Below are 115,343 nucleotides of genomic sequence, written 5' to 3' on the forward strand. Positions count from 1 at the left end.
GGGCAAGTACGTCGAACTGCGCGCCCACATGGATGTGTGGATGCTGGTCTCGAACTGCCCGCAGCTCAACAACCCGTGCAACGGCTACGACCCGACGCCGGTCGAGTTCATCGTCTGGGACGCCACCGGCGCCTGACACCTTCCTCTCGCGCCAACTCCGCTCCATTGGCGCCGCCGCGGGACGACCCGTGGCCGATACGCAACCGGCAGGACGACCTGCCTGACATCGAGAGGGAACATCCCCATGTCCGCGAATTCCGCTCCTGCATCCGGCGCCGGCACGCCCGCGCCACGCTTTGATACCGTCCTGATCGCCAACCGCGGCGCCATTGCCTGCCGCATCATCCGCACGCTGCGCGAACTGGGCCTGCGCTCCGTCGCCGTGTATTCCGAAGCCGATGCCGAGTCCGCGCATGTCGCCATGGCGGACGAGGCGGTCTGCATCGGTCCGGCGCCGGCCGCGCAGAGCTATCTCGATGCGGAAAGATTGCTTGAGGCCGCGCGCGCTACCGGCGCAGGCGCCATCCATCCGGGCTACGGCTTCCTGTCCGAGAACCCCGGCTTCGCGCAGGACTGCGAAGCGGCCGGCATCGCGTTCATCGGCCCGACGCCAGACCAGATGCGCGCGTTCGGCCTGAAGCACACGGCCCGCGCGCTCGCGGAGCAGCATGACGTACCGCTGCTACCAGGCAGCGGTTTGCTCGATGGCCTGGACCACGCGCGTACGGAGGCCGCGCGCATCGGCTACCCGGTCATGCTCAAGAGCAGCGCGGGCGGCGGCGGCATCGGCATGCGGCTGGTACGCAGCGAAGCGGAACTGGTGCCTGCGTTCGAAGCCGTGGAACGGCTCGCGCGCGCCAACTTCAAGGATGCTGGACTGTTCCTGGAAAAATTCGTCGAGCGCGCACGCCATATCGAAGTGCAGCTGTTTGGCGATGGCCATGGCAATGTGGTCGCGCTCGGCGAACGCGACTGTTCCGCGCAGCGCCGCAACCAGAAGGTGATCGAGGAAACGCCGGCACCGGGGCTGGACACCACTACGCGCGATGCGCTGATGGCGGCGGCCGTGCGGCTTGGCCGCGCCGTCAGCTACCGCTCGGCTGGCACGGTGGAATTCGTGCTCGATGCGGACACGGGCGCGTTCTATTTCCTTGAGGTCAACACCCGGCTGCAGGTCGAGCATGGCGTGACCGAGCAGGTCACCGGCGTCGACCTCGTCGCATGGATGGTGCGGCTCGCGCGCGGGGATGCGTTTGCGCTGGAGGCCGCCACGCCGCGCGGCGCATCGATCCAGGTCCGGCTCTATGCCGAAGACCCTGCGCGCAATTTCCAGCCGAGTGCCGGCTTGCTCACCGAAGTGGTGTTTCCCGACGATATCCGCGTCGAAAGCTGGGTGACCGCGGGGACCGAAGTGCCGGCCCACTACGACCCGATGCTCGCTAAGCTGATCGTGACCGGTGTCGACCGCGCGGATGCCGTGCAGCGGCTCCAGCGCGCGTTGGCCGCCTGTCGCGTCGGCGGCATCGAAACCAACCTGCGCTACCTGCGCGACGTCGCCGCGAGCGAGGATTTCGTCAACGGCCGAATCGTCACGCGCTCGCTGGGCGAGCTGCATTTCGTGCCGGATGCGATGGAAGTACTCGACGCCGGCGTGCAGACCACTGTGCAGGACTGGCCCGGCCGCCTCGGCTACTGGGACGTGGGCGTGCCGCCTTCCGGTCCGATGGACGACCAGTCGCTGCGGCTGGCCAATCGCCTCGTTGGCAATGCCGCGCATGCTGCGGGCCTCGAATGCACGCTGGGCGGCCCGACGCTTCGCTTCTGGCGCGAGGCCGTGATCGCGGTGTGCGGCGCGCCGTTGCCGCTGATGCTCGACGGCAAGCCGATCGCGCCGTGGATGGCGCATCGCGTGCCGGCCGGCAGCACGCTGGCGATCGGCGCGGCGCCCGCGCATGGCAGCCGCGCGTACCTGGCCGTGCGTGGCGGCTTCGACGTGCCGCATTACCTCGGCAGCCGCTCCACGTTCACGCTGGGCCAGTTCGGCGGCCACGGCGGACGCACGCTGCGCGTGGGCGACGTGCTCCATATCGGCGCGGAAGTGGAAGATGAACCGTCGGCGCTGGCGGCCGAAGCGGTTCCCGCCTTCCCGCAGGCAGGGCAGCCATGGGACATCGGCGTGCTGTACGGCCCGCATGGCGCACCGGATTTCTTCACGGACGCCGATATCGATGCGTTCTTTGCCGCCGAGTGGGAGGTCCACTACAACTCGAGCCGCACGGGCGTCCGGCTGATCGGCCCCAAGCCACAATGGGCGCGGCCCGATGGCGGCGAAGCCGGCCTGCATCCGTCCAATATCCACGACAACGCGTATGCCATCGGTGCGATCGATTTCACCGGCGACATGCCGGTGATCCTCGGTCCCGACGGCCCCAGCCTCGGCGGTTTCGTGTGCCCGGCCGTGGTGGCCGCGGCCGAGCGATGGAAGCTCGGCCAGCTGCGCCCGGGCACCAAAGTGCGATTCCGGCGCATCGCGCAGTCGGAAGCCGCTGCCCTGCACGCAACGCAGGACGCGCTGGTGCGCACGCTTGCACCACAGTCCATGCCCGGGCTTGCACCGGCATCGCCAGAATCACCCGTGGTGCTGTCCCGGCCGGCAGTGTCGGGCCGTCCGGCGCTGGTCGTGCGGCAGGCGGGTGACCGCTACCTGCTTGTCGAGCTTGGCGAAGCGCAACTCGACATCGGCCTGCGCATGCGTATTCATGCATTGCATGCTGCCGTGCAGGCCCTTGACTTGCCGGGCATCATCGACCTGACGCCCGGCATCCGCTCGCTGCAGATTCATTTCGACCCCGCGCGGATCGAACGCGGCGCGCTGGTCGATGCCATCGTGCGAGTAGACGAAGCACTCGGCGACACGGACGATCTCTCGGTGCCGTCGCGCACGGTCTGGCTGCCGCTGTCGTGGGATGACAGCGCGACGCGGCTGGCCATCGACAAGTACATGCAGTCGGTGCGTCCCGATGCGCCGTGGTGCCCGAGCAATATTGAGTTCATCCGTCGCATCAACGGACTCGACAGCATCGAGGCCGTGAAGGACATCGTGTTCTCCGCGAGCTACCTCGTGCTCGGTCTCGGCGATGTCTATCTGGGCGCGCCGGTGGCGACGCCGCTCGATCCGCGCCATCGGCTCGTGACGACCAAGTACAACCCGGCGCGCACCTGGACGCCGGAAAATGCCGTGGGCATCGGTGGCGCGTACATGTGCGTGTATGGCATGGAAGGGCCCGGCGGCTACCAGTTCGTGGGCCGCACGCTGCAGATGTGGAACCGCTGGCGCGATGCCGATAGCGGCGCGCCGGCCTTCGAAGCGGGCAAGCCGTGGCTGCTGCGCTGCTTCGACACGATCCGCTTCTACCCCGTCGGCGAGGACGAGCTGCTGCAGATCCGCAAGGATTTCCCGGCGGGTCGCTATCCGGTGCGCATCGAGACGGGCCGCTTTTCCATGCGTGACCATCAGCGACTGCTGGACGAGAACGCCGCCGATATCGCCGCGTTCCGCTTGCGCCAACAGTCGGCCTTTGCGGCTGAGCGCGAGCGGTGGCGCGTGGCAGGGCAGGCCGAGCATGTGGACGAGCCGGTCGCGGCTGCGTCCGCGACGGATGATGCGGGCGAGCGTCCCGAGGGGGCGCGCGTAGTCTGCAGCGCCGTGCCCGGCAGTGTCTGGAAAGTGTTGGTGCAGCCCGGCAGCAGCGTCGAAGCGGGCGACACGCTCGTCGTGGTCGAGTCGATGAAGATGGAGTTCGCCGTGGTGGCGCCTTGTGCGGGGACCGTGTGGCATCTCGGCTGCGCCGAAGGGGCGCCGGTCGGCGCGGGACAGGAGATGGCTGTGGTCGTACCGGACGTCGTGCAGGTTTGCGCCGATATGGCAAGCGAGGTGGCAGCATGAACACGCCCGCCCGCGCCGTGCCGTTTTCACTGGATATTGCCTCGCTGAAGGATGACTACCGCAGCGGCAGGCGTACGCCGCTCGATGTTGTGGCAGCGGTGATTGCCGCCACGGCCGACGATCCGCACCATGCCTGGATCCATCGGGTCGATGCAGGCCGATTGCGCGAACGCGCCCGCGCACTGATGGCGCACGATCCTGCCACGCTGCCGCTCTATGGCATTCCGTTCGCGATCAAGGACAACATCGACCTGGCCGGCTGCCCGACCACTGCGGCGTGCCCCGAGTACGCCTATGTCCCGCAACAGAGTGCCTTCGTCGTGCAGCGGCTTATCGATGCCGGCGCGATTGCCATCGGCAAGACGAACCTCGACCAGTTCGCGACGGGGCTGAACGGCACGCGCTCGCCTTATGGTGCGTGCCGCAATGCGTTCGATCCGGACTACGTATCGGGAGGCTCCAGTTCGGGGTCGGCGGTGGCAGTGGCGCTGGGCCACGTGAGCTTCGCGCTCGGCACGGACACCGCGGGCTCGGGCCGCGTGCCGGCCGCGTTCAATAACCTCGTGGGACTCAAGCCCACCTGCGGGCTGCTGTCCGCGACGGGTATCGTGCCGGCGTGCCGCTCGCTCGATACCGCGTCAATCTTTGCCTTAACCGCGGACGATGCGCACCGCGTCTTTGCCGTGGCACACGGGTTCGACGAAGCCGACGCGTTCTCGCGAAAGGCCTCGCCACATGGCTTCGATTTCGGCAGTGCGCCGTCCTTCCGCGTGGGCGTGCCGGCGCTTCATGCGTTGGGCAACCTGGCGCCTGATTATGCCGAGGCCTGGGGGCGGGCGCTTGATCATGCACGCAGCCTTGGCGCGGAGCTGGTGGAGATCGACATCGCGCCGTTCCTGGAGACCGCACGCCTGCTCTACGAAGGGCCATGGGTGGCCGAGCGTTACCAGGCCATCCGCGCATTCATTGACGCGAACCCGAAGGCCGTGTTCCCGGTCACGCGGCAGATCACGCTCGGCGGCGCCGCACCGTTGGCCGCCGATGCCTTTGCCGCGACATATCGACTGCGCGACCTGCGGCGCCGGTGCGATGCGGTATGGGTGCAGGTGGATGCCATGCTGTTGCCGACGGTGCCGCAGCATCCCACCATCGCGGCCATGCTGGCGGACCCGATCGGGCTGAACAGTGAACTTGGCCGCTTTACCAATTTCATGAACCTGCTCGACTACGGCGGCATTGCGGTGCCTGCAGGCTTGACCGCGCTCGGCCTGCCGTTTGGCGTGACCGTAGTGGCGCCTGCGCAGCAGGATGTACCGCTGCTGCGGCTGGCACGCCGCTGGCAGCAGGCGCTGCAGGGGCGAGCTGCGACGATGGGGGCGACGGGCAGGCCATTGCCGCAAGGTGGCGCAGTTCCCCGTGCCGTGCCGTCTGGCCAGATCCGCGTGGCCGTGTGCGGCGCGCACCTGCAAGGCCAGCCTTTGCACCACCAACTCGCCGACCGCGGCGCCCGACTTGTCGCGCGCACGCGCACCGCGCCGTGCTACCGGTTCTATGCGTTGAGCGGCGAAGGCCCGCGCCGGCCGGGGCTGGTCCGCGTGGCCGAGGGCGGCGCGGCGATCGAGGTGGAAGTCTGGGAGTTGCCGCAGACGCAGTTCGGCAGCTTCGTCGCGGGCATTCCCGCGCCGCTGGGCATTGGCCGCACACTGCTGGCAGATGGTACCGAGGTGCCAGGCTTTATCTGCGAGCCGGCAGGTGTGTCGGGCGCGACCGACATCACCCGCTGGGGCGGATGGCGCGCGTGGCTGGCGCGGGCCGAGGCGGCCTGAGCTGCCTTCAGGTGCGCACCGATGCGCGCCACGCGCCGGGCGGTTGGCCGAACCGGCGTGTGAAACTGCGCGTGAAGGTGGTCTGGTCGGGATAGCCGGAGGCCAGTGCCACCTCCACCAGCGGGAGGCCGCTGTTCGCCAGCAACTGCACGGCGCGGTCCAGCCGCAGCCGGGTCTGGTAGCGGTGAGGCGTGTCGCCGAAGGCCTCGGCGAACAGCGTGTGGAAGCGCCGCACGCTCCAGCCGAAGTGCCCGGCCAGATGGCCTGCATGCACGGCCGAAGAGAGGTTCGCGCGCAGGTAGGCGTCGATGGCCATGACAGGGAAAACGCTCGCGGCCTCGTGCCCGTCCGGCGTACCGAGGCGTTCGGCAAGGTCGCCGGCGAGCGTCGCCGCCACGCTCCAGTTCAGAGACGTGGCTCGCGGGTTTGCGGGGCGCAGCGCGGCCAGTGCCTGCACGCGCGTGCCGAGCGCGCCGTCCAGCACGAAGCCGCGCGGCCGCTCCATCAACCGTGCGGGCAGCGCGACCGACGCGCCGGGAAAATCCGCCACGACCTGCAGGTTGCCTTCCAGCCCGAGAAACTCGTGGTGGCTGCCGGCCGGCACGATCAGCCCGTGATCGCGGTCGACCCGGTACAGGTGGCCGTCGATCTCGAGTTCGGTCGCACCGTCGAGCCCGAACAGCAACTGGTGATGGTCATGCGCATGCCCCGCGGGCCATGGGTGGTAGCGGCGGGGTTCCACCAGCGGGTTTGCGGCGCTGGCGCTTTCCATGCGCATTGGCTCAGTGGGCAGTGGCATGCCTCTGCTTTGGTTGCGGCTGCCGCGTCTGGCACAGCCAGACTCCGGCACCGGCGACGGCCATGCCGAGCCACTGCAGCGGCCCGAGGCGGTCGCCGAACAGGAGCCACGCCTGCACCGCGGCCAGCGGCGGGGCCAGGAACATGAGCGCCGAAGCTCCGGCAGCCTGCCCGCGTCGGACGATGCCGAGCAGCAGCCAGGTGCCGGCGCCGGATATGACGAAAGCGGCCCAGCCGAGCGCTGCCCACAGCACCGGCACGGGCTGCCAGTGCGGTGCCGGCGACAGCCACGCCGCGACGCCGGCCACCAGCATGGCGCCGACGTTCTGCCAGGCCGAGCTGGTGCGCAGGTCCGAAGCGGCGATCGACATTTTCTGCAGCAGGGTTCCCATGGTGATCGAAACAATGGCAAGCAGCCCGGTCAGCACGACCCAGGGCGACACGCCCGGGCCGATGCCGGCCTGCATGGCCGGCACCACCACCAGCGCCACGCCCGCGGCGCCGACGGCCAGTCCTTGCCAGGTGCGTCTGGAAGGTAGCTCCTTCAGCAGGGGAATGGCAAGCAGTGCGGTCAGCAGCGGCTGCAACGCGCCTAGCAGCGCCATCACGGCGGGCGGCAGGCCATGCGCGACGGCGCCGAATGCGGCGCACAGGTAAAGGCCCTGCATCAGTGCGCCGGCCAGCATGTGGCGAGGCACCTCGCGCCACGCCGGCCACGCGGCGCGTGCAGACGTTGCTGCAATGCAGAACATAAGCGCCGCCAACGCAAAGCGCGCGAGCAGGAACAGGCTGGTGTCGGCCAGCGGTACGATGGCCTTGCCGACGATGAAGCCGGTGGACCAGATCAGGACGAAGATGAGGCCGGGGAGCCAGCCGGCTGAAGGGTGAGGGTGAGACATAAGGGCGTGGCGTGGTTTCAACGGAATTCGGCGGCGGTGGGAGTCACGGGTGCCAGCATGCCTTGGAAACTAATGCCGCACGGCGAGGATGTCTTGGCGATTTCGGCAATTGGCGGGCTCATGGTGGCCGGTTGGCGCTTCTGGCTCGGGCCAGCACAACGACAAAAGAAGACCAAAATTTTGTGTTACACACACCCAAACCCAGCCCTGTCAACCGCCACCCCGCCGGACACGTAAGATGACCATGTCCCCGCATCCCCGAGCGAAGGAGCCTGGCATGTCCCCTTGGCGGCAGATCCTCCAAGCAGGCGTCGGCACCCGCGCCCTGCGGCGCGTGCTCGCCACGCTGTTGGCCGCTGCATCGATCGTGTCACTGGCGTCATGTGCGCTGCAGCCGCCAGCGGCTGCAGGCCCGCTCAGCGCCGCGGACTTGCATTGGCTCAATACCGTCAGCTTCGGCGCCGACCAGGCCAGCATCGCCCGGCTGCGCGAGCAGGGCCGCAAGCGCTTCCTGGAAGAGCAACTGCGCATGCCGGCCACCGATCCTCCCCATGTGGCCGCCGCCATTGCGGCATTGCCGAACCTGCAGGGCACAGCCGTCGATCGCGTCCGCGCGGCGCGCGGCGAACGCCAGCGCATCGCCAGCCTGCCGGACGAGATGGCCAAACAGCAGGCCCGCCAGGCACTGAACCAGCAAGGGCGGCAGACGATCGCCGATACCAGCCGCCGGCATTTGCTGCGCGCGCTGTACTCACCGGCCCAGCTGCGCGAGCAGATGACGTGGTTCTGGATGAACCACTTCAGCGTCTACGGGTACAAGGGACAGGTGCGCTGGTCCTTGCCGGACTATGAGGAGAACACGATCCGCCCGCGCGCGCTCGGCAAGTTCGGCGATCTGGTGCTTGCGACGGTGACCGCGCCGGCCATGCTCGAGTACCTGGACAACGCGCAGAGCAGCGCCAACCGCGTCAACGAGAACTACGCGCGCGAGCTGATGGAGCTGCATACGCTCGGCGTATCGGGTGGCCCCAGCGGATCGCGCTATACCCAGCAGGACGTGCAGGAACTGGCGCGCGTGCTGACAGGCTTCGGCGTCAACCTGCGCGGCGAGCCGCCGGGGCTGGGCCCGGTGCGCGCGGCGGCGTACCGCAGCGAGGGCCTGTTCGAGTTCAACCCGAGCCGCCACGATTTCGGCGCGAAGACGCTGCTTGGCCAGCGCATCGAGCCGACCGGGTTTGACGAAGCGGCGCGTGCGGTCGCGATCTTGACGCGCGAGCCGGCCACGGCTCGATTTATCAGCGCAAAGCTCGCCGCGTACTTCGTCGCGGACAATCCGCCGGCTGCGCTGGTCGACCGCATGGCCGCGACGTTCACGCGCACCGATGGCGATATTTCCGCCGTGCTGACCACGATGTTCCTGTCGCCGGAACTCGATCGCATGCTCGATGCATCGGGCCGCAAGTTCCGCGACCCGATGGCGTTCGTCATGGCGTCGATGCGCCTCGCCTACGATGGCCGCACCGTCAGCAATCTGCGCCCGGTCATGAACTGGCTGAACCAGCTTGGCGAGCCGCTCTACGGGCATGTCACGCCCGACGGTTATCCGGCCGCCGAAGGGGCGTGGGCCAGTTCGGGGCAGATGGTCAAGCGCTTCGAGATTGCGCGCGCGATGGGTTCCGGCCCGGCAGGACTGTTTGCCGGCGATGCCAATGTGCCGCCGGGACCCGCGCGTTTCCCGATGGTGGCAGGCAAGGCCTACTACGACACCATCGAACGAACGCTTGGCGCGCAAACGCGTGCGTCGCTCGCGCAGGCCGAAACGCAGGCCGAATGGAACACGCTGCTGCTCAGTTCGCCGGAGTGGATGCAGCGTTGAAAACCCCAATACGCAAGGATCCGGAATGAAACGTCGGGAATGGCTCAGGACGATAGGCACTGCCGGCCTCGCGCTCGCATTGCCCTCGGTCGTCTCTCGCGTCTATGCGTTGCCCGCTCAGGCGGACGCGCGTTTCCTGCTGGTGTTCCTGCGCGGCGCCTATGACGCCACCAGCGTGCTGGTGCCCGCGGGCAGCGATTTCTACTACGCCTCGCGGCCCAATATCGCGATCCGCCGTCCGGTACCTGCGGGCGCCGAGCCCGATCCCGCGGCAGCCGTTGCGCTGGCGCCTGCATTTGCGTCCGACAGCAGCCGGCGCGGCATCGGCGACTGGGCGTTGCACCCGGCCCTGGCCGATACCATGCTGCCGCTGTGGAACCGCCAGCAGCTCGCGTTCGTGCCGTTTGCCGGCACCCATGACATGTCGCGCAGCCACTTCGAGACGCAGGACACTATCGAAGCCGGCATGTCGGGCACCGGCGACGCTCGCCATGACGCGGCTTCTCTGCGCGGCAGCGGCTTCCTGAACCGGCTGGCGCAGTCGATGGGTGGGCGCGCGGCGCCGGTGGCGTTCACCGACGGATTGCCGATGGTGCTGTCGGGCAGCCAGGATGTCCCCAATGTCTCGCTCAAGGGCACGGGGCGCACGCCGTTCGATGCGCGCCAGACGCGCGCACTCGCGCAGATGTACCGCGGCACGCGCTTCGAATCGCTGATCGATGAAGGCTTCGAACTGCGCCAGACCGTTGCCGAACAGGCGCAGGCGATGCAGGCCCGGACAACGATGGGTGGCGCGGCGGGCGCGATGGACAGCGCGGCCGCGCGCATGCAGGACATGCAGGCAGCCAACCGCCGTTCGCTGAGCGCGCGCGGCTTTGAGGTCGAGGCGCGCCGCATGGCGGGGCTGATGCGCGACAAATTCAACCTTGGCTTCGTCGACGTCGGCGGCTGGGATACGCACGTCAACCAGGGCGCTGCACAAGGGCAACTCGCGAACCTGCTCGACAACCTCGGCCGCGGACTGGCTGGCTTTGCGCAGGAGATGGGCCCAGCATGGAACAAGACCGCCGTGGTGGTGGTCTCCGAATTCGGCCGCACGCTCCGCGAGAATGGCTCGCGCGGCACGGACCATGGCCATGGCACGGTCTACTGGGTGGCCGGCGGCGCCGTGCGCGGCGGCCGTATCGCCGGAGAGCAGGTAGCCGTGGAGGCGGCTACGCTGAACCAGAACCGCGACTATCCGGTGCGCAACGAATACCGTGCCATGCTCGGCGGGATGTTCCGGCAGCTGTACGGTCTTGACGATGCGCGGGTGGCGCAGGTGTTTCCCGGGGCGAAGGCACAAGACCTGGGGCTGGTCTGATTACCGACATCAGAAGCGGTGCCGCAGCCCGATTACCGCGCCGAACTGGTTGTCGCGGGCCCCGATCTGCTCGGTCGGACCCGACAGCGCCGTCGCATACGGATTCAGTGACGGGCCGAAGCCCGTCAGGCCCATGGCGGGGCTGTTGCGGCTGCGGGCAAATCCGAGCGTGGTAAAGACGTCGGTGCGTTTCGAGTACGCATAGGACCCCGTCAGCATGAAGCTGTACGGATCGCCGGCACCGCTCTGGGCATCGTTGTAGTACGCCGCCCCCCCGACCTGGATGGCGGACGTGACCTGGTACTGCACGCCAAGCCAGTACAGGTTGGTGCGCAGCCCCACGGTGTTGAAGCTGTCGTAGGACCAGCGGTACCCGGCGATCGCCCTTGCCGGTCCGAGCGAGTACGCGGCGCCGATGCTCGCCCGGTTAGCCAGGTTAGTGCTGCCGACATCCGGGTAGCTGCCGTTTTCGACCGCCATGAATGCCTTCAGGCCGATGCCCGGTTCACTGCCATGGTGCAGCCCCCAGGGAGAATCCGACAATGCCGCGGCGTATTCGCGCATGACATAGCGGCTGCCGGTTCCGGTGGCGGCCGCGCCGGCGGTGTATTCGACCCCGGCATCGGCAATGCCGTAGCGCACGACACTGGTTTGCGCATGGGCGGCGACGGCCAGCATCGACAGTGCGGCCAGGCAGGCTAGACGGATCTTCATGTTCGGGCCCTCGTCATGTGGGACAGCAAACCGGTCAATGCTGCTATGACGCAGAAGATCGTCTGCGCTGACCGTCTGTTTTCGCACATGGAGATCGCACATCGGCACGCGCATGCCGGATGCGGCATGTCGGGCCAGTCCATGTGTCAGGCAATGCGGTGCAGCAGGCGCCCGCCCGGTCAGGCCCCGGGCGGGATTTCACTGTTGAAGCAGGTATGTCGCATCAATCGGCCGCGCGCATTCACGAGGGCGCGGTGCGTACGCTTCAGCCCAGGCAACCCATGCCGTACTGCAGCACACGCAACTCGTCGGCGTGTTCGCGATAGCGGTCGGCACGGCTCCAGTACTCGGTGGTTTGCATCGCGCGCTCCGTCGCGCGTATCCGGTAGTCGATGATCAGGCACTGGTTCCAGAATGCGTTCTGCCGGCGCATGTCGGCTTCGTAGTCGGCATCGCGCAGTGCTGCCGGCTGCAAGCCAAGAGGCGTCGTGGCCCGGGCGGATTTCTGGTTCTTTGCGAGTCCCGGAACCGTCTGTACATGCGAGCGCATCGTGCTCGTGACGTTGCGGTAGCCCGCGGGGCACGAGGCCGATGTGTAGAGCGTTTCGTTGACGCCCTGGCACTTGGTGACTGCCTGCGCCAGGCCGCTGCCGGCCAGCAGCAACGTCATCACGGCGAGTTGTCTGACCATGGCCGTGCCCTCCCGCGAACATCGATGGAATCAATGTAGGCAGGGATCGACGCTCTTGCCAGGAGTAGTTTCCGGCCTTTGTGACGCGCGGCAGTGTGCGGAGCCGCCTCTGCGTCACACTGGAAGCGCGGGGGGGGCGGTCAGCCCGGCGTGCCGGAAGTGGCCGGCACTGTCGCCGGGGCGGAGGAGGGCTGAGCCGGCAAGGCGGCCGGCGATACCGGACCCGTGGTGGCGGCCGTGTCTGACGATGACGACGCTGGTGACGATGGCGCAGGAGTTGGAACGGGAGTGGGCGCCGGTTCCGGCCCCGCGACCACGACTTCGCCGCGATCGAGCGCCATGCCCGAAGCGTCGGACGCTTCCGCGGCATTGGCCAACGGTGCCGGTGGTTGCGGCGTGACGTCGGCTTCCGGGGACGGCAATGCCGGGCGGCGCGGCGCGGGTCGCGTGGCCGGCGCGTCTGGCGTGGCCGTCCCGCCGAAGAGGCGCTTGAACCACCCGCGCACCTGGGTGGCCAGCGCGCTGAAGACGCCCGATTCCTCTTGCTCGGCAAAGCGCGCCCGGCCATCGATGATGCGGCCGCGCAACGAACGCTGGTAGAAATCGCCGACGACCGGCAGCGCGCTGTGGGCGCCTTGCCCCCAGTAGTCGCTGCGCAGCGTGACCCGGCTGTCGTTGAAGCCGACCCATGCGCCGGCCACCAGCTCGGGTTGCATCAGGATGAACCAGCCATCGGCATTGTCCTGCGTGGTGCCGGTCTTGCCTGCCACATCGGCGCGGATGCCGAAGCGCGAGCGGATGGCCGCGCCGGTGCCGCGGTCGATCACGTCGCGCATCACGTCGAGCAGCGTCTGCGTGGTGGCGGCGGGCAGGGCGCGCTCGGCGCGCGCCGGCTGGAATTCCTGCAAGACCTTGCCGTCGCGGTCTTCGATGCGCGTCACCATGGTCGGCGCGATGTATTCGCCAGCGTTGGCGATGGTGGCATAGGACGCCACCATTTCCTTGAGCGTCACCGGGCTTGTGCCCAGTGCCAGCGAAGGGACCGTGTCCAGCTTGCTGTCGCGCACGCCCATGGCGCGCGCGAGCTTGGCCACGCGCGCGGGACCGACTTCCTGCATCAACTGCGCAGTGATGGTGTTGCGCGAATAAACCAGGCCGTCGCGCAGCGACATGGCGCGGCCGCTCGGGCGGCCTTCGTCGGTCGGTCGCCACACTTCACCGCCGGCGAGCTGGATCTCGACGGGCTGGTCCACCAGCGTATCGTCAGGCGTCTTGCCTTGCTCAAATGCGGCGCCGTAGACAAAGGGCTTGAACGTGGAGCCCGGCTGGCGGCGCGCGCTCTGCACGTGGTCGAAGGCGTCCTGGGTGTAGTCGCGGCTGCCGACCCACGCGCGGATCTGGCCCGTGCGCGGATCGATGGCGATAAAGCCGGCCTGGATGCGCGTCTTCTGCTGGCGCAGCGCCTGCATGAACGCCGTATCGGCCAGCAGGTGCTTAAGGGCCTCCTCGGCCGGCGTGCCGGCGGCCACGGCGTTGCGGTACTCGGGCGTTTCGCGCACGAAGGCCTGGACCAGGTCCTTGCTCGCGGCCCAGCCCGCGCGCGGCGCCCATGCGGCATTGGCGATTGACTGCAACCGGTTGCCCTGCGCCGTGACGGCCTGGGTGGCGAACGCCTGCAGGCGCGAATCGATGGTGGTGTGCACGACCAGCCCATCGGCGTAGATGTCATAGCCGTTGCGGTCGGCCCAGCCGATCAGCCACTTGCGCAGTTGCTGGGCAAAGTGCGGCGCCGGGCCGGGCGGCTCGGTCTGGCGTTCGAAATCGATGCGCAGCGGCCGCTTGCTGAGCTGGTCGAGGCGGCCCGCGTCGAGCTTGCCGCGCTTGACCATCTGCGCCAGCACGGTATTGCGGCGGTCCAGCGCGCGCTCGGGGTTCAGCACCGGGTTGTAGTAGCTGTTGCCCTTGAGCATGCCGATCAGCGTGGCGCTCTGCAGTACGTCGAGCGAGCGGGCCGACTTGTCGAAGTACGTACGCGCGGCCATCTCGATGCCGTAGGCGTTGTACAGGAATGGCACCGTGTTCAAGTAGGTCTCGAGGATCTGCTCCTTGGTGTAGAGCGCCTCGATCTTGAACGCGGTGATCGCTTCCTTGAGCTTGCGCGTCATGGTCGGCGCGCGGCCGATCTCATCGGGATACAGATTGCGCGCAAGCTGCTGCGTGATGGTCGAGCCGCCCTGGCGGTCGCCGGAGAACGTGTGCAGCGCCGCCGAGGCGGTGCGCCGCCAGTCCAGCCCATGGTGCTGGTAGAAGCGGTGGTCTTCGGTAGCGATCAGCGCATCGACCACACTGGGCGAGATCTCCGACAGCTTGACCCAATCGCGGTTGGCCCACTTGAAGACCGCCAGTTCCTTCCCGTCGGACGACAGCACCTGCGCGGGGCGTTCGAACCGGGCCTTGCGGATATCGCTGATGCCGGGCGTGAACGGGATCAGCACCAGCACATAGAGCAGGAATGCGGCGGGAACGGCAGCCACGGCCAGCCAGACCTGCCGGCGCGTCGGGCGCCGCAGGGACGACAGCGACTGGAGCGATGCCTGGGACCGGAGGGACGTGAGGCGCTGCACCGGTTGCAGATGTCCCCAGGCCCGGGCAAGCGGAGGGACGAGCAGGGACTTGATCTTGTCCAGCCTCATGACGCAACCACGATCATCACAAGGCGGGGGCAAAGGACTGCGCGGGGCACTGGGAATACCGGTCTTCGAAAAGACTGAATCCTACCAAAATGAACCCGTTCGCATCGAGAAGACTGCTGCCTTGGTGCCTAATCATTCACTTTGAGTTCCGAATGTGATCGCAATGAGCGTGTCTCGCACAAGGCCCGGTCCCGACCGATGACACGGCAACAACATCTCGTGATCCTCAGCGCAGATTGCGCGCACATTGCGTCAGCCATTGACGAAGCAAATCCACGTGCTGCGGATCGATGCCCTCCAGCATTTCCGCTTCCAGCTTCTTCACGGTCTCGTCGCAACGCGCCAGCAGCGCCCGTGCATTCTCCGTCAGGCTCAGTTTGACGACGCGTCCGTGCGTCGGATCTGCCTCACGCACGATCCAGCCCTTGGTTTCCATCATCTTCACAATCTCGTTGGCCGATTGCGGTGACATGAACGATCGTTCGGCCAGTTGCGCATTGGACAGGCTACCTCTCGCCTGCAAAACGGACATGGCCGTGAAGAATGGCAGCGTAATGCCATGCGGCGCGAGCGCCTCGGTCAGCCGCCGCTTGACGATGCGATCGGTGCGGCCAATGAGATAGGGGATGCGGATCGGCATGGGATTCGCCGCTTCATGCCCGGCGGCTTGATCGACGTCCTTCGTTGCCCTTTTCGTTCCTGACGTTGCCATGGTGGTATGCGGTGCTTCCTGTGTCGCGTCTTGAGAGTCGTTAGGGGTTTACTCGCAACGATGATAATCTACTTGATATGTCAGGAAGCCTGATACTATATTGATACCGCGTTGGCATGCCGACGAAGCGCCTGCGCAACCACGCGAAGCGGCACTTGACCTCCGCAGCAGCCGGGGGCGGCAGTGATTCCTGCCGCCACACCGGCCACGATCTGACAATAAGGGAGACATCCATGCAGCAAATCCTTGCCGGCGGCGCCTTGGCGGCCGCCGCGATGGCGCTCGTCTCGTTGACGGGATGCGGTAGTGGGGACGAATCCGGCGACACCACAGCCCGGGCGTCCTCACCGGCTTCCTCCACCGGGTTGCCTTCACTCTCGCCAGCGACCGGCACTACGATGAGCGCCGCGTGCGAAAGCCTTGCAGGCCGCCTGGCGTTTCAGAACACATCGGTGACGGCGGTCAGTACGGTAGCGGCCGGCGCGGTCAAGATCGGCGGCAGGGACGTCGCCGAGCATTGCCTGATCACAGGCAAAATGAATTCGCGCGTGAGTCCGGTGGACGGCAACACCTATGCCATCGGCTTCGAGATGCGCATCCCGAAATCCTGGAACGGCCGGCTGTTCTACCAGGCCAACGGCGGACTGGACGGAAGCGTTGCCACTGCGCTCGGCACTTTCGGTGGCGGCCCGGTGACCGGGGCGCTTGCCATGGGCTTTGCTGTCATCAGCTCGGACGCCGGTCACAGCGGCAGCCAGAATCCGCTGTTCGGCCTGGATCCGCAGGCGCGCATCGACTATGGCTACAACGCGGCGGCGACGCTGACGCCGATGGCCAAGGCGCTGATCGGGCAGGCCTACGGCAAGGGTCCCGATCGCAGCTACTTCGGCGGCTGCTCCAACGGCGGACGCCACGCGATGGTGGCGGCTGCGCGGCTGGCGGCCCAGTACGACGGCATCCTCGCTGGCGACCCCGGTTTCCACTTGCCAAAGGCGGCCGTGGCACAAGTGTATGGCGCGCAGCAGCTCGCCACGGTTTCCAGCCTGGGCACCGATGGCCTGCCGGATATTTCGACGGCGCTGACGCTGGCGGAGGCATCGTTGATCGCAACTCGCGTGCTCGCAAAGTGCGACGCGCTGGATGGCGCCACGGATGGCATGGTCCACGACCTGAAGGCGTGCCAGGCGCAGTTCAGCCTCGCCAACGATGTGCGCAGCTGCTCCGGCGCGCGCGATGGCACTTGCCTCACGGACGCGCAGAAGACAGCCCTTGGCAATATTTTCGCGGGGGCACGCAACGGTGCCGGGCAATCGCTCTATGCCAGCTTCCCGTTCGACGCGGGAATCAGCGGGACCAACTGGGCGCAATGGAAGCAGACGATGTCGGTCACGCGCGATCCGGGGGCGCTGGCCTTCGTCTTCACGGTGCCCCCCGCACCGGCATCCACCAATAGTGCCTTGAAGGCCTATGCGTTCAACTTCAGCATGGACGTCGATGCGCCGAAGATCTTTGCGACCAACGGCGTCTATGCGGAATCGCCCTGGTCGTTCATGACGCCACCCGACGAGACCAATTTGTCGGTGCTGAAGAACCGTGGCGCCAAGCTGATTGTGTATCACGGCACCAGCGATCCGGTGTTCTCCTCCAACGACACCACTGACTGGTACGAGCGCCTCGCGGCAGCGAACGGAGGCGATGCCAGCAACTTCGCGCGGTTCTTCCCGGTCGCGGGAATGAACCACTGCTCGGGCGGCCCGACCGCGGACCAGTTCGACATGATCACCCCGCTCGTGGCATGGGTTGAGCAGGGCAAGGCGCCCGACAGTGTCGTGGCCACGGCGCGCGGCGCGGTCAACGCGGTGCCGAATGCCGAAGTACCGGCCGCCTGGAACACTGGAAGCGCTGACCGTACGCGGCCGCTGTGCGCGTATCCGAAGACGGCGCGCTACGCCGGCTCCGGCGACATCAACGATGCGGCCAACTTCCGCTGCCTCTGACTTCCGCACCAAGCAAGGAACCACCATGCAAACTTCAACCGTAGTACGCGCCGAGGCAACCTCGGGCGCGGCGCTGACGCTCGGTCTCTGCTTTGTCGTCGCGCTGCTGGAAGGGCTCGATTTGCAGTCGATCGGTGTCGCCGCGCCCCGCATGGCGCGGGAGTTCGGCCTGTCGGTCAGCGAGATGGGACTGGCGTTCAGCGCCGGGACGTTCGGCCTGCTGCCCGGCGCCATGCTGGGCGGACGGCTGGCCGACCGCATCGGACGCAAGCGTGTGCTGATCGTAGCCACCGCGCTGTTCGGCATCTTTTCCATCGCGACGGCGCACACCGTCGACTTCTGGAGCCTGCTGGCCATCCGTGTCGCCACCGGCATGGGTCTGGGCGGCGCCATGCCGAACCTGATTGCGATCTGCTCGGAATCGGTGCCGGCCAGGCTGCGCAATACCGCCGTCAGCATCATGTACTGCGGCATCCCGTTCGGCGGCGCCGTGGCGGCGGTGATTGGCATTCTCTCTGCCGGAGACACCGGATGGCGCCACATTTTCTATGTCGGCGGCTTTGGGCCGCTGCTCGTCGTGCCGCTGCTGCTGATGCTGCAGGACTCGCGTCGTTTCGATCCGTCGCACGGTGAGTCGGTGAAGCCGCCGCCGGTGGCGTGGGCGCTCTTCGGGGAGCGCCGCGCGATGGCCACCGCATGCATCTGGATCAGCTACTTCTTCACCCTGATCGTGCTGTATTTCCTGCTGAACTGGCTGCCGTCGCTGATGGTGGCGAACGGCCTGAGCCGGCCACAGGCGGGTGTAGTGCAGATCGTGTTCAACATCGGCGGTGGCGTCGGTGCGCTAGGCATCGGGATGCTGATGGATAAGGGTCGCCCGCGTGCGGTGGTGTCGGGCATGTATGCGGGGATTATCGTCGCGCTCGCCACGCTGGCGGCCGCTTCGGGCATGACCTGGATGGCACTCGGCGCCTTCCTGGCAGGCCTGTTCGTCATTGGTGCGCAGTCGGTGCTCTATGCGCTGGCAGCCGCGTATTACCCGATGGCGGTGCGCGGCACCGGCGTGGGCACCGCAGTCGCGGTGGGGCGGCTCGGGTCCATCGCGGGACCCATGCTGGCGGGGCAACTGCTGGCCATGGGCAAGAACGCGAGCACGATCATCGGCGCAAGTATTCCGATCACCATCATCTCGGCCGTTGCCGCATTGCTGCTGTTGCAGCGGCCCGCGGCTAAAGACTGACCAGGGCAACAAGAGATCACAAGAGAAGGAAGGAGAAAGCGAGACAATGAAACGCAAGAGCATTCACCGTGCCGGCCAGGGGTTCCTGGCGCTGGCGGCGTTGCCTGCGGTCGCCACCGCGCAATCCGTGACGCTTTATGGCGTCGTGGACACCGGCGTCGAGTACGTGGGTTCGATCGGCGCCAAGAAGGACAGCGTGGTACGCGTACCGAACGTCACGGGTACCGTGCCGTCGCGCTGGGGCCTGCGTGGCACGGAGGACCTCGGTGGCGGCCTGAAGAGCGTGTTCGTGCTGGAATCGGGGTTTGCTCCGGACTCCGGCACGTCGGGCCAGGGTGGCCGGCTGTTCGGCCGCCAGGCACTCGTTGGCTTGTCCGGCAACTGGGGACAGGTCGCGCTGGGACGCCAGTACACGATGCTGTTCTGGGCGATGCTGGACGCGGATATCCTCGGGCCGCAGGTCTACGGCACCGGTTCGCTGGACAGCTACATTCCCAACGCGCGGGCCGACAACGCAGTTTCGTACAAGGGCACCTTCGGCGGCCTGACTCTGGGCGCGACCTACAGCTTCGGACGCGACACCGTCAACGCGGGCCCCAGCCCGGTCGGTACGAACTGCGCGGGCGAGAATCCGGCTGACAAGTCCGCTTGCCGCGAATGGTCCGCGCTGATCCAGTATGCGACCGCAAACTGGGGCGTGTCGGCGGCATACGACTCGTTGCGCGGCGGGCCGGGCGCGTTTGCCGGCCTGACCAGCAGCGGACTGAAGGATGACCGGCTCTCCGTCAGCGGCTACGCCTTGTTTGATCGCACGAAGATCGGTGTCGGGGTGCTCAGTCGCAACAATGAAGGAAGTCCGACCGCGCGCAGCGAACTGTATTACGCCGGCGCAGCGTATGACGTGACGCCTGCCTTCACGATCGCGGGCCAGGTCAACTACCTGAGGTATCGCCACAGCGACAACAAGGCGCTGCTCTACGCGCTGCGCGGGACGTACGCGCTGTCGAAACGGACGTCGGTCTACGGCACGGCCGGCTACATCAACAACGACGGTCAGCTCGCGCTGTCCGTGAGCAGCGGTGCCGCGGGCGGCAATCCCACGCCGGGCGGCTCCCAATTCGGCTTCATGGCGGGTGTGAAGCACGTCTTCTAGACGCGCCGTCACGTCATGGCATATCCCAGGTAAGGGTTTTCACGAGGTCGGTCGGATTTCGCTTGCAATATCAGGTAACCTGATATTAAATTGATTCCACGACGAACCGCCGACCCGTCATCAAGGAGACGAACATGGCCAATTACGAAGGACGCTGGAAGACCGTAAAGGTCAGCGTGGAAGAGGGCATTGCATGGGTAATGTTTAACCGCCCCGAAAAGCGCAACGCGATGAGCCCGACCCTGAACAGCGAGATGATCCAGGTACTCGAAGCGCTCGAACTCGACGCCGATGCCAGGGTGGTGGTGCTGACGGGCGCCGGCGACGCATGGACCGCCGGCATGGATCTCAAGGAGTATTTCCGCGAAGTCGACGCCGGCCCCGAGATCCTGCAGGAGAAGATCCGCCGCGACGCCTGCCAGTGGCAATGGAAGCTGTTGCGCATGTATGCGAAGCCGACCATCGCGATGGTCAACGGTTGGTGCTTCGGCGGCGGCTTTTCGCCTCTGGTCGCATGCGACCTCGCGATTGCCGCCGATGAGGCCGTGTTCGGCCTGTCGGAAATCAACTGGGGCATCCCGCCGGGCAACCTGGTCAGCAAGGCGATGGCCGATACGGTCGGACATCGCCAGGCGCTGCACTACATCATGACCGGCGACACCTTCACGGGCCAGCAGGCGGCCGCGATGGGCCTGGTCAACAAGAGCGTGCCGCGCTCGCAATTGCGTGAGCACGTGCTGGAACTGGCCGGCAAGCTGCTGGAGAAGAACCCCGTCGTGCTGCGCGCCGCCAAGCACGGCTTCAAGCGCAGCCGCGAACTGACCTGGGAGCAGAACGAGGACTACCTGTACGCCAAGCTCGACCAGGCGCAACTGCGCGACCCCGAGCACGGACGCGAACAGGGCCTCAAGCAGTTCCTCGACGACAAGTCGATCAAGCCGGGCCTGCAAGCCTACAAGCGCGCCTGAGGCCGCGGGGCGCCGTAGAGCGCCCCTTGACAAGCCCCCCCGACAGGAAGCGGGCTTCGCAGCGTGCGGGGCCCGCCTGGAGACATGACTTCATGAACGCGTTGACCATGCTGATCGGCGGCCAGGACCGGCCCGCCGCCAATGGTGCTACTTTCGAACGCCGCAACCCCGTCACTGACGTGGTGGCGTCCCGCGCGCCCGCCGCGACACCGGAGGACGCCATCGCCGCGGTCGAAGCGGCGGCAGCCGCCTTTCCCGCATGGGCGGCGCTCGGACCGGGTGAGCGCCGCAAGCGCCTGCTCAGGGCGGCCGACATGATGGACAGTCGCACCGACGAATTCATTGCCGCCGGAGCAGCGGAAACCGGTGCGATGCCCAACTGGATTGGCTTCAACGTGATGCTGGCGGCCAATATGCTGCGCGAGGCCGCCGCCATGACCACGCAGATCGACGGCAGTGTCATTCCGTCGGACGTACCGGGCAGCCTGGCGCTCGCGGTGCGCCAGCCGTGCGGCGTGGTGCTCGGCATCGCCCCGTGGAACGCGCCGGTGATTCTCGCCACACGTGCCCTTGCCATGCCGCTAGCCTGCGGCAATACGGTCGTGCTCAAGGCATCGGAGGCCTGCCCGGCCCTGCACCGGATGATCGGTACCGTGCTGGAGGAAGCCGGGCTCGGCAGCGGCGTGGTGAACGTGGTGACCCATGCGCCGGAGGACGCGGCCACCATTGTCGAGACGCTGATTGCACACCCGGCCGTACGGCGGGTGAATTTCACCGGCTCAACCCATGTCGGACGCATCATCGCGCAGCATGCGGCAAAGCACCTCAAGCCGGCATTGCTGGAACTCGGCGGCAAGGCACCCGTTATCGTGCTGGACGATGCCGACCTCGACGCCGCGGTCGAGGCCGTGGCATTCGGTGCGTTCTTCAACCAGGGGCAGATCTGCATGTCCACCGAGCGCGTGATCGCCCAGCGCGCCGTAGCCGACCTCTTTGTCGAGAAACTCGCGGCCAAGGCGCGCACTCTCCGGGCCGGCGATCCGTCCGATCCGTCTTCGGTGCTGGGCGCACTGGTCAGCACGCAAGCCGCGCAGCGCATCCGCGCGCTCGTGGAAGATGCGCGATCAAAGGGCGCCCGGCTGCCGGTGGGCCTGCATGGCGACGGCGCCATCCTGCAGCCGGCGATTGTCGACGGCGTCACGCCGGAGATGGCGCTCTACCGCGAGGAGTCGTTCGGGCCGGTCGTGACCGTGGCGCGCGTCGACAGCGATGAGGCGGCGATCCAGATGGCCAACGACAGTGAGTTCGGCTTGTCGGCCGCCGTATTCAGCCGCGATGTGCCGCGCGCCCTGGCCGTGGCAAAGCGGATCGAATCCGGCATCTGCCACATCAATGGGCCAACGGTTCACGACGAAGCGCAGATGCCTTTCGGCGGGGTGAAAGGCAGCGGCTATGGCCGCTTCGGCAGCAAGGCGTCGGTCGATGCCTTCACGGAGTTGCGATGGATTACGATCCAAAGTGGGCCGCGGCATTATCCGATCTGAATAGCCGGCAGCGCGACCGGCGGTTACACCCGGCCGCGCACGGCCGGGAGCACAAGCAGGCAGGAGACAGGACGTGAGCGACGTCGAGACAAAAGCAGCCCCTTCCCCCGGCATCCCGATCGATGCTGGCGCCTCGCCCGTTCCGCGATATCGGGCGGTCCATGTGGCCGACTCCGCTGCGCTGGTCAGCCGGGATGGCGATATCTGGCACATCCGGTCCAGCGAGGCACTGCAGCCATATCCGCAGCGCATGACGGATTGTCTCGTGCGTGGCGCGGAGCATCACCCCGACCGCGTACTGGTGGCCGAGCGGGGGGCGGACGGTGGCTGGATGACGATCACCTATGCGCAGATGCTTGAGCGCGCACGCGCGATTGGGCAGGCGCTGCTGGACCGCGGGCTTTCCGCTGAGCGGCCATTGGCCATTCTTTCGGACAATGACCTCGAGCATCTGCAGCTCTCGCTCGGCGCCATGTGGGCGGGCGTTCCCTTTTCGTCGGTGTCCGCGCCTTACTCGCTGGTTTCAACGGATTTCGGCAAGCTGCGCCATGTGTTTTCGGTGCTGACGCCTGGGCTCGTCTATGCCGCGGACGGGAACGCATTTGCGCGCGCCATTGCGGCGGTTGTGCCGGCAGATGTCGAGGTCGTCACCCGCGATGGCCGGCTTCCGGGTCGCTCGGCCACCGCGTTCGATGCATTGTTGCGGACGACGCCGGTCAGCGTTGATGTCGCCCACGCCGCGACAGGGCCGGACACGATCGCGAAATTCATGTTCACGTCCGGTTCCACCCGCCAGCCGAAGGCGGTGCCGACGACGCAGCGAATGCTGTGCAGCAACCAGCAGATGCTGCGCCAGACCATTCCGGAATTCGCCAGCACCCCGCCGGTATTGGTTGATTGGCTGCCCTGGAACCATACGTTCGGCAGCAGCCACAATTTCGGCATCGTGCTGTACAACGGCGGCACGATGTACATCGACCACGGCAAGCCCGTCGCCGGGCGGTTCGAGGAAACGCTGCGCAACCTGAGGGAGATCGCGCCGACCGCTTACCTGACCGTGCCCAAGGGCTGGGAGGAACTGGGTCTCGCGCTGGAGCGCGATGCGGCCTTGCGCGATAAGTTTTTTTCGCGCGTCAATATCTACTTCTTCGGCGGCGCAGGCTTGTCGCAGGAGGCCTGGGACCGGCTCGAGCGCGTCACCGAAACACATTGCGGCGAGCGCATCCGCATCATGGCCGGATTGGGCATGACCGAAACATCGCCATGCTGCCTGTTCACCACGGCACCCATCACGCGGGCCGGCTACGTGGGCACGCCGGCGCCAGGCTGCGAACTCAAGCTGGTGCCCGTCGACGGCAAGCTGGAGGCGCGCTTTCGCGGGCCGCACGTCATGGCGGGCTACTGGCGTCGTCGGGACGCCGGCGTGCAGGCCGCGTTCGACGAGGAAGGCTACTACTGCAGCGGCGACGCGCTGCGTTTCTACGATGCCGAGCGGCCGGAACTCGGGCTTATGTTTGACGGGCGGATCGCGGAGGACTTCAAACTCAGCTCGGGCACCTTCGTCAGTGTCGGGCCATTGCGGGCGCGAGTGATCGCTGCTGGGGCGCCGTACGTGCAGGACGTGGTGGTGGCCGGATCGAATCGCGACGCCATTGGCCTGCTGGTTTTTCCGCGCATGGAGGACTGCCGTAGGCTGGCAGGCTTGCCAACGGGTGCGACGCCACACGAGGTCCTGGGCTCGCCGCCAGTGCGTGCCGCATTTGCGGCGCTTCTGCACACGCTGAACCAGTCGGCCACGGGCAGCGCGACCCGGGTGGCAGGCCTGTTGCCCGTGGACGAGCCGCCCTCGATCGATCGTGGCGAGATCACCGACAAGGGCACGCTGAACCAGCGGGCCGTGCTTTCCAACCGGGAAGCGCTCGTCGAGGCCCTGTACCAGCGCGAAGCGCCCGCCGGCGTCATCCGGCCCTAGCCGGGTTGCCGTCGCGTGCGGCGAAGCCCGCCGCGAGGCGTAGCAACTCTGGGGCTTTGCGAACAGAAGCCGCGGCTGCCGCGGCCCTCATTGCGGAAGGTCAGCCCGATCCAGTATTTCCACCTGCCTTTCGGCAGGCAGCGCTGCTCGCGTCAGGCCGCCTGCTTGAGCGTGGCAAGCGCCCGGCGGCCCGCGGCGAGTTGTTGCGCCACTTCGGCGACGCGTGCGCCCAGATGCTCGGCGGTGCGCAGGTCAGCCAGCGGCGGCACCACATCGGCGCTTTCATCGGCATTGGACTGCGCGGCGGCGCCCAGGAAGAAGCCGTGGCGGTTCAGCGAATCCTCGGTCGACTTTGAATTGTTGTGGCCCGGAGGGAGGCCAAGGTTCACCCAGTGCATGCCATGCTGGGCCGCAAAGATGGAGATCTGCTGCAGCGTGGCTAGCTTGTCGCCCGAACGCGAGGCCGAATTGGTAAAGCCCGCTGCCACCTTGTTCGCCCACTTGCCACCCTTGGCGAAGACATTGCGCGAGGTCGCATCCATGAACCCCTTGAACTGTGCCGAGGCACTGCCCATGTAGGTCGGCGATCCGAAGATGATGCCGTCGACCTCTTCGAGCGTGTCCCAGTGTTGGTCGATATCGTCGACGCTGATCAGCAGGCTTTCCACGCCTTCGACGCTGCCGGCGCCACGTGCAACGGCCTGCGCCTGCTTCGCGGTGTGGCCGTAGCCGCTGTGATAAACGATGGCGACGCGGGTTTGGTGGGTGTTCATGGTGTGTTGCCTCACTCGATAAACAAAACAGTTGAATCTTGGTTTTTGCCGGCTATGCGTTGCAGTTGCTGCCGTTGAAAGAAGTCTAGGCGGATGCGGAAGGGCGGCGGTGGCTTGTCTCGAAATGAGTCATTGAAATTTTTTGATATATCGCTGCCGCCGCGAAAAGGGGTTTTCCCGCAACCCGTCGCATGGCAAATCCCGCGCAGACCATATAAAGTTATCCCGCATCCACCCAACCCGGCGCCGGATGGATTCCACGACCGCGCCAGCTTCCAACCGCTCCACACCGATGACGACAGGCGGCAGGCAGGTACTGGCAATCCGGCGTATCGTTACCCGCCATTCGGCGGCATCAGTGTTCAGCCTGCTGGCCAGCCTGGCCGCAGCGGGCCAGTCAGCGGCCGCCGAGCCGGATGTGGCGCTGCCCGATGTCGTCGTCAGCGCGTCGCGCAGCGAACAACGGCGTTTCGATGCTCCTGCAGCCGTGGACAGTGTTCCTGTCGATGCGCTGCGCGCCACATCGCCGCTCGTGAACCTTTCCGAGGTGCTGACCGGTGTGCCCGGTGTGGCCGTGCGCGACCGTCAGAACTATTCGCAAGACCTGCAGCTTTCCGTGCGCGGCTTCGGCACGCGCTCGACGTTCGGCGTGCGCGGCGTGCGCCTGTATGTGGATGGAATTCCCGCCACCATGCCTGACGGGCAGGGACAGACCTCGACCGCCGATCTGGCCAATGCGAGCCGCGTAGAGGTCCTGCGTGGCCCATTCGCGCAGATGTACGGCAATGCGTCGGGCGGCGTAGTTCAGGTGTTCACGCCGGACCCGCCCAAGGATGGCTTCACCGGCCGTGCCTCGACCGGGGTTGGTTCCGATGGCCAGTGGCAGGCGGGCGTGTCGCTCGGCGGCGGCAACGACAAGCTCGGCGGCACGCTGGATGCGTGGACGTACCAGACCGACGGCTACCGCGATCACAGCGCCGCGCGCCGCTACCAGCTCAATGCCAAGGTCGTGGCCCAGCCCACCGATGCCACGCGCGTGACGGGCCAGTTCAATTACTTCAACCAGCCGCTCGCGCAGGACCCGCTGGGGCTCACGCGCGCGCAGGCTGATGCCAACCCGCGCCAGGCCGTGCCCGCCGCAACCCAGTTTGATACTGGCAAGACCGTCGAACAGACCCAGGCCGGCGTGGTGGTGGACCACAAGCTGAGCCAGGCCGACAGCCTGCAGGGACGGCTCTATGTGGGCACGCGCCAGCTTTACCAGCGGCTCGGCATGAGCGGCATCGCCGCGACGTCTTCCGGCGGTATTGTCGATCTGGACCGAAGCTACGGCGGCGCCGCGCTGTCGTGGACGCGGCGAACCACCGCCGGTGGCCTGCCGCTGCAATGGACCGCCGGCGTGGAGGCCAATGGCATGCGCGACGGCCGCACGGGGTTCGTCAACAACAACGGCACCCAGGGCGCGCTGCGCCGCGACGAAACCGACAAGGCCAGCGACTACGGCGCGTTTGCGCAGTTCGACTGGACCCTCCATCCGTCCTGGGAACTCGTGGGCGGCGTGCGGGCCAGCCGCGTGAAACTCAGCATCGACGACCATTTCGTCACCGCCGCCAGCCCGGACGACAGCGGGTCCACCACGTACAACAATGTCAGCCCGGTGCTGGGGCTGGTCTGGCATGCACTGGATACGTTGAACGTCTACGCCAACCTCGGCCGAGGCTTTGAATCGCCCACGCTGACCGAAGTGGCCTACGGACCGGGCGGCGTTGGCAGCAACCTCGGGCTGCAGGCTTCCACCAGCCGCCAAGGCGAAATCGGCGTCAAGTGGCAGCAGCAGCGCCAGCGGCTGGAGGCGGCGCTGTTCGACGCCGACAGCCATGACGAAATCGTGCCCCTGTCGAACAATGCCGGCCGCACGGTCTACCAGAACGTCGATGGGGTGCGCCGGCGCGGCATGGAACTGGCCTGGCGCGGCGGCTTCGGCGAGCAGGTCGGCGCAGCGGCGAATGGCGTAGCCGGTAGCCGGTACGAGGCCGGGCTGGCCTATACCTACCTGTCCGCCTATTTCGGTGAGTCGTTCCTCAACGCGCAGGGCCAGACCGTAAATGCCGGGAACCGGTTGCCCGGCACGGCACGCCACAGCCTGAACTTCGACATCGCGTGGCGGCCGCTGCCGCCGCTCGTGCTTGGCGCCGAGATGCATGTAGACAGCCGCATCTATGCCGACGACCTCAACACGCAGGCCGCGCCAGGCTATGCCACGTTCAATCTGCGCGCCGGCTACGAATTCCGCCTCGGCAAGACGCGCCTGTTCGCGTTCGGCCGCATCGACAACATAACGGACCGCAAGTACATCGGCTCGGTCATCGTCAACGAGGCCAACGGCCGGTATTTCGAGCCCGCGCCCGGCCGCCGCTTCTTCGTTGGCTTGCGCGCCGCGATGTAAGACACACGCGGACTTGCCACGCCACCCTCCGCCGAACTAAGGTTGCGGCTTTGGCCGGTAGTCCGGCCAGCCTCGGAACACCTCGGAGTACGCAGCCATGACCACGCCCATGCCTGACGACCGCACCCGCCGCATCATGCTGTGGGTGGTGGCGGTCGGCTTCTTCATGCAGACGCTGGATTCCACCATCGTCAACACTGCGCTGCCGTCCATGGCGCGCAGCCTTGGCGAAAGCCCGCTGCGCATGCAGTCGGTCGTGATCGCCTACTCGCTGACCATGGCCGTGATCATCCCGGCCTCCGGCTGGCTGGCAGACCGCTTTGGCACGCGCACCATCTTCCAGACCGCCATCGCGCTCTTCGTGCTCGGCTCGTTGCTGTGTGCGTACGCGGGCACGCTGCCGTTCCTGGTCGCCGCGCGCGTGGTGCAGGGCGTGGGCGGCGCCATGCTGCTGCCGGTGGGCCGGTTGTCCGTGCTGCGCACGTTCCCGCGCGACCAATACCTGCAGGCGCTCAGTTTCGTCGCCATCCCGGGCATGATCGGTCCGCTGATCGGCCCGACGCTGGGCGGCTGGCTCACGCAGGCGCTGTCGTGGCACTGGATCTTCCTGATCAACGTGCCCGTCGGTATCCTCGGCGCGCTCGCGACGGTGCGGTACATGCCGAACGCGCGCCAGTCCGGCATCGGCCACTTCGACGTGGCCGGCTATGTGCTGCTCGCTGTCGCCATGCTGGCGCTGTCGTTCTCGCTTGACGGGCTCGCCGAAATGGGCTTCCAGCACGCCACCGTGCTGATGCTGCTGATCGCCAGCATGGCCGCGCTGACCGCCTACGTGCTGCACGCGGGCAAGCGGCGCCAGCCGCTGTTTCCGCTGCGGCTCTTTCGCATCCACAGCTTCAGCGTGGGCTTGCTCGGCAACCTGTTCGCGCGGATCGGCAATGGCTCCATGCCGTTCCTGATTCCACTCACGCTGCAGGTGAGCCTTGGTTATTCGCCGTTCGATGCAGGCCTGATGATGCTGCCCGTCACCGCTGCCGGCATGGCGTCCAAGCGCCTCGCCACGCGCCTGATCGAGCAGCACGGCTACCGCCGCGTGCTGGTCACCAACACGTTCGCCGTAGGCGTCGTGATGGCGGCGTTCGCGCTGATCACGCCGCAGCGGCCACTGTGGACGGTGATTCCGCTGCTCGCGCTGTTCGGCATGGTCAACTCCATCCAGTTCACGGCGATGAACACCGTCACGCTCAAGGACCTGAGCGGCACCGGCGCCAGCAGCGGCAACAGCATGCTTTCGATGGTGCAGATGCTGTCGATGAGTCTCGCGGTGACGTCGGCGGGCGCGCTGCTGACCACCTTCGAGCATGGCTTCGGCAACGGGCCATCGGGGGTGCTGCCGGCGTTTCACGCGACATTCATCTGCATGGGGCTGATCACATGTGCTTCGGCCTGGATCTTCATGCAACTCTCGCCGCAGGAGTCGCGGGCGGTGGTGCATCGGACCGAGAGGGCGGAAGGGTAAGCTATGTCCGAATACGCCTTTCCCGGTGAACCCGGATCGCCTCCGATATCCATACCACGATGCACATCGTGTTCGCGAAATAGAATCCGGCCCTGATGCCATCGTATCCCCTGGTCCTCTGCCTGACCATCGCCGTCGTATGCAGTATCGGCATGGCCGTCATGGCCTGGCCGCGGCGCGATGACCCGACCATCCAGGCGTTCCTGGTGCTGGCCGGCGGCGTGGTGATCTGGAGCGGCGGGCGGCTGCTCGAGATCAGTTCCGCCGACCTGCCCGGGCGGATACTGTGGGCCAAGATCCAGTATTTCGGGATCGTGGCCGTGCCGATCGGCTGGCTGGTGGCGATGATCCACCTGAGCCGGCCGCGTTACGTGGTGCCATGGTCGTTGTTGTCGATCCCGATCCTGATGGCCGTGCTGACCGTGGTGCTGGTGCTGACCAATACCCACCATCACCTGGTATGGACGCGGATTACGCTGATGCCGCCGGGTGTGGCGCCTGGTGCCGTTTTCGAGCATGGCCCCGGCTATGGCGTCATGGCGGCCTGGACCTATCTGCTGCTCGCGCTGGGCTTCTACTTCCTCGTCACGGCGGAGGTGCCCAACGACGCCTTGTCGCGGCGCGGGCGGGCGGTGCTGGCGGGCAGCGTGGCCTTTCCGCTGCTCACGCATATCGCCTATCTGCTGCGCTGGACCGGGCCGCTGGGCGGCGACCTGACGCCGGCCACGTTCTCGCTGATGGCGGTGCTGGTCTGGTTCTGCGGATTGCGCACGCATCTCGACGACATTGGCCACTACGCGCGACTGCGCGTATTCGATGCGCTGAGGGAGGGATGCGTGGTCCTCGGTGCTGACGACAAGATCGTCGAATACAACCCCGCGGCGGCGAGGCTGGTGCCAGCGTTGCGCCGTGGGCAGCCGGTGCCGGCCGGCTGGGAGGAGGTGTTCCTGCGCCCGCAGAGCGCCGACAGTCAGACCGTACGCCCGTTCATTCCACCGGGCGCGCACTTCGAACTGACAGCAGAAGCCGTAACGCGCATGGATGGCAAGCGCATCGGCACGCTGGTGTTCCTGCTCGACATCAGCCGCTACCAGTCGCGCGAACTGGCGCTGACGGCCCGGCTCGGGCAGACCGAAGAGCAGTTGTCGCGCGTGCAGGCGGATCTCGACATCGACGCGCTGACCGGTATCCCGAACCGCCGCTACTTCCAGCGCGAGGCAATGCTCGCGGTGAGCCGGGCGTTCGAGCGGCGTGAAGAGATGGGACTGCTGATCCTCGATGTGGATCTGTTCAAGCAGTACAACGATCTGTATGGCCACCCGCGCGGCGACGAATGCCTGCGCCAGGTCGCTGCCGCGCTGACGCGGATGCTGGCAGGCACGCAGTTCTGCGCGCGCCTGGGAGGGGAGGAATTTGCAGTCGTGCTGCCCGCTTCCACACAGGAAGAGACTCGCACCGTGGCGCGGGCTATGGTCGAGGCAGTGCGCGAACTCGGCATCCCGCACCATGGAACGCCGGTGCAGCCGATCGTGACGATCAGCGTCGGCGCGGTTTGCGCGGCGCCCGATGCGCCGCGGCTGGAGCCGCTCCTGCACCGGGCCGACAGCGCGATGTACCAGGCCAAGCGGGCAGGGCGGAACCGCTTTGTGTTCGACGGGCAGGCACACGCGGATGCCTGGCATGGCCAAGACTGAGCAGAGCTGCGCTAAGCCACTTCCGCGACCCGAACCTCCACCAGCAGCTTCTTCAGTTCCGGCACGCAGGATCCGCAATTGCCACCTGCCTTTACGCAGGCGGTGATCTCGGCCGGCGTCGTCAGGCCATGCTTGCGCACGGCATCGCAGATGGTGTTGCGGCCTACGCCGAAGCACGAGCAAACCGTTGGCCCGGCGTCGGCGCCTTTCTCGATGGGCTGGCCCATGAGCAGGCCGATGCGGTCAGCGTCTTCCAGTCGATCGCGCCCGAACAGCTCGGCCAGCCAGGACCGGGACGGCAGTTCGGGACGGGTGGCCACGTACACACACGCATCCAGCCTGTCGTTGACGACATAGCCCGCATGATAGGTGCCGGCGCTGCGATCCTCATACTCGAGCCAGTCTGCCTCCGGATCGGTCACGCCGAGCAGGCTGCGGGCCCAGGCGGCACGGTCGACAATGGCTTCACGTCCCGCAAATTCATAGCGCTGGAAGCGCTTGCCCTGCACGCGCGTCCAGTAGGTGAGCGTGTCGGCCGGTAGTTCCCGGCGGCTCAGCACGAAGCCGTGCCAGTTGACGCCGAACGGTTCGACACTGACCGGCGTGTGCTTGAATTCCGGCTCGCCCGACACAGGGTCGACCACCGGGTTGACGAGCGCGCCGACGCGCGCGTCGGAGCTGAACTGCCCATTCCAGTGGATCGGCACGAACACGCTGCCGCGCGGAATGCCGCCGCCGTGCCGCACGCGGGCCACCATGGCGCCCCAGCGCGTGGCCACGCGCGCGAGCTTGCCTTCGCCCACGCCGCACAAGAGCGCATCTTGTGGATGCATGTCGACAAACGGCTCGGGCAGGTGGTCGGCGAGCTTGGCCGACTTGCCGGTGCGCGTCATGGTGTGCCACTGGTCGCGCACGCGGCCAGTGTTGAGGATCAGCGGGTAGTCGTCATCCGGCGCATGTGCCGGCGCGCGCGTCCGCGTCGCGACAAAGCGCGCGAGTCCATCAGGATGGGCGTAGCGGCCGTTTTCGAACAGCCGTCGCGTTCCGGCCGCCGAACCGGCCACCACGGGCCATTGCAAGGGTTCGAAGGTGTCATAGCTGTCCTTGTCCATGCCGGCCATGCCGCCGATGTCGAATGCGCGCGGTGCCTCGTCATTGCGCCACGCGCTCAGCCGTGCATGTTCGTCGAAGATCTCGTGCGGGCCGGCGTAGTCGAAGCCGGCAAAGCCCATGCGCTGGGCCACGTCGCACAGGACCCGCCAGTCGGCGCGCGCCTCGCCCGGCGCCGGCAGGAAAGCGCGCTGGCGCGAGATACGACGCTCCGAGTTGGTGACCGTGCCGTCCTTCTCGCCCCAGCCCAGCGCGGGAAGCAGCACGTGGGCGGCGTCATTGGTGTCGGTGCGTTCAATGATGTCGGAACTGACCACCAGTTCGCACTTCGCGAGCGCGCGGCGCACCTGGTCGGCATCGGGCAGGCTGACCACAGGGTTGGTAGCGATCACCCATACCGCCTTGACCCGCCCTTGCTCGATCGCGTTGAACAGGTCCACCGCCTTGAGGCCCGCTTGATCCGCCATGACTGGCGATTGCCACAGGTCCTGCACGATCTCGCGATGCAGCGGATTGGCCAGTTCCATATGCGCGGCCAGCATATTCGCCAGGCCGCCGACTTCGCGGCCGCCCATGGCATTCGGTTGCCCCGTCAGCGAGAACGGGCCCATGCCCGCGCGGCCGATCCGGCCGGTCAGCAGGTGGCAGTTGATGATGCTGTTGACCTTGTCGGTGCCGGCCGATGACTGATTGACGCCCTGCGAGAAGGCGGTCACGACCTTTTCCGTATCGGCGAACAGGCGATAGAAAGCCAGCACGTCCTCGACATCGAGCTTGCATGCGCGCGCCACGGCCTTCGGGTCGCTGCAGTCCACGGTCGCTTGCAGCGCATCGTCGAGCCCCGCCGTGCTGGCCGCCACGAACGCCGTGTCGGCCTTGCCTTCACGCGCCAGATAGCTGAGCAGTCCGTTGAACAGCCAGACATCGGTGCCCGCACGCACGGGCAGGTGCAGGTCGGCCAGCTCGCATGTGGCGGTGCGGCGCGGGTCGATGGCGACGATCTTCATCTCCGGCCGCGCTTCCTTGGCCTTCGACAGGCGCTGGAAGAGGATCGGATGGCACCACGCGGTATTGGAGCCCACCAGTACGACAAGGTCGGCCAGCTCCAGGTCTTCGTAGTTGCCCGGCACCAGGTCTTCGCCGAACGCGCGCTTGTGCCCGGCCACGGCCGACGACATGCACAGGCGCGAGTTGGTGTCGATATTGGCCGTGCCGATGAAGCCCTTCATCAGCTTGTTGGCGACGTAGTAGTCCTCGGTCAGCAACTGGCCGGAGACATACAGCGCGACCGCATCGGGGCCGTGTTCACGGACGATGCGCGAGAAACCCTGCGCCACGGTGTCGAGCGCGTGGTCCCACGACACCTGTTCCAGCGTGCCGTCCTCGTGGCGCACCTTGGGATGCAGCAAGCGGCCTTGCAGGTCCACCGTCTCGCCGAGTGCCGAGCCTTTCACGCACAGGCGGCCGTGATTGGACGGATGCTCCGCGTCGCCGGCAATCTCGACCTGCCCGTCGGCGCGCACCGTGGCGCGCACGCCGCAGCCGACGCCGCAGTACGGGCAGGTGGTGGCGGTGGTGGTGGTCGGGGTGGCGGATACCACCGGGATGTCGGACAGATTCACGCGTTCTCCGTGGGGCGATGTCGTTGTCGTCGGATGATGGCGTTCAGGCAGCGAGCGCCTCGCATTGGGCCTTGCCGAACAGCAGGCGCTGGCGCAGCGCCGCGACCGGTGCGCATTGCTGGATCAGGTCGAAGTACCACGGCCCGTCCTGCACGTCGCCATAGAGCACGGCACCGATCAGGCGCCCGTCCTGCAGTACCAGCCGCTTGTAGACGCCGCGCCGTGCGTCGCGCAGCACGAGGTCCTCGCTGCCTTCGCCGCCGATGAAATCGCCGGCGGAATAGAGATCCACGCCGGTGACCTTGAGCTTCGTGGCGGTGGCCTGCTGGATATAGCGGCGATGGCCCGCACCGGCCAGGTGCGCGGCGCACACGCGCGCCTGGTCCCAGATCGGCGCCACCAGTCCGAACGTGGCCTGGCGGTGCTGAACGCATTCACCGACGGCATAGATGCGCGGATCGTAGGTCTGCAGCGTGTCGTCGACCACGATGGCGCGTTCGCAGCGCAGGCCTGCACCGGCCGCCAGCTCGATGTTCGGGCGCACGCCGGCGGTCATCACCACCAGGTCGGCCGGGATCTCGTTGCCGTCCTTGAAACGCACGCCGGTCACGCGCGTATCGCCTAGAATCTCCGCGGTCTGCGCGCCCAGCATGAAGCGCAGGCCCTTGCGTTCGAGCGCGCCCTTGAGCAGCGTGGCGGCGGGCTTGTCGAGCTGGCGTTCCATCAGGCTGTCGCACAGATGCACGACGGTGACATCCATGCCCTGGCGCAGCAGGCCGTTGGCGGCCTCCAGCCCGAGCAGGCCGCCGCCGATCACCACCGCGTGGCGGTGGTTACGCGCGGCGTCGAGCATGATTTCCACGTCCTGGATATCGCGAAACGCGATCACGCCGTCGAGCTGGTGGCCGGGTACCGGCAGGATGAAAGGCTTCGAGCCGGTGGCGAGCAGCAGGCGGTCATAGCGCACCTCGCGCCCGGACTGCGCACGCACCGTGCGGCGCGGGCGATCGATCGCCACCACGGGGTCGCCCGCCAGCAGTTCGATGCCGTTCTGCGCATACCACTCTCGCGTATTGAGCATGATGTCGTCGACGGTCTTCTCGCCGGCCAGCACCGGCGACAGCAGGATGCGGTTGTAGTTGCCGTGCGGCTCCGCGCCGAACACGGTGATGTCGTACAGGTCCGGGGCCAGCTTGAGCAGTTCCTCGACCGTGCGCATGCCGGCCATGCCGTTGCCGACGACGACCAGCCGGGGGCGGGACTGCGAGGGGGCGGATGGCGTCATGCGCGCGGTCTCCATCGGGAACATGGTTGCAGTGTCAGGCGGCGAGTTCTTCTTCGGCTTCGCGCAGCGTTACATTGGCGGCGATCCATACCTTGCCGTCGTAGACGCGCGCCGGGTAGGCGTTGACCGAGTGTTCCGGTGCCTCCAGGCATTCGCCGGTGCTCAGGTCGAAGTGCTGCTTGTAGATAGGCGATGCCACCACCAGGCGTTCGCCGATGTTGCCCACCAGGCCGCGCGACAGCACCGCTGCCTGCGAGTTCGGATCGAAATTGTCGATCGCGTACACGTCTTCGCCGCGGCCGATGCGGAACACGGCTACCTGCTGGTCGTCGACCAGCGCGCAGACACCAGTATTGGGCACGATCTCGCGCAAGGTGCAGATCGCAGTCCAGGTTTCGGGATGGTGGGTATGGCTCATCACGTTCTCCTTCGCTTTCGTTGCGTTTACCTGAATTCAGGCTGCTTTTGCGGGCACGGCCACTACGGGAATGTGGCTCAGGCGGGAACGTTGCAAGTTCCGTTCCTCCGGCGTGGCCGGCCGAATCTGTCCGCGCTCTTCGATGAAGACAAGGTTGTCGTCGCGGCGTTCGCTGTTGACGAAGTGGCGGAAGCGCTTGCGCGTCTCGGGATCGGTGACTGCCTTCTTCCACTCGTCTTCGTAGGTATCGACCACGTGCTGCATTTCGGCTTCCAGATCGGCGGCAATGCCGAGCTTGTCGTCGAGCACGACGTCCTTCAGATAGTCGAGGCCGCCTTCCAGGTTGTCGCGCCACACGCTGGTGCGTTGCAGGCGGTCGGCGGTGCGCACGTAGAACATCAGGAAGCGGTCGATGTAGCGGATCAGCGTGTCGCGGTCCAGGTCGCCGGCCAGCAGTTCGGCGTGGCGGGGCTTCATGCCGCCGTTGCCGCACACATAGAGGTTCCAGCCCTTCTCGGTGGCGATCACACCGACGTCCTTGCCCTGCGCCTCGGCGCATTCGCGCGTGCAGCCCGATACGCCGAACTTGATCTTGTGCGGCGCGCGCAGGCCCTTGTAGCGGTTCTCGAGTTCGATGGCGAGGCCGACCGAGTCATCCACGCCATAGCGGCACCACGTGGAGCCGACGCACGACTTCACCGTGCGCAGCGCCTTGCCATAGGCATGACCTGATTCGAAGCCCGCGGCAATCAGTTCTTCCCAGATATAGGGCAACTCCTCAGCGCGTGCACCAAACAGGTCCACACGCTGGCCACCGGTGATCTTCGTGTACAGGCCATACTTCTTCGCCACCTGTCCCACGGCGATCAGCCCTTCCGGCGTGACTTCACCGCCCGGCATGCGAGGCACCACGGAGTAGGTGCCGTCCTTCTGGATGTTGGCGAGGTAGTAGTCGTTGGAGTCCTGCAGCGCGGCGTGCTCTTCCTTCAGCACGAACTCATTCCAGCACGAGGCCAGGATGCTGCCGACGGTCGGCTTGCAGATGTCGCAGCCCAGGCCCTTGCCGTGCGCTTCCAGCAGCGCATCGAAGGTCTTGAACTTGCCCACGCGCACGAGGTGATAGAGTTCCTGGCGCGAGTACGGGAAGTGTTCGCAGAGATGGTTGTTGACGGCCATGCCCTGCTTCTTCATCTCGGCCTTCATGATCTGCGTGACCAGCGGCACGCAACCGCCGCAGGCAGTTCCGGCCTTGGTGCAGCTCTTCATCGCGCCGATGCTGGTGGCGCCGTCGCACACCGCGGCGCAGATCTCGCCCTTCGACACGTTGTTGCACGAGCAGATCTGCGCGGTGTCGGGCAGCGCGTCGGCGCCGAGCGCTGGCTTGGCCTTGCCGCTGCTGTCGGGCAGGATCAGGAATTCCGGCGACTCGGGCAGCTCGATCTTGTTCAGCATCATCTGCAGCAGCGTGCCGTACTCGCTGGCGTCGCCGATCAGCACGCCCCCGAGCAGGTACTTGCCGCAGTCGGACACCACCAGCTTCTTGTAGACCTGCTTGCTGTCGTCGCTGAACTGGTAGAGCCGGGCGCCCGGTACTGTGCCGTGCGGATCGCCGATGCTGGCGACATCCACGCCCATCAGCTTGAGCTTGGTGCTCATGTCGGCGCCGGCGAATTCGGCGGCTTCACCGCGCAGGTGACGCGCGGCGACACGGGCCATGTCGTAGCCCGGGGCCACCAGGCCGTAGATTTTGCCTTGCCACAGCGCGCACTCGCCTATCGCGTAGACATCGGGGTCCGAGGTGCGGCAGTTGTTGTCCACCGTGATGCCGCCGCGTTCGCCAACGGCAAGGCCGGCGGCACGCGCCAGTTCATCGCGCGGACGGATGCCAGCCGAAAACACGATCATGTCGGTGTCGAGGTGCGTGCCATCGGCAAACACCATGCGATGGGTGCCGTCCGCGCCGTCGATGATTTCAACGGTGTTCTTGCCGGTATGGGCGGTCACGCCCAGGCCTTCGATCTTCTGGCGCAGCATGCGGCCGCCGCCTTCATCCACCTGCACGGCCATTAGCCGCGGCGCGAATTCGACCACATGCGTTTCCAGGTCCATGTCGCGCAGCGCCTTGGCGCACTCCAGGCCCAGCAGCCCGCCGCCGATGACCACGCCGCGCTTCGAGCGCGCGCCGCACTCCCGCATCGCTTCCAGGTCTTCGATGGTGCGGTAGACGAAGCAGTCCTTGCGCTCCTTGCCCGGCACCGGCGGCACGAAGGGGTAGGAGCCGGTGGCGAGGATCAGCTTGTCATAGGCCAGCGTCTCGCCGGTCGATACGGTGACCGTGCGCGCGGCGCGGTCGATCGACACTGCACGGGCGTTCAGGCGCAGCAGGATGTTGTTGTGCTGCTCGAAGAAGCCCGCCGGTACCAGCGAAAGGTCTTCGGCCGACTTGCCGGCGAAGAACTCGGACAGGTGCACGCGATCGTAGGCGGGGCGCGGTTCTTCGCACAGCACGGTCACATCCAGGTTCTGCGCGCCGGCTTCCGCCAGGCATTCGAGGAATTTGTGACCCACCATGCCGTGGCCGACGATGATCAGTTTCATGATGCGTTCCTTGTCCGATAGTCAGTCTGTGCTGCTCGGGATGCTGTTGTGGTGGAGATGCGGGCTATTCAGTTGGCCAGCGCGCTGTCGTACAGCGCCTGTTCCTGCGCCTTGTGCTCGGCGCTGAAGCGGATGGCGATCGCGCACAACGCGGCCAGGGACGCGAGCACTCCAAGCACGGTGAGCGTTTGCTGCAGGTCGCCCAGGCCCTTGAGCAGGAAGCCGGCGGCCACCGCACCCACGTTGCCGCCGGCGCCGATGATGCCGGCCACGCCGCCGAGCGCCTTGCGGTCGATAAAAGGAACCAGCGCATACGTAGCGCCGCAGGCCATGTGCGTGAACAGGCCGAACAGCAGCATGGCAGTCACGGCCATCACGACGTTGCCGGCCTGCGCGAACCAGAGCAGGCCCAGGCCTTCGCCGAGGATCAGCACGAACAGCAGCGTCGAGCGTGCATCGAGGCCGCGGCGGCGCGCCGCCTTGTCTGACAGCCAGCCGCCGAGGGCACGGGCGAACAGCGCCAGCAGGCCGAAGCTGCCAGCGGCCAGGCCCGCGGCCTTCAGGCTCAGGCCGAAGTGGTCCACGTAGAACGTGGCGGCGATGTTGTGGATGAAGATCTCCACGCCGAAGCACGCACCGTAGGTGACGAACAGCAGCCACACGCGATAGTTGGCGCTGGCGGCGCGGAAGCTGGCCCAGCCGCCGCCCTTGCCGCCATCCTTGCCAGTGATGGCCTGGCCGCGGGCGCGCATGTCGGAGTAATTGCCTTCGGGGCAGTCCTGCGTGAAGCACCAGTAGACGACGGCCATGACCAGCATCAGCACGCCCGGCACCAGCAGCGCCACGCGCCAGCCCATTGCATGGTCCACGCCAAGCATCAGCACCGCGCCCAGCAGCAGCGGCATCAGCGCCTGCGCGGCGCCGCCGCCGGCATTGCCCCAGCCTGCCGCTGCCGCGTTGGCGGTGCCAACGACGTTGGGCGCGAACATGACCGAGGTGTGGTACTGCGTGATGACGAAGCTCGCACCGACGGCGCCAATCAGCAGGCGAAACGCGAGGAACGTTTCGTAGCTCTGCGCGAACGCCACGCCGATCACGGGCAGCGCGCCCAGCACCAGCAAGCCGGTGTAGGTCTTGCGCGGGCCGAAGCGGTCGCACATCGGGCCGATCACCAGCCGCACGAGAATGGTCACTGCCACCGCGGCGATATTGATATTGGCGATCTGCGCCGGCGTGAGGCCGAATTCGCCCTTGATCACCGGCATCAGCGGCGCGCACGCGAACCATGCAAAGAAACACACGAAGAACGCCATCCACGTCAGGTGGAAGGCACGCATCTGCGGGCTTCGCAGACTCAACAACTGGATGCGGGTGGCTTTGCCGTTCATCGTCGCTTGCTCCGAGAAAACAAAAGGCGTCCCGCAATCCGGTCATTGACCAGATCAGGGGACGCCGTTGTCCTGACAGCGGCTACATGGCATAGCCGCCGCATTGATGGGTGGTTGGATCGCCGTTGATCCGCCCACGTCATTTACGCAAGTGCTGTGCCAGGGGTGATGTGACGGTGAGAGCGATATTTCGCGGCAAAAGGGACCGATATGGTTCTGGCCCGTGCGCGTTGATGGGGCGCGTCGGCCGGCGCGGCACAGTCATGGTGCGATGCAATGTATCGCCGCGGTGCCAGCCAGGGAATCAGTCTTGTGGCGCGCCTGGCGTCGCCAGCGGTATGACGGCCATGTCGGAGGGCGACACGGCCTGGCCATCTTCATCGACCAGCGCCACGCTGACCCGCTGGCCATTCTGGCGCGAGCGGATCTCCACCGGGCCGGTGCCACCGGCGGCAAGGTGGCGGTCACCCCATTGCATCAGCCCGACCAGCACGGGCAGTAGTTCGACGGCCGCGCGCGTCGGACGGTACTCGAAGCGCTCGCGCTCGCCAGGTTCCTTGTAGCCGACGCGGCGCAGCAAGCCGGCCTCGGTCAGCGTCTTCAGCCGGGCTGACAGCACGGCCGGCGAACATTCAAGCCGGCGCAGGAAGTCATCAAACCGGGTCACGCCGTGGAAGATGTCGCGCAGGATCAGGATCGTCCACTTCTCGCCGATCAGCGAGAGGGTGGCGGCGATCGAGCAGTCACTAAGGACGGTGGACGTGGCTTTCATGATGCACTGAGCATAGCATGCTGACTTCATTTGCAAAAGTCAGGGGTTCGCCTATACTCTGGCTACAAATATTGAAGTCAGGTGGCGGTCATGGTTGAGATAAGGCAAGGCCTGCAAGCACGTACGTCGGTACAAGGGGGCAACGAGCAATGGGCGCTCCGGCGCGGCGCACAGGCAACGTTGCGGCAGGCGGGCGCAGACGATGAAGCCGCGGTACGTGAACTGGTGGAAGGCTTGTCGCGCGACAGCCGCTATTTCCGCTTCCTGACAGGCGGCCGGGTCGCGGACTCCATCATCGAAGGGTTGGTCAGGCCAGGCGCCGAAGGGGCTGCGCTGGTCGTGACCGTGCCGACCGTGGATGGCGGCGCGGAAGTGGTGGCCAACGGCCAGTTCGTCGTGACGGACCGGGATACCGCCGAATTTGCCGTGGTGGTGGCCGATGACTGGCAAGGCCAGGGTCTTGGCCGCCGGCTCATCACCAAATTGCAGCAACTTGCGCAAGCGGCCGGTGTGCGCCGCCTGCGCGGTGATGTGCTCAGCGAGAACCGCCGCATGCTTGCCATCCTTCGCGGACTGGGCTTCAGCTGCCGCCGCAATCCCGAAGACAGCTTCCTGCACGAGGCCACGCTTGCGTTCGGGGCAGCCGATGCGGACGCCACCGCAAGCCTGCCCGCCGGCTGGTTCGCTGCCCGCTAAGCGGGGCGCGCAAGACTATTCGACGCGCGCGCCCGACGCCTTCACCACGCGTTCCAGCACCGGCATGGCCGACTGGTAATCCTCGCGGAAGCGGGCCGACGTGGTGCCCATGGCTTCCAGCCCGGCCACCTGCAAACGCGCCTTGACGGCCGTGGTATTCGCTGCGGCGATGGCCTCCTTCTCCAGCCGGGCGAGCACCGGTGCCGGCGTGGCTGCCGGCGCCACCAGCACCAGCCAGCCGACCGGCCGGAACTCCGGTTCGCTGAGCCCGGCCTGCTCGAACGTCGGGACGTCCGCGATGGTGCCGATCCGCTTGTCGCCGGTCACCGCCAGCGCGCGCAGCTTGCCGGACTCCAGATACGGCTTGATCGACATATACGAGCCGATTGCCATCTGCACCTGTCCGCCGATCAGGTCCTGCAGCATGGGCGCCTCGCCCTTGTAGGCGATATGGCTCATGTCCATGCCGCGGCTGTTGCTCAGGAAGGCGCCCATCAGGTGCGCGGCCGAGCCGACGCCCCATGAGCCGTAGTTGACCTTGCCCTTGTTCTGCTGGGCCCACGCGACGAATTCCTTCACGCTTTTCGCCTGCACCGACGGGTGGACCGCCAACACGAGCTGGCCGGTCGCGACCTGGGAGATCAGCGCGAAGTCCTTGCGCGGATCGTAGGGGAGCTTCGCGTACACGAACTGGTTGGTCATGATGGGCAGCGTGGTGGTGAACATCATGGTGTAGCCATCGGCAGGCGCCTTGGCGACATAGCTCGCGCCCACGATGCCGCTGGCGCCGGCACGGTTCTCCACGACCACGGGCTGGCCCAGGCGTTTGCCCATTTCGTCGGCCATCGCCCGGCCGACGACATCGGCGGAGCCGCCGGCGGGGAACGGCAAGACCATGGTGATCGGCTTGCCGGGCCACGTCTGGGCCGCGGCAATCGAACAGAGGCCGGCCATGAGGCTGAATGCTGCCAGTGCCACCTTGATGGTTCGCATGCTTCCTGTCTCCTGTGTTGGACGCCAGAGTTGTACTGCGCGGTCCAATCTGAAGCCCGGCCCAGGTTCAGTCAAGCGCGGCAGGCAAAGGGAAAACCATGAACTGGCCGCCATCGCGGCGGGTTTGCTGCGCCGCATTCACGGCGAGAATTCAGGCCGCCGCCTTGCCCCGCGCGGTAGCCGTGCAACCGATCGAGGCCACGATGATGCTGGCAATTGCTAGCCACTGGATCATGCTGAGTTGCTCATGCAGGAACGCCAGCCCGGCCAGCGCGCCCATGGCGGGCTCCATGCTGAGCAGGATGCCGAACGTCCGTCGCGGCAGGCGCTTGAGCGCGACCATTTCAAGTGAATAGGGAATCGCGCTGGACAACACGCCCACGGCCAGCCCCGCGAGCAGCAGCGGCGGGCTGAACATGGCCGTGCCGGCGTGGGCCAGGCCGAACGGCAGCACGACCAGCGCCGCCATGGTCAGACCGAGCGATGTGGCCTGGCCGCCGTGGGCATTGCCCGCGCGCTGGCCGAAGATGATGTAGAGCGCCCAGCCAACCCCCGCCGCGAGCGCGAAGCCCATGCCGACCGGATCCAGATGCGTGGACGCTTCGCCCAGCGGCAGCAGCAACAGCAGCCCGGTGACCGCGAACGCGATCCACAGGAAATCGATGGCACGCCGCGACGACAGCACCGCCACGGTGAGCGGTCCGGTGAATTCGATCGCAATCGCCAGCCCCAGCGGAATGGTGCGCAGCGACATATAGAACAGCAGGTTGGTGGCGCCGAGCGCGGCACCATAGAGCGCAATGGCCCTGGCATTGGCGCCGGACAGCGGCATCCGCCACGGTCGCCACACCGCGAGCAGGATCAATGCCGAAAAGCTCACGCGCAATGCGGTCGTGCCCTGCGCACCCAGCGCCGCAAACAGCGACTTGGCGAACGAGGTGCCGATGCACAGGGAGGCCATCGAGCCGGTCAGCGCCACGACGGCGAGAAGGGTGGCGCTTTGCCGCAAGCGGGTAAGAGGCAATTGGGGATCCTGAATGGGTGAGGCAGCAGCGGGTGATGCAGCCGCATCTTGGCGCATGTACGGGCCGTGCGCCATAGACGGGCGCAAGGATTCCGCTCTGTACAGTTCAGCCGACATCCGCATTTCCCTTTGCGTGCCGCCCGACTATGGTGAAGGCAGTCCTTCGCTACGGGAGCCCGAAGATGGAAGCCGCCATTCGTCATGTCGTGATCACCGGCGCCGCCGGCGCCTTGGGCCGCGCAGTAGCCAGCCGCTTTGCCGGGGAGGGCTGCCGGCTGGCCCTGATCGACCGTGACCTCCAGCACCTGCAAAGCGTCTTCGCCCATCCCGATGCGGACGGCGGCATGTTGCTGCGCGAGGCCGATGTCACCTCGGATACCGGCATGTCCCGCGTCGGTGCGGAGATACTGGATACCTTCGGTGCCGTGGACGTCGTGGTCCATGTGGCCGGCGGCTTCGAGATGGGCGAGGCCACGCACGCCATCAGCCGCGAGTCATGGATGCACATGATGGACCTGAACGCGTGGTCATTCATCGCCGTAACGCGCCCGTTCATTCCCGCCATGCTCGCGCGGGGCAGCGGCAAGGTCGTGGCCGTCACGGCACGCAGTGCGGCGGCGGGCGTGGCTTCGATGGGCGCGTACTGCGCGTCGAAGAGCGCGCTGCAGCGGCTCGTTGAAAGCCTGTCGCGCGAGGTACGCGCCGGCGGCGTGAACGTCAACAGCATTGCGCCAGGAGTGCTCGATACGCCGGCCAACCGGCGGGACATGCCGGGGACGGATCCTTCAGTGTGGGTGTCGACGGGAGCGGCTGCACGGATGGTATCCATGCTGGCATCCGATGCGGCGGCCATGGTGCATGGGCAGCACTGGGTGCTGGATGGATTGAGCTAGGGGCCGGAGACCGCCACCGTGTTTGCCCCCGCTCCCATCGTTTGCCATTCGGGTTGAGGATCGCCGGTCGCGGTGCCAGAATTCCAGCATTGCGCGATCGCGTGACTGCAATGAGGACGTGGCCCGTCGGAACCGAGGCGGGCCGGCGTGCATATGGACCGAGAACCGCTTAACGAGGCGTCGCAAGGGTCGGTAATGTTCGCCGACCTCAGCGGTAGCACGCGGCTGTACGAAGTGGCCGGCAACGCAGCGGCGATGGCCGCGGTCGCGCGATGCCTCGGCGTCATGCGGTCCTGCTCGCAGGATTGCGGCGGGCGCATCGTCAAGACCATCGGCGACGAGATCATGGTGGTGTTCCCGGCGGCGGAACGCGCACTGCAGGCCGCGCTCGATATGCAGCACGCGGTGGCCGAACTGCCGCCGGTGGCCGGTGTGCCGATGTCGATCCATATCGGCTTTCATCACGGGCCGGTACTATCTGATATCTCAGGCGATGTGTTCGGCGATACCGTGAATCTCGCGGCGCGGCTGTCCAAGCTGGCATCGCGCGGCCAGATCATCACCAGCGCGGAGTCCGTCGGCGGCCTGCCTGACTGGCTGCGCCGGACGACGCGCTACCTGTACCCGATCCAGGTACGCGGCAGGGAGCAGGCGGTCGAACTGTTCGAGGCGATCTGGCAACAGGCGACCGACCTGACGCTGATCGACACCGAAAGCCCGCGTACCGCGTGTTCGGTGTTTCTCACGTTGCGCTACCGCTCGGCGCTCGTGGAAATGAATCTCGCCTCCGCGCCTGTCACCATTGGCCGTGACAGCACCATGACGATCGTGGTGGCGGACCGGCGCGCCTCGCGGTTCCAGGCCACCGTGGAGTCGCGCGCCGGGCGCTACGTGCTGGTCGACCGGAGTTCGAACGGCACGCACGTCACCATCGACGGCGAAGAGAGCTTCATCCTGCGCCGCGACGACGTAATGCTGCGCAGCCACGGCTGGATCACGTTCGGCCAGTCGATGGAAGGCGTCGACGAAGGCGTGGAGTTCTTCGTGCGCGTCGAGCGTGTCTGACGCTAGGCGCTTCCCACGAACGCCTCGACCAGTTCCCGCGCGAAAGCGTCGCGCTCTGTCTGGCTAGTGCTCATGGCCTCGGCCATGCCCAACGCAAGGGCCGACGGCGGCACTGCCGCAGGCGCGCCGGCCGATCCCCACGTCCCGGCAAACGCGGCTTGCTTGCTGGACCCGAGCGATTGCCCGGGACGCAGCAGGCCCACGCGCGGCAGCGCAAACGCGCTCGCGACGATGCTGCCGTGCAGGCTGCTGCCCGCGTAGCCGCGGCTATGGGCGACCAGCGCGCAGATATCCCACAGGTTGAGCGAGCCAAACACGCGCACCGGCACGCTACCCATGAGCGCCGCCAGGCGCCGGTAGACGTCCAGGTCGTCATGCCATGGCGCGGCGCCCGCGCGGAACAGCACGATGCCCAGATCCCAGTTCGTGGCCATCTGTTCGAGCTGCCGTGCGAGTGCGGCCAGCGTCTCGTCATCGCCGAAATCAGCGCTGCACTGCACGGCCAGGTATCCGCGCGGGAATGTGGACATCACGCGGGCCAGCTCGCCTTGCCGGGCGTGCTCCCGGATGCGCGGTGCAAACATATCGGCGACCATCACCGCCGGATCGGGCGCGAGATGGCAACTGACGCCCGCGGCTTCCAGCATGGTGCGGGTCTGCAGGTCGCGTACGCTGATGGAAGTGGCGGCCTTCAGCTTGGCTACCACTTCGGCACGCATGGCTGGCTCGAGCCGGTCAAGGTCGAGGCCGCCCACGGCGTGGTAGCGCACGCTGGCGACGTTGGCAAACAGGCCATCGGGCAACAAGTACGGGGCGAAGTCGCGCAGCCCGAGCTGTGCGCTCGCCCAGGCGGCGCGTTGTGCCGGCTGCGCATCGAGCCGCGCGACCACCGCCTGCGCCTCGTTCGGGGGCAGCAGCATCACCGCGGCTTCCCACGCGCTGCACGTCAGGATCTCTCCACCCACATGAAAGATGTCAACGGGCGTGTCGCCCAGGCTTTCGGCCACCCGCGCCAGCGCCCGTACCTTGTGGCCGCCGTACGCCGACAGGTCGCGATCCGCCAGGCCGCCATAGTGCAGCGCACGGCCTTTCATTACGTGTGCGGCGATGTGTGCGAGCAGCAGATCGCCGAAGTTATGGCGGTCGAATGCGCCGAAGAGGATGGCGGGGCGATGTTCCTGCGCCTTCACGGCATTCAGCTTGCCGCTGACGGCTGGCCGTGGCGCCAGGCCGGAATGCCGATGGCGACGAGCAGCACGGCCGGCAGCAGCACGCACCACACGGACAATGTGGCATAGCCGACTGCCCCGAGGATCGCGCCCAACGCGAACGCGGCCAGGGCCGGGCCCATCTTGCGCAGCCGCCGCCGGATCGCTTCGCGTTGCGCGCCCGATGCGGATGGAAGATCAACAAGGTCGATCACGATCTGCGTCGTGTTGCCGGTCATGATCGTCGTCGGTCCCAGCTCGAGCAGCGATGTCCGTGACAGCGCGTTCTGGATACCCATGGCCATGACGGCAAGCATGCCGGCCACGAGCGCGGCCGGCGCCGACGGATCGGTGACGGGCGCGGCATGCAGGCTCGCGGCCATGAACAACAGGAGCAGCACGGCTTCGGTCAGCAGCAGCGGGGCGACCGGCGAGCGGCCGGACTTGCCGAGCCGCACTTCGGCGACCCGGGTCGCCGCGACGGCCAGCACAAAGGCGGGCAGCGCGAGCAGCTTGGCGAGCAGGCCTGCCTCGTTGCCCGTGACATCGACGCCGATCATGATGAAGTTGCCTGTCACATGCGCTGTGAACAGCCCGAACAGCGAGACGAACCCGACGACATCGACATAGCCGGCGATAAACGCGAGGATGCAACCCGTGGCGGGGCCCGGTGCCGACGCGGCAAGATCGGGGCGCGGTGCGGTGCTCACTGCGGTCCCGGCGGCAGCACAAGCCGCGCGGTACACGTGCTGGCACATGCCGACCGGGATTGACCGCTCTTGTATCCCCGGATCATTGCCCGCTTTCCTTGCCGCGCGCAGCCAGCGTGACCGGTGGCTCGGTCGTGCCATCCGCCTTCGGTGGCGCGCCGGTAATCTTGGGCACGCACTCGCTGCGGAACCAGGCCGCGGTCACAGGTTCGCCCGCGACGACCCGCTTCACCGTGGGCACGACCTGTTCGCCGATCAGCATGCCGAGCAGCCCGATCAGCGCGATGGCCGGTGGTGCGGGCGACCGTACCTGCAGCAGCGCATAAATGATGCCGACGAGAATCCCGGCGGCGAGCGAGACGATATAGACCTTCATGGTCGGACTCCGGTTGGTTGGTGGCGCGCCATCATGGCGCTCCGGTGCGGCGCGACATCAGAACGCCCAGCACGAGCAGCCCATTGCGCCCCAGAACGAGCGCTCATCGGAAACGGGCAGGCTTGCCGCCCACGCGTCCGCGTGCGCGTGGCCGTGCACGCCGCAGGCGCTGGCGCAACCGCAAGCGGTGTTCGCCATCGCGCGGGCCTGTGCCTGTGGCCGCGGCTGGTAGCGGCTGCCGTGACGGGCCGGCGACCAGTCCGGCATCGGCGGCGGCAGCTCGGGCGCATGCTTGCCGAATTCACCGTCGCCGTAGACCACCTTGCCACCGAGCACGGTCATGACCGAGGTGATGTCCTGAATCTCGTCGCCGGGGACCGCGAAGTAATCGTTTGACAGCACCGCCAGGTCTGCAAGCTGTCCGACCGCCATCATGCCCTTCTTGCCTTCCTCGTTCGAAAACCACGTATTCGCTTCGGTCCACAGCCGCAGCGCGGTCTCGCGGTCGAGCAGGTTGGCCTGCGGATACATCGACATGCCGCCCACCGTCTTGCCGGTAGTGAGCCAGTACAGCGACACCCACGGGTTGTAGGACGCGACGCGCGTGGCGTCGGTGCCCGCACCGACCTTGACGCCGCGCTCGAGCATCTTCCGGATCGGCGGGGTGCGTTCGGCCGATCTTGCGCCATAGCGTTCGACGAAATACTCGCCCTGGTAGGCCATGCGGTGTTGCACCGCGATGCCACCGCCAAGCGCCGCGATGCGGTCGATATTGCGGTCGCTGATGGTCTCGGCGTGGTCGAAGAACCAGTGCAGGCCGTCGAATGGCATGTCTCGCGCGACCTTTTCATACACATCGAGCGCGCGCGAAATCGTCTCGTCGTAGGTCGCATGCAGGCGCCACGGCCAGCGGTTCTCGACCAGCAGCCGGATCACAGGCTCCAGGTCGCCTTCCATCGACGGCGGCATCTCGGGCCGTTCGACGCGGAAGTCCTCGAAGTCGGCGGCCGTATAGACCAGCATCTCGCCGGCGCCGTTATGCCGGTACAGATCGTCGCCCTGGCCGGGCTTGACCTTCCCGGCCCAATTGCGGAAGTCGCTCAGTTCTTCCTTCGGCTTCTGCGTGAACAGGTTGTACGCGAGCCGCACCGTGAGCTGGCCTTCCCTGTGCAGTTCTTCGATGATGCTGTAGTCCTCGGGGTAGTTCTGGTAGCCGCCACCCGCATCGATCACGCCCGTCACGCCCAGCCGGTTCACCTCGCGCATGAAGTGCCGTGTCGAATTCTTCTGGTACTCGGGCGGCAGTTTCGGCCCCTTGGCCAGCGTGGCGTAGAGGATGGTGGCATTGGGCTTGGCCAGCAGCAGGCCAGTGGGGTTGCCGCTTGCGTCACGAATGATTTCACCCCCGGGCGGGTTTGGCGTGTCTTTCGTGTAGCCGACCGCGCGCAATGCAGCGCCGTTCAGGATTGCGCGGTCATACAGATGCAGGATGAACACGGGCGTGTCGGGCGCCGCCGCATTGAGTTCCTCGATGGTTGGCAGGCGTTTCTCCACGAACTGGTGTTCGGTGAAGCCGCCGACCACGCGCACCCACTGCGGGGCGGGCGTGCGCGCAACCTGGTCGCGCAGCATGCGCATGGCATCGGCCAGCGAGCGCACGCCGTCCCAGCGCAGTTCCATGTTGTAGTTCAGGCCGCCACGGATGATGTGCATGTGGCTGTCGATGAGTCCCGGAATAGCACGGCGGCCACCAAGATCGATCACGCGCGTGCTGCTGGCGGCGGTCTGCATGATGTCCTGCTTCGTGCCGACGGCGGCAAACCGGCCATCGCGAATGGCGACTGCTTCGGCTTGCGGATTGGCCCGGTCCAGCGTGGTGAACTTGCCGTTGACGAGAATCAGGTCCGGGGCGGTCGAAGCATTCATGGCGAAACTCCTGTAGGCGTTGGCATGGCAAGGTGACGGCTTATGGCGGGCGCGGCGGCGGTTGCCGCTGCGCCCGCGATCCACTCACGTCAATGTGTCAGTGAGCTCAGCGTGCCGGGACTGCCGGAATGGCCTCGTGCTGCGTTGACGTACGCTGCTTCGCCTTGTGCACCATCGTGTACGCGTAGTCGACGCCCATGCCATAGGCGCCCGAATGCTCCTTGACAAGCGCCATGACCGCATCATAGGTATCGCGGTGGGCCCAGTCGCGCTGCCATTCAAGCAGCACCTGCTGCCAGGTCACGGGCACCACGCCGGCCTGGATCATGCGGTGCATGGCATAGTCATGCGCCTCTTTGGACGTGCCGCCGGACGCATCGGCCACCATGTAGATCTCGTAGTCGGCGTCGTGCATCGCGCTGAGCGCGAACGTGTTGTTGCAGACTTCCGTCCACAGCCCCGACACCACGACCTTCTTGCGGCCCGCAGCAGCCAGCGCGTCGCGCACCTTCTGGTCGTCCCAGGAATTCATCGACGTGCGTTCCAGCAGCTTGTGGCTCGGAAACACGTCGAGCAATTCGGGATACGTAAAGCCCGAGAAGCTTTCGGTTTCCACGGTGGTGATCGTGGTCGGGATATTGAAGATCTTCGCGGCCTTGGCGAGCCCGATCACATTGTTCTTCAGGACTTGGCGGTCGATAGACTGGACACCGAATGCCATCTGCGGCTGATGGTCGATGAAGATCAGTTGGCAATTCTGCGGAGTCAGGACTTCTAGCTTCGGATTGCTCACGGTTTTCTCCTTGGGGCGGGAAAGACGCCACACCTTCGCTGTCGCATGGGGCGCGACGGCATGGCGGCGGGGGACAAATTATCATGCGGCGATGGCCGCAGCGCCAACTGCGTGGGAAAGCATGTCATTGGGCACTTGCCGGCAATGCCGGGAGCGCTGCGAAAGTATAACGAGGCGATTCTGACCGGCATAACGGATTATTTCGAACAGACTATTCGAATAAGTGGATGAGTCTGGGGAGGAATCCGTTATTCAGGCCCATAGCATTCTTGGATACCCTAAAGCGACAGCGGTAGGACGATGTCGATGAAAAAAATAAAAACGTGAGTTAACTTCTTTATTCGAACGATCATGCACTAACATGACTTCGCTTCGCCGGCCTTGCAGCAGCGTTGCGGCGCGGCACATCACTATCTTCGAGAGAGCAAGCAATGATCGAGCATGGCAGTCTGACTCCGCCGGCGGCGGAAACCCGCGTGGCCCGCTTCGCGACACCGGTGGTGCGCTGGGTGGCACTGCTGGGCCTGTGCGCGGCCTACCTGCAGGGCGGGCTGAACAAGGCGCTGGACTTCCCCGCGGCCATGGCCGAGATGCACCATTTCGGTCTTGCGCCGGCCGGGCCGCTCGCGGCGGCGACCATTGCGCTCGAACTCGGCGCCTCGGCGATGATCCTGGCCGGCTTCTACCGCTGGCTCGGTGCGCTTGGCCTGGCGGCTTTCACGCTGATGGCGACGTTCCTGGCGAACCGCTTCTGGGAAGTCTCCGGCGATGCCCGTTTCATGATGGAGAACGCCTTCTTCGAGCACCTCGGCCTGGTGGGGGGATTCCTGCTGGTGGCCTGGTACGACCTGCGGGAGAGGGCCTAGCGGCCGCTGGCGACGGCGGTGCGCGCTTTCCCGTCTTGTTCCGGTCTTGTCGCCGGGCCAGTCTGCGCGCCTTCGCCAGTCAGGCTGGCGCCTGAAGCCCAAGGCTTTGGCGCAGGGCGTTGGCGAGCGCCTCCTTGCGCTCGATCCACCAGCCGATCGCCCTGCCGGGATCGTTGCTGCGCCAGGCGATATGAAAGGTTTGTGGCGGGCGCTCCTCGCCCAGCCGCCGCACGACGAGCCGCCCTTTGTCGATATGCGGCTGCGCGGCGCACACCGGCAGATAGCCGCATGCAAGGCCGGACAAGAGCACGGACACTTTCGCATCGAGTGTGGGCACGCTGATGTGTCGCTGGCCTTCCACCAGCGTGTGGAGCGGATCGGGCGCACTGTCCTGCGGCAGCCAGACTTCCACGAACTGGTGTTGCCACAGCACGGTGCAGTCGATGGGCTCCTCCACTGCCGCGAGCGGGTGCCCCGGCGCGACGACAAAGATCGACCTCGCGGTGCCGGCGGGCACCGTGAACAGCCCCTGCACCGCGGGGGGATCTCCGACCGCGCCAATCAACAGGTCAACGCTGTTGGTGGCTAGCGCCAACCAGTTGTTGCCCGGCAATTCCTGCGAGAACAGCAGGCGCGTATAGCTGTTTTCCGCCTGGAATGCCGAGATGAACGGCAGGATGGCGTCAAACGGAACCAGCGCGTCGGTCGCAATCTTTAGTTCGGCCTCCCAGCCGGCCTCGGCGCGCCTGACGCGTTCTTCGAGGTCGTTCGCGGCGCGCAGCAAACGGCGCCCTTCGTCCAGCAGGACCTCGCCTGCCAGCGTCAGGCGCACGCGGTGCGCGCTGCGATCGAACACCGTGATGCCCAGGTCGCTTTCGAGTTTCTGCACGACATAGCTCAGCGACGACGGCGCCTTGTGCAGTTCCTTGCCGGCAAGTGCGAACGTGCCACAGCGCGCAATGGACTCGACTACCTGCAGCGCATCGAGCGTGATTCTCATTGTTGAATATTTGGGTCGTTAGATTCGGGGAATTCGTCTATATGAATAGACGCCTTTTGTATATTACCGCGTGAATTAAACAAAAGCTGCATGGTTGTTACTTTTAAAGGCGCGGTATGAGTATCTGCCGATTTCCGTCAACCAGTTTCTTCGTGTCGGCCGCTTGCCAATGGCGGGGCAATCTCCTCGAGCGGGCGCCGCTCGGCATCGATCCCGTAGCGCAATGCCAGCAGGCCGGCCGCAATGACCAGTGCGGCGCCGAGCCCGTAGCCGGCCGCGACCGCTTCACGGCTGCCGCGTTCGATCAAAGTGCCAAGCAGCACGGGTGCGATGAAGCCGCCGGTGCCGGTGCCCACCGCATAGAAGACCGAGATCGCAAGCGCGCGCATTTCGAGAGGAAAGACCTCGCTGGCGGTCAGGTACGCCGAGCTGGCGGCGGCCGAAGCCAGGAAGAACACGGCGGACCAGCACAGCGCCTGCGTGGCAGCGTCGAGCCAGCCTTGCGTGAACGCCCACCCGGTGGCGGCCAGGCCGAGGCCAGACAGCACGTAAGTGGCCGCAATCATGCGGCGCCGGCCGACCTCGTCGAACAAAGGGCCGAGGACCAGCGGCCCCACTGCATTGCCCAGCGCGAACGGGAACAGGTAAAGCGCGACACGGCCATCCGGCACGCCGTAGAAGCGTGTCAGCACGAGTGCGTAGGAGAAAAAGATCGCGTTGTAGAAGAAGGCCTGCGCCAGCATGAGGGCCAGCGTAATCAGGCTGCGCTGCCGATAGCGCAGCACCAGCAGGCGCAGCACATCGCGTATGGACGGCGGTGGCGTCGGGACGTGAATGTGCGATGCTGCGGCCGGCGAGCCCGCGCGCATCCGCACTGTGGGGAAGACCTGCGCCTCGATGTCCGCAATCACGTGTTCCGCTTCGCCGATGCGGCCGTGCATGGCCAGCCAGCGCGGGCTTTCCGGCACATGCCGGCGCACCAGCATGATGGCAACGGCCAGCACCGCGCCCAGTGCGAAACATGCGCGCCAGCCCCACACGGGACCCAGCACGCGCGGGTCGAGCAGCAGCAGGCTCAGCCCGGCTCCGAGCGCGGCGCCGACCCAGAAGCTGCCGTTGATCGCCAGGTTCACGCGGCCGCGCACACGCGCGGGAATGAGTTCGTCGATGGCGGAATTGATGGCGGCATATTCGCCGCCAATGCCAAGGCCGGTAAAGAACCGGCACACCGCGAACATGGCGAAGCCTGTTGAAAACGCCGTCGCTAGCGTGGCGGCCATGTAGACCAGCAGCGTGACAAGGAACAGCCGCTTGCGGCCGAGCCGGTCGGCCATGCGGCCGAACAACAGCGCGCCGAGCACGGCGCCGCCAACATAAAACGAACCCGTCCAGCCGACCTCGGTCGCGGTAAGCGCCAGCGTGTCGCGGCGCTCCAGCACGGCGCCGACCGAGCCGACCAGCGTGACCTCGAGGCCGTCGAGCACCCAGGCGATGCCCAGCGCGAGCACCACGCGCCAGTGCCAACGCGACCATGGCAGGCGGTCAAGCCGTGCGGGGATGCTGGCCTGCCGGTCGTCGGTCGGAGAGGAAAGGCTGCTTCTCGTCGAAATGTCGGGATCCGAAGCCGTGGCTGCACGGGGGCTCGTGCCAGCCGATGCTGTTCAGTATAGGCGCTGAGGCTGGCTTCTCATTCCGGGCAGGGTTGAGGCAAGTGTCCGTACGACGCGGTGCACTACAACGTGGAGTCGTTTTGCCAAGTCGCTTCATTCGTCAGACGCCTGCCCAGTTCCTGAATCCGCTTGCGTGCCCGGCGCACGCACTCCTGGGACGCGATATGAGGGGCGGGCCACCGTTGGATGCCTCGACAGACTCGCTGAAAAATGAAGTCAATCTCATTCTCAGTGAAGTCCCCAAAGTCGCGGTATGTCGTACGTTTTTCTTTTAGATACGTGTCCAGCTCGACTTCCGCCAACGTCAGCGCGCTAGCCAGCAGAAATCGCGAATGCAGGCGCAACCAGCGGCGGCGCCACCGCCTGTAGCCTTCGTTGTTCATTTGACCCCCAGTACCCGGAAACCTTTCTCCGCGTGCGGCCTGAATGACAGAAAAACTGGCCTGATGCGGGCGGCAACATTTTTGAGATCCATCATAGGTTGCTGCCGGTCCGGCAGCAAATATGGAATCCCGAGAATGGGACCTACTAAAGAGGGGGAACGATCGTTGAGATGGCCGGTGTGGCGACCGGGCGGTCGCAGTTGCTCTGGCACTCACCATAAGTGGTACCTTGGATAGGACCACGCGGTTCCATTGAACGCGGCTGGCGCCGGGCATAGAGTCCACTTCACCGAAGTTGCTAGAACAGCGGTGGAGACCGACATGCCTTTCAGCAAGAGACAATTCCTGGCCAGTGCCGCGCTGACCGTCCTGGCCTCGATGGCCCCGGCAGTGCACGCTGCAACCGACAAGCCAATCACGATCGTAGTCGGCAGCCCGGCCGGTGGCACTACCGACGCGCTGGCGCGCCTGATTGCCCGTTCGATGGGCGAGACGCTGCAACGCAGCGTGGTGGTGGACAACAAGCCCGGTGCTGGCGGCAATATCGCCGCGCAGTATGTTGCGCGCAGCACGCCGGACGGCACCACGCTGCTGATGAGCTTTACTGGCCATACCATCAACGCCTCGCTCTACAAGAATCTGCCGTTCGATGCGGTCAGGGACTTCACGCCGATCTCGATGGTCGCGCGGGTGCCCAGCGTGCTGGTGGCGCGCAAGAACGCGCCGTTCGACAACACTGCCGGCCTGATCGATTATGCGAAGCGCAACCCCGGCAAGCTGAGCTTTGCCATCGGCGCGCAGGGGTCATCGCTGCATCTGGCCAGCGAGCAGTTCAAACTGCAGACTGGCACCGATATCCTGAACATTCCCTACAAGGGCACCAATCCCGCTCTGACCGACCTGCTGGCCGGCACCGTGGACCTGATGTTTGCCAGTACCGTCAATGTGCTGCCGCATGCGAAGTCCGGCGCGCTCAAGATACTCGGCGTCAGCAGCAGGCAGCCGCTGCCGCAGCTCCAGGGCGTGCCCACCATCGGCAGCACCGTGAAGGGATTCGAGTCGTCGGCATGGTTCGGGCTGTTTGGGCCGGCCAAGCTGCCGCAGGCCACCACTGACCAGCTGTATCGGGCGGTGAAGATCGCGGTGGAGGATCCCGCGTACAAGCAGCGCATGGAAGCCGAGGCCGCCAGCGCGGTGAGCATGACGCCGCAGGCGTTCGCGCAGTTTGTCCGCAGCGATATCCAGCACTGGGCCAAGGTGATCCAGGCATCGGGCACACGGGTGGAATGATGGCGCAGGTGTCCGCACAGGCCGTCGCAGCGGCCACGCCCCAGACGCTCGCCCAGAAACTGCTGGCCCGCGCATCCGGCCGCGCGCATGTCACGCCGGGCGAGATCGTCACCTGCCGTGTCGATCTGGCCATGATGCATGATTCGGGTGGCCCGCGGCGCGTCAAGCCGCTGCTGGAGAAGATCGGCGCCCGGGTCTGGGACCCGTCCAGGGTGGTGGTGGTCACAGACCACTATGTGCCGGCCCATGACGCCGACAGCCGCAAGATCGTGCAGATCGCGCGCGAGTGGGTCAGGGAGGAGGGCGTGGCGCGCTTCCATGACATGGAGGGCATCTGCCATGTGGTGGTGCCGCAGAAGGGCTACCTGCGTCCGGGCATGATGGCGGTGGGTGGTGACAGCCACTCCTCAACGGGTGGGGCCTTCGGCACATACATGTTCGGCATCGGGGCGACAGAGATGCTCGGCGTACTGGTGACCGGCGAGATCTGGGTGCGCGTACCGCAGACCCTCCGCATGCAATGGCACGGCCGGCTGCGCCCCGGCGTGTCGGCAAAGGACATGATGCTGCGCATGTGCACGCAATTCGGCATGGACGGGGGCCAGTATCAGGCCGTTGAATATGCCGGCACCGCCGTGTCGGCGTTGTCGATGCAGGAGCGCATGACGCTGTCGAACATGACCGCGGAGCTGGGCGCCCAGGTCGGCCTGGTGGCGCCCGACGCGGTGACGCGCGACTGGCTGTTCGACGCCGGCGTGGAGCCATCGGAGATTGACGTCGACCGCTGGCAGTCGGACGCCGGCGCCGCATGCCTGGCTACGCACGACTTCGACGCTGCGTCGCTGGCGCCGCAAGTGTCGCGGCCGCATACCCCGGCCGATGCCAGCGACGTCGACAGCCTGGGCAATGTGGCGGTCAATATCGCATACATCGGTGCCTGCACCGGCGCCAAGCTCGACGACCTGCGCATGGCCGCGCAAGTGCTGCGCGGACAGCGCGTGGCGCGCAATAGCCGGCTGCTGGTGGCGCCGGCCAGCGCCGCGGACCAGGCGCAGGCCGAGCGCGAAGGCACGCTGGGCGCGCTAGTGGCAGCCGGCGCAGAGCTTCTGCCGAATGCTTGCGGCGCGTGCGCTGGCTATGGCGAGCACCGCTTTGGCGAGGACACCGTGGTGATCAGTACCACTGCGCGCAATTTCAAGGGACGCATGGGCGCCGCATCGTCGCAGGTTTATCTCGGTTCGCCCTACACGGTGGCCGCGTCTGCAATTGCCGGCCGAATCGCCGATCCACGGGGGATGCTGTCATGAACGACACGCTCATGCCCGCCACAGGGGACTTCACCGGTCGCGCCTGGGTGTTCGGCGACGATATCAATACCGACCTGCTGGCGCCCGGCGCGTATATGAAGTACGGCATCGATGCGCTCGCGCGCCATTGCATGGAGCATGTCGATCCCGGGTTTGCCGCCGCGGTGCGGCCCGGAGACATCGTGTTCGGCGGGCGCAATTTCGGCGCGGGCTCGTCGCGCGAACAGGCGGTGGAGGTCTTGCGGCATCTGGGCGTGGCAGCCGTAGTCGCGCCCTCGTTCGCCGGGCTGTTCTATCGCAACGGCTTCAATCTGGGCCTCCCGCTGTTCACATGCCCGTCGCTGCCGCGTATTGCGGCGGGCCAGCGCGCCGGTTGCGATCTTGCGCGTGCGCAGGTCTTTGTCGAAGGCCTCGCGCCACTACAATGCGAACCGGTTCCGCCGCACCTGGTGGACATGATCCAAGACGGCGGCCTGGTGCCGCACCTCGCCCGCAAGATCGCGGCGGGCCAACTTTCCGTGAACGGAAATCCAGCATGACACTGAAGCAACGCCTGCAACAACCTGGCATCGTGACCGCACCGGGTGTCTATGACGCCTTTTCCGCACTGCTGGTCGAACAGGCCGGGTTCCAGGCTGCCTATCTTTCCGGTGCCAGCCTTGCCTACACGCGCTTTGGCCGGCCGGATATCGGCTTACTGTCGCTTGATGACGTGGCTTCTGTCACCCGCAATATCCGCGAGCGCGTGGCGCTGCCGCTGATCGTCGATGCCGACACCGGCTTCGGCAATGCCCTCAACGTCGTGCAGACCGTACGCGTGCTCGAGCGTGCCGGCGCATCGGCGATCCAGCTGGAAGACCAGGCGATGCCGAAGCGCTGCGGGCACCTCGATGGCAAGTCGGTGATCCCGGCCGCCGAGATGGCGGGCAAGATCCGCGCTGCCTGCGACGCGCGCCGCGATGCGAACACGCTGATCATCGCCCGTACCGACGCCGTGGCGGTGGAGGGCATGGAAGCGGCGCTGGAACGCGCCGAGCGCTACGCCGAGGCCGGCGCCGATCTGCTGTTCGTGGAGGCGCTGCGCAGCCGCGAAGACATGTCGGCGGCCATCGCCAGGCTCGGGACACGCGCGCCGCTGCTGGCCAATATGGTCGAAGGCGGCAAGACGCCGGTGCTGCCAGCGCCGGAACTGGAAGAGATCGGCTTTCGTGTCGTGATCTTCCCCGGCGGTACCGTACGGGCGCTGGCCTTTGCGCTGCGCGACTACCTGCAAAGCCTGGGGACGCATCAGACCACCACACCGTACCTGGACCGGATGCTGTCGTTCCAGGCGCTCAACGAGCTGATCGGCACACCTGAAATGCTGGCGCTGGGCAAGCGCTACGAATAGGGCAGCATCGCTTGTTCAACTAGCGCGACGCGCGTACCGTGGCGGCAATGCCCGTACGCTTGTCAGCCTATTGCCCATGCCTTTGGATGCCAACCCCGATCTTCCCCGCTTTCAGCAAGTCCGGCTGATCCTGCGCGACCGTATCCGCGGCGGCTACTACGAGACCGGCATGCCGCTACCCGGCGAGCGCCAGCTAGCCGAAGAATTCGGCGTGGCGCGTGTCACCGTACGCTCGGCGCTGGCGCGGCTGGAAGAGGAGGGAATGGTTGCGCGTCTGCGCGGCAAGGGCACCGTGCCGACCTTCCGGCATGCGGCAACCGCCGCCACGGCGGTGCGCGGCGGATTGCTCGACAACATCGTCAGCGTCAGCAAGCGCACGCGCGTCACGGTCCTGGAATGGAAGCGCATGCCGGCCCCGCCGGCAGTCAGCACGGCGCTGGACCTGCCGCCTGGCGCCGCGGTGCTCAAGGTGGTGCGCGTGCGCAAGTTCAAGGCGCAGCCGATCGCCTATACCGAAGTCTTTGTGCCCGACGACCTGGCCGGCGCGCTCGACCGGCATACGTTGCAGGACACGCCGATGCTGGTTGCGCTGGAGCAGCACGGCGTGCATGTCGTTTCCGCCGACCAGACGCTGGGAGCCGCCGTGGCGGATCTCCAGGTTGCCCGCATCCTGCGGCTGAGTCCCGGGGTGCCGCTGCTACGCGTTTCGCGCATCGCCACGGATCGGCAAGGCCGGCGTGTGCAATACCTGGTGGGCTTGTATCACCCGGAGCGCTACACCTACCAGATGCGCCTGTCGCGCGTGGGCGGCGCTACGCGGGTCTGGATCGATGCCGATTCGTCGGAGGGTGACGCGGCAGGCAGCACGACGATTTCGCCGCTGGAGTAAGTGAGGGTGAGTAGTCAAGGCATTGAGCGAGCCTGGGCGATGATCGACACCCTGACTGTAGCCTTGCCGACGTGCCTTACCCTTCTGTGGGGAGGGCGCAGTTGATTAGAAACCGGCCCAGTTCGTTTCGAAGCAAGTGGAAGGGTGGTTCTCTGGCCAACAACGCGGACCCGCGTCGCGCACGCGAATAACGCCTCACTTGCCCAATGGCAAGCCTCGTAAATGCCCGTTGCAAAATCGAACAGAATGTCAGGCGTCGCGCCGCTACAGTGATTACTCCCATGCCTTTAGGCTATTCCAGGAGTTAACCGAATGAAGCAACATCTGGCGAAATCCCTGTTGATGGCTGGCGCGATGCTCGCGTCCTGCCCGCTGTTCGCGCAGCAGGCGCAGCCCAATCAGCCGACCCAGCCGATGCCATCCATCCAGCCAGCAGCGCCTGCAGCCCAGCCGATGCAAGGCGCACAGGCCATCCAGGCCGCACCGGCGGCAACCATCCCGGCGGCCGGGGCCATGCCCGCCGGCGGCAATACTTATGCTCAGACGGCTGGACAGCCGAGCCAGCCGGGCATGGCCTCCGCACCGGTCGACATGACCGCGGCCGGCAGCGCGGGCCAGGGCATCGATCCCGCCAGCATGCGCCTGGCGCCCGATGCGCTCGGCACCCGCCTTGGCCAGCGCAGCCCGTTCCTCGACGGGGCCTGAGCGGGCCACGTTATTCAATTCATGCGCGCACGCGGTTGCGTCTATGGAACAGTGACGTACACCTCGCGGTAGTCAAGGTAGCGTTGGAGAACACCAAAAGCTGGTCTCCAACGCGCTTTCCGCTTTGCCGCGAAGTTCCGGGCTTCAATCCAGCCGATAACCGGCACCCAGCAACCGCTCCAGTCGCTGGGACAGCGTCATCGCGACGGCTCGCGCAAAGCCCTGGATCGCCAGCACGTGACGTCGATAGATGACCGCGTGCACCAGTTTCGCCAACGCGCCTTGTACCTGCCAGCCATCGCTGGCGCCAGGCGCAAGCAGATGGCACAGCGCCATGTCGTCAGCCAACGAGATGACAGAGCCACGATCTTGAAATTTGAACCTGGCTACGGGCTTTCCGGCGAGCGCACGGGGCAAGGCTCGGGCCAGGTAAATGGCCTGCTGATGCGCGACTTGTGCTCGCGTAGGAAGCTCTGCCAGTTCGCCCGCCGGACGGAAGCTCGCGCAATCGCCCAAGGCATAAATATGCTCGTCTTCCAGGGTCTGGAGCGTGTCTCCCACCCGAACGCGTCCGTTGCGGGTCACCTGCAGGCCGATGTTCGACAACACCGGCGATACGGTAACGCCGGCAGTCCATATTGTCACGTCCGCGGCAACGGGGTCCGCGCCTGCAATATGCAGGCAGTCGGGTCGGACCTCGGTGACGCGCGTGTTAAGGAGAATCTGGATACCCTGCGCCTGCAACTCAGCTGCCGTCCTGTCGGCGAGGCGATGATCCATGCCCGGAAGAATATTGCCGGAAGCCTCGACGAGGCGTATCTCGGTGCCGCGGTCAGGATCGAGCGAATGAATGCCGTACTGGCTCAGCACGCGCGACATCTGCCGCACCTGGGCTGCCAGTTGCACGCCGGTGGCGCCCGCGCCGACAATGGCGACGCTGGCTCGCGCGGGACCGTCGGCTGCTTTCGCTTGCGAGGACACGCGGCGCAGCGCATCCACGATCTGGGTCCGCGCATACTCGGCGCCGGGTACGCTATCCAGCGCCAGCGCGTGCTCCCTCGCCCCCGGGACACCGAAGTACTGGGTGGTGCCGCCAATCGCAAGCACCAATGTGTCATAGGCCAGCGCCGTCACGTGCGTGGCACCATCGCTTCCGGCTGTCGTGATCGCCAGTGTGCGGTTGTCGCGATTCAGTGAGGTGAACTCTCCCTGCAAGAAACGAAAGCCGTAGCGGCGCGCCTGGAGCGCGAATGACGTGTGGTGGATGTACGGCTCAAGCTTTCCTGCGGCGACTTCGTGCAGCAGGGGCTTCCAGAGGTGTGTCCTGTAGCGGTCCACCAGGACAATCTTCGCCAGGCCGCGCTTGCCCAATTGCTTTCCCAGCCGGGCCGCGAGTTGAAGGCCAGCGGTTCCGCCGCCAGCAATGACGATTGTCTTCATTCCATCCCCCTCTATGCGTTGGTAGTGCCCACGACGGCTCATGCCGGGGCGGCCAATGTCCCTAGGGACGTGTAGCGCGACGGCTGGGCCGGTGCGCCTTGCATGAAGTGCATCTCGATGTCCTCGAACGACGGCCACGACGCGGTGGGCACGTCGGAAAGGATGGTTGGGCCCTCGTCCTGGCGCGATGCCATGCTGTCCCCCAGCCGCATCACCGGCATGCCAAGCGCATCCGCGGCATGGGCCTCACTGGCATTTGCACCGATGAACAGCGCGCGGTCGGCAGGAAGGTCGACGGCATGGAGCACAAGCCGCAGCAGGTCTGCGTGGCCGCGGCCGTGGCCAAGCGAATCCGCGGTGGCAATCACGGTAAAGCGGTCGGTACAGGCTGGCTGGTCATAACTGTCAAGCAGCGCGCTCAGCATGCGGGACGACATCATGGTCACGATGGCAAGCCTGGCTCCGGCTTGCTCGGCTTCGCGCATCAGCTGTTCGATTTGCCGGCGCACAGATACCTTCGCCACCGCGCTTGCCTGTACGAATGCCTCCTGATATGCCGCGCAGAAGTCTTCGCCAATTGCGCTGCCAGGAGCGGTTTCCGACTGGTGCCGGGTGGCTGCGGCCGAGCCGGCGGCGTGTTGCGCTTTCGTCTGGAACAGCACGTGGTCGGCGGAAACAATCAGCAATTCGATCGACATGGTGGACTCCTGGATGGTTTGGCGGAACGCGGAGGGGCGGCGCGATCAGGTCTTGACGTTTGCACTGTACGCGGGAAAACTCATATTGAATAATTGAGAAACAAATCCGACCGATAGGTTTTCTTCTATGCATAAGACCACCACCTTCCGGCAGCTCAATGCGATCGACGCGGTCGCGCGCCTGGGCGGCGTATCGCGGGCAGCCGAGGAGTTACACCTGGCCCAGCCGACGGTTTCGCTGCAATTGCGGCTGCTTGAAGAGGCCACAGGCACGCCGCTGGTGCAGCGTTCCGGGCGCGGCTTGCTGATGACGCCCGCGGGCGAAGTGATGGCAGGCTACGCGAGCCAGATCCTCAAGCTATGGCGCGACGCGGTGGAAGAGGTAGCTGCCTTGCGCGGTGGGATCGCGGGGACCCTTCGCGTCGGCGCGATCACCACCGCCGAGTATTTGCTCCCGCAGATGCTGGTCGCGTTCACCCAATGCCATCCGGATGTGAAGATCGTGCTTCGGGTCGGCAACCGCGAAGAGATCGTGCGCATGCTGGGGATGCACGAAATCGATCTCGCCATCATCGGGCGGCCGCCGTCCGAGCTCAGGACGAATGCGGTGACCTTTGCCAAGCATCCGATGGCCTTCATTGCCGCACCCGATCATCCATTGATGGCCCGGCGGCACATCACGATGCAAGACCTGCTTGCGGAAAACCTGCTGGTCCGCGAGCGGGGCTCTGGTACGCGCGATACCGTCGAACGCCTGTTCCGCGAGGCGGGGCTGCGCTTGCCACACGGGTCCGAACTGTCCAGCAATGCGGCGATCAAGCGCATGGTCTCGGCCGGGCTGGGCATCGCGTTCCTGTCGTTGCATGCCTGCACGCTGGAGTTCGAAGCGGGCTTGATCGATGTGCTGCCGCTCGCAGGCAACCCGGTGGAGCGCGACTGGTACGTGGCGCACCTGCCGGCGGTCCGGTTGCCGCCGGTAGCGTCGGCATTCCGCGCGTTCCTGGTCGAAAACGGGCCAGAAGAGATCCACCGGCAACTGGAATCGTTCGACGGTATTCTCAAGCGGCTGCACCAGTCCGAACGCCGGCGGTCAAAGCGTGCGCGTGCGGGCTGAATCATTCCCACGGGTCGGGACGCCTGTAGACGATCTTCCCTGGCGCGATTGTCCTAATGGAACGACGGACTGGTTCTACCTCTCGCCTGCAGGATCTGATGTACTAGGGACACACAACAGGCTGCATGGCGCACCGGTCGACGCGCCCGCTGAAAGGAAAAGCGATGGAACATATTGATGGTCTGACTCTTCGCAAGGCGCTGGGTGCTTTCCCCACCGGGGTGACCGTGATGACCACTTTGGACACCACTGGAAGGGCATGTGGCATCACCGTCAACTCCTTCAGTTCTGTCTCGCTGACTCCGCCCCTGATCTTATGGAGCCAATCTCTTTCATCAAGGAGCTACCCCGTGTTTCGGGATGCCGAGCGGTTCGTCGTAAATATCCTCTCTGAGCACCAAATACAGGTATCCAGGCAATTTTCGACAGCCAGCGACGATAAGTTCCGCAATATCGTCAGCCGCCCGGGTTTGGGGGGTGTTCCAATTATCAGTTCATGCGCTGCCAACCTGGAATGCGTGAAGATTTCCGCTCATCCGGAAGGTGACCATGTCGTTTATATCGGACGGGTTGTCCGCCTGGAACGGTCCGCGAACAGGCCGCTCGTCTTCGGCAATGGACGCTACCTTGTCGCACGCGCCCATCAGCAGGATGAGCTCGATGCGGTGCTCCCATTGGAGGCCTAGGGCTGGTGGTGTCTGCAGCATGTCACAGGCAGTTCGGGATCGCTGGCAGTGGGCCGATGACAGTGTCCGGACTCGCAAGCCACCCCGCAGCTGTTTGCTTTACTGTTGCCCGAGTTGGATGAGCAATGCGCGGGCCTCGCGCAAGTCCGCTGTGTCGAAGCCTTCACTGAACCAGCCGTAGGTCTCGGACAGCAATGTTCGGGCCTCAGCATGCCGGCCCTTCTGCTGCCACAGGCGGCTCAGCGCCACAACCGCGCGCAGCTTCGGCGATCGGGCATCCTGCCTTGTGGCAATCGCGATCGCCCGCTGGAAGCTGGCTTCGGCATTGTTGGCGGCCTCGTTCGCAACGCCCGGTTCGCCCGCTTCCCGCAGCGCAAGTTCTCCCTTGAGCCGATGCAACTCCGCTTCGTGAACCCGCTCTTCGGTTCGTTCCACGGCAGCGAGCGCTTCGGCCACCGCTGCAAGCCCTGCTTCGACTTGTCCGGCTTTGGCGCAGGTGTCGGCCAGTAGCGCGAGGAAATGGGTTCGCAGAAGCTCGGCGCCCGTTTCGCGGTATGCGCACAGGCCCTTTTGAATGAGGCTGATCCCCTCTGCGCTGTGGCCGCCTGCAGCCACGGCGCAGCCCGACAGGATAGTGCCGCAAGCCAGGCCGTACGGCAAACCATAATCATTCGAGAGAGCAACGAGTGCCTGCGCGAGGTCGTGCGCCAGCTTCACTTCGCCACGGAACAGGCGGACCTGTGCTGCGGCGATCAGCGCATCGGCCGTGTCAGAGGGATGGGACGGATTCTGCGCAAGGGTGAGTGCCTCCTGGCCGCGTGCGCAGGCCTGGTCCGGGTAGCCCAGCATCCACAGGTCCATGGCAATCAGGGCGAGCCCTTGCACACCCGGTTCCAGTCCATAGACGTAGGCATGCGAACGGTGCTGCCGTGGGTCATAGAGCGCCATGGCTTGCTCCAGCTGCTCCTGCGCCGGGAGCAGTTCGCCAAGATAGAACAGGTTGGCGCCCAACGCCCGACGCGCCTGAAGCAACCACGCAGGATCCTGCGCCTGTTCAGCCAGGTCAAGCAATTGCCCAGCCAGTTCGCGCGCGGTCCGGAGTTCCGCACGGACCGTGTAGAACGTGCGGAGGCCCATCAGCGCAGTAAACCGCTGGGTCGTGTCTTCCAGCTGCTGACATAGGGCCAGCGCGCGCGCGTAGGTTGCGCCCACCTCCGGCGCAGCGAAGCCACCTTTAGCCATCCAGGCTGGTCCGAGGGTGATCTGAAGCGTGAGTTCCTGTTGTGCGCGCTCGGGGCAATCCGGTAGCGTGGCGAGCAGTCCGAGCGCCATGGTGAGATGGGTGACAGCCTCGGCGTCGGCCGAGCGTTGCACGGCCTGGCGGCCGGCACGGTGCAGGTACACCACTGCCTTTGCCGTGTTGCCGCTGCGGCTGAAGTGATACGCCAGCTCGCTGCAGTGCTCCTCAAGCTGGGCGCTGAAGAGCGTCTCGATTGCCTGCGCCGTGCGCTCATGCAATGCACGACGCCGCTCGCTCAGCAAGGAGCCGTAAGTTACCTCCTGGGTCAGCGCATGCTTGAAGCTGTACTCCACCTCCGGGAAGGCAGGCTGCTCGTAGATAAATTCGCCTGCTTGCAGGCGGGCCAGCAGGCTCTTCGTCTTGTCCTCGGGCAGGTCCACGACGCTACCCAGCAGGCTCCAGGTAAATATCTTGCCGATCACGGCCAAGGTCTGCAGCAGGGCTTTCTCGGCAGGTTGCAGGCGGTCGATACGGGCGGCGAGCACTCCCTGCACAGTGGCAGGAATGTGCAGCTTGCCCGGAATCTGCACAAGTCGGTAATGCCCGCGCTCGCCGCGCAGCACCTGCCCCTCGACGAGGTCCTGCACCACCTCCTCGATAAAGAAGGGGTTGCCTTCGGTCTGCTCCAGGATCAGCTGCTCGAGCCGGGCCAGTCCGGTGGCATCGCCCAGCAGCGCGTGCACCAGGTCCCGGGCTTCGGCTTCGCCAAGCGGATCCAGGCGTAGCTGGGTGTAATAGCTCTTGCGGCTCCAGTCGTGCCGGTATTCAGGACGGAAATTGACCACCAGCAGAATGCGAGCACTGGGCACGCTCTCGCCGAGAAAGCCGAGGAACGACTCGGTTTCGCTGTCGAGCCACTGCAAGTCCTCGATGACCAGCTCCAGTGGCTGGGTCAGGCTTTCGCGCACGAGCAGCCGCTTGATTGCCTCGAAAGTCCGCTGCTGACGGATCTGGTTGTCCATCTGTGCCAGCGCAGAGCCTGGCTCGACGACTCCCAACAGGTGGCAAAGATAGGGCAGGCTGTCTTCCAGCGCGCGGTCAAGCGTCAGGAGCTTGCCAGTGAGCTTTTCGCGCCGCCGGCGCTCATCGTCTTGCGCGGTGATCTGGCAGTAGTTCCGTAGCAGTTCGATGAGCGGCAGATAAGGGTAGGCCTTGCCGTGCGAAACCGAGAACGTTTCGAGCACCAGGCAATCACGCGGCGCGAGCAGCTTGAATTCGTGGCAAAGCCTTGACTTGCCCACCCCCGGCTCGCCGACCACGCCGACAATCTGCCCATGTCCGGCCCGTGCCCGTGCCCTCGCTTCGCGCAATTGTTCGAGTTCCCGGGTGCGGCCGACAAAGCGCGCCAGTCCGCGGCTTGCCGATACCTGCAGCCGGGTGCGAAGCGGGCCGAGCCCGACAACTTCGAAGACCTCCAGCGGCTCGGGCAGTCCCTTCACGCTTGTCGCGCCGAGGGCCTTGAACGCGAAGTAGCCTTCAGTGAGATTGCGGGTGTGTTCGCTTGCGACAATCGAGCCGGGAACGGCGATGTTCTCCATGCGCGAGGCAATATGGATCGAGTTGCCCACCGGGTCGTAATCGGTGTGCAAATCCTTGATGCGAATCGTGCGCACCACGACTTCGCCGGAGTTGATACCGACACGGATCTGAAGCGCGATGCCCTGAGCGAGGCGCACGCCGTCGGCGTAATGGCGCATGGCCTCCTGCATGCGAAGCGCCGCCAGCAGGGCCCGCTGCGGATGGTCCTCGTTGGCGATCGGTGCGCCGAACAGTGCCAGGATGCCATCGCCCATTGACTTGGCGACATAGCCTTCGTAGTGGTGAACGGCCTCCATCATCAGCGCGAGCACCGGGTCGATCAGGCTGCGGGCGTCCTCGGGATCGAGATCATGGATCAGCGCGGTGGAGCCGGCCATGTCCGCGAACAGCGCAGTGACCATCTTGCGCTCGCCGTCCGTCTGGCGGCGGGCTTCCATCTCCGCCTGCGCCGCCAGGATACGCTCGGCCAGATAGGGCGGGGTGTAATCGATGGGAGTGCTGGGCGCCGTTGACGTGGCGCGCACGGCCCCGCTCGATGTAGCGGGGGCGCTGGAGGGGGCGTTCAGCGGCGAGCCGCATTCGCTGCAAAACTTGGCGCTGGCCGCGGACTCCTGCCCGCAGGCCGGACAGGCACGCACCTGCCTGACGCCACATTCCTCGCAGAACTTGGCGCCTGCCGGATTCTCGAACCCGCACCTTGGGCAGCGCATGGACCTTGTCCCCTTGATGGGGCCAGCGACAGTCAACCGTTCAATCTTATCAAGGTGTGCACGGCCCGTCGAACGAGAAGCGGCGCTTACTGGAGGCACTCAATTTCGCGGACAAAAGGCGGGCGGGAGTGCCTAATTCAATACATCGATGGGTCGCGGCGGAGTCGGCAGGAATCGGTCATCCGCTCCCTGCCTACAAGGGTGTTCTCGGGAAAGGCGCTCCTCAGTACAGCACCACCGAGCGGATCGACTCGCCGCGCTTCATCAGGTCGAAGCCTTCGTTGATGCGGTCGAGCGGCAGCGTGTGCGTGATCAGGTCGTCGATGTTGAGCTTGCCGTCCATGTACCAGTCCACGATCTTGGGCACGTCAGTGCGTCCGCGCGCGCCGCCGAAAGCCGAGCCCTTCCATTCGCGACCCGTGACGAGCTGGAACGGACGCGTGGAGATCTCCGCGCCGGCCTCCGCCACGCCGATGATGATCGACTTGCCCCAGCCCTTGTGGCAGCACTCGAGCGCCTGGCGCATGACCTGCGTATTGCCGATGCATTCGAACGAGTAGTCCGCGCCGCCGTCGGTGAGCTGGATGATGTGGTCGACGACGTTGCCCACGTCCTTCGGGTTGATGAAATGCGTCATGCCGAACTTGCGCGCCATCGCTTCGCGCTCGGGGTTCAGGTCCACGCCGATGATCTTGTCCGCGCCGACCATCTTCGCGCCCTGGATCACGTTCAGGCCGATGCCGCCGAGGCCGAACACCACCACGTTGGCGCCGGCTTCCACCTTCGCGGTGAAGATGACGGCGCCCACGCCGGTGGTCACGCCGCAGCCGATGTAGCAGACCTTGTCGAACGGCGCGTCGGGGCGAATCTTCGCGAGCGCGATTTCCGGGACCACGATGTGGTTGGCGAACGTCGACGTGCCCATGTAGTGGAAGATCGGCTTGCCGTCGATCGAGAAGCGCGAGGTGCCGTCCGGCATCAGGCCCTTGCCCTGCGTGGCGCGGATGGCCTGGCACAGGTTGGTCTTGCGCGACAGGCAGAACTTGCACTGGCGGCATTCCGGCGTGTAGAGCGGAATCACGTGGTCGCCGGGCTTCAGCGAGGTCACGCCGGCACCGACATCGGTGACGATGCCCGCGCCCTCGTGGCCGAGGATCGCCGGGAAGATGCCTTCCGGATCGGCGCCGGACAGCGTGTAGTAATCGGTATGGCAGATGCCGGTGGCCTTGATTTCCACCAGCACTTCACCGGCGCGGGGGCCTTCCAGGTCCACGTCTTCGATCGTTAGCGGCTTTCCCGCCCCCCAGGCAACTGCTGCGCGTGTTTTCATGACTCTCTTCTGTGGAAATACGCTGTTGGCGTCAAATGATTGGTGGCCCGACGAGGTGATGGTCCGTGGGCGTAGGTACAGGTTCAACACTCGCTCTCAATTTCAGTGAGCGCCGAGACCTCGCCAGCATCGCCGTCGGGCAGCAACGGCTCGGCGGAATCCGGGCCTTTGTCGCGGTAGGCTGCGGGCGGCACTCCGAATTGCTTGCGAAATTCACGGCCAAGGTGCGATGCATCGGCAAAGCCGCAGCCCAAGGCGATGTCGGCGACCGTGCGGTCCGAGCTGGTCAACAACCACGCAGCGGTCCTCAGGCGCACATGCTTGGCGAATGCCTGTGGGCTCTTGCCCGTCTCTGCCTTGAACAGGCGTTCGAGTTGTCGTGGCGACAGGTCGAGCTTGCAGGCAAGCGCATCCAGCGGGAGCGCCCGGCCGACGTGCTGTTCCATCAGCAGGATTGCGCGCTTGACCTTGGGGTGCGTCGCGGGCTCCAGCCCGGGTGGATGCGGCTGTGGGGCATTACCCTTCTGCATCTCGCCGACCAGCAGGATTCGGAGCGCCTTTTGGACGGTGGCGTGATCGAAGTGGCGCAGCAGAATGGCGGCTGCGACATCGATCGACGCGCGCCCGCCCGAGCAGGTGATGCGCCGGCGGTCGATCACGAACAGCCGGTCGGCAATCAGCAGGTTGGGATCGACTGACGGGAATCGCTCCATGAAATCCCAGTAATGGAACCAGCTTACGCAGGCCCGGTGCCCCTGGAGCACACCAGCGCGCATCAACGCGAATACGCCCGTGCAGATGCCGACGATTGTCGCGCCGCCGCCCGCCGCGCGGCGGATGAAGTCCAGCGTCTCGGGCCCCGCCTGCGGTCCCGAGTGCAGCAGTCCGCCGACGACGACCACGTAGTCGAACGGCTCTGCCTCGTCGAATGTTTCCCACGGTGCAACCTGGATCCCGCAACTCGCGCGTACCGGGGCGAGTGTGTTCCCGATCACACTCCAGACGCACCGAACCGGCTTGCTGTAGTCGCCATCGTCGGCCGACAGCCGGAGCATGTCGACGAAACCCGAGAACGCCGTCAGCGTGAAGTTCGGCAGCAGCACGATGCCGAAACGCACGCGCCGTGGCGCCAGCTCGGCGACGGGAGAAATGGGAACGTCGGGTGTCATGGCGGCATCCATCTTGGCTGGTTCGGGCAAGCGGGCGGATCTGGGTTGTGGGGCGGGGGTGCTCTGGGCACCAAACGCCGGTGATGCGTACGGCATTCCTGCAGCGCTCGCCGCCTGTCCGCTCGACGCGGCTCAGGCACAGTCAGCGTCGCCGATCCGCCTGCCGCGAACTTGCGCTTTTCCGACGCAAATCATCGCCAAAACGAACTTCCCGCCTGACCGGCCCCCCGCCTGGCGGCGTCGTCCCACGTCGATGCCGCTTTTGTTCTATCGGCAAATTCCACGCTTTGATGTACTGGCGTCCAACGACACCTACCAGCCAAGAGCAAAGAGGCAAGCCAGATGAATGTCAGCGTTTTCGACCTGTTCAAAATCGGCATCGGTCCATCGAGTTCGCATACGGTCGGCCCGATGATTGCCGCATGCCGATTCGTCTCGCACCTTGAGGATGCGAACCTGCTCGGCTTCGTGCGCCGCGTGCGGGCCGAATTGTACGGTTCGCTCGGTGCGACCGGAAAGGGCCATGGCACGGACAAGGCGGTGCTGCTCGGCCTTGAGGGAAGCTTGCCCGACCGCATCGATCCGGACGTCATTGAGCCGCGGCTCGCGCAGATCCGCAAGGACAAGCGCCTGTTGCTGCTTGGCAAGCATGAGATTGCGTTCGACGAAAAGGAGCACATCGGCTTCTTTCGCCGTCTGATGAGTGGCACGGGCAATGTCGTGCATCCGAACGGCATGCGCTTCCAGGCGTTCGACGAGCAGGGCCAGTTGCTCGTCGAGAAAGAGTACTACTCGATCGGTGGCGGCTTCGTGGTCAATCGCGACGGCGATCGCGTCAACGGCGTGCGCGCGGCTGCCGAGGTGCCATATCCGTTCCGCACCGGTGCGGACCTGATGCAGGCGTGCAGCGACAGCGGGCTGTCGATCGCGGCGCTGATCTTTCGCAATGAATGCGCGCTGCGGCCGGCCGAAGACGTACGCGCGGGGCTGCTGGCGATCTGGCAAACGATGGCCGCCTGCGTCGAGCGTGGCTGCAAGGTCGAGGGCGAGCTGCCCGGCCCGATGCGCGTGAAGCGCCGCGCGGCCGAACTCAATCACCGCTTGCGCACACGTTCCGAGGAGTCGCTGCGTGATCCGCTGTCGATGCTCGACTGGGTCAACCTGTATGCGATGGCCGTCAACGAGGAGAACGCAGCGGGCGGCCGCGTCGTCACCGCACCGACAAACGGCGCGGCAGGCGTGATCCCCGCGGTGCTCCACTACTACGTGAAGTTCGTGCCCGGTTCGAATGACGAGGGCATCGTCGAGTTCCTGCTGACGGCAGCCGCCATCGGGATGATCTACAAGGAGACGGCCTCCATCTCGGGTGCCGAGGTTGGTTGCCAGGGGGAGGTGGGCGTGGCGTGCTCGATGGCCGCGGCCGCGCTGGCCGCCGTGATGGGCGGTACGCCTGATCAGGTCGAGAATGCCGCGGAAATCGGCATGGAGCACAACCTCGGCATGACCTGCGATCCGGTCGGCGGGCTGGTGCAGATTCCGTGTATCGAGCGCAATGCGATGGGCGCAATCAAGGCGCTCAATGCATCTCGCATGGCGCTGAAGGGCGATGGCCAGCACTACGTGTCGCTCGATTCTGTGATCAAGACCATGCGCGAAACCGGCGCCGACATGAAGACGAAGTACAAGGAGACGTCGCGCGGCGGCCTGGCCGTGAACGTCATTGAATGCTAACGAGGGTCCATGAAATGAGCCGCTATTCGATATTCAGTCTGTTCCGCAACGGCCTGTCCTATCACGAAAACTGGGAAAAGCAATGGAAGAGCCCGGAGCCCAAGCGCGAGTATGACGTGGTGATCGTCGGCGGAGGTGGACACGGCCTCGCGACCGCATATTACCTCGCCAAGGAGCACGGCATCAGGAACGTCGCCGTGCTCGAGAAGGGCTGGATCGGCGGCGGCAACACGGCGCGCAACACGACGATCGTCCGCTCGAACTACCTGTGGGACGAGTCCGCGGCGCTCTACGAAAAGGCGATGAAGCTGTGGGAGGGCTTGTCGCAGGACCTGAACTACAACGTGATGTTCAGCCAGCGCGGCGTGATGAACCTGGCGCACACGCTGCAGGATGTGCGCGATACCGAGCGCAGGGTGAACGCGAACCGCCTGAACGGCGTCGACGCAGAGTTCCTGACACCGCAGCAGATCAAGGAGATCGAGCCGACCATCAACCTGAACAGCCGCTATCCCGTGCTTGGCGCGTCGATCCAGCGCCGTGCCGGCGTGGCGCGCCACGACGCGGTCGCGTGGGGATTCGCACGAGGCGCCGATCGCGCGGGCGTCGATATTATCCAGAATTGCCAGGTGACCGGTATCCGCCGCGACCGCGGCGCGGTCGTCGGCGTCGAGACGGTGAAGGGCTTCATCAAGGCGAAGAAGGTCGCGGTGGTCGCGGCCGGCAACACGACAACGCTCGCCGACATGGCCGGGGTGCGCCTGCCGATCGAGAGCCATCCCTTGCAGGCCCTGGTGTCTGAGCCGATCAAGCCGGTTGTCAACTCGGTGATCATGTCGAACGCGGTGCACGCGTACATCAGCCAGTCCGACAAGGGTGACCTGGTGATCGGCGCGGGCATCGACCAGTACACCGGCTTCGGCCAGCGTGGCAGCTTCCACATCATCGAAGGGACGCTGCAAGCCATCGTCGAAATGTTCCCGGTGTTCTCGCGGGTGCGGATGAACCGCCAGTGGGGCGGCATCGTCGACGTGTCGCCGGATGCTTGCCCGATCATCAGCAAGACCGACGTGAAGGGGCTCTACTTCAACTGCGGCTGGGGCACGGGCGGCTTCAAGGCGACGCCGGGCTCGGGCTGGGTATTCGCGCACACGATCGCGCGCGACGAGCCGCATGCGCTGAACGCACCGTTCGCGCTGGGTCGCTTCTATACCGGCCACCTGATCGACGAGCACGGCGCTGCCGCCGTCGCGCACTGAACGCCCCGAGGAGAAAGAAATGCTGCTGATCGAATGTCCGTGGTGCGGACCGCGCGCCGAATCCGAGTTCTCATGTGGCGGCGAGGCCGACATCGCGCGCCCGCTCGACACTGAAAAGTTGTCCGATCGCGAATGGGGAGACTACCTGTTCATGCGCACCAATACCCGCGGCACGCATCGCGAGCAATGGATCCACGCCCAGGGCTGCCGACGGTGGTTCAAGGTCGAGCGCGATACGGTCTCTTATGACATCAAGGGCTACGAAACCTTCGTCCAGCCCGGCGCCAATGCACCGCAAGGAGGGGGCAAGAAATGAGCCAGAAAGACCGTCTCGGCACGGGCGGCCGCATCCATCGCGGCGAGCCGCTGACCTTCACGTTTAACGGACGTACCTACCAGGGGTATCAGGGCGACACGCTGGCATCGGCGCTGCTCGCGAACGGCGTGCGCTTCGTTGCACGCAGCTTCAAGTACCACCGTCCCCGCGGCATCGTGACCGCCGATGTCGCGGAGCCGAATGCCGTGGTGCAACTGGAGCGCGGCGCTCACACGGTGCCGAATGCCCGTGCGACGGAGATCGAACTGTACCAGGGGCTCGTCGCGACGAGCGTCAACGCGGAGCCGGATCTGGAGCGCGACCGCATGGCGGTCAATCAGAAGTTTGCGCGCTTCATGCCCGCCGGCTTTTACTACAAGACATTCATGTGGCCGCGCAAGATGTGGCCCACGTATGAAGAGAAGATCCGCGAAGCGGCCGGCCTCGGCAAGGCGCCGACAGAACTGGACGCCGATCGCTACGACAAGTGCTACGCGCATTGCGACGTGCTGGTGGTTGGCGGCGGGCCGGCAGGCCTCACCGCCGCGCATGCGGCGGCCGTGGGTGGCGCGCGCGTGATCCTCGTCGACGACCAGCGTGAACTCGGCGGCAGCCTGCTGTCCGGCCGGAGCGAGATCAACGGCAAGCCCGCGCTGCAGTGGGTCGGCGACATTGAGGCCAAGCTGCGCAAGCTGCCGGACGTGACGATCCTGTCGCGCAGCAACGCGTTCGGCTACCAGGACCACAATCTTGTTACTGTCACGCAGCGCCTCACTGACCACCTGCCCGTATCGAAGCGCCGTGGCACGCGCGAACTGCTTTGGAAGATCCGCGCTAAACGAGTGATCCTTGCGACCGGCGCGCACGAACGCCCCATCGTCTTCGGCAACAACGACCTCCCGGGCGTGATGATGGCGTCGGCGGTATCGACCTACATTCATCGCTACGGCGTGCTGCCGGGGCGGGATGCGGTTGTGTTCACCAACAACGACCGCGGCTATCAGGCAGCGCTCGACCTGAAGGCGAACGGTGCGAAAGTGACCGTCGTCGATCCGCGCGCCTCGACCAGTGGCGCGCTGCCCGCCCTCGCGAAGCGGCAGGGCGTGACTGTCATGAACGGCGCGGTCGTGATGGCCGCGTCCGGCAAGCGGCACGTCACGTCGGTCGATGTGACTTCCTATGCGAACGGACAGGCAGGCAGCGAGGTGTCGAAGATTCCTTGCGATCTCGTCGCCATGTCGGGCGGCCTGAGTCCGGTGCTTCACCTGTTCGCGCAGTCGGGCGGCAAGGCGCAGTGGAGTGATGAAAAGACGTGCTTCGTACCGGGCAAATCGCTGCAGGCCGAGGTGAGCGTGGGTGCAGCGGCGGGCGAGTTCAACCTTGCGATGGCGCTCCCGCTCGCGCTCGAAGCTGGGATCGACGCTGCCAAGGCCGCCGGCTTCCGTCCCGAAAAGGCCCCGGCCGTGCCGAAGGTCACGCCTGTCGCCGAGGGCGCGCTACTGCCGCTCTGGCTTGTCGGCAGCCGCGCGGCTGCCGCACGCGGGCCGAAGCAGTTCGTCGACTTCCAAAACGACGTCGCCGCGTCGGACATCCTGCTCGCCGCGCGCGAAGGCTTCGAGTCCGTCGAGCATGTGAAGCGCTACACCGCCATGGGCTTCGGTACCGACCAGGGCAAGCTCGGCAACATCAACGGGATGGCGATCCTGGCGCAGGCGCTTGGCAAGTCGATTCCCGAGACCGGTACGACGACGTTCCGCCCCAACTACACGCCGGTCACGTTCGGCACGTTCGCCGGGCGGGAGGTCGGCGACTTCCTTGACCCGATCCGCAAGACCTGCATTCACGAATGGCACGTCGAGCATGGCGCGCTGTTCGAGGACGTCGGCAACTGGAAGCGACCCTGGTACTTCCCGAAGAAGGGAGAGAACCTACACGCGGCGGTGAAGCGCGAGTGCCTCGCGGTGCGCAACAGCGTCGGCATCCTCGATGCTTCGACGCTCGGCAAGATCGACATCCAGGGCCCGGACGCGGTCACGCTGCTGAACTGGATGTACACGAATCCGTGGAACAAGCTTGAAGTCGGCAAGTGCCGTTATGGCCTGATGCTCGACGAGAACGGCATGGTGTTCGACGACGGTGTCACGGTGCGGCTCGGCGAGCAGCATTTCATGATGACAACGACCACGGGCGGCGCCGCGCGCGTGCTGACCTGGCTGGAGCGCTGGCTGCAGACCGAATGGCCGCACATGAAGGTTCGGCTGTCATCGGTGACCGACCACTGGGCGACGTTCGCGGTGGTTGGCCCGAACAGCCGCAAGGTGCTGCGCAAAGTCTGCGAGGACATCGACTTCGCGAACGATGCGTTCCCGTTCATGAGCTATCGGAACGGCATCGTCGCCGGCGCGAAGGCGCGGGTGATGCGGATCAGCTTCTCGGGCGAACTGGCGTACGAAGTGAACGTGCCCGCGAACGCCGGCCGTGCCGTGTGGGAAGCGCTGATGGCCGCTGGCGCCGAGTTCGACATCACACCGTACGGCACGGAAACCATGCACGTGCTGCGCGCGGAGAAGGGCTACATCATCGTCGGCCAGGATACGGACGGTTCGGTCACGCCGTATGACCTCGGGATGGGCGGCGTCGTCGCGAAGTCGAAGGACTTCCTGGGCAAGCGTTCACTGACGCGCTCGGATACGGCGAAGGAAGGCCGCAAGCAGTTCGTCGGCCTGCTGACCGACGACGCGGAGTTCGTGCTGCCCGAGGGCGCGCAGATCCTTGCGCCGGGTACGCGCGTGTCGACGACCGAGCCAACGCCGATGATCGGCCATGTGACGTCGAGTTACTACAGTCCGATCCTGAAGCGCTCGATCGCGCTCGCCGTGGTGAAGGGCGGCCTGGGCAAAATGGGCCAGAGCATTGCGATCCCGCTGGCCGACGGCAGGCGCGTGATGGCGAAGGTTTCCAGCCCTGTTTTCTACGATACCGAAGGAGTCCGCCAGAATGTGGAATGAAACGGGTAATGCTACGCCGGTCGCGGATATGCCGGCGACCGCCGCGCGCAAACGCGCGGTGCGCCTCGAGTCGCCGTTTATCGGCACCGCCGATCTGCTGAACGCGCAGCAGACGCGTGCGCCGAAGCACTTCGTGATGCGCGAGCGGGCCTTTCTGGATCTTGTCAACGTGCGAGGCGATCTGTCCGATCCCGTGTTTGTCGACGCGTTCGAGGGCGTGGTGGGGTGCAGGCCGCCGGCCGCACCGAACACAGTCGCGCGGAGTGCCGCCTATGACGTACTGTGGCTCGGCCCCGACGAATGGCTGGTGCGGTCGAACGGGCCGGTGCCGGCGGGCGTACTCGAGCCGAAGCTCGCCCAGGCGGTCGCCGGTGCGTACGCTGCGGCGGTCGACGTCGGCAGCGGCTATACGGTCGTGGAGATCAGCGGCGAGCGCGTCCGCGATGTGCTGGCGCGCGGCTGCCCGCTCGACCTGCATCCGCGCGTGCTGAAACCGGGGCAATGCGTGCAGAGCCATTACTTCAAGGCCGCAATCGTGCTCGTGCCGACTGGGAATGACCGCTTCGAGATCGTGGTGCGCCGCAGCTTTGCCGATTACTTCAGCCGCATCATGCTTGACGCAGCGGAGCCGCTGACATCATGAAGCTCGTCGATCACGCGTTCAGCGGCCCGCTCGCCGCGTTGGAAGCGTCGTTGCTGCCGTCCAGGGGATGGAGCGTGTTCATTGACGCGTTGGCGGTGCCGGTGCGAATCGGCATCCATCCACACGAGCATGAGGCACCACAGCCCATTGTCATTGATGCGCGCCTCGGCTATCGCTGCGAGCCGCGCGAGGAGGGCGAGTGGATCGACTACGAAGGCTATTGCGCGCGCGTCGCCGCTTTCCTCGCGCACAGGCCGCATACGCGCCTGCTCGAGACGCTCGTGGCCGATATCGCGGAGTTGTCGTTCCGCGAATGGCCAGCGCTCGACACGCTGACGCTCGCCGTGCACAAGCCGAAGATCCGGCCTGGCACGAAGCGGGTCGGCGTGGCACTCGAGTGGACACGCGCCGATTACCTGCGGCGCAGCGCGAAGGCGGGCTGAGCATTGCGGTGGCCGTGTCGGCATGGTTCAAACGCGTGTCGGTATTGGACATAGGTTTCGCGGTTCCTGCCACTACTCTCGTAGACGCTGCCGCGTATGCCGCGCCGACCGGCGCGGCGGCGGTACGAGCCAAGTTCATACGAGGAGGAAATCCAATGAAAAAGGGAGCGATTGCCGGGCCGGTGCTGGCGCTGATGTGTTCTGCGTCGGCCTTTGCCCAAAGCGGCGTCACGCTGTACGGCATTGTTGATGAAGGCATCAACTACACGAACAACGTCGGTGGACATAGCCTGACCGAGTTGGCAAGCGGCTTTGCCCAGGGCAGCCGCTGGGGCCTGAAGGGGACCGAGGACCTGGGCGGCGGCCTCAAGGCATTGTTCCAGCTCGAGAACGGCTTCAATGCGAGCAACGGCAAGGCAGCGCAGGGCGGCCTGATGTTCGGCCGGCAAGCCTACGTCGGGCTTTCGGACAATCAATGGGGGAGCGTCACGCTCGGCCGCCAGTATGATTCGGTGATCGACTATCTCGCGCCGACGACCGTTGCCGGCAATTGGGGCGGGACCATGTTCGGCCACCCCTACGATAACGACAACCTGATCTACTCGTTCCGCGTCAACAACACAGTCAAGTACACCAGTCCGTCGTTTGGCGGCTTCCAGTTCGGCGGCACCTACAGCTTCAGCAACGACACCAGCTTTGCCAACAACCGCCAGTACGGCGCAGGCATGCAGTATGCGAGCGGGGGCTTGCTGCTGGCTGCGGCCTATCTGCAGGCGGACAACCCGTCGGCCACCTCGGGTGGCGCCATCAATAACGGCGGCGACCAGAACTTCCTGGCCAAGCGCTTGCGCATCTTCGGTGCCGGCATCAACTACACCTTCGGCGCGGCGACAGCAGGCTTCGCTTACTCCAACTCGAACCTGAACGAACCGCTTTCCACCTCGTACATCTCCGGCTCGATCCTGCCGGCGAACGGCACGTTGAACTCGCTCCGGTTCCAGAACCTCGAAGTGAATTTCAAGTATCAGGTCACGCCCGCCTTCTATGCGGGCGGAGCCTACACGCTTACGCTGGAGCACTTCAACGCCTCGTCCGGCGACGCGAAGCCGAAAGTTCATTCCTTTGGCCTGATGGCGGATTACAGCTTTTCGAAGCGCACGGACGTCTATATCCAGGGTGCTTACCAGCGTGTCGCCGGAGGCAAGACCGGCACCGCACTGGACATGGCTGACTTGCCCGGGGCGGCGAACGCATCATCGACGTCGAGCCAGTTCCAGGTTCGCGCCGCGATTCGCCACAAGTTCTGACCGGAACTTCTCCGGCGACCTGGTCGAAGAAGATTGCGATCGGTGTTGCGGGGGATGTCCGCGGCGCGGCGATGTCGGTAGGGGACGGCGCGCTCGATGTCGCCGCCGTGCAAGCGCCTGTCGGGTTTTGGACATCCCGCGCCGGCATCCCCGAATACGCTCGAAGACGCTGCCGCGCATGCCACGCCGATCGCCGTGGCTGCGGCACGATTCAACAAGACATGGAGACAACGCGATGAGCAGCAACCGAGGCGTCGTATATCTTGGGCCGGGCCAGGTCGAGGTACAGAAGATCGACTATCCGAAAATGGTCGATCCCAGCGGCCGGGCCATTGGCCATGGCGTGATCCTCAAGGTCGTGACCACGAACATCTGCGGGTCGGACCAGCACATGGTGCGCGGCCGCACGACCGCACCGACCGGCCTTGTGCTCGGTCACGAGATCACCGGCGAGGTCATCGAAATCGGCCGCGACGTCGAGACGCTGAAGCTTGGCGATCTGGTGTCTGTGCCGTTCAATGTCGCGTGCGGCCGCTGCGCGATGTGCAAGGAGCAGCACACCGGCGTCTGTCTTACCGTCAACCCGTCGCGCGCGGGGGGAGCTTACGGGTACGTCGACATGGGCGGCTGGATCGGCGGGCAGTCCGAGTACGTGATGGTGCCGTATGCCGACTTCAACCTGCTGAGATTTCCCGACCGCGACCAGGCGATGGCGAAGATCCGCGATCTCACCTGCCTGTCGGACATCCTGCCGACGGGCTATCACGGTGCCGTCACCGCGGGCGTGAAGCCTGGCTCGACGGTCTATATCGCCGGCGCGGGCCCGGTAGGCATGGCTGCCGCCGCATCAGCCCGCCTGCTTGGCGCAGCCTGCACCATCGTCGGCGACATGAACCCGGCGCGTCTCGCGCACGCGAAGGCGATGGGCTTTGAAGTCGTGGACCTGTCGAAGGACGCAACGCTCGGCGAGCAGATCGCCGAGATTCTCGGTACGCCCGAGATCGACTGCGCGGTGGACTGCGTCGGCTTCGAGGCGCATGGCCACGGCTCGTCCGGCTACGTGGAGGAGGCGCCTGCCACGGTGCTCAATTCGCTGATGGAAATCACGCGGCCCGCCGGGGCGATCGGCATCCCGGGCCTCTACGTAACGGATGATCCGGGCGCCCAGGATGCAGCGGCGCAGCGCGGCAGCCTCAGCATCCGCTTCGGCCTCGGCTGGGCGAAGTCGCACTCGTTCCATACGGGCCAGACGCCGGTCCTCAAGTACAACCGCAACCTGATGCAGGCGATCCTTCACAATCGTTTGCCGATTGCCGAAATCGTCAATGTGACGGTCATCCCCCTTGATCAGGCGCCGGAAGGCTACAAGCAGTTCGATGGCGGCGCGCCACGCAAATTCGTTATTGATCCGCACGGGCTGTTGGCGGCCTGACCATTAGCGCAGAAACAAAACGGGCGGCCGATTTGCGGCCGCCCGTTTTGCCGTTTGAGGCAGTGTGCTTCACTGCCGCTTCCCCCGAACGCTCACGCGTGCAGCATCACTGAAGACGATCCGTGCCCCGACGACTTCGCCAGTGGCGCGCTCTGCGCCCTGCGCTCGCGCGTAGGCGCGACGCCGAACTCGTCGCGGTAGCTCTTGCTGAAGTGGCACGCGGACTGGAAGCCACATGCCATGGTGATGTGCATGATCGACATATCCGTCTGCAGCAGCAGCTCGCGCGCACGGCGCAAGCGCAACGTCAGATAGTAATGCGTCGGTGTCATGCCGAGATGGTCGCGGAACAGGCGCTGCAACTGCCGCTGCGACAGGCTTGCGAGTCGTGCTAGCTCTTCGCGCGACAGGGGCTCCTCGATGTTGTTCTCCATCAGCGAGACCACTTCGAACAGGGACTTCTTCGCCGAGCCCAGGCGTGCGACCAATGGGATCTTCTGCTGCGCGCTCGTGTCGCGCACATGCTCGACAATGAACTGCTCCGCGATCTGCGTGACTCGCGCAGTACCGACGCGACGTGTGATCAGGTTCAGCATCATGTCCAACGGCGCGACTCCGCCCGTGCACGTGATCCGGTCGCGGTCGATCACGAACAGTTCCTTCAGGAAGCGCGTGTCGGGAAACTCCTCCTTGAGTGCGGACATGTTTTCCCAGTGGATCGCGCAGGCATAGCCGGCCAGCAGGCCGGATTTCGCGAGGGCGTACGTGCCGGTGCAGAGGCTCCCCAGCAAGGTGCCCTCGCGCGCCGCACGCCGCAGCGTGGAGAGGTGCTCCGCTGTCGTCGAACGTTGCACGTCGATGCCGCCGCAAACGAACACGATGTCGGGACGCCCGATGCTGTCTGCCCGCTGAGTGTCGAGCGCCAGGCCGTTGCTCGCCGTCACCAGCCCGCCATCCGGGCTGATGATGCTCCAGCGGTACAGCTCCTGCCCGCTCAGGTAATTCGCCATGCGCAGCACTTCGATCGCATTGGTGAACGCGATCATGGTGAAGTTGGGGAGCGGCATGAACGCGAAGTGAGCTAACGACGCGGTGCGATCGGTCGACATGGGGGCGTCCTTCAAATTTTTTAAGGTGCGTTTCCGGCCTTCGCGGAAAAGGCCCGATGCTTTTTACTTATTGTTAAGTCACCCGCAACAAGCATGCCATACGGCGAAACCCTAGAACTTTCGTGGGGTGCCTCGCAGGCAGCATGGCGGACGGGTTTTCTGCTGCGCCGCACTCGTGACACGCCGCACACGCAACGCGCCACGCACCGTTGCGGTGCGCTTTCCGGCCGCTTGTGCAAATCGGACGCAAATGGCGGAAATGGAAAAGAACGCGTCTGAATTCATCAATCGGCCAAAAACGCGAACGACAAGAATAGATCCGTTGGCAACGCTGTGCCGCTCCGGCAAACAAACCTGGCGCCGCGGGCCTCTCGTCCTCAGCCATTTCATCCCACACGGACCTCTATGTCGAACACCCAGTCTTTCTTCTCGCAGCCCCTGGCCGAGCGCGATGCGCTGGTTCGCGGCGCCCTTTCGAAGGAACTCGAGCGTCAGCAGTCGCAAGTCGAGCTGATCGCCTCGGAAAACATCGTGTCGCGCGCGGTGCTCGAAGCCCAAGGTTCGGTACTGACCAACAAGTACGCCGAAGGTTACCCGGGCAAGCGCTACTACGGCGGCTGTGAATTTGCGGACGAAGTCGAATCGCTCGCGATCGAGCGCGTGAAGCAGCTCTTCAACGCCGGCTTTGCCAACGTGCAGCCCCACTCGGGCGCCCAGGCGAACGGCTCGGTGATGCTCGCGCTGACGAAGCCGGGCGACACCGTGCTCGGCATGTCGCTGGACGCGGGAGGCCACCTGACCCATGGCGCCAAGCCGGCGTTGTCGGGCAAGTGGTTCAACGCCGTGCAGTATGGCGTGAACCGCGAGTCGATGCTGATCGACTATGACCAGGTCGAAGCGCTTGCGAAGGAACACAAGCCGAGCCTGATCATCGCCGGCTTCTCCGCGTATCCACGCCAGCTCGATTTCGCCCGCTTCCGCGCGATCGCCGACAGCGTCGGTGCGAAGCTGATGGTCGACATGGCGCACATCGCCGGTGTGATTGCTGCGGGCCGTCATTCGAACCCGGTCGATTATGCCCACGTCGTCACTTCGACGACGCACAAGACCCTCCGAGGCCCGCGCGGCGGATTCGTGCTGACCAATCATGAAGAAATCGCCAAGAAGATCAACTCGGCCGTGTTCCCCGGGCTGCAGGGTGGCCCGTTGATGCACGTGATTGCAGCCAAGGCGGTGGCGTTCGGCGAGGCGATGACGTCGGACTTCAGGACCTATATCGACAACGTGCTCGCGAACGCCAAGACCCTCGGCGAAGTGTTGAAGGAAGGCGGCGTCGACCTGGTCACCGGCGGCACCGACAACCATCTGCTGCTGGTCGATCTTCGCCCGAAAGGGCTCAAGGGCACGCAGGTCGAGCAGGCGCTCGAACGTGCCGGCATCACCTGCAACAAGAACGGCATTCCATTCGACACCGAGAAGCCGACCATCACGTCCGGAATCCGGCTCGGCGCGCCGGCCGCCACGACGCGCGGCTTCGGTGTTGCGGAGTTCCGCGAGATCGGCCGCCTGATCCTCGAGGTGTTCGAAGCGCTGCGCGCGAATCCGGAGGGCGACGCTGTCACCGAGCAGCGCGTGCGCCAGCAAATCTTCGCGCTGTGCGATCGCTTCCCGATCTACGAACGATAAGACTGGAGCCCCCCATGAGCCCGCTGCACCAGGACAGCATCATTATCGACGGCCTGAACATCTCGAAGTTCGAGCGGTCGGTGTTCGAAGACATGAAGAAGGGCGGCGTCACGGCCGCGAACTGTACGGTCTCGGTCTGGGACAATTTCACCAAGACCGTCGACAACATTGCGCTGATGAAGCAGGCGATTCGCGACAACAGCGAACTGCTGACGCTCGTGCGCACCACGGAAGATATCCGCCGTGCAAAGCATGAGGGCAAGACCGGCGTGATCCTCGGCTTCCAGAACGCGCACGCTTTCGAGGACAACCTCGGCTATGTCGAAGCGTTCGCCGACATGGGCGTGCGCGTCGTGCAACTCTGCTACAACACGCAGAACCTGGTGGGCACCGGATGCTACGAGCGCGACGGCGGCCTGTCGGACTTCGGCCGCGAGGTGATCACCGAGATGAACCGCGTCGGGATCATGGTCGATCTGTCGCACGTTGGGGGCAACACTTCGTCCGAGGCGATTGCGTTCTCGAAAAAGCCGGTCTGCTACTCGCACTGTCTGCCGTCGGGCCTCAAGGAACATCCGCGCAACAAGAGCGATGCGCAGCTGAAGGAGATCGCCGATGCGGGCGGCTTCGTCGGCGTGACGATGTTCGCGCCGTTCCTCAAGCGCGGAATCGAGGCGACGGTCGACGACTACATCGAAGCGATCGACTACGTGGTCAACCTCATCGGCGAGGATGCGGTCGGCATCGGCACCGACTTCACGCAGGGCTACAGCACCGAGTTCTTCGACATGCTGACGCATGACAAGGGCCGCTACCGGCGCCTGACCAACTTCGGCAAGGTGATCAACCCTGAAGGGATCCGCACCATCGGCGAGTTTCCGAACCTGACCGCGGCGATGGAACGAGCTGGCTGGAAGGCCTCTCGCATCCGCAAGATCATGGGCGAGAACTGGGTGCGCATCTTCAAGGAAGTGTGGGGCGCCTGACCCCCGCACCGCGCCAGCTTTCCATCAAATCACCACAAACGGGGCGGGCGTGCGCGATAGCGCGCGCTCGCGGGCGACGCCGCGTCTACGCAACGCTACCGCGGCTTGCCTTTCCTCACGGAGTTACCACGATGCAACCGCAACTGCCAATCGACGTTGATCCCGAAACCGGTGTCTGGACCACCGACGCGCTGCCGATGCTTTACGTGCCGCGCCACTTCTTCACGAACAACCACGTCGCCGTCGAAGAGGCGCTCGGGCGCGAGGCATACGAAGAGATCCTCTACAAGGCCGGCTACAAGTCCGCCTACCACTGGTGCGATAAGGAGGCGCAGTTGCACGATATCAGTGGGATGGCCGTGTTCGAGCATTACCTGAAGCGGCTGTCGCAGCGCGGCTGGGGCCTGTTCTCGATCCTCCAGGCCGATCCGGCGACGGCTAGCGCGCGCATCGCGCTGCGCCACTCGTCATTCGTGCTCCAGCAGCCGGAAAAGAGCGGCAAGCTTTGCTACATGTTCGCCGGCTGGTTCGCCGGCGCAATGGACTGGGTCAACGACACCGCTTACGCAGGCAAGGGCGCACCGCGCGCGCAGTCGAAGGAAGTGCAGTGCGCGGCCGAAGGACACGATCACTGCGTGTTCGAAGTGTCGCCGATCGCGCGCTGACACCGAAGCCCGTCCGCACTACGAGAAATACGAGACACACCAACGCCAGAGGTCGTCCGCGATGCGTTATCCCCACTTGTTCAAACCTTTGCAGCTCAATCAGCTGACGCTCCGCAACCGGATCGTGAGCACCGCGCACGCGGAAGTGTATGCCGAGCCGGGCGGCCTGCCAGGTGACCGCTACATTCGCTACTACGAAGAGAAGGCAAAGGGCGGCGTCGGCCTGGCAATTTGCGGCGGCTCGAGCCCCGTGTCGATCGACAGTCCCCAGGGCTGGTGGAAGTCGGTGAACCTCTCGACCGACAAGATCATCGATCCGCTGTCGCGGCTGGCCGAGACGATGCACCGGCATGGCGCCAAGATCATGATCCAGGCCACGCACATGGGACGCCGCTCGGCGTTCCATGGCGAGCACTGGCCACACCTGATGACGCCATCCGGCGTGCGCGAGCCCGTGCACCGTGGCAACGCCAAGATCATCGAGGTCGAGGAGATCCGCCGCATCATCGCCGACTTCGCGGCAGCCGCGAAGCGCGTGAAGGACGCGGGCATGGATGGCATCGAGATCTCGGCCGCCCACCAGCACCTGATCGACCAGTTCTGGAGCCCGCGCACGAACTTCCGCGCCGATGAGTGGGGCGGTAGCCTCGAGAACCGCATGCGCTTCGGCGTGGAGGTGCTCCAGGCGGTGCGTGAGGTGGTCGGCAAGGATTTCTGCGTGGGGCTGCGCATGTGCGGCGACGAGTTCCATGAAGACGGTCTCGATCACGAGCAACTGAAGGAGATCGCGCAGGCGATGTCCGAGTCCGGGCTCGTCGACTATATCGGCGTGGTCGGCTCCGGCGCCGATACGCACAACACGCTCGCAAACTGCATGCCGCCGATGGCACTGCCGCCTGAGCCGTTCGTGCATCTGGCCGCCGGTATCAAGTCGGTGATCAAGGTACCGTTGATGCACGCGCAGAGCATCCGCGACGCGGGCCAGGCCGAGCGCCTGCTCGCGAACGGCATGGTCGACCTCGTCGGCATGACGCGCGCCCAGATCGCCGACCCGCACATGGTCATCAAGATCCGCGACGGCCGCGAAGACGAGATCAAGCAATGCGTCGGCGCGAACTATTGCATTGACCGTCAGTACAACGGCCTCGACGTACTGTGCGTGCAAAACGCCGCGACCTCGCGCGAGGCGACGATGCCGCACATCATCGAAAAGTCGCGTGGCCCGAAGCGCAAGGTGGTGGTTGTTGGTGCGGGACCGGCCGGCCTGGAAGCGGCACGCGTCGCGCGCTCACGCGGCCACGACGTCGTGCTGTTCGAGAAGAACACGGAAGTCGGCGGACAGATCCTGCTCGCTGCCAAGGCACCGCAGCGCGAGCAGATGCAGGGCATCGTGCGCTGGTTCGACATGGAGACCAAGCGCCTTGGCGTCGACCGGCGCCTTGGCGTTGAAGCGGATGCAAAGATGATCATGGCGGAGAAGCCGGACATCATCGTGCTCGCTACGGGCGGCCGGGCATTCTCCGATCAGGTGCCGGGCTGGGCCGTGGCCGAGGGGCTCGCGGTCAGTTCCTGGGACGTGCTGGCCGGCCGCGTCGAGGCGAAGGAGAACGTGCTCGTCTATGACGGCGTGAGCACGCACGCCGGTGCAGGCGTGGCCGACTACCTGGCGAGCCGCGGCGCGAAGGTCGAGATCGTGACGCCGGACGTCAAGGTTGCCGATGATTGCGGCGGCACCACCTTCCCGATCTTCTATCGCCGCCTGTACGCGCAGGGCGTGATCCATACGCCGAACTACTGGCTCGATCGTGTCTACGAGGAGGGCGGCAAGAAGATCGCGGTGCTGCGCAACGAGTACACGGAAGAACTCGAGGAACGCGCGGTCGACCAGGTCGTGATCGAGAACGGCTCGACCCCGAACGACGCGCTGTACTGGAAGCTCAAGCCGGAATCGCTCAATCGCGGCCAGGTCGACGTGCACAAGCTGTTTGCGTCGGAGCCGCAGCCGAGCCTGTCGGAAACGCTCGGCAACGGCCGCTTCCTGTTGTTCCGCGTCGGCGACTGCATCTCGATGCACAACATCCACGGCGCGATCTACGACGCGCTGCGGCTCGTGAAGGATTTCTGACGATGAACCCGTCCCTCCTGATTACCGTTCTGCTGTGGCTGTCGGTGGCGGGGCTCGCATTCGCGGTCGTGAAGCGTGCGTCGTACTGGCGGCTCGGCCGGGCGACCGCACCCGGATCGTTCGGCATCGCGAACCTGCTGGCCATCCCGAAGCGCTATTTCGTCGACCTGCACCACGTCGTCGCGCGTGATCCGTACATCGCGAGGACGCACGTTGCCACGGCAGGCGGCGCGATTGGTGCGCTGGGGCTCGTGTTCGTCAATTACGGTCTGGCGATCTATTCGCCATGGCTCGACAAGGCGATCTTCGCCGCGGCGCTCGCGATGCTGGTTGGCGCGGTGTTCGTCTGGCGCCGCCGGAGCGCGAAGGACGTACCCGCGCGTCTGTCGAAGGGGCCATGGAACACGCTGCCGTGGCTGCTGGGTTCGTTCGCACTCGGTCTCGTGCTCTACGTGGCCGTGCCGGCTGGCGTCATGTCGGGCGCGTTCGCGGTAGTCTGCGCGTTGCTGATCGGCGCCGGTGCGTTCGCGATGACGTTCGGCGCGGCGAAAGGCGGGCCGATGAAGCATGCGATTGCCGGCCTCATGCATCTTGCGTTCCATCCGCGCCAGGAACGGTTTGCTGGCAAGTCGGACTCATACACGGGCAGCGGCACCGCCACCCCGCCGACCGCGCTCAAGCTGCCCGAGATCGAGAAGCAGGAGTACGGCGTGGCCAAGCCCGTGGAGTTCCGCTGGAACCAGCTGCTGAGCTTTGACGCCTGCGTGCAGTGCGGCAAGTGCGAGGCCGCGTGTCCCGCGTTCGCCTCGGGCCAGCCGCTCAATCCGAAGAAGCTGATTCAGGATCTGGTGGTCGGCATGGCGGGCGGCAGCGACGCCGCATACGCAGGCACCCCGACGCCGGGCATCCCCGTCGGCCGACACCGCGGGGAGCCGAATGGCCCGATCGTGTCAGGCCTGATCGATGCGCAGACGCTGTGGTCGTGCACGACCTGCCGGGCCTGCGTGCAGGAATGCCCGATGCTGATCGAGCACGTCGATGCGATCGTCGACATGCGCCGCAACCAGACGCTCGTCCACGGCACCGTGCCTGGCAAAGGGGCCGAAGTGCTCGCGAACCTGCGCGAGACCGGCACGATGGGCGGCTACGACACCGCGGCGCGCTATGACTGGTCGGTCGACCTGAATGCGCCGGTCGCGCAGCGGGGCAAGACGGTCGACGTGCTGATCGTGGCCGGCGAGGGCGCCTTCGACATGCGCTATCAGCGCACGCTGAGGGCCTTCGTGAAGGTACTGAACAAGGCTGGCGTCGATTATGCGGTGCTCGGTGGCGTGGAAACGGACACCGGCGATGTGGCCCGCCGTCTCGGCGACGAGGCGACGTTCCAGCAGATGGCGAAGCGCCTGATCGGCACGCTCGGTACCTTGTCTTTCAGGCAGATCGTGACGGCGGATCCGCACGTGATGCACAGCCTGCGCAACGAGTATCGCGCCTTGGGCTTGCGCGTCACGGTCAAGCATCACACGAGCTATCTCGCCGAACTGGCGGACAGCGGCCGTATCGCGCCGAAGGCGGTCGAGGCGCTGCGCGAAAAAGTCACCACCTATCACGACCCGTGCTATCTCGGCCGCTACAACGGCGAGACCGAGGCGCCGCGCAAGCTGCTGAAGACGATCGGCATCAAGGTGGTGGAGATGGAGCGCCATGGCATGCGCGGCCGCTGTTGCGGCGGCGGGGGCGGTGCGCCGCTGACCGATATCCCGGGCAAGCAGCGCATCCCTGATATCCGCATCGCCGATGCACGTGCAGTAGGTGCAGAAGTGGTCGCGGTCGGATGCCCGAACTGCACGGCAATGCTCGAAGGCGTCGTCGGTCCACGCCCGGATGTGCTGGATGTGGCCGAACTTGTTGCGGCCTCGCTGGAGTGACTCGATGAACCAGATCCCACGTATCGATCCACGTCGGCCGTTCGTGATCACAGCGGCCGGCCTGAGAAGGATTACACTCGGCGAGACCGGCAGCGCGGATCCGAACGCTGCACACTGGTCCGCGCACGGCCACGGCACGGCGGCAAGGCCGCGCCGCGCCGTCAGCGATCCGCGGCACGTGCTGCTCGTTGTCGCGCACAGCGAGCGCGGCGCGCTGGACGACCATGCGTGCCAGGCGCTCGCCGCGGCGGCGCTGCTTGCCGATGCGCAGACCGAGGTCGCGCTGCTGGTGTTCGGCGAACTGAAGGACGACGCGGCACCGCTCGGCGCCGACAAGGTCATTGCCCTGCCCACCTTCGATCGCCGCGCCTTTGCGCCCGATGCCGAACTGCGGGCGCTGCTGGCCTGCGCGGCCGCGCTGTCGCCTAAACATCTTTTCCTGCCGGATAACGCGACCGGCGATGGCGATCTGGGCCGCCGCTACGCGGCCGCAACCGGTGCGAGCGTCGCGACGCACGTGGTCGAGATCGACGCGGGCCACGTCGGCACCTACGCACAGGTGAAACGCGCCTTTGCGACACGCTCGCTGCCCGACGTGATCCTGCTTGCGCCGGGCGCGGTCGACACGAAGCTCCCGTTCACCGGCGCGGGCGAGTCGTTGTCAGGCGACTTCCTGCTCGGCATTGGCGATGGTGCGCAGCCGTATCGCGACCTGGGCCTCGAGGAGATCGATGCCGCACAGGTCGCGCTCGAGGAGGCGGACTTCATCGTGTCTGCCGGCAATGGCGTGGCCGATATCGGCGCGTTCGAGCAGCTTGCCGGCGTGTTCGGCGCAGCAATCGCCGCGAGCCGCGTCGCCGTCGACAATGGCCATTTCACGCGCGACAAGCAGGTCGGCGCGACCGGCAAGACCGTAGAGGCGAGTGTCTATATCGCGTTTGGCATCTCTGGCGCCGTGCAGCACCTGCAGGGCATCAAGGACTGCCGTCACGTGATCGCCGTCAATCTGGACGGCAGCGCGCCCATTGCCAAGCGCGCGAACCTGACCATCGTCGGCGATGCGAACGAGACGATCGCGGCGCTGATGGCAGCGGTGCAGGCCGCACGCCGCACCAACGGAAGGGCGCCGGCAGCGGCCAGCGTCCGCGAACCGCTAGGAGCCGCAGCATGAACGCCCCCCAACAAATCCGGCGCATCGCGGTGCTCGTGTCTATTGGCCGTCATCCGGTCAGCGGCGCTACGCGCTATAGCCGCAACGATGCCGCGGCGCTCGAAATCGGCCTGGCCCTGGCGGACAAGCATCGCGCGCAGCTCGCGGTGCTGCATGCGGGTGACGCCACGGAGCCGGCCCTCGCCGAGTACCTGGCGCTCGGGGCACGCGAAGTCGAGGTGCTGGCCTGCGGGGCAGCGGATGATGCCGCGCGCACATTGGCCGCACGTGTGAAGGACTACGACCTCGTTTTGACCGGGACACGGGCGGAGGGCGCGTACGACACCGGGATGTTGCCCTACCACGTTGCCGCGGCGCTTGGCCGCCCGCTGCTCGGTGCGGCCGTCGATGTCGACATCGCTGAGGGGCGCGTCACCGTGCGGCAGTTCCTGCCGAAGGGCCTGCGCCGTCGCGTCGAGGCGGTGCTGCCGGCCGTGGTGGCCGTCCATCCGCTCGCCAATGTGCAACCGCGCTTTGCCTACGCACGGCTGCGGGCGGGCGTGATTCGGACGGCGCCTGCGGCGCGGTTCGCAGACGCCAACGCCGCCACATGGACGCTCGGCGCTGCGGAGCGCAAGCCGGTCAGGCTGGCGGCCGCCGAAAAGCGCTCAGGGCATGCCCGGATGCTGTCGGCGACGACGACCGAGAGCCGCGGCGGAAACGTCGTAAATGGTGGGACTTCGGTCGAAAAAGCACAAGTCATCCTCGCCTACTTGCGCGAGCATCAACTCATTGACTACTGAGGTTGCCGGTCCATCGGCAAACAAACCAGGAATGCAGGGAATCCGGAGCCAGACGATGAAAGTATCGGCAGACATTGGTGCGCTGGTGGAACGGCGCAAGCAAGGCTACAGCCTCGAGGCGCCTTTCTATCAGAGCGAGGAGATTTTCGCGCTCGATATGGAAGCGATCTTCCGCAAGCACTGGATCCAGGTGGCGGTCGAGCCAGACGTGCCGGAGCCGGGCGACTACATAACCGTCGAGCTGGGCCACGACTCGATCCTGGTCGTGCGCGACGACGACATGCAAGTACGCGCCTTCCATAACGTGTGCCGCCACCGCGGCGCGCGCCTGTGCAACGAGGACAAGGGCACGGTCGGCAACATCGTCTGCCCGTACCACAGCTGGACCTACAACCTGACCGGCGACCTCATGTTCGCCGAGCACATGGGCGAGAAGTTCGACCGGTGCAAGCACAGCCTGAAATCCGTGCACGTGCAGAACCTCGCGGGCCTGATCTTCGTCTGCCTGGCGGACGAGCCGCCCGCCGACTTCGCGGCGATGCGCGCCGCGATGGAGCCCTATTTGCTGCCGCATGACCTGCCGAACACGAAGATCGCCGCGCAGGTCGACATCATCGAGGAGGGCAACTGGAAGCTCACGATGGAGAACAACCGCGAGTGCTATCACTGCGTGGCGAACCATCCCGAGCTGACCATCTCGCTGTATGAGTATGGGTTCGGCTATCAGCAGTCGCCGGCCAACGCCGAGGGCATGGAAGCGTTCGAGAAGACCTGCATCGCGCGCGCGGCGCAGTGGGAAGCGCTGAACCTGCCGTCAGCCGAGATCGAGCGCCTGCTCGAAAGAACCGGCTTCCGTACGCAGCGCTTGCCGCTCGACCGCAGCGGCGAGTCGCAGACGCTCGACGCGAAGGTCGCCTCGAAGAAGCTGCTCGGCAAGTTCGAGCAGGCCGACCTGGGCGGGCTCTCGTTCTGGACGCAGCCGAACTCATGGCATCACTTCATGAGCGACCACATCGTCACGTTCTCGGTGATTCCGCTGTCGGCCGGCAAAACGCTCGTACGCACGAAGTGGCTCGTCCACAAGGATGCGCAGGAAGGCGTCGACTACGACGTGGCGAACCTGACGGCGGTGTGGAACGCGACCAATGACCAGGACCGCGTGCTCGTCGAATATTCGCAGCGCGGCTCGGCAAGCAGCGCGTACGAGCCTGGCCCCTACTCGCCGTTCACCGAAGGCCTCGTCGAGAAGTTCTCGGCCTGGTATATCCGCCGGCTCGCAGAGCACGTCGGCGCATAGGCGCAAGCAAAGGAAGCGGAGATGGAGATGATGCGCGATGCAGTCCAATTCGAGCCAGCCGACAGCCGGGTGACGCGCCCGTCGTTCTGGAGTTCGCTCCCGGAGCGCTGGACGAGCGACGTCGAGGAGACGCTTGTGTGCTGCCACGTGCGGCAGGAAACGCACGACGTGAAGAGCTTCTTCTTCCATTCGCCGGACGGTCGCGCGTTCGTGTTCGAGCCGGGGCAGTTCATCACGCTGGAGCTCGAGATCGAGGGCGAGACTATCAACCGGTGCTACACGATTTCGTCGTCGCCCGCGCGACCACACACGCTCTCCATCACGGTCAAGCGTGTGCCGGGCGGCAAGGTGTCGAACTGGCTGCACGATAACATGCGGCCAGGAACGCCGATCCGCGTGCTCGGTCCGGCCGGCGAGTTCACCTGCGCGCGGCATCCGGCGCGCAAGTACCTGTTCCTGTCCGCAGGCTCCGGCATCACGCCCCTGATGTCGATGAGCCGTGCACACCATGATCTTGGCGAGGATCGCGACATCGTGTTCGTGCACAGCGCGCGTACGCCGGACGACATCATCTTCTCGCGCGAGCTTGACCTGATCGCGTCGAACCACGCGAACTTCCGCACCTCCTTTGTCTGCGAAAGCGTTGGCGCGCGTACCAGCTGGCCAGGCGTGACGGGGTTCCTGTCGCTCCCGCTCCTGAAGCTGATCGCGCCGGACTTCATGGAGCGCGAGATCTTTACGTGTGGGCCGGCGCCGTACATGAAGGCGGTGCGCGACCTGCTCGACGAAGGCGGCTTTGATCGCAGGCGCTACCACGAGGAAAGTTTCTCGTTCGAGACGCTGACGGCCGATGGCGCGGCCGATGCGCCGGCCCCGGATACGGACGTCGCATCGGCACCAAACGGCATTGCGGACATGGCGGCGTTCAGCGTCAGCTTCGCGAAGAGCCGACGCGAGATCGTCTGCAGTTCGGGCCAGCATGTACTTGAAGCGGCGCGGCAGTCGGGCGTGCGGTTGCCAGCGTCATGCACGCAGGGCATGTGCGGGACCTGCAAGGTCAAGCTCGTATCCGGCCAGGTCGAGATGAAACACAACGGCGGCATCCGCCAGCGCGAGATCGACCAGGGGATGGTGCTGTTGTGCTGCAGCAAGCCGCTGTCGGATCTCGTCATCGACAAGTAGGCGCTGCAGCGCCTGCTCCGCGGCTGATGGCCGCACGCTCGACGGTTCTAACTACACGGAGCGGTTCCGCTCCGGCCAATGGAGGTATGCCATGAAGCTTCTTTCCAAGCTGTTGTTTACCGGCGCAGCGTCGGTGATGTTGACATGGAGCGCGTTCGCGCTTGGGGACACGAAACCGACCCTGAAGATAGGTTACGTCGAGGGTTGGGATGACAGCGTCGCGACGACCAACGTCGCCGCGCGGATCATCGAGAAGAAGCTGGGTTACCCGGTTCAGCTCGTGCCGCTCGCAGCGGGCGTCATGTGGCAGGGCGTTGCGCGCGGCGATCTCGATGCGACGCTGTCCGCGTGGCTGCCGGTGACGCAGGGCGCGTATTGGGACCAGTTCAAGACCAAGGTGGTCAATCTTGGACCGAACTTTACCGAGGCAAGAATTGGCCTGATCGTTCCGGCATCAGTGACGGCGAAGAGCATCGATGATCTGAACGCACAGAAGGCGGCGTTCGAAGGGCGCATCGTCGGCATCGATGCCGGCGCCGGCGTGATGCGCAAGGCCTCGGACGCCATCAAGAGCTATGGACTCAGCTATTCGCTGATGCCGAGTTCGGGCAGTGCGATGACTGCGGAGCTGGCGCGCGCGATGAACGCGAACAAGCCTGTGATCGTGACGGGTTGGGCGCCGCACTGGATGTTCGCCAAGTGGAAGCTGCGCTTCCTCGACGATCCCAAGAAGGTGTTCGGTGATGCCGAGCACGTCGACAACATCGTGAACCCCGGCCTCGAGGCGAAGGCAAAGCCGGTCGTCGTGTTCCTGAAGAAATTCCAGTGGAAGCCCGGCGAAATCGACAGCGTGATGCTGGCGATCCAGGGCGGCACGAAGCCCGATGCGGCCGCCGATGCGTGGATCGCCGCGAATGCGGAGCGCGTGAATGCGTGGCTCGAAGGCGACCGCTAGTTCGTAACGCCTCAAGAAAGTCAGGGAGGGTTCCGGCCACGGTCGCATTGCGATCGTGGCCGATGTGTTTTGGGGCTTACTGGAACACGACCGTGCGGTCGCCGTTCAGGAACACCCGTCGATCGATGAAGGCCTTGACCGCGCGTGCGAGCGTGATGCATTCGACGTCGCGTCCAACCGCGAGCAATTGCTCGGGCCGGTACGAATGATCGACGCGCTCGACCGCCTGCTCGATGATGGGACCTTCATCGAGATCGTCGGTGACGAAATGCGCCGTCGCGCCGATCAGCTTGACGCCGCGCGCATGCGCCTGGTGATACGGCTTCGCGCCCTTGAAGCCAGGCAGGAAAGAATGGTGGATGTTGATCGCGCGATTGGCGAGCTTTCCGCTGGTTTCGGGGGACAGCACCTGCATATAGCGTGCAAGGATCACAAGCTCGGCGCCGCTCGACTCGAACAGGTCCAGCCACTGCGCTTCCTGTTTTGCCTTCGTCTCTGGCGTGATCGGGAAATGCCGGAACGGGAGATCATGCTGCCGGGCGAGTGGTTCCAGGTCGGGATGGTTCGAAGCAATCCCCACGATGTCCATCTTCAACTCGCCCATGCGCCAGCGGAACAACAGATCCGCGAGGCAATGCTCGAGCCTGGACACCATGATCAGTACCTTCGGGCGCGCGTGCGCGTCGTGGATCGCCCATTGCATGCCGAAGCCCTCCGCTATCGGCGTGAACTCCTGCCGCAACACGTCAATGCCCGGCGCCTGGGCGTGGGTGGGATGGAATACACAGCGCAAGAAGAAGCGGTTGCTCAGGTCGTCATCGAAGACGGTCAGTTCGTCGATGTAGCAGCGATGGCGTTCCAGCAGGCCGACGACCGCAGCCACCTGGCCGGGGGCGCTCGGGCACGACAGCGTGAGAATGAAGGTTTGTGAGCGGGGCAGGGCGTCCATGGGATTCCTTTGGTGGAGTGGGGTGGCCGCCGGGCGCGTCGTGCGCTCGCGCGTGCCATGCGCGAAGTAGAGCAGTCCGGATGCCAGGCTGGATAGAACCGAAGCGCCACGAGGGTGGTATCGGTGCGCCAATGCGGTTGGGGTGTTGCGGTGCCGGTGTCGCCAGCGAAACCGCGCGCGCGGGTCGCAATCGGCCCATTCGGCGTCGCTTGCGGACAAGCCGGCTCGGACAGCCTGCCGCCGTGATTGCCGGTGTCGCATTTGTGCAAGCACTTGTCGGAATTCATCGGCAGTGGGGGGGATTTTCTGACAACTATGTAGGGGATCGCACCGTGTCTGAAGGCGATGCGACGAATCTGGTTTCCCGACGCATGCTGGACAGAGGTAGCGAAGCACCGCCCGCCTTTCGGAGATAGGGAAGGCCCAGGCATGCCATATGACGTATGAGTCCCCGCAGGACCAGGAGAGGGTTTCAATGGATAGTCCAAAGGTCGTGGTCGAAGGTCTGTGCAAGGTATTTGGCAGCAATCCGCAACAGGCGCTCGACATGCTCGCCGCCGGGTCGACGAAGGACGAGGTGTTCCGGCGCACCGGCCAGGTCGTCGGTGTGCACAACGTATCGTTCGACGTCAGGGAAGGCGAGATCTTCGTGCTGATGGGCCTGTCCGGCTCCGGCAAGTCGACGTTGATCCGTCTCGTAAACCGGCTCGTCGAGCCGACAGCCGGCAAGGTGCTGATCGGTGGCCGCGACGTGGCCGCCGTGAGCCGCTCGGAACTGATCGCGCTGCGTCGCAAGGACATGAGCATGGTGTTCCAGTCGTTTGCGTTGATGCCGCAACGCACTGTGCTGTCGAACGCTGCGTTCGGGCTCGAGGTCGCCGGCGTCAGCCGGAAGGAGCGTGAGCGCAGGGCGATGGCCGTGCTTGAAGAGGTCGGCCTCGCGGCGTTTGCGCACAAGCTGCCGCGCGAATTGTCGGGTGGCATGCAGCAGCGTGTCGGCCTGGCGCGGGCCCTTGCGGTCAACCCGTCGCTGATGATCATGGACGAGGCGTTCTCCGCGCTTGATCCGCTCAAGCGCAAGGAAATGCAGAACGTGCTGCTGCAGCTACAGAAGGAGCATCGCCGCACGATCATGTTCGTGTCGCACGATCTTGAGGAAGCGCTGCGCATCGGCAGCCGGATCGCGATCATGGAAGGCGGCCGCCTGGTACAGGTCGGCACGCCGCAGGAAATCATTGCGAAACCGGCCGACGACTACGTCCGCAACTTCTTCGACGGGATTGACACGAGCCGCTACCTGACGGCCGGCGACCTGATGCAGACGGACGCCGTACCGATCGTGTCAAAGCTTGACGCACCGACGATTGCGACGACGCTCAACGGGCACGCCGGATATGCCTTTGTGCTCGATGCCCAACGCAAGCTTCGTGGCTGCGTCATGCGCGATGCCATGGAAAGCCTGCGGCCGGTCGAGAGTATCCGGCGCGATGCGTCGCTCGAACACGTGGTCGAGCGCGTCGTCGCGAGCGCGAATGCGCTGCCGGTCGTCGACGAGTACGGCTGCTACTGTGGCTCGGTCGACCGCGCCGTCATCCTGAAAGCCATCACGCACCTGCGAGGTCACCATGTCTGAATATCTTCCGCTCGGCCACTGGGTCGACCAGTCTGTCCACTATCTTCTCGATCACGACGCAGCAACGTTCGACACGGTCGGCCGCGCGATCGAGGGGCTCGCCGCACTGATCGAGCGCAGCCTGCAGGCAGTGCCGATGTGGCTGATGATGGCGATCTTCATCGGCATTGGACTCTGGCGCGTCGGCTGGCGCTTCGCGCTCTTCACGGCCGCGTCGCTGTCCGTGATCTTCGCCACGGGATTCTGGGACCAGACGGTCATTACGCTGGGCCTGACGCTGTCATCGACCATCATCAGTCTGATCCTGGGCGTTCCGCTCGGCATCTGGGCGGCGAAGAGCAGAGTGGTGGCGGCCGTCGTGCGCCCGATCCTCGACCTGATGCAGACCATGCCGGCGTTCGTCTACCTGATTCCCGCGGCGATGCTGTTCGGCCTGGGCCGCGTGCCGGGCATCCTGTCGACGGTGATCTTTGCGATGCCGCCCGCTGTGCGCCTGACGAGTCTTGGGATCCGGCAGGTGAACATGGAGATCGTCGAGGCCGGCCATGCCTTCGGCTGTACGCCATGGCAACTGCTGTACAAGGTGCAGTTCCCGAACGCGCTGCCGTCTATCATGCAAGGCGTCAACCAGACGATCATGATGGCGCTGTCGATGGTGATCATCGCCTCGATGGTCGGCGCTGGCGGCCTGGGCAACGAGGTGCTCGCGAGCATCCAGCGCCTGGACATCGGCCTGGGCTTCGAAAGCGGCCTGTCTGTCGTGCTGCTGGCAATTATCCTGGACCGCATTACCGAGAGCTTCGGCCGCGCGCCAGGCACCGTGAAGGCACCGCTTTTCTCGGGGCTCAGGCAACTGTTCAGCGCCAAGGCCACGACGGCCCGGGCCTGATGCCGGCTCATCTGTCCGCCAGGAGCGCGCTGTGAGATCCGTTGCTGCCGCGCTGCCTGAGAGCGCTTCATCGCCGATGTCTTCGCTCGCGCATTTCGGCTTCCTGACGCTGCCCGATTTCTCGATGATTGCGTTTTCGAGCGCGGTCGAAGTGCTGCGCATGGCGAACTATGTCGGGCGCGCCGAGCATTACACGTGGTCGATCTATTCGTGCGGTGGCGCACCGGTGCGCGCGAGCAATGGCATCGCGGTGCGGCCTACGCGCGCAATCGACGCCGCGGAATTGCCGGACGTGATGATTGTTTGCGGCGGCATTCGCATCCGCGATGCTGTCGTTGATGGCACGCGCGCGATGCTTGCGAATCTCGCGGAACGGAACATGCCGCTTGGCGGCATCTGCACGGGCGCCTATGCGCTGATGTCGTCCAGCCTGCTCGACGGCTACCGGTGCGCCGTGCATTGGGAGAACCGCTCAGCGCTGCACGACGAGTTTCCGCGGGTGCAGTTCGCCGACGAATTGTTCGTGATCGACCGGGACCGGCTTACCTGCACGGGCGGCACAGCACCGATCGACATGATGCTGAACCTCGTCGGCTTGCGCTTCGGCCGGCAGTTAGCCGCGCAGGTCTCCGAACAGTTCATTCTCGAGCGGATCCGTGGCGCGACCGATCCGCAGCCGATCCCGGTCGATGCACGGGTCGGCCTCTCGCGGGCGGAGTTGATCGAGGTCGTGCGGCTGATGGAAGCGAATATCGAGGAACCGCTGTCGCTCGACGAACTGGCGCGGCTGGTCCAGCTATCGCAGCGGCATCTGCAGCGGATATTCAAGTTCTATCTGAACGTGTCGCCAACCCACCACTACCTGACCGTGCGCCTGAAGCGTGCGCGTGAACTGCTGCGTACGACCAACGCGTCAATCGCCCGTGTGACAGCTGTCTGCGGGTTTCACTCGCCGTGCCATTTCAGCAAGGCCTACCGCGCCCAGTTCGGCCATGCGCCTAGCCACGAGCGCCGACCCGCCGGATGATCGATGGGGAAGCCAGGGACGGAAGCCCGGTATATGAGGCTGTATTGCCGTATCCAGTTTCGCCAACGGAAAGGACGAGAACCAATGAGTGCGAATGAGATAGCAGTTGCCATGGTGTTCATGGCATGCATTGCCGTCGCATACTTCTTGCCAGACCGGATATCGGTTCCGATGATGCTAGTGGCATCCTTAGGCGCTGTGGTCTACGCGTGCCTGGCAGAGTAGAGGTCGCCGCCAGGGGGCCCATTAGAATGAGAAGTATGTGGGCGGCAACGATGGCTCCGCCGTCCTGAGTCGCCGGAGTTGCCTAATGATCCACTTTCTTCGACGGCTGCTCGTTACGAGCCTGAGCACACTCTTGCTGTCCGTCGTCTGCGGCCAGTCATATGGGCAGATGGTCGTCAAGATCGGGGTTTCCAGTCCGCTTACTGGGATCAATGCCGCCAATGGCAAGGACATCGAGAACGGCGTTCGTCTCGCTGTCGAGGAAGCCAACGCACAGCGCATCAGGCTGGATGGCCAGGAGGCCAGATTCCAGCTTGATTCCATGGACGACCAAAGTGATCCTCGCATCGGCGTCCAGGTCGCCCAAAAGCTGGTCGACGACGGTGTCGCGATCGTGGTCGGGTACTACAACTCCGGCGTTGCGCTTCCCGCTTCGCTTGTCTTCGCCAGGGCAGGCATTCCGGTCATCCTTCCTGCTGCCAGCAATCCGGCGATTACGCGCCAAGGCCTGAAGACGGTCTTCCGTGTCATTGCGACCGATACGCAAAACTCCGGTACGGCTGGGAAGTATGCGGTCAACGACATGAAAGGCCAGCGCATTGCCGTGATGGACGACCGCACCGCGTTCGGGCAGGGGGCGGTGGATGAGTTCAGGAAGGCGGTCATCGGCGCTGGCGGAGAAATCGTGTTGGCGGAATACACCAACGACAAGGTGGTCGACTTCAGCGCGCCGCTCACGAATATCCGGGCCGCCAACGCCGACCTCCTGTTCTTTGCCGGCCTGGATCACCAAGCCGCGCTCATTACGAAGCGGATGAGAGAGCTCGGCATGCGCACACAGTTCGTCGGCAGTGGCGGCATCGCCGACAGTATCTTCCTGAACGTTGCCGGTCCGGCAGGGGAGGGCGCGATGGCGTGGGAATACGGTCGACCAGTCGAATCGCTGCCGCAAGGCAAGGTATTCATGCAGAAGTTCAGGAAGCGCTTCGGAAGCGACAGCCTCATCTATGCCCCTTTCGCGTATGACGCTACGTGGGCGGCTATAAACGCGATCAGGCAGGCCAATTCCGCGACATCGGCCGAAATCGTATCCGCGCTGCGCGCGACGCAATACGAGGGCATCACCGGGAAGATTGCCTTCGATCCGAACGGCGACCTGAAGAATCCGATGTCGACGCTTTATCAGGTAAGAGGTGGGCGTTGGGTTCCGGTAACGACGATCGGGGCCGATTGATGTGACGATATTCAAGCGAATCCCGCCATGGCGTAAAGATCCCATCGTGACGACGCATCAGTTCTATCTCGCGGTCTCAAGGATCTGATGTACTAGGGTCACGCCACAGGGCGGACGGCGCTTCGTCCGGAGCGGTCGGAACTGGTACTGCAGGCATGGTCGGGGGCAGTATGTCCGTCAGCACATTCGATATCTTCAAGATTGAAATCGGGCCCTCTGGTTCGCATACCGCTGGCCTGATGATGGCGCCTTGCCACTGGAACACTCCGAGCATCGACGAGCACCCGATTCCTTACCCTTTTCGGAGCCGGGAAGAACTATGGCAGATGTGCGAGCAATCAGGACGTACCATTGCCGACCTGATGCTCGAGAATGAGAAATGCTGGCGGAGCACTTTTGACGTTCGCGCCGGGCTACTGGTTATTGCCGCTGCGATTGAAGCTTCCATCGGGCAGGGCGGCCCCACAGGCGCAATTGCTGCTGTACTGCAGTACTACCGCAAGTCCGTACCCGGCGCCAATGAGGAAGGGGTTGTCGATTTCCTGCTAACGGCTGCGGCCATAGGCATCCTCTACAGAAAAGAGGCTGCGATATCCGGAACTCAAATCCGTAACCAGGCTGAATTCGGGGTCGCAAGTGCCATGGCGGGTGCGGGGCTGGTTGCCGTACTGGGCGGTAACAACGAGGAGATTGCGAACGCGGTTGAAATCGGATTCGAACGAGACCTTGTCATGACCGGCGAGCCGATAGAAGGTGTGTGCAAATTTCCTGTATCGATCGGGCTGCCATGGTTGACATCGAAGCACGCCTCAGGTTGGGCAGATAGGAGGGACGATGGTCCGTCTTGCCAGGCCCAGAACCCGTTGCGCAACCTTGCGTTGGCTTGACTACCACCTTGAGATCCCGATGCGCGAGACGAACTTGCACGCTTTGCGAACCCCGCTGTATGAGCGCCACCGCTTGATCCGGGCCCGAATGGCTGATGTGGGTGGCTGGGATCTGCCCGTTGCTTATGGATCCCAGATCGAAGAGCATCACACCGTGCGAGAGGATGCCGCGATGTTCGATGTGTCGCACATGTGCGCGCTTGACGTTCGCGGGACTGACGCTCGAGCGTTTCTCGGCAGGCTTCTTGCCAACGACATCGGGAAGCTGAAATCACCGGGAAAGGCGCTCTATTCGTGCATGCTTAACCGGGAAGGGGGCGTAATCGACGATCTTGTCGTCTACTACCTTAGCGATGAATGCTTTCGCATTGTCTTGAATGCGCAGGCTGCAAGCCGTGACATTGATTGGATGCGAACGCAGATCGTTGAGAGCGGATGTTCCGTGACACTGGTGCCACGTCGACAGGATCTTGTCACTGACGATGTGGAGGCCCTTGCGATGATCGCCGTGCAAGGTCCCAATGCCAGGGAGAAGGTATTTCGAGCCATGCCGTCGACGCGCGCCGCCGACAAGGTAAAGCCATTCAATTCATGCTTCGTGCACGACGCTGCCGTCGGCGAGCTGATGCTGGCGCGCACGGGCAAGACCGGCGAGGATGGCTTCGAGATAACGATGCTGGCGAAGCATGCCGTTCACGTATGGGACGCGTTGCGTTCGTCCGGCATCTGCGCCGCGGGATTCCACGCATGGGATACCCTGCGGCTCGAGGCCGGCATGCACGTGCCGGGACGGGACATGGGCCCGCAGACGTCTCCATTTGACGTTGGCCTGGGCTGGTCTGTTGATCTCGGGGAAAAGCGGGACTTTGTTGGCAAGGCAGCGCTACAAGCTCGCGCTCAAGCGTCGCAACTCGTCGGACTCGCGTTCGAAGGAAGCGGTGCGGTCGCGCGTACGCAGAGCCCCGTGATGAGTCTGGAAGGGGAGGTGATCGGGAAGGTCACCAGCGGGACATATAGTCCGACGCTTCAAATGGCTATCGCTCTGGCGCTGGTTTCGCCAGACATCAAGTTGGGCTCGTCTGTGAGTGTCGAGATCTACAGCAAGAGAGTCTCTGCAAAAGTCGTTCGTCCACCTTTTGTTCGGGATGGAAGCCCAGTGGGAAAACGGTAGAGCAGTCAGTGCGACGTCCGTGGCTTCCATAGCACTGAGACGTCGCATTCATTAGTGTGCGGCCAGAAGCGACTCGCACATCGGGCCCCTTACCGATCACACCCCATCGCACGCAGCATCGATTGGCCATTGCTGGTCAGGCGCGGACTTTGCCTCCGGCCATGCAGGATCTCGAGATGGACAAGTTCCTTGTCCACGAGCGCGTGGAGGTCGGCAGGGTCGATCTGCCGGGAGTCGGTGGTATCGAGTGATTCGGGGCCGCCGTTGATCAGCAGCAGCGTGGCAAGTTCATGCGGGCTCAGCACGTTCGTCTCCTTTACTGCAGGGGTCGTTTGCTGGGACTGGCGCGGCACGGTGCCGCGCGCGCGAAGCCTCCCGATCACGCAAGACACGTGCCTGCGCCATGCACTGAACCGGCGCGACAATGCGGCGGCACTGCATTTTCCGGGGACTAAGGGCTTTGACGCGGTCACAGCGGCCGGGTTCCGCATCTGCGGTGCGTTTCAGCGCTTGCCGCAGTTACGTCGGGTGCACTACAACTAGTAAGGCTGCCGCCGTCGACTTGCCGCTGTTGCGAACGGCGTGTGGCACGTCCGCCGCATAGCGTGCAGTTTCTCCATGCCGCAGCTTCTTTTCTTCCGACCCCGCTTGCACCGTCATGGCGCCGCTCAGCACCGAAAGGTGCTCCTGCGTGCCAGCTTCGTGCGGCTCGGACGCGAGCACGCCGCCCGCCTGAATCGTCAGTTCGTACCATTCGAAACGTCCGGCCAGTTCGATCGGGCCGAGGATCTTCAGTTCGCAGTGCCCATCCGGGCTCTTGAGCGACGGGATGGCATGCGGCTGGACCAGTGCGATTGCGCTGCCGGGACGACCGCCAGCTTCGGCGGAAAGCAAATCGGCAAGATTCACGCCAAGCGCATTGGCCAGGCGCCACAGCACGGCGACGGTCGGGTTGGTCAGGTTGCGTTCGATCTGCGACAGCATCGACTTGGACACGCCGGCGCGGCGCGACAGGTCGTCGAGCGAAAGCTGCTGTTGCTGGCGCAGCGCCTGCAGCGCGGCACCGACCGCGGGCGGTCCCTCGGCGGGCGGCTTCTGGATCGGGGGTTGCGTCATGCAGTGTGGTTCGTTATATTGCACAAAACGTTCGGTATAACGCACGTGTTCAATTTATCGATCAGATCCTAGCATCGGGAGTCAAACCATGTCGAGTGCCGAGGCCTTCTACGCGTCCGTGCGTGCAGAGCTTGACGCCATCCGGGAAGCGGGGCTGTACAAGGAAGAGCGCGTCATCGCGACGCCGCAGGGTGCGCGCGTGCGGACCGCCGATGGCCGGGAGGTCATCAACCTGTGTGCCAACAATTACCTTGGCCTGTCTTCGCATCCCGGCGTCATCGAAGCCGCGCACGAAGCGCTGCGTACGCATGGCTTCGGGCTGAGTTCGGTGCGCTTTATCTGCGGTACGCAGGATTTGCACAAGACCTTGGAGGCCAGGTTGTCCAGTTTCCTTGGCACCGAGGACACCATCCTCTACGGCTCAGCATTCGACGCCAACGGCGGCCTGTTCGAGACGCTGCTGGGTGCCGAAGATGCCATCATCAGCGACGAGTTGAATCACGCATCGATCATCGACGGCATCCGCCTGAGCAAGGCGCGCCGCTACCGCTACAAGCACAACGACATGGACGACCTGCGCGCACAACTGGCGCAGGCCGATGCCGATGGTGCGCGCTACAAGCTAGTGTTCACCGATGGTGTGTTTTCCATGGACGGTACCATCGCGCGCCTGGATGAAATGCGCACGATCTGCGACGCGCATGGCGCGCTGCTTGGTATCGACGAATGCCATGCCACGGGTTTCCTCGGCTCGCGCGGCCGGGGCACGCACGAGTTTCGCGGGCTGTTCGGCAAGATCGACATCATTACCGGCACGCTTGGCAAGGCGCTCGGCGGAGCGTCGGGCGGCTTCACCAGTGCGCGCAAGGAAGTGGTCGCGCTGCTGCGCCAGCGTTCGCGGCCGTACCTGTTTTCGAACACGGTGGCGCCGGCCATCGTCGGCGCATCGATTGCCGTGCTAGATATCCTCGAAGGCAGCACGGAACTGCGCGACCGGCTCGAGCGCAACACGGTGTTCTTCCGCAAGGGCCTGACGGCGCTTGGTTTCGATGTGAAGCCGGGCGAGCACCCGATTATCCCGATCATGGTCTACGATGCGGAGAAAGCCCAGCAACTTGCGCAGCGGCTATTAGAGCTCGGCGTGTACGTGGTCGGCTTCTTCTATCCCGTGGTGCCGAAGGGCCAGGCGCGCATCCGCGTGCAGATGAGCGCGCTGCACGATGAAGCGGCACTGAAGGCGGCGCTCGAGGCCTTCGGCCAGGCCGGGAAAGAACTGGGGCTGACCCGATGAGCGACGCGGCACCAAAAATCCTGATCGTCGGCGCGAACGGCCAGATCGGCTCCGAACTGGCGCTGGCCCTGGCCGAGCGCTATGGCCGAACCAATGTCATCACGTCGGACGTGGTACCGACCGGGCGCCATGTCCACCTGACCCACGAAATGCTCAATGCGACGGACCGCGGCGGGCTGGCGACGATCGTCGAGCGCCACGGCATCACGCAGATCTACCTGCTCGCCGCCGCCTTGTCGGCGACCGGCGAGAAGGCACCGCAGTGGGCGTGGAACCTCAACATGACCAGCCTGCTGAATGTGCTGGAGCATGCGCGGCAGTTCGGCATCGAACGCGTGTTCTGGCCGAGTTCGATCGCCGCATTCGGCCCCACTACGCCGCGCGAGCACACACCGCAGAAGACCGTGATGGAGCCGACCACCGTCTACGGCATCTCCAAGCAGGCGGGCGAGGGCTGGTGCCGCTGGTATCACGACAACCATGGCGTCGACGTGCGCAGCCTGCGCTACCCGGGCCTGATCTCGCACAAGACGCCGCCCGGTGGCGGCACGACGGACTATGCCGTGGATATCTTCCACTCGGCGGTGAAGGCGGAGCCCTACACCTGCTTCCTGCGCGAAGACGAACGGCTGCCGATGATGTACATGCCTGATGCCATCCGCGCCACCATCGAGCTGATGGAGGCGCCGGCGGACAGCCTGACCGAGCGCGGCAGCTACAACATCGCGGGCGTCAGCTTTACGCCGGCGGAAGTCGCCGCGGCCATCCGCGAAGAAGTGCCTGGCTTTGTAGTGCGCTACGACCCCGACTACCGGCAAGCGATCGCGCAAGGCTGGCCCGACTCGATCGACGACTCGGTGGCGCGCCGGGACTGGGGCTGGGTGCCGCAGTACGGGCTGAAGGAAATGGTGGGCGATATGCTGGAGAACCTTCGCCAGGCGTGACGGCACGGAACCGCCAGGCAAGGCTGTGTGTTTTCGGCGACGGCATGCATGCCAGTATCCCGTTTCGGTATACTGTGCGGTAAAGACCGCGAACCCAGAACATGACACAGCCAGAAAAGAAAAGCATGGCCGGCGAGATCAAGGCCACGATCCAGCGGGAAATCGAAGCCGGCGACATGCCGCCTGGCACGCCGCTGGACGAACGCATGCTCGCGGAGCGCTTCGGCGTATCGCGCACGCCCGTGCGCGAGGCACTGCAGCAGTTGTCCGTGCAGAACATGGTCCGCATCGTGCCGCGCGTCGGCGTGTTTGTCTCGCGGCTGTCGATCACGCAGTTGCGCGAAACGCTGGAACTGCTCGGAGAACTGGAGGCCGTGGCGGCGAAACTGTCCGCGCGCCGCATGGACGACGAGCAGCGCGTGCGCCTGAAGGCCGCCCGCACCGAATGCGAACAGGCGCACGCCGAGGACGACGGCAAGCGCTTTGCGAAGGCCAACGCCGATTTCCATGACACGGTCTATGCCGGCAGCCACAACGAATACCTGGTCGAGCAGATCCAGAGCATCCGCCGGCTGATGCAGCGCTACCGCCCGCGCATTTTTCAGACCCCGGCGCGCCGGCAGCGCGTGCTGGAAGACCACCAGAGGCTCGCCGACGCCATCCTTAGCGGCGATGAGACCGCCGCGCATGCGGCCATGCTGGAGCACGCGCCGGTCGGCACGACCGGGTTCTCCGAATTCCTTTCCACCCTGCCCGCGAGCTATCTTGAGGGCGAGGGCGGCGGGGAGGCTGCAGCCACGCGCAGCGCCGCACCCCGCGGCGGCGCCAGGCGTGGCCGCAAGCCGGCCGCTTCGAAAGCGGCCTGATTCCAACAATCAGAACTTGTGCCGCATACCCATCGCCACGCCGAACTGGTTCTTCTCGTTCGGTGCGATCTGGTAGGCGCCAGCGGCGCCGTTCAGGCTTTCAAAGTTCAGCGACGCATTCTTGGTGTACGCCGTGCTCAGGTAGACGTCGGTGCGCTTTGACAGCGAGTAATCCGCGATCAGCGTGACCTGCCACGGGTTGCTCGGATTGGTCTTGCTTGTGGCCGTGTACAGCGACTTGACGTTGTCGTAATAGAACGCGCCCGTGAGCTGCAGGGCAGCGGTGGCCTGGTAGTTCAGCGAAAGCCACCACAGATCGTCGCGCGCAGAGGTGTTGGCCGCCCGCGTGCCATTGTTGTTGTACCGGTACGCGGCCTGCGCGAGCAGGGCCGGCGAAATCTGGTAGCGCAGGCCCAGTGCTGCTTTCTGAGTGCGCGTGTAGTCGCCGGCGGTCAGCGCGCTGTTGATGCTGTCATACGCGCCGGCAACCCCGAAGTCGCCGATGCGGTAGTCGAAGCCGCCGCCGTAACCGGTCGAGGCCTGCATCGAACCCGGCTGCTCGCCGAAACTCCAGTGCGCTTCCGCCGTCAGCGGGCCCAGGTCGACATGGTATTTCACCATGTTGTCCTCGCGCAGATTCGAGCCCGCAATGCCTACCACCGGTTCATAGGTGGTGGCGTACGCCGTGGGCGAGTAGTTCGCCATCATCAGGAACAGCGAGGTGTATTGCCGGCCCAGCGATACCTGCTGCGTGCCGCTGCGCAGACCGACCCATGCCTGGCGGCCGAACAGGCGACCGCCCTGCGTTGATACGCCAGTGTCCAGGCTGAAGCCGCTTTCCAGCGCGAAGATCGCCTGCTTTCCGCCACCGAGGTCTTCCGTGCCGCGCAGGCCCCAGCGGCTCGGGGACAGGCCGCCGGAGCTGACGCCGACGCGCGAATGCCCGTCGGGGCCGGCGCCCGCGTTGTTATTGGTGTACTCGATGTTGGCATCGGCCACGCCGTACAGCGTGATGCCCGATGTCTGCGCGGCGGCGGTTGCGCTCGCGAGCACGCAGGCAAGGCCGACCAGGTTTCGCTTCATGACTTTCTCCTCCATGTTTTTGACTGTCATTCCCGCACCGGGAAGTGGCAGAACTATCGCTTACTGGTATGTATATAAAAAATAGTGGTATACGTTAGTGCGTATCAAAAATGCAAACGGGTGCCGCGAGCCTTAAGCGTTGCCGCGCTGGTAGTCCGCAAAGGTCTTGCCATCGCGCGCCAGCCGGACCAGCAGCGGGGCCGGTTCCCACCAGTAGCCGTGCTCGACGTGGAAGCGTTCGATGTCGGCGTACACCTCGCGCAGGCCGATGCGATCGGCGTAGTACATCGGCCCGCCATGGCGCGCGGGAAAGCCGTAGCCGGTCAGGTAGACCGTGTCGATATCGCTGGGCCGCAGCGCTACGCCGGCCTCCAGCAGCTTCGCGCCCTCGTTGACCATGCCGTAGACGCAGCGCTTGATGATTTCCTCGGCGTCGATGGGCCGCCGCACCATGCCGAGCCGCGCCGATTCCTGTTCGATGACCGTTTCCACCTCCGGATCGCGCAGCGGCTGGCGGCTGCCCGGTTCATAGCGGTACCAGCCCTTGCCGCTTTTCTGTCCCAGCCGCCCAAGTTCGGTCAGTTTCAGGATCAGGTCGTTCCAGCGCCGGTCCTGCGGCCGGGTGGCGATCTGCGCCTTGCGTGTCTGGTACCCCACGTCGTTGCCGGCCATGTCGTGCACGGCGAAGATGCCCATCGCGTAGCCGAAGTCGGTCAGCGCCTGGTCCACCTCGTGCGGCAGCGCGCCTTCCTCGACCAGGAAATGCGCCTCCCGCGTGTAGTTGCGGAACAGCGCATTGCCGATGAAGCCGGGGTAGACGCGAGCGAGCACGGCGGTCTTGCCCATGCGCCGGCCGAGGTCCATCAGCGTGGCGATCACGTCCGGCGCGGTGTCCCGCGCACGCACGACTTCGAGCAGGCGCATCACATGGGCCGGACTGAAGAAGTGCGCCCCGACCACGTCCTGCGGGCGCTTCGTGACGGCCGCGATGGCATCCACATCGAGTCCCGAAGTGTTGGTGGCCAGGATCGCACCGGGTTTGCACCGCGCATCGAGATCGCGGAACACCTGCTGCTTGAGCGCCATGTCCTCGAATACCGCTTCAATCACCATGTCGGCGGAAGCGGCATCTGCGAGGGCAACGGAGCCTTTGATCAGGGACAGCCTCGTTTCCATGGCTGCCGGTTCGAGCTTGCCGCGGGAGACGCTGCCGGCGTAGTTGTCCCGCACGCGGCGCAAGCCGGTTTCCAGGCCTTTCTCGCTGCTGTCGATCAGCGTGACCGGAATGCCGATATTGGCCAGTGCCATCGCAATGCCACCGCCCATGGTGCCGGCGCCGATTACCGCAACATGGTTCACGGGACGCAGCGGCAAGTCCTTTGGGAAGTCGGGTATATGGGCTGCTTCCGCCTGCGCGAAGCGGACGTATTCTGCCGTAGCCTGTGCTTCAGCGTCGGTTGGAGTTGTAGTCATGATATTGCTCGCTTATTCGGACTTCTCGCCCGGAACGGCGAGCGGTTTGGCGCGGCCTTCGACGAAATCGCGCAGGCGTTCCGCCGCTTCGGGCGGGCGCGGGATGTTCGAGGTCAGGTACTCGACGAACAGGCCGTCGTCGTGGGACAGGTCGTTGATGCGCGGCAGTACGTTGGTGATGCGCCAGTTCGTATCGGCGGTATTGCGCGCGATCAGCGCGGCCAGCTCGCGCGCCTTGGCGAACGCCTGGCCCTGCGGCACCACGTAGCGCACGATGTGTTCGCGCTCGCCTTCCTGTGCATTGAGCAGGCGCCCGGTCAGCATCATGTCGGCCATCACGGTGTAGCCGACCACGCGCTGGATGCGCACGGTGCCGCCACCGCCGACAAAGATGCCGCGCTGTCCTTCGGGCAGGCCGAACAGCGCCGATTCGTCGGCGACGCGGATGTGCGCAGCGGTCGCCAGTTCCAGTCCACCGCCCACGACCGCACCATGCAACGCGGCGACGAACGGAATGGGCCCGCGCGCGATACCGTCGAACACGGTGTGCCAAGAATGGCGCGTGCGCTTGCGGGGCCGTGGTTGCTCACCGGACGCTCGCGCCAGCGCTTCCTTCAGATCGAGTCCTGCGCAGAAGTTGCTGCCGTGCCCGAACAGCACGCCCACATCGGCTTCCTCGCCGGCACGCACGACGGCGTCGTGCAGCGCCCAGACCACGTCTTCGCTGATGGCATTGCGCTTCTCTGGCCGGTTCAGGCCGATCAGCGCGACATTGCCGTCGAGTTCATACGTCACCAGTTCGGTGCTCATCTCATGCTCCTTGTTCATTACGTGGTTCGACGGTGCGGCTACAGATCCAGCACCAGCTTGCGGGTCTTCGCGCCGGAGCAGCACACCATCATCCGGTTGTTGGCGGCGCGTTCTTCAGCGTTCAGCACGAGGTCGCGGTGATCGGGCTCACCGTCCAGCACACGCACCTCGCAGGTTCCGCACACGCCCTCCTGGCACGAATACATGGGCTCGACACCTTCGGCGATCAGGCATTCCAGGATGGTCCGGCCCGGCTGAATCTCGATGCTGCGGCCGCTGCGCGCAAGTTCCACGGTGAAGCCGCCGTCGGTCGCGGCGGACTCGCGTGCGGCGAAGTACTCGCGATGCACGCGCCCGGGCGGCAGCGATGCGGTGGCCTGCTCGAAGGCCTCGAGCATCGGCACCGGCCCGCAGCAGTAGATGTGCGCGCCTTCAGGCAGGCTCGCGGCGATGGCCGTGACGTCGAGGCGGTCAGCGCCGGCTTCGCGGTCGAAGGTCAGCCGGACTTCGCCACCGGGCTCCATGCCCATGGCCTCCAGCGTCTCGACAAATGCTGCCTGCTTGCGTGTGCGTGCGGCATAGTGCAGGCGCCACGGCCGGCCCAGTTCGCGTAGCCGATGAATCATGCCGAGGATCGGCGTGATGCCGATGCCGCCGGCCACCAGCACCGCCAGCGATGCCGAATCGTCGAGCGGGAAGTTGTTGCGCGGCGGGCTGATGGTCAGCACGTCGCCGGGGCGCAGCGTCTCGTGCAGATAGCGCGAGCCACCGCGGCTCTGCGCGTCGCGGTTGACGCCAATCACGTAGCGGTGCGGCTCGCACTGCGCGTTCAGCAGCGAATAGCTGCGAATCAGGCCGTTCGGCAGATGCAGGTCGATATGCGCGCCCGCCGCAAACGCGGGCAGGGCACGCAACGGCGGCTCCGGCCGCAGCTCGAAAGCCAGGATGCCGTCGGCTTCCCAGCTGATGGACTTGACCCGGACTTGCAGGGTATCGGTATTGCTCATGATGTCTCCGGTCGAAGCAGGCACGGTCAGGCCCATGCAGCCTGCAGGGGCTGACGGCAGGCATGGCCGCGAAGGGTCTTGTGGTCCCGGCTTCTACAGTTCCGCGCGGAAACCCGAGGCGCGGATGATCGGTCCCCACGCTTCCAGTTCGGCGCGCTGGCGGCGCGCCATCTGTTCGCCGTCGAGGTAGTCGGGTACCACCGACAGCTGGCTCATCAGCGATTGCCTGGCCTGCGGTGCGGACAGGATGGTCTTCAGCGCTGCCTGCACGCGCGCGATCTCGGCCGGCGGCGTGCGCACCGGTGCCCACATGGCGGTCCACGCATCGCCGGAGCGCACTGGAATGCCTTGTTCGGCCATGGTCGGGATGTCCGGTGCAAGCGGCGAACGCTTGTCGCTGAAGATGCCGAGCAGGCGTACCTTGCCCGCGCGGTGGTGGCGCAGCAGGTCCTGCAGCAGCGTGACGGCCGAGGGGATATGGCCGCCCAGCAGGTCGGTGATCATCGGCGGCGTGCCTTTGTAAGGCGTGACCGACAGAGAAATGCCAGCCGTCTTGGCGAACTGCAGGCCCAGAAAATGGTTCTGGCCGCCAAGGCCCGGCGTGCCGAAGCTCACTTCCTGCGAATGGGTGCGCGCCCACTGCACGAACGCGTTTGCCGTGGACACGCCGGTCGTCGCGCCCGCGGCCATACCGGTCGGGTAGGACACCAATGCAGCCACGGGCGCGAAATCGCGCCACAGGTCCCACTTGAGCTGCTTGCCGAACACCAGCGTCTGGAACGTGGGCGTGGCGTTAGGCGCGATCATGTAGGTGAGACCATCGGGCTCGGCGGACTTCAGCACATCTGCTGCGAGCCGGCCGCCCGCGCCGACATGGTTTTCCACGATCACCGGCTGGCCCAGCAGCGCCGGCAGCGAATCCGAAAAGTAGCGCGCGATGGCATCGGTACCGCCGCCGGGCGGCAGGCCTACCAGAATCCGGATCGGCGGCTTGCCACGCAGCTGCGCGAGCGATACCGCGGGTGCGGCGAGGCCCGCGCACGCCGCCAGCAACAGGCTGCGGCGCGAGCGGAAGCGGGGGCTGGTCATGGTTGTCTCCGTCTTCTTGTCAGTCTTTGCGGGCCGGCTTATGCGGCCTTCGTCAGCGCGCGCCAGTCCTCGCCGGCGGGCAGCACGCCGCCGACCGAAAAGATCTGGCTGTAGTCGAGGTCCGGGTTGTCGGCGAGCGTTGGCGTGTTGCCGGCCTGGAACTCGCGCACCGACTTCAGCAGCGCCTGGCGCACGCGCAGCACCGCGCCGTCGGCGGAGCAGAGTTGCTCGGTGGTACGGTCGGCAATCGGGCCCTGGCCGATGAACATGGCAAAGTCCTCGGTGCCCAGGTGCTGCGGAAAGCCAGTGGCATGGCCGCGGCGCATCAGGTCGCGGTTCTGGCCCCAGTTGTCGGCAGGCGTGCCCGGCGGCAGTGGAGGGAAGTTCCACACATCGGGCGTGGCCGACATGATGGTCATGCCGAGCGGGCGGTGCGGGTTGAAATGCACGAACCAGGCGCGGTGCGTGACGTCATCCACGGGCGTGGAGAAGAACACTGTGCTCGGGCCCTTTTCATCGGGCGCGCAGATGATGCCGTACCACGGCATCACGAAGTTGTTGACGCGTGCGTACAGCTTGTCGTCGGCCAGCGGGCGCAGCGCGGCATAGCGGTAGCCGTAAGGGCGGTCTTCGAATTCCAGGCGCGGCGCCAGTGCCTGGGTCATGTGCATGCGCTGGTTGCCCGAGCCTGCGGTGATCTGCGTGGTCGATTCATGCAGCACGCCGACGTGCGACGAATCCATCGACGCTTCCACGCCCTGCACCCAGTTGGTCGGCACTTCCTGGCTCGTGACCGAACGCTGCTCTTCGGGCAGCGACGTGAACGGCAGGTCCGGGAACTTCGGTGCCTGTTCGCCCTTGCCGAGCCACACCCAAACGATGCCGCCGCGCTCCTGCACGCCGTAGCGGTTCACGCGCACGTGCTTGCAGAACTGGGCCTGGTCGCCGACATGGTTCGGTGCTTCCATGACTTCGCCGGTGGTGCCGAGCTTCCAGCCGTGGAAGATGCAACGCAGGCCGTTGTCCTCGTTGCGCGCCATCAGCAGCGAGGTCTTGCGGTGCGGGCACAACTCATCCAGCACGCCCACTGCACCGTCGGTACGGCGGAACGCGACGTAGTTGCTGCCGAGCAGGCGCACGCGTACGGGCGCACCGTCAGCCACCAGCTTGGCCGATGGCACGGCCGGCAGCCAGTAATGCTGCCGAATCATCTCGCCCATCGGCGCGCCGTTCTCGACGCGCGTGAGCAGCTCATTGTCTTCGCGGGTCATCGGCATGTCAGCACTCCTCGTCGGTGCGGAAGGCGCGCGAATACAGGCGCCGGCAGTTGCATTCGAAGATGTTCTTGCGCTGTTCGTCCGTGAGCCACGAGATGCCCTCGATCACGGGCTTCATGTCGTCGTAGTCGCGGTCCGTCAGCGGATCGCGCGCGCTGCCGGTGCCGGGCTTCTCGGTGCCGAACAGCACGTTGTCGGTGCCGGCGACCTTGAGCAGCAGGTCGATCGCCTCGGTCGAGTAGTTGCAGGTGTCGAAGTAGAGCTTGCGCAGTTGCTCGTCGAACGTGACGGTCTCGCCCTTGCGCACCGACCACGAGCGGAAGCGGCCCATCTGGTAGGGAATCGCGCCGCCGCCGTGCGCGACGACGATCTTCAGGTTCGGGAATTCCTGGAACACCTTGGAGTTAAGCAGCGAGATCACGGCGATGCTTTCCTCGTTGATGAACTTGAGCGTGTACGACTCGCGCGCGCTGCAGCTGCCGGCGGAGTGGATCAGGCCCGGCACATCGAGGCGCGTCATGGCCTCGTACAGCGGATACCAGAACGGATCGCCAAGCCCCGGCGGCGTGGGGCCTTCGCTCTCGGTGGGGTCCGGATTGATCAGGCAGCCGACAAAGCCCAGTTCATTCACGCAGCGCTCAAGTTCAGGCACCGCGCGCTCGGCCGGCGATTCCAGCATGTGCTGCGGCAGCCCGGCCACGCCGCGGAAGCGGTCCGGAAACATCGCGACGAAGCGCGCGATGATGTCGTTGCAGTGGCGCGACCACAGTTCGGTCACGCGGCCCGGCTTGACCGAATGCATCTGCAGGTAAGGGCGCGGCGAGATGAACTGCACGTCGGTGCCGACGGCATCCATGCTGCGCACCAGCTCTTCCGCTGCCTTGCGCACCGAAGCGTCCGGAATCTTCGGCGTGGTCGACGGGTTGGCGCGGCCGCCGATCAGTTCCGCCATGTAGCGGAAGCTTTCCGGGGGCATGACGACGTGGGCGTGGGAATCGATGATCATGGTGTTCAGCCTTGGTTGGCGCCGGCCAGGACGGCCAGGCATTCGAGTTGCAGAAGCATGCCGTGCTGCAGGTCATGCACGACGATGTGCCGCGCGGGGCGGTCTTCAGGGTTCGGGAAGCACTGCAGCCATTCGGTGTTGATGGCGTCGCGCACGCTGTTGTCCTTCACGTAGATGGCCAGCTTGACCACGTCCGACACGCTGCCGCCGCCCGCTGCAAGCACGCTCGCGAGATTGCGGAACGCGTGCGAGGCCTGCGCGTTGGCACCGGACGGCAGTTCGCCGGTGGCTGCGTCTTTGCCCGAGATGGCGGAGGTGCAGATGACATTGCCCACGCGCGCGCCGGTGGGAATGGGGGCGTTGTGCGCAAGGCCGGGCACGTCGATCGAACGGAGAGGTCTGGTCATGGGATGCCTGAGGTAACGGGTTCCGGGATGCAAGGTCAGGAAGCAGCGGCATGGCCGCCGTCGAAGAAATGGGTCGGCACGGTCGCCAGAAATTCCGCGAAGCCCGTGGTGCCCGCTGGCACATGCAGCGTCATGGCCGCCGCCGCCTGCTGTTCGTCGCCGGCGCGGATGGCGTCGGCAATGCGCTGGTGTTCTTCCAGCGACTTCGCAACCTGCTGGCCGGTGGCAAAGTCGCGCATGCGGTAACGCTGCAGGCAGCGCCGCGCCGCGCGGATATGCCCGGCGAGGATTTCATTGCGGCAGCCCTGGTAGATGGCTTCGTGGAACGCCGCGTTCGCGGCGGCATAGCCCGCGGCGCCCGGCGTCGCCGCAACGCGGCGTCCCAGCGACAGGCCCGCATCGAGCGCGGCGTGCAGCGCTTCGTCGCCGCGGCGTGCCGCCAGCCGCGCGGCCAGCGATTCCAGTTCCCCCACGTATTCGAGCATCGCCCGCACCTTGCTCACCGACAGACGCGCGACCGCAGCGCCCTGCCGCGGCGCGATGCTGACCAGTTCGTGCGCGGCCAGTTGCTGCAAGGCTTCCCGCACCGGTGTGCGCGATACGCCAAATCGCAGGGCCAGTTCGCGCTCGTCGAGCGGCGCGCCGGGGCACAGCAGGCCGGCCTCGATTTCGGCCTCCAGCGTGGCGCGGATGTCCTCGGCCCGGCTGTGGCGCCCGGCGAAGCGTGGTGGATTCAAAGTGTGGTCGGTCGGTTGCATACGGTTCGACGCGGTCAAGCGTCTCTTTGTTGATGGAAAATATACAACAAAAAAATACTGGTATGCAAAGAAGGCGGAAAAGGATCGCGCTGGGCCGGCTCGCGATTTCTGCGCATTCGTCTTCTATGCTGAGAGAAAAGGAAGCCCGGTTTGGCGAGGGAAATTTCCCGGAATTCCTTTATTGGCGGGGATTTCCGGCTTTCAGTGGTTCGCGCCGCGAAGTGCGAGGAAAGCCTCAGCGCAGTGATCTTTTGGCCGCACGCGTGGCAACCAGTCCAGCGAATAGCGCTGTCCGGCTAGGGGAAACTCCCTACCAATTTCAAGAAAATTCGTTTTCTGGTGTATTGAAACTGCATTACTGGTATGCCAGAATTCGTCCAACACGAGACAAACGCCCTTTCCTGGAAGAGACCACCCATGAAGACCTCTGACATTTCCGGCACGCAGGCCGGACAGCCCGAACCGGCGGCAGAACCCGCAGTGGCTGACGTGACCTGCGTCCTCCGCCCGGCTTCCGTGGCCATCGTCGGCGCTTCGGCGGACCCGCGCTCGTTTGGCGGCTTCGTGCTGGCGAACCTGGAGCGCTTCGGCTACGCCGGCGCTATTCATCTGGTCAGTCGCAGCAGCACCGAAATCAATGGCCGCGCCTGCGTGAAGTCGGTCGATGAAGTGCCGGCCGGCATCGACCTGGCCGTGCTGGCGATTCCTGAGGCGGGCGTGCTGGACGCCGTGCGCAGTCTGGCCGCGAAGGGCACCCGTGCGGCGGTCCTGTTTGCGTCCGGCTATGCAGAAACCGGTGAGGCGGGCCGCGAACGGCAGGACCAGCTCGCTGCCGCCGCGCGCGACGCCGGCATGCTGCTGCTCGGACCGAACTGCATGGGCTTCACGAACTTCGAGGGCAACGTGCCCGTGACCTTCGAGGCGGTGCAGCCCTATCCGTGCAGCGGCCGGCCCGGTATCGGCGTGGTGGCGCAGAGCGGTGCGATGGC

At 65.4% G+C, this 115,343-nt stretch carries 95 protein-coding genes (2 of these 95 running past the window's edge); 55 read left to right on the top strand and 40 right to left on the bottom strand.

Annotated elements, in window-relative coordinates:
- From K2O51_RS09310 to atzF, 3 genes are all read left to right on the top strand, one after another.
- A protein-coding gene (locus K2O51_RS09310; protein ID WP_166487094.1) for an urea amidolyase associated protein UAAP2 crosses the window boundary here: on the top strand, positions 1-136 show its end. It extends 542 nt beyond the left edge of the window; only the last 136 of its 678 coding nucleotides appear in the window; its start codon lies off the left edge, out of view; it ends in the stop codon at positions 134-136.
- A 108-nt stretch (positions 137-244) separates the two neighbouring features.
- Positions 245-3,946, top strand: a complete 3,702-nt coding sequence (gene uca / locus K2O51_RS09315; RefSeq protein ID WP_220630114.1) for an urea carboxylase — start codon at positions 245-247, stop codon at positions 3,944-3,946.
- The gene (atzF, locus tag K2O51_RS09320; RefSeq protein ID WP_220630115.1) at positions 3,943-5,772 is read left to right on the top strand and encodes an allophanate hydrolase; all 1,830 of its coding nucleotides are present in this window, start codon (positions 3,943-3,945) and stop codon (positions 5,770-5,772) included. Before uca ends, atzF begins: the two co-directional genes overlap by 4 nt.
- Positions 5,773-5,779: 7 nt before the next feature.
- Here the strand turns inward: atzF and K2O51_RS09325 are convergent, their stop codons facing one another.
- Together K2O51_RS09325 and K2O51_RS09330 are read right to left on the bottom strand one after the other, a co-directional pair.
- Positions 5,780-6,571 (bottom strand): helix-turn-helix transcriptional regulator, encoded by a 792-nt coding sequence (locus K2O51_RS09325; protein ID WP_011300995.1) that lies wholly within the window; start codon positions 6,569-6,571, stop codon positions 5,780-5,782.
- A complete protein-coding gene (locus tag K2O51_RS09330) occupies positions 6,555-7,469 on the bottom strand; it encodes a DMT family transporter (RefSeq protein WP_011300994.1) in 915 nt (304 codons plus the stop codon). The genes K2O51_RS09325 and K2O51_RS09330 overlap by 17 nt, the downstream gene beginning before the upstream one ends.
- 277 nt (positions 7,470-7,746) lie before the next feature.
- On the opposite strand from K2O51_RS09330, the gene K2O51_RS09335 reads away from it, so the two are divergent.
- Both K2O51_RS09335 and K2O51_RS09340 read left to right on the top strand, forming a co-directional pair.
- Positions 7,747-9,345, top strand: a complete 1,599-nt coding sequence (locus K2O51_RS09335; protein WP_011300993.1) for a DUF1800 domain-containing protein — start codon at positions 7,747-7,749, stop codon at positions 9,343-9,345.
- 25 nt (positions 9,346-9,370) lie between these two features.
- Positions 9,371-10,708 (top strand): DUF1501 domain-containing protein, encoded by a 1,338-nt coding sequence (locus K2O51_RS09340; RefSeq protein WP_011300992.1) that lies wholly within the window; start codon positions 9,371-9,373, stop codon positions 10,706-10,708.
- Positions 10,709-10,717: 9 nt separating this feature from the next.
- Here K2O51_RS09340 and K2O51_RS09345 read toward each other — a convergent pair whose 3' ends face one another.
- The 4 genes from K2O51_RS09345 to K2O51_RS09360 all read right to left on the bottom strand — a co-directional run bounded on the left by K2O51_RS09345 (position 10,718) and on the right by K2O51_RS09360 (position 15,446).
- Positions 10,718-11,422 (bottom strand): porin, encoded by a 705-nt coding sequence (locus K2O51_RS09345; protein ID WP_220630116.1) that lies wholly within the window; start codon positions 11,420-11,422, stop codon positions 10,718-10,720.
- A gap of 265 nt (positions 11,423-11,687) precedes the next feature.
- Positions 11,688-12,113 carry a hypothetical protein gene (locus K2O51_RS09350; protein ID WP_140951784.1) on the bottom strand — a complete coding sequence of 142 codons (426 nt, stop codon included), beginning with the start codon at positions 12,111-12,113 and terminating at the stop codon, positions 11,688-11,690.
- A 140-nt stretch (positions 12,114-12,253) separates the two neighbouring features.
- Positions 12,254-14,806: a penicillin-binding protein 1A gene (locus K2O51_RS09355; protein WP_220630117.1), complete on the bottom strand. Its 2,553-nt coding sequence runs from the start codon at positions 14,804-14,806 to the stop codon at positions 12,254-12,256.
- Between the two features lie 226 nt (positions 14,807-15,032).
- A complete protein-coding gene (locus K2O51_RS09360; RefSeq protein WP_140951789.1) occupies positions 15,033-15,446 on the bottom strand; it encodes a MarR family winged helix-turn-helix transcriptional regulator in 414 nt (137 codons plus the stop codon).
- A gap of 305 nt (positions 15,447-15,751) precedes the next feature.
- On the opposite strand from K2O51_RS09360, the gene K2O51_RS09365 reads away from it, so the two are divergent.
- From K2O51_RS09365 to K2O51_RS09390, 6 genes are all read left to right on the top strand, one after another.
- Positions 15,752-17,515, top strand: a complete 1,764-nt coding sequence (locus K2O51_RS09365) for a tannase/feruloyl esterase family alpha/beta hydrolase (protein WP_140951791.1) — start codon at positions 15,752-15,754, stop codon at positions 17,513-17,515.
- Positions 17,516-17,540: 25 nt separating this feature from the next.
- On the top strand, positions 17,541-18,755 hold the full coding sequence (gene mhpT, locus K2O51_RS09370) for a 3-(3-hydroxy-phenyl)propionate transporter MhpT (RefSeq protein WP_220630118.1): 1,215 nt from the start codon (positions 17,541-17,543) through the stop codon (positions 18,753-18,755).
- A 46-nt stretch (positions 18,756-18,801) separates the two neighbouring features.
- On the top strand, positions 18,802-19,908 hold the full coding sequence (locus K2O51_RS09375; protein ID WP_220630119.1) for a porin: 1,107 nt from the start codon (positions 18,802-18,804) through the stop codon (positions 19,906-19,908).
- A gap of 134 nt (positions 19,909-20,042) precedes the next feature.
- Positions 20,043-20,876 carry a p-hydroxycinnamoyl CoA hydratase/lyase gene (locus K2O51_RS09380; protein WP_011300984.1) on the top strand — a complete coding sequence of 278 codons (834 nt, stop codon included), beginning with the start codon at positions 20,043-20,045 and terminating at the stop codon, positions 20,874-20,876.
- 92 nt (positions 20,877-20,968) lie between these two features.
- Entirely contained in the window at positions 20,969-22,420 is a 1,452-nt protein-coding gene (locus K2O51_RS09385) for an aldehyde dehydrogenase (RefSeq protein ID WP_011300983.1), read from the top strand.
- A 73-nt stretch (positions 22,421-22,493) separates the two neighbouring features.
- Positions 22,494-24,392: a feruloyl-CoA synthase gene (locus K2O51_RS09390; protein ID WP_425332966.1), complete on the top strand. Its 1,899-nt coding sequence runs from the start codon at positions 22,494-22,496 to the stop codon at positions 24,390-24,392.
- A 152-nt stretch (positions 24,393-24,544) separates the two neighbouring features.
- Here the strand turns inward: K2O51_RS09390 and K2O51_RS09395 are convergent, their stop codons facing one another.
- Positions 24,545-25,165 carry a flavodoxin family protein gene (locus K2O51_RS09395; RefSeq protein WP_011300981.1) on the bottom strand — a complete coding sequence of 207 codons (621 nt, stop codon included), beginning with the start codon at positions 25,163-25,165 and terminating at the stop codon, positions 24,545-24,547.
- 292 nt (positions 25,166-25,457) lie between these two features.
- Between K2O51_RS09395 and K2O51_RS09400 the strand changes: the two genes are divergently transcribed.
- The 3 genes from K2O51_RS09400 to K2O51_RS09410 all read left to right on the top strand — a co-directional run bounded on the left by K2O51_RS09400 (position 25,458) and on the right by K2O51_RS09410 (position 30,824).
- On the top strand, positions 25,458-27,611 hold the full coding sequence (locus K2O51_RS09400; RefSeq protein ID WP_220630684.1) for a TonB-dependent receptor family protein: 2,154 nt from the start codon (positions 25,458-25,460) through the stop codon (positions 27,609-27,611).
- 97 nt (positions 27,612-27,708) lie between these two features.
- Positions 27,709-29,130 carry a multidrug transporter subunit MdtD gene (gene mdtD / locus K2O51_RS09405; protein ID WP_011300979.1) on the top strand — a complete coding sequence of 474 codons (1,422 nt, stop codon included), beginning with the start codon at positions 27,709-27,711 and terminating at the stop codon, positions 29,128-29,130.
- Between the two features lie 95 nt (positions 29,131-29,225).
- Positions 29,226-30,824, top strand: coding sequence for a histidine kinase N-terminal 7TM domain-containing protein (locus K2O51_RS09410; RefSeq protein ID WP_220630120.1), 1,599 nt, complete (start codon positions 29,226-29,228; stop codon positions 30,822-30,824).
- Positions 30,825-30,835: 11 nt separating this feature from the next.
- On the opposite strand, the gene K2O51_RS09415 is transcribed toward K2O51_RS09410, so the two are convergent.
- The 6 genes from K2O51_RS09415 to K2O51_RS09440 all read right to left on the bottom strand — a co-directional run bounded on the left by K2O51_RS09415 (position 30,836) and on the right by K2O51_RS09440 (position 40,017).
- Entirely contained in the window at positions 30,836-33,556 is a 2,721-nt protein-coding gene (locus tag K2O51_RS09415) for a nitrate reductase (RefSeq protein ID WP_140950836.1), read from the bottom strand.
- Between the two features lie 43 nt (positions 33,557-33,599).
- Positions 33,600-34,841 carry an NAD(P)/FAD-dependent oxidoreductase gene (locus K2O51_RS09420; RefSeq protein WP_220630121.1) on the bottom strand — a complete coding sequence of 414 codons (1,242 nt, stop codon included), beginning with the start codon at positions 34,839-34,841 and terminating at the stop codon, positions 33,600-33,602.
- A 34-nt stretch (positions 34,842-34,875) separates the two neighbouring features.
- The gene (gene nirD, locus K2O51_RS09425) at positions 34,876-35,259 is read right to left on the bottom strand and encodes a nitrite reductase small subunit NirD (RefSeq protein ID WP_011300975.1); all 384 of its coding nucleotides are present in this window, start codon (positions 35,257-35,259) and stop codon (positions 34,876-34,878) included.
- A gap of 36 nt (positions 35,260-35,295) precedes the next feature.
- Positions 35,296-37,857 (bottom strand): nitrite reductase large subunit NirB, encoded by a 2,562-nt coding sequence (gene nirB, locus K2O51_RS09430; RefSeq protein WP_011300974.1) that lies wholly within the window; start codon positions 37,855-37,857, stop codon positions 35,296-35,298.
- Positions 37,858-37,925: 68 nt separating this feature from the next.
- Positions 37,926-39,245 (bottom strand): MFS transporter, encoded by a 1,320-nt coding sequence (locus K2O51_RS09435; RefSeq protein ID WP_220630122.1) that lies wholly within the window; start codon positions 39,243-39,245, stop codon positions 37,926-37,928.
- Positions 39,246-39,549: 304 nt separating this feature from the next.
- Positions 39,550-40,017 carry a winged helix-turn-helix transcriptional regulator gene (locus tag K2O51_RS09440; protein ID WP_140950838.1) on the bottom strand — a complete coding sequence of 156 codons (468 nt, stop codon included), beginning with the start codon at positions 40,015-40,017 and terminating at the stop codon, positions 39,550-39,552.
- Positions 40,018-40,107: 90 nt separating this feature from the next.
- Between K2O51_RS09440 and K2O51_RS09445 the strand changes: the two genes are divergently transcribed.
- Positions 40,108-40,713, top strand: a complete 606-nt coding sequence (locus tag K2O51_RS09445; protein ID WP_011300971.1) for a GNAT family N-acetyltransferase — start codon at positions 40,108-40,110, stop codon at positions 40,711-40,713.
- Positions 40,714-40,728: 15 nt separating this feature from the next.
- Here K2O51_RS09445 and K2O51_RS09450 read toward each other — a convergent pair whose 3' ends face one another.
- Both K2O51_RS09450 and K2O51_RS09455 read right to left on the bottom strand, forming a co-directional pair.
- Complete coding sequence (locus K2O51_RS09450) at positions 40,729-41,706, bottom strand: Bug family tripartite tricarboxylate transporter substrate binding protein (RefSeq protein ID WP_011300970.1); 978 nt, start codon at positions 41,704-41,706, stop codon at positions 40,729-40,731.
- 151 nt (positions 41,707-41,857) lie between these two features.
- Entirely contained in the window at positions 41,858-42,730 is an 873-nt protein-coding gene (locus K2O51_RS09455) for an EamA family transporter (RefSeq protein ID WP_041680267.1), read from the bottom strand.
- A 182-nt stretch (positions 42,731-42,912) separates the two neighbouring features.
- Here K2O51_RS09455 and K2O51_RS09460 point away from each other — a divergent pair, with 182 nt between their 5' ends.
- Together K2O51_RS09460 and K2O51_RS09465 are read left to right on the top strand one after the other, a co-directional pair.
- Positions 42,913-43,623: an SDR family oxidoreductase gene (locus K2O51_RS09460; protein WP_220630123.1), complete on the top strand. Its 711-nt coding sequence runs from the start codon at positions 42,913-42,915 to the stop codon at positions 43,621-43,623.
- Positions 43,624-43,776: 153 nt separating this feature from the next.
- Positions 43,777-44,688 carry an adenylate/guanylate cyclase domain-containing protein gene (locus K2O51_RS09465; RefSeq protein ID WP_049796507.1) on the top strand — a complete coding sequence of 304 codons (912 nt, stop codon included), beginning with the start codon at positions 43,777-43,779 and terminating at the stop codon, positions 44,686-44,688.
- A 2-nt stretch (positions 44,689-44,690) separates the two neighbouring features.
- Here K2O51_RS09465 and K2O51_RS09470 read toward each other — a convergent pair whose 3' ends face one another.
- The 5 genes from K2O51_RS09470 to K2O51_RS09490 all read right to left on the bottom strand — a co-directional run bounded on the left by K2O51_RS09470 (position 44,691) and on the right by K2O51_RS09490 (position 49,701).
- Positions 44,691-45,878 (bottom strand): polysaccharide pyruvyl transferase family protein, encoded by a 1,188-nt coding sequence (locus tag K2O51_RS09470; protein ID WP_220630124.1) that lies wholly within the window; start codon positions 45,876-45,878, stop codon positions 44,691-44,693.
- Between the two features lie 5 nt (positions 45,879-45,883).
- Positions 45,884-46,606 (bottom strand): YoaK family protein, encoded by a 723-nt coding sequence (locus tag K2O51_RS09475; protein ID WP_011300965.1) that lies wholly within the window; start codon positions 46,604-46,606, stop codon positions 45,884-45,886.
- Between the two features lie 82 nt (positions 46,607-46,688).
- The gene (locus tag K2O51_RS09480) at positions 46,689-46,982 is read right to left on the bottom strand and encodes a XapX domain-containing protein (protein ID WP_011300964.1); all 294 of its coding nucleotides are present in this window, start codon (positions 46,980-46,982) and stop codon (positions 46,689-46,691) included.
- 57 nt (positions 46,983-47,039) lie between these two features.
- Positions 47,040-48,908 (bottom strand): amidohydrolase, encoded by a 1,869-nt coding sequence (locus K2O51_RS09485; protein ID WP_011300963.1) that lies wholly within the window; start codon positions 48,906-48,908, stop codon positions 47,040-47,042.
- Between the two features lie 106 nt (positions 48,909-49,014).
- Complete coding sequence (locus K2O51_RS09490) at positions 49,015-49,701, bottom strand: hydrolase (protein WP_011300962.1); 687 nt, start codon at positions 49,699-49,701, stop codon at positions 49,015-49,017.
- Positions 49,702-50,132: 431 nt separating this feature from the next.
- Here K2O51_RS09490 and K2O51_RS09495 point away from each other — a divergent pair, with 431 nt between their 5' ends.
- A complete protein-coding gene (locus K2O51_RS09495) occupies positions 50,133-50,567 on the top strand; it encodes a DoxX family protein (RefSeq protein WP_011300961.1) in 435 nt (144 codons plus the stop codon).
- A gap of 79 nt (positions 50,568-50,646) precedes the next feature.
- Here K2O51_RS09495 and K2O51_RS09500 read toward each other — a convergent pair whose 3' ends face one another.
- Together K2O51_RS09500 and K2O51_RS09505 are read right to left on the bottom strand one after the other, a co-directional pair.
- Complete coding sequence (locus K2O51_RS09500; protein ID WP_011300960.1) at positions 50,647-51,567, bottom strand: LysR family transcriptional regulator; 921 nt, start codon at positions 51,565-51,567, stop codon at positions 50,647-50,649.
- A gap of 137 nt (positions 51,568-51,704) precedes the next feature.
- Positions 51,705-53,177 carry an MFS transporter gene (locus tag K2O51_RS09505; protein ID WP_049796506.1) on the bottom strand — a complete coding sequence of 491 codons (1,473 nt, stop codon included), beginning with the start codon at positions 53,175-53,177 and terminating at the stop codon, positions 51,705-51,707.
- Positions 53,178-53,941: 764 nt separating this feature from the next.
- Here K2O51_RS09505 and K2O51_RS09510 point away from each other — a divergent pair.
- The 6 genes from K2O51_RS09510 (at position 53,942) to K2O51_RS09535 (ending at position 59,201) form a co-directional block, all read left to right on the top strand.
- Complete coding sequence (locus K2O51_RS09510; RefSeq protein ID WP_011300958.1) at positions 53,942-54,910, top strand: Bug family tripartite tricarboxylate transporter substrate binding protein; 969 nt, start codon at positions 53,942-53,944, stop codon at positions 54,908-54,910.
- The gene (locus tag K2O51_RS09515) at positions 54,910-56,217 is read left to right on the top strand and encodes a 3-isopropylmalate dehydratase large subunit (RefSeq protein WP_140950971.1); all 1,308 of its coding nucleotides are present in this window, start codon (positions 54,910-54,912) and stop codon (positions 56,215-56,217) included. Before K2O51_RS09510 ends, K2O51_RS09515 begins: the two co-directional genes overlap by 1 nt.
- A complete protein-coding gene (locus K2O51_RS09520; RefSeq protein WP_140950967.1) occupies positions 56,214-56,756 on the top strand; it encodes a LeuD/DmdB family oxidoreductase small subunit in 543 nt (180 codons plus the stop codon). The genes K2O51_RS09515 and K2O51_RS09520 overlap by 4 nt, the downstream gene beginning before the upstream one ends.
- Entirely contained in the window at positions 56,753-57,607 is an 855-nt protein-coding gene (locus K2O51_RS09525; protein ID WP_011300955.1) for an isocitrate lyase/PEP mutase family protein, read from the top strand. The genes K2O51_RS09520 and K2O51_RS09525 overlap by 4 nt, the downstream gene beginning before the upstream one ends.
- Before the next feature lie 76 nt (positions 57,608-57,683).
- Positions 57,684-58,496, top strand: coding sequence for a GntR family transcriptional regulator (locus K2O51_RS09530; protein ID WP_011300954.1), 813 nt, complete (start codon positions 57,684-57,686; stop codon positions 58,494-58,496).
- A gap of 312 nt (positions 58,497-58,808) precedes the next feature.
- Entirely contained in the window at positions 58,809-59,201 is a 393-nt protein-coding gene (locus tag K2O51_RS09535; RefSeq protein WP_011300953.1) for a hypothetical protein, read from the top strand.
- Positions 59,202-59,345: 144 nt separating this feature from the next.
- Here K2O51_RS09535 and K2O51_RS09540 read toward each other — a convergent pair whose 3' ends face one another.
- Together K2O51_RS09540 and K2O51_RS09545 are read right to left on the bottom strand one after the other, a co-directional pair.
- Positions 59,346-60,641: an NAD(P)/FAD-dependent oxidoreductase gene (locus K2O51_RS09540; RefSeq protein WP_011300952.1), complete on the bottom strand. Its 1,296-nt coding sequence runs from the start codon at positions 60,639-60,641 to the stop codon at positions 59,346-59,348.
- Positions 60,642-60,679: 38 nt separating this feature from the next.
- A complete protein-coding gene (locus K2O51_RS09545; RefSeq protein ID WP_140950966.1) occupies positions 60,680-61,339 on the bottom strand; it encodes an HAD family hydrolase in 660 nt (219 codons plus the stop codon).
- 127 nt (positions 61,340-61,466) lie between these two features.
- Between K2O51_RS09545 and K2O51_RS09550 the strand changes: the two genes are divergently transcribed.
- Both K2O51_RS09550 and K2O51_RS09555 read left to right on the top strand, forming a co-directional pair.
- Positions 61,467-62,453, top strand: a complete 987-nt coding sequence (locus K2O51_RS09550; protein ID WP_140950965.1) for a LysR family transcriptional regulator — start codon at positions 61,467-61,469, stop codon at positions 62,451-62,453.
- Between the two features lie 164 nt (positions 62,454-62,617).
- Complete coding sequence (locus K2O51_RS09555; RefSeq protein WP_049796505.1) at positions 62,618-63,139, top strand: flavin reductase family protein; 522 nt, start codon at positions 62,618-62,620, stop codon at positions 63,137-63,139.
- 99 nt (positions 63,140-63,238) lie between these two features.
- On the opposite strand, the gene K2O51_RS09560 is transcribed toward K2O51_RS09555, so the two are convergent.
- The 3 genes from K2O51_RS09560 to K2O51_RS09570 all read right to left on the bottom strand — a co-directional run bounded on the left by K2O51_RS09560 (position 63,239) and on the right by K2O51_RS09570 (position 69,187).
- A complete protein-coding gene (locus K2O51_RS09560) occupies positions 63,239-66,688 on the bottom strand; it encodes an adenylate/guanylate cyclase domain-containing protein (protein WP_011300948.1) in 3,450 nt (1,149 codons plus the stop codon).
- Positions 66,689-66,911: 223 nt separating this feature from the next.
- The gene (locus K2O51_RS09565) at positions 66,912-68,018 is read right to left on the bottom strand and encodes an S-(hydroxymethyl)glutathione dehydrogenase/class III alcohol dehydrogenase (RefSeq protein WP_140950963.1); all 1,107 of its coding nucleotides are present in this window, start codon (positions 68,016-68,018) and stop codon (positions 66,912-66,914) included.
- An 83-nt stretch (positions 68,019-68,101) separates the two neighbouring features.
- Positions 68,102-69,187 (bottom strand): GlxA family transcriptional regulator, encoded by a 1,086-nt coding sequence (locus tag K2O51_RS09570; protein WP_140950970.1) that lies wholly within the window; start codon positions 69,185-69,187, stop codon positions 68,102-68,104.
- 342 nt (positions 69,188-69,529) lie between these two features.
- Here K2O51_RS09570 and K2O51_RS09575 point away from each other — a divergent pair, with 342 nt between their 5' ends.
- From K2O51_RS09575 to fdhA, 8 genes are all read left to right on the top strand, one after another.
- Positions 69,530-70,918, top strand: coding sequence for an L-serine ammonia-lyase (locus tag K2O51_RS09575; RefSeq protein ID WP_011300945.1), 1,389 nt, complete (start codon positions 69,530-69,532; stop codon positions 70,916-70,918).
- 14 nt (positions 70,919-70,932) lie between these two features.
- Entirely contained in the window at positions 70,933-72,177 is a 1,245-nt protein-coding gene (locus tag K2O51_RS09580; protein WP_011300944.1) for a sarcosine oxidase subunit beta family protein, read from the top strand.
- A 19-nt stretch (positions 72,178-72,196) separates the two neighbouring features.
- On the top strand, positions 72,197-72,493 hold the full coding sequence (locus tag K2O51_RS09585; RefSeq protein WP_011300943.1) for a sarcosine oxidase subunit delta: 297 nt from the start codon (positions 72,197-72,199) through the stop codon (positions 72,491-72,493).
- Entirely contained in the window at positions 72,490-75,501 is a 3,012-nt protein-coding gene (locus K2O51_RS09590) for a sarcosine oxidase subunit alpha family protein (protein ID WP_220630125.1), read from the top strand. The genes K2O51_RS09585 and K2O51_RS09590 overlap by 4 nt, the downstream gene beginning before the upstream one ends.
- Positions 75,491-76,144: a sarcosine oxidase subunit gamma gene (locus K2O51_RS09595; protein WP_011300941.1), complete on the top strand. Its 654-nt coding sequence runs from the start codon at positions 75,491-75,493 to the stop codon at positions 76,142-76,144. The genes K2O51_RS09590 and K2O51_RS09595 overlap by 11 nt, the downstream gene beginning before the upstream one ends.
- Positions 76,141-76,587 (top strand): dihydroneopterin aldolase, encoded by a 447-nt coding sequence (locus K2O51_RS09600; RefSeq protein WP_011300940.1) that lies wholly within the window; start codon positions 76,141-76,143, stop codon positions 76,585-76,587. Before K2O51_RS09595 ends, K2O51_RS09600 begins: the two co-directional genes overlap by 4 nt.
- Positions 76,588-76,742: 155 nt before the next feature.
- Positions 76,743-77,894: a porin gene (locus tag K2O51_RS09605; RefSeq protein ID WP_220630126.1), complete on the top strand. Its 1,152-nt coding sequence runs from the start codon at positions 76,743-76,745 to the stop codon at positions 77,892-77,894.
- A gap of 235 nt (positions 77,895-78,129) precedes the next feature.
- Complete coding sequence (gene fdhA / locus K2O51_RS09610; RefSeq protein WP_011300938.1) at positions 78,130-79,326, top strand: formaldehyde dehydrogenase, glutathione-independent; 1,197 nt, start codon at positions 78,130-78,132, stop codon at positions 79,324-79,326.
- 92 nt (positions 79,327-79,418) lie between these two features.
- On the opposite strand, the gene K2O51_RS09615 is transcribed toward fdhA, so the two are convergent.
- Positions 79,419-80,435: a GlxA family transcriptional regulator gene (locus K2O51_RS09615; RefSeq protein ID WP_011300937.1), complete on the bottom strand. Its 1,017-nt coding sequence runs from the start codon at positions 80,433-80,435 to the stop codon at positions 79,419-79,421.
- Positions 80,436-80,840: 405 nt separating this feature from the next.
- Between K2O51_RS09615 and K2O51_RS09620 the strand changes: the two genes are divergently transcribed.
- From K2O51_RS09620 to K2O51_RS09665, 10 genes are all read left to right on the top strand, one after another.
- The gene (locus K2O51_RS09620; RefSeq protein WP_220630127.1) at positions 80,841-82,121 is read left to right on the top strand and encodes a serine hydroxymethyltransferase; all 1,281 of its coding nucleotides are present in this window, start codon (positions 80,841-80,843) and stop codon (positions 82,119-82,121) included.
- A 14-nt stretch (positions 82,122-82,135) separates the two neighbouring features.
- Positions 82,136-83,107 (top strand): dipeptidase, encoded by a 972-nt coding sequence (locus K2O51_RS09625; protein WP_140950958.1) that lies wholly within the window; start codon positions 82,136-82,138, stop codon positions 83,105-83,107.
- A 131-nt stretch (positions 83,108-83,238) separates the two neighbouring features.
- On the top strand, positions 83,239-83,772 hold the full coding sequence (locus tag K2O51_RS09630) for a DUF5943 domain-containing protein (RefSeq protein ID WP_011300934.1): 534 nt from the start codon (positions 83,239-83,241) through the stop codon (positions 83,770-83,772).
- A 61-nt stretch (positions 83,773-83,833) separates the two neighbouring features.
- Positions 83,834-85,897, top strand: coding sequence for an NADH:flavin oxidoreductase (locus K2O51_RS09635; protein ID WP_011300933.1), 2,064 nt, complete (start codon positions 83,834-83,836; stop codon positions 85,895-85,897).
- 2 nt (positions 85,898-85,899) lie between these two features.
- Entirely contained in the window at positions 85,900-87,825 is a 1,926-nt protein-coding gene (locus tag K2O51_RS09640; RefSeq protein ID WP_011300932.1) for a (Fe-S)-binding protein, read from the top strand.
- Positions 87,826-87,829: 4 nt separating this feature from the next.
- The gene (locus tag K2O51_RS09645; RefSeq protein WP_011300931.1) at positions 87,830-88,996 is read left to right on the top strand and encodes an electron transfer flavoprotein subunit alpha/FixB family protein; all 1,167 of its coding nucleotides are present in this window, start codon (positions 87,830-87,832) and stop codon (positions 88,994-88,996) included.
- Entirely contained in the window at positions 88,993-89,778 is a 786-nt protein-coding gene (locus tag K2O51_RS09650) for a drug:proton antiporter (protein ID WP_011300930.1), read from the top strand. The genes K2O51_RS09645 and K2O51_RS09650 overlap by 4 nt, the downstream gene beginning before the upstream one ends.
- 55 nt (positions 89,779-89,833) lie before the next feature.
- Positions 89,834-91,075, top strand: coding sequence for an aromatic ring-hydroxylating oxygenase subunit alpha (locus tag K2O51_RS09655; protein ID WP_011300929.1), 1,242 nt, complete (start codon positions 89,834-89,836; stop codon positions 91,073-91,075).
- A gap of 27 nt (positions 91,076-91,102) precedes the next feature.
- Positions 91,103-92,257, top strand: coding sequence for an FAD-binding oxidoreductase (locus K2O51_RS09660; RefSeq protein ID WP_140950957.1), 1,155 nt, complete (start codon positions 91,103-91,105; stop codon positions 92,255-92,257).
- Between the two features lie 91 nt (positions 92,258-92,348).
- On the top strand, positions 92,349-93,212 hold the full coding sequence (locus tag K2O51_RS09665) for a glycine betaine ABC transporter substrate-binding protein (RefSeq protein ID WP_011300927.1): 864 nt from the start codon (positions 92,349-92,351) through the stop codon (positions 93,210-93,212).
- Between the two features lie 76 nt (positions 93,213-93,288).
- Here the strand turns inward: K2O51_RS09665 and purU are convergent, their stop codons facing one another.
- Entirely contained in the window at positions 93,289-94,161 is an 873-nt protein-coding gene (purU, locus tag K2O51_RS09670; RefSeq protein ID WP_220630128.1) for a formyltetrahydrofolate deformylase, read from the bottom strand.
- Between the two features lie 475 nt (positions 94,162-94,636).
- Here purU and K2O51_RS09675 point away from each other — a divergent pair, with 475 nt between their 5' ends.
- The 6 genes from K2O51_RS09675 to gcvT all read left to right on the top strand — a co-directional run bounded on the left by K2O51_RS09675 (position 94,637) and on the right by gcvT (position 101,227).
- A complete protein-coding gene (locus K2O51_RS09675; protein ID WP_220630129.1) occupies positions 94,637-95,794 on the top strand; it encodes a quaternary amine ABC transporter ATP-binding protein in 1,158 nt (385 codons plus the stop codon).
- Positions 95,787-96,683: a choline ABC transporter permease subunit gene (gene choW, locus K2O51_RS09680; protein ID WP_220630130.1), complete on the top strand. Its 897-nt coding sequence runs from the start codon at positions 95,787-95,789 to the stop codon at positions 96,681-96,683. The genes K2O51_RS09675 and choW overlap by 8 nt, the downstream gene beginning before the upstream one ends.
- Positions 96,684-96,714: 31 nt before the next feature.
- Positions 96,715-97,710: a GlxA family transcriptional regulator gene (locus K2O51_RS09685; RefSeq protein ID WP_220630131.1), complete on the top strand. Its 996-nt coding sequence runs from the start codon at positions 96,715-96,717 to the stop codon at positions 97,708-97,710.
- A gap of 310 nt (positions 97,711-98,020) precedes the next feature.
- The gene (locus K2O51_RS09690; RefSeq protein WP_220630132.1) at positions 98,021-99,169 is read left to right on the top strand and encodes a branched-chain amino acid ABC transporter substrate-binding protein; all 1,149 of its coding nucleotides are present in this window, start codon (positions 98,021-98,023) and stop codon (positions 99,167-99,169) included.
- Positions 99,170-99,339: 170 nt separating this feature from the next.
- Positions 99,340-100,056: an L-serine ammonia-lyase, iron-sulfur-dependent, subunit alpha gene (locus K2O51_RS09695; RefSeq protein WP_220630133.1), complete on the top strand. Its 717-nt coding sequence runs from the start codon at positions 99,340-99,342 to the stop codon at positions 100,054-100,056.
- 19 nt (positions 100,057-100,075) lie between these two features.
- Positions 100,076-101,227 carry a glycine cleavage system aminomethyltransferase GcvT gene (gene gcvT / locus K2O51_RS09700; RefSeq protein ID WP_220630134.1) on the top strand — a complete coding sequence of 384 codons (1,152 nt, stop codon included), beginning with the start codon at positions 100,076-100,078 and terminating at the stop codon, positions 101,225-101,227.
- Between the two features lie 89 nt (positions 101,228-101,316).
- On the opposite strand, the gene K2O51_RS09705 is transcribed toward gcvT, so the two are convergent.
- Both K2O51_RS09705 and K2O51_RS09710 read right to left on the bottom strand, forming a co-directional pair.
- Complete coding sequence (locus K2O51_RS09705) at positions 101,317-101,532, bottom strand: hypothetical protein (RefSeq protein WP_041680262.1); 216 nt, start codon at positions 101,530-101,532, stop codon at positions 101,317-101,319.
- Positions 101,533-101,746: 214 nt separating this feature from the next.
- Positions 101,747-102,343, bottom strand: coding sequence for a helix-turn-helix domain-containing protein (locus K2O51_RS09710; protein WP_011300918.1), 597 nt, complete (start codon positions 102,341-102,343; stop codon positions 101,747-101,749).
- An 88-nt stretch (positions 102,344-102,431) separates the two neighbouring features.
- On the opposite strand from K2O51_RS09710, the gene kbl reads away from it, so the two are divergent.
- The 3 genes from kbl (at position 102,432) to K2O51_RS09725 (ending at position 105,444) form a co-directional block, all read left to right on the top strand.
- On the top strand, positions 102,432-103,634 hold the full coding sequence (kbl, locus tag K2O51_RS09715) for a glycine C-acetyltransferase (protein WP_011300917.1): 1,203 nt from the start codon (positions 102,432-102,434) through the stop codon (positions 103,632-103,634).
- Entirely contained in the window at positions 103,631-104,578 is a 948-nt protein-coding gene (locus tag K2O51_RS09720; protein ID WP_140950952.1) for an L-threonine 3-dehydrogenase, read from the top strand. The genes kbl and K2O51_RS09720 overlap by 4 nt, the downstream gene beginning before the upstream one ends.
- A gap of 101 nt (positions 104,579-104,679) precedes the next feature.
- On the top strand, positions 104,680-105,444 hold the full coding sequence (locus K2O51_RS09725) for a GntR family transcriptional regulator (RefSeq protein ID WP_011300915.1): 765 nt from the start codon (positions 104,680-104,682) through the stop codon (positions 105,442-105,444).
- Positions 105,445-105,453: 9 nt separating this feature from the next.
- Here the strand turns inward: K2O51_RS09725 and K2O51_RS09730 are convergent, their stop codons facing one another.
- From K2O51_RS09730 to K2O51_RS09770, 9 genes are all read right to left on the bottom strand, one after another.
- The gene (locus tag K2O51_RS09730) at positions 105,454-106,527 is read right to left on the bottom strand and encodes a porin (RefSeq protein ID WP_220630135.1); all 1,074 of its coding nucleotides are present in this window, start codon (positions 106,525-106,527) and stop codon (positions 105,454-105,456) included.
- Between the two features lie 132 nt (positions 106,528-106,659).
- On the bottom strand, positions 106,660-108,000 hold the full coding sequence (locus K2O51_RS09735; RefSeq protein ID WP_220630136.1) for a 3-hydroxyacyl-CoA dehydrogenase: 1,341 nt from the start codon (positions 107,998-108,000) through the stop codon (positions 106,660-106,662).
- 12 nt (positions 108,001-108,012) lie between these two features.
- A complete protein-coding gene (locus K2O51_RS09740) occupies positions 108,013-108,810 on the bottom strand; it encodes a crotonase/enoyl-CoA hydratase family protein (RefSeq protein ID WP_220630137.1) in 798 nt (265 codons plus the stop codon).
- Positions 108,811-108,848: 38 nt separating this feature from the next.
- Entirely contained in the window at positions 108,849-109,817 is a 969-nt protein-coding gene (locus tag K2O51_RS09745) for a PDR/VanB family oxidoreductase (RefSeq protein ID WP_011300911.1), read from the bottom strand.
- A gap of 93 nt (positions 109,818-109,910) precedes the next feature.
- On the bottom strand, positions 109,911-110,906 hold the full coding sequence (locus K2O51_RS09750; RefSeq protein ID WP_220630138.1) for a tripartite tricarboxylate transporter substrate-binding protein: 996 nt from the start codon (positions 110,904-110,906) through the stop codon (positions 109,911-109,913).
- Positions 110,907-110,944: 38 nt separating this feature from the next.
- A complete protein-coding gene (locus tag K2O51_RS09755) occupies positions 110,945-112,183 on the bottom strand; it encodes a Rieske 2Fe-2S domain-containing protein (RefSeq protein WP_220630139.1) in 1,239 nt (412 codons plus the stop codon).
- 1 nt (position 112,184) lies between these two features.
- On the bottom strand, positions 112,185-113,189 hold the full coding sequence (locus tag K2O51_RS09760; RefSeq protein ID WP_220630140.1) for an amidohydrolase family protein: 1,005 nt from the start codon (positions 113,187-113,189) through the stop codon (positions 112,185-112,187).
- A gap of 5 nt (positions 113,190-113,194) precedes the next feature.
- Positions 113,195-113,596, bottom strand: a complete 402-nt coding sequence (locus tag K2O51_RS09765) for a RidA family protein (protein ID WP_220630141.1) — start codon at positions 113,594-113,596, stop codon at positions 113,195-113,197.
- A 35-nt stretch (positions 113,597-113,631) separates the two neighbouring features.
- On the bottom strand, positions 113,632-114,354 hold the full coding sequence (locus K2O51_RS09770) for a GntR family transcriptional regulator (RefSeq protein ID WP_140948754.1): 723 nt from the start codon (positions 114,352-114,354) through the stop codon (positions 113,632-113,634).
- A 32-nt stretch (positions 114,355-114,386) separates the two neighbouring features.
- Here K2O51_RS09770 and K2O51_RS09775 point away from each other — a divergent pair, with 32 nt between their 5' ends.
- A complete protein-coding gene (locus K2O51_RS09775) occupies positions 114,387-114,785 on the top strand; it encodes a hypothetical protein (RefSeq protein ID WP_220630142.1) in 399 nt (132 codons plus the stop codon).
- Positions 114,772-115,343 carry the beginning of an acetate--CoA ligase family protein gene (locus K2O51_RS09780; RefSeq protein ID WP_041680260.1) on the top strand. Its footprint extends 1,600 nt past the window's final position, so the window shows 572 of its 2,172 coding nt (coding positions 1-572); it begins with the start codon at positions 114,772-114,774; the stop codon falls past the right edge of the window. The genes K2O51_RS09775 and K2O51_RS09780 overlap by 14 nt, the downstream gene beginning before the upstream one ends.

Source organism: Cupriavidus pinatubonensis, assembly GCF_019602855.1.
In the GTDB taxonomy this organism is placed as follows: Bacteria; Pseudomonadota; Gammaproteobacteria; order Burkholderiales; family Burkholderiaceae; genus Cupriavidus; species Cupriavidus pinatubonensis.

Bases quoted from the DNA above. Each gene is read 5' to 3' on its own strand.
- K2O51_RS09440 (WP_140950838.1), bottom strand. From the start codon at position 40,017: ATGAAAGCCACGTCCACCGTCCTTAGTGACTGCTCGATCGCCGCCACC.
- uca (WP_220630114.1), top strand. From the start codon at position 245: ATGTCCGCGAATTCCGCTCCTGCATCCGGCGCCGGCACGCCCGCGCCA.
- K2O51_RS09690 (WP_220630132.1), top strand. From the start codon at position 98,021: ATGATCCACTTTCTTCGACGGCTGCTCGTTACGAGCCTGAGCACACTC.
- K2O51_RS09395 (WP_011300981.1), bottom strand. From the start codon at position 25,165: ATGAACACCCACCAAACCCGCGTCGCCATCGTTTATCACAGCGGCTAC.
- K2O51_RS09495 (WP_011300961.1), top strand. From the start codon at position 50,133: ATGATCGAGCATGGCAGTCTGACTCCGCCGGCGGCGGAAACCCGCGTG.
- K2O51_RS09595 (WP_011300941.1), top strand. From the start codon at position 75,491: ATGTGGAATGAAACGGGTAATGCTACGCCGGTCGCGGATATGCCGGCG.
- K2O51_RS09520 (WP_140950967.1), top strand. From the start codon at position 56,214: ATGAACGACACGCTCATGCCCGCCACAGGGGACTTCACCGGTCGCGCC.
- K2O51_RS09500 (WP_011300960.1), bottom strand. From the start codon at position 51,567: ATGAGAATCACGCTCGATGCGCTGCAGGTAGTCGAGTCCATTGCGCGC.
- K2O51_RS09745 (WP_011300911.1), bottom strand. From the start codon at position 109,817: ATGAGCAATACCGATACCCTGCAAGTCCGGGTCAAGTCCATCAGCTGG.
- K2O51_RS09630 (WP_011300934.1), top strand. From the start codon at position 83,239: ATGCAACCGCAACTGCCAATCGACGTTGATCCCGAAACCGGTGTCTGG.
- K2O51_RS09555 (WP_049796505.1), top strand. From the start codon at position 62,618: ATGGAACATATTGATGGTCTGACTCTTCGCAAGGCGCTGGGTGCTTTC.
- K2O51_RS09380 (WP_011300984.1), top strand. From the start codon at position 20,043: ATGGCCAATTACGAAGGACGCTGGAAGACCGTAAAGGTCAGCGTGGAA.
- K2O51_RS09565 (WP_140950963.1), bottom strand. From the start codon at position 68,018: ATGAAAACACGCGCAGCAGTTGCCTGGGGGGCGGGAAAGCCGCTAACG.
- K2O51_RS09550 (WP_140950965.1), top strand. From the start codon at position 61,467: ATGCATAAGACCACCACCTTCCGGCAGCTCAATGCGATCGACGCGGTC.
- K2O51_RS09515 (WP_140950971.1), top strand. From the start codon at position 54,910: ATGGCGCAGGTGTCCGCACAGGCCGTCGCAGCGGCCACGCCCCAGACG.
- K2O51_RS09410 (WP_220630120.1), top strand. From the start codon at position 29,226: ATGCCATCGTATCCCCTGGTCCTCTGCCTGACCATCGCCGTCGTATGC.
- K2O51_RS09545 (WP_140950966.1), bottom strand. From the start codon at position 61,339: ATGTCGATCGAATTGCTGATTGTTTCCGCCGACCACGTGCTGTTCCAG.
- K2O51_RS09525 (WP_011300955.1), top strand. From the start codon at position 56,753: ATGACACTGAAGCAACGCCTGCAACAACCTGGCATCGTGACCGCACCG.
- K2O51_RS09350 (WP_140951784.1), bottom strand. From the start codon at position 12,113: ATGGTCAGACAACTCGCCGTGATGACGTTGCTGCTGGCCGGCAGCGGC.
- K2O51_RS09385 (WP_011300983.1), top strand. From the start codon at position 20,969: ATGAACGCGTTGACCATGCTGATCGGCGGCCAGGACCGGCCCGCCGCC.
- K2O51_RS09345 (WP_220630116.1), bottom strand. From the start codon at position 11,422: ATGAAGATCCGTCTAGCCTGCCTGGCCGCACTGTCGATGCTGGCCGTC.
- K2O51_RS09535 (WP_011300953.1), top strand. From the start codon at position 58,809: ATGAAGCAACATCTGGCGAAATCCCTGTTGATGGCTGGCGCGATGCTC.
- purU (WP_220630128.1), bottom strand. From the start codon at position 94,161: ATGGACGCCCTGCCCCGCTCACAAACCTTCATTCTCACGCTGTCGTGC.
- K2O51_RS09570 (WP_140950970.1), bottom strand. From the start codon at position 69,187: ATGACACCCGACGTTCCCATTTCTCCCGTCGCCGAGCTGGCGCCACGG.
- gcvT (WP_220630134.1), top strand. From the start codon at position 100,076: ATGCGCGAGACGAACTTGCACGCTTTGCGAACCCCGCTGTATGAGCGC.
- K2O51_RS09695 (WP_220630133.1), top strand. From the start codon at position 99,340: ATGTCCGTCAGCACATTCGATATCTTCAAGATTGAAATCGGGCCCTCT.
- K2O51_RS09325 (WP_011300995.1), bottom strand. From the start codon at position 6,571: ATGCCACTGCCCACTGAGCCAATGCGCATGGAAAGCGCCAGCGCCGCA.
- K2O51_RS09355 (WP_220630117.1), bottom strand. From the start codon at position 14,806: ATGAGGCTGGACAAGATCAAGTCCCTGCTCGTCCCTCCGCTTGCCCGG.
- K2O51_RS09580 (WP_011300944.1), top strand. From the start codon at position 70,933: ATGAGCCGCTATTCGATATTCAGTCTGTTCCGCAACGGCCTGTCCTAT.
- K2O51_RS09560 (WP_011300948.1), bottom strand. From the start codon at position 66,688: ATGCGCTGCCCAAGGTGCGGGTTCGAGAATCCGGCAGGCGCCAAGTTC.
- K2O51_RS09600 (WP_011300940.1), top strand. From the start codon at position 76,141: ATGAAGCTCGTCGATCACGCGTTCAGCGGCCCGCTCGCCGCGTTGGAA.
- K2O51_RS09640 (WP_011300932.1), top strand. From the start codon at position 85,900: ATGAACCCGTCCCTCCTGATTACCGTTCTGCTGTGGCTGTCGGTGGCG.
- K2O51_RS09765 (WP_220630141.1), bottom strand. From the start codon at position 113,596: ATGACCAGACCTCTCCGTTCGATCGACGTGCCCGGCCTTGCGCACAAC.
- K2O51_RS09660 (WP_140950957.1), top strand. From the start codon at position 91,103: ATGATGCGCGATGCAGTCCAATTCGAGCCAGCCGACAGCCGGGTGACG.
- K2O51_RS09485 (WP_011300963.1), bottom strand. From the start codon at position 48,908: ATGAATGCTTCGACCGCCCCGGACCTGATTCTCGTCAACGGCAAGTTC.
- K2O51_RS09575 (WP_011300945.1), top strand. From the start codon at position 69,530: ATGAATGTCAGCGTTTTCGACCTGTTCAAAATCGGCATCGGTCCATCG.
- K2O51_RS09480 (WP_011300964.1), bottom strand. From the start codon at position 46,982: ATGAAGGTCTATATCGTCTCGCTCGCCGCCGGGATTCTCGTCGGCATC.
- K2O51_RS09330 (WP_011300994.1), bottom strand. From the start codon at position 7,469: ATGTCTCACCCTCACCCTTCAGCCGGCTGGCTCCCCGGCCTCATCTTC.
- K2O51_RS09645 (WP_011300931.1), top strand. From the start codon at position 87,830: ATGAACCAGATCCCACGTATCGATCCACGTCGGCCGTTCGTGATCACA.
- nirB (WP_011300974.1), bottom strand. From the start codon at position 37,857: ATGAAACTGATCATCGTCGGCCACGGCATGGTGGGTCACAAATTCCTC.
- K2O51_RS09540 (WP_011300952.1), bottom strand. From the start codon at position 60,641: ATGAAGACAATCGTCATTGCTGGCGGCGGAACCGCTGGCCTTCAACTC.
- K2O51_RS09530 (WP_011300954.1), top strand. From the start codon at position 57,684: ATGCCTTTGGATGCCAACCCCGATCTTCCCCGCTTTCAGCAAGTCCGG.
- K2O51_RS09620 (WP_220630127.1), top strand. From the start codon at position 80,841: ATGTCGAACACCCAGTCTTTCTTCTCGCAGCCCCTGGCCGAGCGCGAT.
- K2O51_RS09360 (WP_140951789.1), bottom strand. From the start codon at position 15,446: ATGCCGATCCGCATCCCCTATCTCATTGGCCGCACCGATCGCATCGTC.
- K2O51_RS09775 (WP_220630142.1), top strand. From the start codon at position 114,387: ATGGAAAATATACAACAAAAAAATACTGGTATGCAAAGAAGGCGGAAA.
- K2O51_RS09590 (WP_220630125.1), top strand. From the start codon at position 72,490: ATGAGCCAGAAAGACCGTCTCGGCACGGGCGGCCGCATCCATCGCGGC.
- K2O51_RS09460 (WP_220630123.1), top strand. From the start codon at position 42,913: ATGGAAGCCGCCATTCGTCATGTCGTGATCACCGGCGCCGCCGGCGCC.
- K2O51_RS09720 (WP_140950952.1), top strand. From the start codon at position 103,631: ATGAGCGACGCGGCACCAAAAATCCTGATCGTCGGCGCGAACGGCCAG.
- kbl (WP_011300917.1), top strand. From the start codon at position 102,432: ATGTCGAGTGCCGAGGCCTTCTACGCGTCCGTGCGTGCAGAGCTTGAC.
- K2O51_RS09650 (WP_011300930.1), top strand. From the start codon at position 88,993: ATGAACGCCCCCCAACAAATCCGGCGCATCGCGGTGCTCGTGTCTATT.
- K2O51_RS09340 (WP_011300992.1), top strand. From the start codon at position 9,371: ATGAAACGTCGGGAATGGCTCAGGACGATAGGCACTGCCGGCCTCGCG.
- K2O51_RS09755 (WP_220630139.1), bottom strand. From the start codon at position 112,183: ATGCCGATGACCCGCGAAGACAATGAGCTGCTCACGCGCGTCGAGAAC.
- K2O51_RS09725 (WP_011300915.1), top strand. From the start codon at position 104,680: ATGACACAGCCAGAAAAGAAAAGCATGGCCGGCGAGATCAAGGCCACG.
- K2O51_RS09585 (WP_011300943.1), top strand. From the start codon at position 72,197: ATGCTGCTGATCGAATGTCCGTGGTGCGGACCGCGCGCCGAATCCGAG.
- K2O51_RS09710 (WP_011300918.1), bottom strand. From the start codon at position 102,343: ATGACGCAACCCCCGATCCAGAAGCCGCCCGCCGAGGGACCGCCCGCG.
- K2O51_RS09740 (WP_220630137.1), bottom strand. From the start codon at position 108,810: ATGAGCACCGAACTGGTGACGTATGAACTCGACGGCAATGTCGCGCTG.
- K2O51_RS09605 (WP_220630126.1), top strand. From the start codon at position 76,743: ATGAAAAAGGGAGCGATTGCCGGGCCGGTGCTGGCGCTGATGTGTTCT.
- K2O51_RS09420 (WP_220630121.1), bottom strand. From the start codon at position 34,841: ATGACGCCATCCGCCCCCTCGCAGTCCCGCCCCCGGCTGGTCGTCGTC.
- K2O51_RS09445 (WP_011300971.1), top strand. From the start codon at position 40,108: ATGGTTGAGATAAGGCAAGGCCTGCAAGCACGTACGTCGGTACAAGGG.
- K2O51_RS09760 (WP_220630140.1), bottom strand. From the start codon at position 113,189: ATGATCATCGATTCCCACGCCCACGTCGTCATGCCCCCGGAAAGCTTC.
- atzF (WP_220630115.1), top strand. From the start codon at position 3,943: ATGAACACGCCCGCCCGCGCCGTGCCGTTTTCACTGGATATTGCCTCG.
- nirD (WP_011300975.1), bottom strand. From the start codon at position 35,259: ATGAGCCATACCCACCATCCCGAAACCTGGACTGCGATCTGCACCTTG.
- K2O51_RS09750 (WP_220630138.1), bottom strand. From the start codon at position 110,906: ATGACCAGCCCCCGCTTCCGCTCGCGCCGCAGCCTGTTGCTGGCGGCG.
- K2O51_RS09465 (WP_049796507.1), top strand. From the start codon at position 43,777: ATGGACCGAGAACCGCTTAACGAGGCGTCGCAAGGGTCGGTAATGTTC.
- K2O51_RS09770 (WP_140948754.1), bottom strand. From the start codon at position 114,354: ATGCAACCGACCGACCACACTTTGAATCCACCACGCTTCGCCGGGCGC.
- K2O51_RS09730 (WP_220630135.1), bottom strand. From the start codon at position 106,527: ATGAAGCGAAACCTGGTCGGCCTTGCCTGCGTGCTCGCGAGCGCAACC.
- mdtD (WP_011300979.1), top strand. From the start codon at position 27,709: ATGACCACGCCCATGCCTGACGACCGCACCCGCCGCATCATGCTGTGG.
- K2O51_RS09655 (WP_011300929.1), top strand. From the start codon at position 89,834: ATGAAAGTATCGGCAGACATTGGTGCGCTGGTGGAACGGCGCAAGCAA.
- fdhA (WP_011300938.1), top strand. From the start codon at position 78,130: ATGAGCAGCAACCGAGGCGTCGTATATCTTGGGCCGGGCCAGGTCGAG.
- K2O51_RS09335 (WP_011300993.1), top strand. From the start codon at position 7,747: ATGTCCCCTTGGCGGCAGATCCTCCAAGCAGGCGTCGGCACCCGCGCC.
- K2O51_RS09365 (WP_140951791.1), top strand. From the start codon at position 15,752: ATGCAGCAAATCCTTGCCGGCGGCGCCTTGGCGGCCGCCGCGATGGCG.
- K2O51_RS09615 (WP_011300937.1), bottom strand. From the start codon at position 80,435: ATGTCGACCGATCGCACCGCGTCGTTAGCTCACTTCGCGTTCATGCCG.
- K2O51_RS09635 (WP_011300933.1), top strand. From the start codon at position 83,834: ATGCGTTATCCCCACTTGTTCAAACCTTTGCAGCTCAATCAGCTGACG.
- K2O51_RS09675 (WP_220630129.1), top strand. From the start codon at position 94,637: ATGGATAGTCCAAAGGTCGTGGTCGAAGGTCTGTGCAAGGTATTTGGC.
- choW (WP_220630130.1), top strand. From the start codon at position 95,787: ATGTCTGAATATCTTCCGCTCGGCCACTGGGTCGACCAGTCTGTCCAC.
- K2O51_RS09435 (WP_220630122.1), bottom strand. From the start codon at position 39,245: ATGAACGGCAAAGCCACCCGCATCCAGTTGTTGAGTCTGCGAAGCCCG.
- K2O51_RS09665 (WP_011300927.1), top strand. From the start codon at position 92,349: ATGAAGCTTCTTTCCAAGCTGTTGTTTACCGGCGCAGCGTCGGTGATG.
- K2O51_RS09625 (WP_140950958.1), top strand. From the start codon at position 82,136: ATGAGCCCGCTGCACCAGGACAGCATCATTATCGACGGCCTGAACATC.
- K2O51_RS09450 (WP_011300970.1), bottom strand. From the start codon at position 41,706: ATGCGAACCATCAAGGTGGCACTGGCAGCATTCAGCCTCATGGCCGGC.
- K2O51_RS09400 (WP_220630684.1), top strand. From the start codon at position 25,458: ATGACGACAGGCGGCAGGCAGGTACTGGCAATCCGGCGTATCGTTACC.
- K2O51_RS09735 (WP_220630136.1), bottom strand. From the start codon at position 108,000: ATGACTACAACTCCAACCGACGCTGAAGCACAGGCTACGGCAGAATAC.
- mhpT (WP_220630118.1), top strand. From the start codon at position 17,541: ATGCAAACTTCAACCGTAGTACGCGCCGAGGCAACCTCGGGCGCGGCG.
- K2O51_RS09510 (WP_011300958.1), top strand. From the start codon at position 53,942: ATGCCTTTCAGCAAGAGACAATTCCTGGCCAGTGCCGCGCTGACCGTC.
- K2O51_RS09375 (WP_220630119.1), top strand. From the start codon at position 18,802: ATGAAACGCAAGAGCATTCACCGTGCCGGCCAGGGGTTCCTGGCGCTG.